Origin of the sequence: Sphingomonas sp. Leaf67 (assembly GCF_001421965.1) — a bacterium.
Classification (GTDB): domain Bacteria; phylum Pseudomonadota; class Alphaproteobacteria; order Sphingomonadales; family Sphingomonadaceae; genus Sphingomonas.
On the sequence record NZ_LMLP01000022.1, the window covers coordinates 115,344 to 228,499 of the forward strand.

Below are 113,156 nucleotides of genomic sequence, written 5' to 3' on the forward strand. Positions count from 1 at the left end.
GCGATCGACCCGACCGGCGGCACGCTGCACGCGCCGTGCGACGGCGAAGTGCTGACGCTCCATGCCGGCGGCCATGCCATCACCCTGCGCGGTGAGGGCGGGGTCGAGCTGTTGATGCATATCGGGATCGACACGGTGCAGCTGGGCGGCCGCGATTTCACCGCGCGGGTGGGGGTCGGCGACCGGGTGGAGCGTGGTCAGCCGCTGATCGATTTCGACCTCGACGCGCTGGTGCGCGGGGCGCCGTCGCTGATGACGCCGCTGATCGTCACCAATGCCGATGCCTTTCGCATCGTCCGGCGAGAGACCGACCGGGTGGTCGGGATCGGCCAGCTGCTGATGACCGTCGAGCCGATCGCGGCGACGGCACCCGCCACGCCGTCGGCCGAGGGCGAGCGGATCGTCCGGCAGGTGCGCGTGGCGATGGCGCACGGCCTGCACGCGCGGCCGGCGGCAAAGATCGGCGATGTCGCGCGTGGCTTCGTCGCGACCAGCTGGCTCGGCAAGGACGGGGCCGAAGCCCGCACCACCGGTGCGGTCGGCCTGCTCGGGCTGGGCGTGCAGTTCGGCGACACGATCGACGTGATCGCGAGCGGCCCCGACGCGCCGGAAGCCGTCGCCGCGCTGGTGACGCTGATCGAGAGCGGCATGGGGGAGCGTGCCGAACATGCGCCGGTGCGGATCGTCGCGCCGCCGCCGCCCGCGCCGGTTGCGCTGCCCGAGGGACAACTGGCGGGCACGCTGGCGGCACCGGGCTATACGATCGGTACCGCCCGCTGGCTGCGCGTCGCCGACATCGCGGTGCCGGTCGACGGACAGGGCGCGGCGATCGAGGCGGCACGCCTCGATTCGGCACTGTCGGCAGTGCGCGAGACGCTGGCCACGACGACGGGCGAGGGGGCGGCGATCCGCGCCGCGCATATCGCGTTCCTCGACGATGCCGATCTGCGCGAGGCGGCCAATACCGCCATCGGAGAGGGCCGCGATGCCGGTCATGCGTGGCGCGCGGCGACGCGGGCGCAGGCGGCGACGCTGCGCAATCTCGGCGACGCGCGGCTGGCCGAGCGTGCCGACGATCTGCTTGACCTCGAACGGCAGGTGCTGGGCGAACTGACCGGCACACAGGCGGAGGCGATGACCTTCCCCGCAGGCACCATCCTGCTCGCCGACGATCTGCTGCCGTCGCAGGTGATGGCGATCGATCCGGCCAACGTCATCGGCCTTGCGGTCGAACGTGGTGGGCCGACCTCGCATGTCGCGATCCTTGCGGCGACGATGGGCCTGCCCGCGCTGGTCGCGATCGGCGCGCCGCTGGGTACGGTCGCCGATGGCGCGACGCTGATCCTCGACGCCGATGACGGCGTGCTGCACGTCGATCCCGATGCGGCGACGCTGGCCGAGGCACGCGCCCATGCCGATCGCCGCACCGCCGACCGCGACGCCGCGCTCGCCCGTGCGACCGAAGCCTGTGTGACGCTCGACGGCGTCCGGATCGAGGCGTTCGCCAATCTCGGTTCTGTCGACGATGCGAAGGCGGCGATGGCCAATGGCGCGGAGGGGTCGGGGCTGCTGCGCACCGAATTCCTGTTCCTCGACCGCGACAGCGCGCCTGATGCCGCCGAACAGGCCGCGCTCTATGGTGCGATCGCCGCCGAACTCGACGGGCGGCCGCTGATCGTGCGGCTGCTCGATATCGGCGGCGACAAACCCGCCCCCTATCTGCCGATCGCGCCGGAGGAAAATCCGGCGCTGGGCCTGCGCGGCATCCGCGTCGCGCTGGCCATGCCGGACATTCTCGAAACCCAGTTGCGCGGCATATTGTCGGTGCAGCCGGTCGGGCAATGCCGGATCATGATCCCGATGGTCGCGAGCGTCGCCGAAATCGCCGCGGTGCGCGCGGTGGTCGACCGGTTGCGCGTCGAACTGGGCATCACCGACCGGGTCGAGGTCGGCATCATGGTCGAAACCCCCGCCGCGGCGGTCACCGCCGCGACGCTGGCGGTGCATGCTGATTTCCTATCGATCGGCACTAACGACCTGACCCAATATGCGCTGGCGATGGATCGCGGCAATCCGGCGGTCGCCTCGGGCATCGACGGGTTGCACCCGGCGGTGCTGCAACTGATCGCGCACACGACCGACGGGGCCGCGCGGCATCGTCGCTGGGTCGGGGTGTGCGGTGGCCTTGCGTCGGATCGGCTGGCGATTCCGCTGCTGGTCGGGCTCGGCATCACCGAATTGTCGGCGTCCCCGCGCTTCGTGCCCGAATTGAAGGCGCTGGTCCGGCGGCTCGATACCCATCGCTGCCGGTTGCTGGCGGTCCGCGCGCTGGCGGCGGCATCGCCGGCCGAGGTGCGGACCATGGTTCGCGAATTTCTTCAGGAGCAGGGCGTATGAAGTCGATCGTCGAAACGCTGCAGCCGATCGGCCGTGCGCTCATGCTGCCGATCGCGGTCCTGCCGGTGGCGGGGCTGTTGCTGCGGCTGGGCCAGCCCGACCTGCTCGACATCGCCCTGCTGGCGGCGGCGGGCGATGCGTTGTTCAACAATCTCGGCCTGCTGTTCGCGATCGGCGTGGCCTGCGGCATCGCCCGCGACGGCAACGGCGCGGCGTGCCTTGCCGGCGTAGTCTGCTATCTGGTCGTCAAGAATGGCGGGCCGGTGTTCCTGACCGTACCGGCCGACGTGACGCAGGGCTTCGATGCGGGGGTGGCGGCGACGCTGTCGGCGGCGTGGAAGGCAAAGGCCTTTGCCAAGCTCGACGTGCCGATCGGCATCGTCGCCGGCCTGATCGGCGGCCATGCGTATAATCGCTATGCGACGATCAAGGTACCGGAATATCTGGCGTTCTTCGGCGGGCGGCGGTTCGTGCCGATCGTCAGCGGCGTGGTGGGCATCGGCATCGCCATCATGGTGGGGTTGAGCTTCGGCGGCATCACCACCGCGCTCGATCTGCTCAGCCGTGGACTGGTGGCGTCGGGCAGCTTCGGCCTGTTCGGGTTCGGCCTGCTCAACCGGCTGCTGCTGGTCACCGGGCTGCATCATATCCTGAACAACGTCGCGTGGTTCGTGCTCGGCGATTTCGGGGGGACGACCGGCGATCTGCGTCGCTTCTTCGCCGGCGATCCGACGGCGGGGGCATTCATGGCCGGCTATTTCCCGGTGATGATGTTCGGCCTGCCCGCCGCATGCCTTGCCATGTACCGATCGGCGCTGCCCGACCGGCGCAAGGCGGTGGGCGGCATGTTGCTCAGCCTCGCGCTCACCAGCTTCCTGACCGGCGTCACCGAACCGATCGAATTCTCGTTCATGTTCCTCGCGCCCGTGCTGTACGCGATCCATGCGGTGCTGACCGGGCTGTCGATGGCGCTGATGGACTGGCTGGGGGTCAAGCTCGGCTTCGGCTTCTCGGCCGGCCTGTTCGACTATGTGCTGAACTATGGAAAGGCGACCCGGCCGCTGATGCTGCTGCCGGTCGGTGCCGTCTATTTCGCGCTGTATTACGGGGTGTTCCGCTTCTTCATCGTGCGGTTCGACCTGAAGACGCCGGGCCGCGATGCCAGTGCGCCGACCATGACCGGCGCCCCGGCCACCGGCGATGGCGCGCGCGGGCGGGCGTTCCTCGCCGCGCTGGGCGGCAGCGGCAACCTCGTCAGCATCGGGGCATGCACCACCCGGCTGCGGCTGGTCGTCGCCGATCAGGCGCTGGTCGACGAAGCGGCGCTGAAGGCACTGGGCGCGATGGGCGTGCTGCGCCCCTCGGCACGCGCGGTGCAGGTCGTGGTCGGCCCGATCGCCGATCAGGTAGCGGAAGAAATTCGCGAAGCCGGGGCCAACGGTCCGGCCGCCCCCCCGGTCCCAGCCCCGCCAGCCGAAGTGCCTGTCGCGCAGCCGACCCTTCCGGCGGCGCTGGTCGAGGCATTGGGCGGGGCAGGTGCGATCCTGCGCGCCGAATCGCTGGCGGGCCGGATGCGCGTCGAACTGGCCCAAGCGACGACGATCGATCCCGCGACGTTGCCGGGCGTCCGCGCGGTGGCACAGCCGAGCGCGACGGTGGTGCATCTGTTGCTGTCATAGTCCGAAGGTGTGTTGCGGAATTAGCACGGCTGTTAGCAATACGTGTCGCATATATGGCATCTAGTTTCATTCGATATTGACCCGTGTGCGTGCTGGCGGAAAACTGTCGCACAGGTGAACAGGCCGTGCGACGTGACGGGTGACGGTGCGACCCGACTGGGCCGGACCCTTCCTCAAGCAAAAAGCGCGACGCTGCGCCAACAAGGGGGAATCAATGAAATCTATCACGAAGCTGCTTGCCACATCCTGTCTCGCGACGATGCTGGCTGGTACTGCCCACGCGCAGGTCGTGCCCGTAGAGGCACTGCCCGATACGAACACCGCGACGACCGACAAGGACGATGACGCGATCGTCGTTACCGGCACGCGTATACGTCGGCCCAACGCCACGTCGGCCGCGCCGATCCAGTCGGTTACGTCGGAAGAAATCCGCTTGCAGGCGGCCGTCAATGTCGAGGACGTTCTCAACCGCTTGCCGCAGATCGCACCGGATGCGCAGCAGAATTATCAGGATTCGGACGGTCGCCAGCGGATCAAGTTGCGCAGCCTCGGCTTCGAACGCACGCTGACGCTGGTCGACGGATTGCGGCTGGGTACGCAGAACGGCGTCGACGCCGGTATGATCCCAGTGGCGCTGATCGAACGCATCGACGTCCTTTCCGGCGGTGCATCGTCGGTCTACGGCTCGGATGCCGTCGCCGGGGTCGTCAACTTCATCCTGCGCAAGGACCTGGACGGCATCAATCTGAATGCGAACTACAATTTCTACAATCACGAGAATAAGGACACGCTGGTCAGTCCCTATGCCCGCGCGGCGGGGTTCCCGGTGCCGCGTGGCCTGACCAACGACGGCGCGCGCGTCGATTTGACGCTGTCGGCAGGCACGAAACTGTTCGACGACCGGCTGAGCGTCATGGGCTTCGTCAACTATCGCAAGGCTGACCTGGTCCCTTACGATGCCCGCGCCAGCTCGGCATGTCAGCTGGTCGAGGCCGGGATCGATGGCCCGCTCAGCTGCTCGACCTCGACCTACACCCAGTACGGTTACCTTAGCCCGCGCGGCGGCACGCAGGCGAACCGTGTCTATGCCAACAACCCCGATGGTACCCGGACGTTCGTTCCGTTCGGCGTGGGCATCCAGGCGAATCCGTTCGACGGGTATTCGTACCAGCGCGAAAGCAACCGCCTGAATGCCGGCGGGTTCGTATCGCTGAAGCTGTCGGACGCGGTCGAGCTGTATGGTAACGGCTTGTGGTTCAAGGACAAGTCGTACAATCGTTTCCCGGCACGGGTGTTCAGCTTCACCGCCTATGGTTCGACCCCGTTCAGCGTGAACTGCAACAACCCGCTGATGTCGACGGCACAGCAGGCCGCGATCTGCGGTACGGCGGCGGGTACGTCGACGCTGTTGCCGATCGAGGTACGCTATCGCTTTAACGCGCTGCCCTATTCGGCCGATCTGTACGAGAATCAGGGCATTCGCGCTGTCGGTGGCGTGCGCGGGACCATCGCCGAAGCGTGGAGCTATGACGTCGCCGGCGTCTATGTGCGCAGTCAGCAGGACGTGACCAATGGTCCGTTCCCGGAATTCGCGAAGATCAACCGGTCGCTGAACGTCGTCAACGTGGGTGGCACGCCGACGTGCGCCACGGGTACCGCCGACGGCTGCGTCCCGTTCGATGCCTTCACTGCGAACAACAACAATACGGCGCTCTACGATTATCTGTTCAGCGGTCGCGACGGTACGTACGGCAACGTCACTCAGTTGTTCGACGTGGTGGCCAACCTGTCGGGTGACCTGGGCAAGTACGGTATCACTGCGCCATGGGCGGACCAGGGCGTGGCATTCGCCATTGGGGCCGAATATCGCAAGGACCGTTTCCTCGGCACCGCCAACCAGGCGTTCCGTGAGCAGAATGGCGGCGAGAACTTCCAGCTGCGCCAGAGCGTGAAGGAAGCCAACGTCGAAGTGCAGGTGCCGCTGGTCGAGAAACAGCGCTGGACCCATCTGTTGCAGGTCAATGCCGGCTATCGCCTGTCGAAGTACGATACCAATCCGGATACGTTCAGCACGTATAAGATCGAGGCGCTGTGGGCTCCGATTCAGGACGTCACCTTCCGCGGCGCGTTCAACAAGGCGCAGCGCGCACCGACCGTGATCGAGATCCGGCAGGCGACGCAGCGGCAATACGGCACGCAGGGCGGTTCGCAGAACGACTTCTGCGCCAGCACGACCGTTCAGGTACCCGATCCCACTGATCCCACGCGCACCATCACGCAAACCGTAGCACCGCGTGCGTCGATCGATGTCTGTCGCGCCACCGGCCTTGCGGATTCGCTGTATGGCAGCCCTACGCTGAACTGTCCGAACAACCAGTGCACGGTGTTCACCGGCGGCTTTACCGTCGATCCCGAAACCGCTTGGACCAAGACGTTCGGGGTGGTGCTCAAGCCGCGCTTCCTGCCGGGGCTGACCTTTTCGGTCGATCGCTTCCTGATCGATATCGACGACTCGATCGGCTATGCGGATTACAGCTATTGGCAGGAAGGCTGTCTGACGTCAGGCGGCGACTCGTATTTCTGCGACAAGATCGTCCGCGCGCCGACCACCGGTATTTTGTACAGCGCGCCGGCGAGCAATCCGACCTCGGGCTATATCCAGCAGGGTACGACCAACACGTACAAGACCAAGGCGCATGGTTGGGACTTCCAGGGCCAGTATGTTCTGCCGATCGACCGGTTCGGTACGCTCGACTGGATCTTTAACGGATCGTGGACGACGCTGGCTGGCAATCAGGAATCGCCGATCCGCGACGAACGCAACTGCGCAGGGCTTTTCGGCAATGGTTGCGGGCAGCTGATCCCGAAATGGACCCATGGCTTGCGCACCACCTACATCACGCCGGACAAGGTCGCGTCGATCTCGTTCAACTGGCGCTATGTCGGCTCGCTGACCCATGCCAAGAACTCGGGCGACCCCGCCGTCGGCGGTACGCCGGAGGACGCACGCAAGACCTTCTATCGCTTCGATCCGGTCAGCTATTTCGATCTGGCGGCAACGTTCGCGGTCGGGCGGCAGTTCACGCTCCGTTTCTCCGCCAACAACCTTCTCGACAAGGTGCCGCCGATCCTGCCGAACTCCTATGACGTATCGCTGGCGCGCAACAACACGATCCCGGCGCGCTACGACTCGCTGGGTCGTCAGATTTCGATTGGCGCTACCGTTAACTTCTGATCCTGCTTTTCGGGTAACGAACTGGCCCTGTCACCATCGCGGTGACAGGGCCTTTTCGCGTCAGGCGCTGCGCAGGCTCCCCGACTTCGAAACCGTGCTGCGTCCGTCGTCGCCGGTGACGGCATAGGTGAAGCCCGGCAGGATCGCGAAGGCGCCGACCTGTCCACGCGCGTCCATCGCGAGGAAACCGACCTGCACCCCGTCGAGCGCCGACCCGCGCAACCGGGCGATATGCTCGACCGCCTCGCGACAGGCTGCCATGGGCGACATGCCGGCGCGCAGTGACGATACGACGCGGGCGGTGCCGGCGATCCGAGTCACTTCCTCGCCCAGACCGGTGGCGGTTGCGGCACCTACCCCGGCCTCGACGAACAGGCCGCTGCCGACCTGCGGCGAATCGCCCACCCGGCCGTGCAGCTTGAACGCCATGCCCGACGTCGTGCAGGCACCGGCCAGCGATCCGTCGGGCGCACGCGCGATCATGCCGATCGTGTCATGGTCGAGCGGCCCGCCGAGCGGGGCACGGGCGTTCTCGCTATTGGCGGCCGGCGCGTATTTCGACGTCTTCAGCCATTTGCGCCATTCCGCCTCGGCTTCGGGTGTCAACAGCTTCTCGGCGGTGAAGCCGTTGGCCAGCGCGAATTGCCGCGCACCGTCGCCGACCAGGAAGGTGTGCGGGGTGCGCTCCATCACCGCGCGCGCGACCGAAATCGGATGGGCGATATCCTCCATCGCCGCGACCGCGCCGACATGGCCCTTGTCGTCCATGATGACGGCGTCCAGCGTGACGCGACCGTCGCGATCCGGATAGCCGCCCTTGCCCACCGAATGGTTGGTCAGGTCGGCTTCGGGCACCTGCGCCCCCGCTTCCAGTGCGTCGATCAGCGTGCCGCCGCGCTTGAACCGGGCGACGGCGGCATCGTTCGCGGCAGCACCGAAGTCCCACGTCGAAGCGACGCGCAGGACGCTCCGGCCACGCGGCTGGGCGGGCAGGGTCGCCGATGCGGTGGCGGCGGCGAGACCGGCGATCGCGGTGCGTCGGGTGATGGTCGGCATGGTCGGCATGGGCGGCCCCGTTTTTACTGGTGATGCGCAGTTGTGCGCAGTCGCCGGGAGCGGGGCAAGCCTATACCGCGATCTCGCGCAGCACCGCGTCGAGCACCGGGAACCCCGCCGCGGTCAGGGCCAAGCGGTCACCGTCACGCGCCACCAGCCCCTGTCGCGCCAGCAGCGCCACCGCCGGGGCACGCACCACCGCATCGATCGGCCGTTCGCCCAGCGCCGCGACGCGGGCAAGGTCGATCCCCTCGCGCATTCGCAGGCCCATCACCAGCGCCTCGGTCACGCGTTCGTCGGGGGTCAGCGCATCTTCGCGTTCGATGCCGTGGCCGTTGCGCGTCACCGCCGCGATCCAATTCTCGGGCTTCTTGCGCCGGACCGTCGCCAGCCCCACGCGCCGGCCATGCGCGCCCGGACCGATGCCGGCATAGTCGCGATAGCGCCAATAGGTCAGGTTGTGGCGGCTCTCCGCCCCCGGCCGGGCATGGTTCGACACCTCGTACAGCGGCAGGCCAGCGGCCGACGTCATCGCCTGCGTGGTTTCGAACAGGTCGGCGGCAAGGTCGGGATCGGGCAGGGTCAGCGCACCCTTGGCCGCCAGCGTCGCGAAGCGCGTGCCCGGCTCGATGGTCAGCTGGTACAGCGAGAGGTGCTCGGTCCCGAACGACAGCGCCCGGGCGAGTTCGGCTTCCCATTGGTCCAGCGACTGGCCGGGCCGGGCATAGATCAGGTCGAAACTGACCCGCGCGAAATGGCGCTGCGCGACGCCGAGCGCGGCCAGCGCCTCCTCGACGCCATGCGCGCGTTCGAGAAAGGCAAGCGCGTCGTCGTGCAACGCCTGCACGCCCAGCGACACGCGATTGACCCCGGCGGCAGCGATATCGGCGAAGCGGGCGACCTCGACCGAGGACGGATTCGCCTCCAGCGTGATCTCGATATCGTCGGTCGGCGGCCATGCCCGGCAGGCGGCATCGATGATCGCGGCGACGGTCGCCGGCGGCATCAGCGACGGCGTGCCGCCCCCGAAAAAGATCGACGCCAGCCGCCGGTCGGGCAGTGCGGCGACCTCATGGGCCAGATCGGCGAGCAGCGCCTGCAACCACGCCGCCTGATCGACCGTATCGCGGACATGACTGTTGAAGTCGCAATAGGGGCATTTCGACACGCAGAACGGCCAGTGGACGTAGAGCGCCAGCGGCGGCAGCGTGAGCGGAGGTTGGTCGGGCACCATCGCCGTCCCATATGGGCGTCATGCGATCGATACAAATACTCGCGCCGGTTTTGCTGCTGACCGGCTGTTCGTCGGGCGGCGAGGCAGGTCCCGAACGCATCGTCGAGCCGCGCGCGTTCGAAGGGCCGGCACCGCGCGGACCGGCGCTGTTGCGACAGGCGATGGACGCGGGCCACCGGGCGGCGCGGGCGGCGGCGGGACTGGCCCCGCTCGGCTGGGACCCGGCACTGGCGCACGATGCCGCCCGCTATGCCGATACGCTGGCAAAGACCGGCCGGTTCGAACATTCGGCGCAACCGCGCGGCGTTCCCGAACAGGGCGAGAATCTGTGGACCGGCACGCGCGGCGCCTATCGCTACGACGAAATGGTCGGGCATTGGGTGGCCGAACGGCGCGACTATGTGCCGGGCGTGCTGCCCGCCGTGTCCCGCACCGGCAAGTTCGGCGATGTCGGGCACTACACCCAGATCATGTGGCAGACGGCGCAGCGGTTCGGCTGTGCCGAGGCGAGCAACGCGCGCGACGACTATGTCGTGTGCCGCTACGTGCCCGCCGGCAATGTCGCGGGACAGCGCGCCTATTAGGGGCCGGGGATGGTCCTACAGCACCTTCCACGCGACGATCGCCCGCAACCCCAGCACTAGCGCGTCATCGACATCGCGCAAGCCCCCGGGGCGGCGGACATATTGCACATCGGGTTGCAGCGTCAGGAATGGCGCGATCCGGTCGCTGTAGGTCAGCTCGATCATGCCCTCCGATCCGGTCAGCGCCGGTTCGCCCGCCGGATTGGCGCGGCGATAGGGGGTGCTGAGATCGGCGCTGGCCATGCCGATCGACACCTGGCTGTCGGGGCGGGCGGGCACGATGCCGCGTCCGGTCAGGCCGATCTGAAACCCGCCCGCGAACGGTGTCGTCCGCCCGTCGGACAATCCGGCGCGGGCAAAGGCGCGCCAGTGGCCCGGCTTGTCGGCCTCGCCCGCCAGATCCCGTTCGAGCAGTAGATAGACGCCGTGCGACGCGGCGGCACCATCGGCCAGGGTGACGCCCGGCGGCGCGATACGCGGCTGGCGGCGGCTATAGGCCCAGCCGCCGATGCCGATCGCCGTGCGGCCCTGCAACCCGCCCTCGGCGACGAACAGCGTCGATCGTTCGCGGCCGGTATCGGCGGTGCCGCGCGGCGCGCGGATCGCCACCGCCTGCACATAGTGCCGCTCGTCCCCGGCGCGCAGGCGAATGGCAAGGTCGGTGCGCGGAAAGATCGACGGTCCGTTGGGCCCGGTCGCGGCCAGTTCCGATCCGATGCCGAAGGCCGGCGCGATCAGGTGCGCGGCGGCATCGCCGGCATAGAATTCGCTGTTCAGGTCGTATTTGCCGACCAGTATCGACAGCCGGTCGTCGGCAAAACTCTGCTGGAACCATGCCTGGTACAGCAGCAGCCCGGGCGCGCCGACCTCGATATTGTCGACGCCCTGCAAGGTACCGGCCAGGTCGTTGGGCCGCCCGCCCAGATTGTTGAGCAGGCTGACAACGGCGCTGCCGCCGCGCCAGCCGACCGCCCGGTCGAGGTCGAGTGCGGCGACCACGTCGAGATTGTCGAGATAGCGCGCCCCCCGCGTCTCGCCTGCCGCGACCCCGACGACATCGCCCTTATAGGCGAGGTCGAGCGACAAGGCGGATGCCGGCGCGTCGTCCTGCGCCCGGGCGGGGGTAGCAACACCGGTCAAAGCCAGCGTGGCAAGGCCGATGATCGATAGCCGAAACATGTTCGCTCCTCATGGTGCATGGCCGCCGCCCGGTGCGACGGGCGGCGGCACCTGTCGGGGTCAGGCGGCCTGACCGAAGGCGGCGTCTTCGCTATCGGGTCCGCCCTGCGCCATATCGAGCGCGAAGCCACGGGCACGGGCCTGTTGGTCGGCAACCGTATTGGTCTTCGCCCTGGCCTTGGACGCGGGTTTGCCCTGCGGCTTGGGGGCCGGCTTGGCACGGGCCGATCCACCGGCTGCGTCGATCCGGAAGAAGGCAATGCTCGACTGCAGTTCTTCCGCCTGTCCGGCCAGTTCCTCGGAGGTCGAGGTGATCTGTTCGGATGCCGATGCGTTCTGCTGCGTTACCTGATCCAGCTGTTGCAGCGCCTGGTTGATCTGCGACGCACCGATGTCCTGTTCGCGGCAGGCCGCGCTGATTTCGGACACCAGTTCGGCGGTCCGGCGGATATCGGGGACCAGCTTGGTCAGCATCTCGCCGGCCTGTGCCGCTGCCTGCACCGTGTCGCCCGATACCGCGCTGATCTCGGCCGCCGCGGTCTGGCTGCGTTCGGCCAGCTTGCGGACTTCCGAAGCGACGACCGCAAAGCCGCGACCATGTTCACCAGCCCGGGCCGCTTCGACCGCTGCGTTCAGCGCCAGCAGGTCGGTCTGGCGGGCGATTTCCTGCACGATGCCGATCTTCTGCGCGATCGTCCGCATCGCACCCACGGCGCGTTCGACCGCGACACCGCTGGCCTCGGCATCCTTCGACGACTGGCGCGCGATCTTTTCGGTCTGGGCGGCATTGTCGGCATTCTGTTTGATGTTGGCGGCCATCTGCTCCATCGACGCCGATGCTTCCTCGGCCGCCGCCGCCTGTTCGGTCGCGCCCTGGCTCACCTGTTCCGACGAAGCAGAGAGCTGCTGGCTGCCCGCCGCGACATTGTCGGCGGCACCGCTCGCATCGCCGACCACGCCGCGCAGCCGCTCGACCATCGACACCATCGCATGGCCCAGCTGGTCCTTGTCGGACAGCGGCGTGTGATCGACGGTCAGGTCGCCCTTGGCGATCGCATCGGCCAGCGTCGCCGATTTACGCAGACCGGTGACCATCGACACCATCGCATGGCCCAACCGGTCCTTGTCGGACAGCGGCTTGTGATCGACCGACAGGTCACCCAGCGCGATCGTGTCGGCCAGCGCCGCCGATTTGCGCAGGCCATCGACCATCGCGACCATCGCAAAGCCCAGCTTGTCCTGTTCCGACAGCGGCTTGTGATCGACCGACAGGTCGCCCAGCGCGATCGTATCGGCCAGCGCCGCGGACTTGCGCAACGACTCGGTCATGCGGTTCACGGTATCGACCAGATCCTTGATCTCGTCGTTGCTGGTGACGGGCACTTCCTTGTCGAGGTCGCCGATCGCCACCGCGTCCAGCGCGACACCGACCCGACGCAGTCCCTGCGACACGATGTGGCTGATCCACCATGCGCCGGCGACGGCGATGGCGATGGCGACAAGGGCGATGCCGATCAGCCAAAGGCGCGCGCTGGCATAGAGCGCATCGCCCTCGTCATTGGCTTCCTTCATCTCGCCCCGCTGACGCTCGACCGTTTCGTCGACCATCTCGCCCATCTGCGTGGCTGCGGTCCGCGCGGCGCCCAGCGAAATCTGCCCGGCCTCCATATTCTTGTTCTGGAGCGCCAGTTCGATCGCCTTGTCGGCGGTCGCCTTGTACGCGTTCCATTGTTCGCGGATCTTGGCATATTGTTCAATGTCGGTTTCGTCGGCCATCGGCGGCGCCTTGGCGATCAGTTCGTCCGCACGCGCGCGCTGTCGCCGCAATTCCTCCATCTGCGCCGCCTTCAACTGCGCATCGCTGGTCAGGGCGAGGTTCTTTTCCGCCACCACCGCCGATGTCGACGCGTCGTTGAACTGCTGGATGCGGTCGAGCGCAGTGGCGGGGTCGTCGACCAGATTGCTCATCGAATCGCTGATCGACGACAGTTGCGATACGCCGAGGCCGACGATGCCGGTCAGTAACAGCAAAACGACCGCAAAAGTCGCTCCCAATTTCATCTTGATCGTTGCGCGCATGTTGCCTTCCTGATGGTACGACTATGCGGTCACCCAAGCGCGAAGCGGTTTAACATTTGGTTCGGACCATCTTAGGATTGCAGATATCAAGATTAACGTGGCGCAGCATGATCGGAGGTGTTTGGAAAAATTCCTGCCCGATGCAGGAATGTTCATCGCGGAAAGGTAATTTCGGCAATGATGTAGCCGTTTTCCGCGTATCCCCCGATCGCCCTGCCGGAACGGAAGATGGTTAACGCAGTCATCCCGATCTTTTTGCGCTGCACAAACTTTGGAAGAGGACGGCAGCATGCGTCCTTCGTCCAGCCGACGGACGTTGTCGTTACGTCACGCGGCGCGACCGAATGCCGCATCGTCGCCGATCCCGCGACGGCCCGCGAATGGACGACGGTGCAACGGGCTGGTGCGTCACCGGGCGGAGATCGCCGGTGCGGGCGGTTTCCCGAAGCCCCGTAACGGCGGAGGAATATATTTGCGGTCACGCTTTCCATGGCGTTGCCGCACGGGTGCCGCTACCGGTCTGGTCTCGGAACAAGGGGATTGTTGATGGCTGGCGGATTGGTGGCACTGCTCGACGACGTCGCGGCGATCGCGAAGCTGGCGGCGGCGTCGCTCGACGATGTGACCGCGGCGGCCAGCCGCGCCGGGGCCAAGGCGGCGGGTGTGGTGATCGACGATGCGGCGGTGACGCCGCGCTATGTCGTCGGCCTGTCGCCCGCGCGCGAACTGCCGATCATCGGCAAGATCGCGCTGGGATCGCTCAAGAACAAGCTGCTGATCCTGTTGCCCGCCGCGCTGCTGCTGAAGGTGTTCGCGCCATGGGCGATCACCCCGATCCTGATGCTGGGTGGCGCGTTCCTGTGTTTCGAGGCGGCGGAAAAGATCCTTGCCCCATGGCTTGGCGGTCACGCGGACGAGGAAGCGGCAACCACCACCGATCCCGCCGAGATGGAACGGACCCAGGTCAGCGGCGCGATCCGCACCGACCTGATCCTGTCGGCGGAGATCATGATTATCGCGCTGAACGAGCTGCCCGACATGCCGGTGTGGATGCAGGCGGTGGTGCTGGCAGCGGTCGGCATCGCGATCACGGTCGGGGTGTACGGCGTTGTCGCGCTGATCGTGAAGATGGACGATATCGGCCTTGCGCTCGCCCGTCGTTCCAGTGCTGTCGCGCAGACGATCGGGCGCGGGCTGGTCAAGGCGATGCCGGTACTGCTGAAGGCGCTGGCGCTGATCGGTACCGCCGCGATGCTGTGGGTCGGCGGGCAGATCATCGTGCATGGTATGGAGGAGTTCGGCTTGGTCGCCCTGCCGCACCTGATCCACGATATCGCGCATCACGCCGCAGAGGCGCTGCCCGCGATCGGCGGTGTCGCGAACTGGATCGTCAACGCCGCGCTGTCGGCGGTGGTCGGTATCGTCATCGGCGCGATCATCGCCGGCGTGCTGCACATGATCCCGCGCAAGCATTGACCGGGAGGGGTATTCACTCCTTTCCAATGAAATCCCGTTCGCTTCGAGCTTGTCGAGAAGCGTCCGTCGAGGACTCCGTCCCCCGCGCTACAGCCCCGCCGCCGCCGCGTTCAATGCCGCATCCATCGCCGCCGTCGCCGACGCGCCTTCGGGAATGTCGTTGGCATAGAGCGCGAAGGTCAGCGTCTGCCCGCTCGCTCCGGTCATCGTCCCCGCCAGCGCGGAGGTACCCGACAGCGATCCGGTCTTGGCGCGCAGCCTGCCCGCCAGCGGCGTGTCGCGGAACCGCCGCGCCAGCGTGCCGTCGACGCCTGCGACCGGCAGCGTCTCCAGCCACGCCGCGCCCCATGGTTGCGCCCGTGCCCAGCCGATCAGCGCGACCATCGCCCGCGGCGTGACCCGGTTATAGGTCGACATGCCCGACCCGTCCGACAGATCCCATGCGGTGCGCGGCACGCCGGCCAGCGTCATGATCGCGCCGACCTTCTTCAGCCCGTCGGCGATCGATCCGGTTCCCCGAACCGCGCCGATCCGGCGCAGCAACAGTTCGGCATGCAGATTCTGGCTGACCTTGTTGGTGAGCGCAATGTCCTCGACCAGCGGTCCGGGCTGCACCTGTGCCAACATCGGCGGGAATGTGCCACGTTCGACGACTGCCCCATCCTCCGCCGGGACATGGGGCCGGTGGCGCACCGCCACCTTGCCGGTGACCCTTACCCCCCTGTCACGTAACACCTTCGCAAACTTCCACGCCGCATAGTGCGCGGGGTCGTCGATCCCGACCCTGATGCGCTCGCCGTCCCCCGTGGCGACCGTCCCCGACACCCGCAGCAGATCGCTGCCCGGCATCCGGTCATAGCCGATGGCGTTGCGCGCCCCGACCCTCAGCCGGTTGTCGATCCGGTAATAATCCGAACCGCGTACCACCGCCCGACCACCCTCGGTACGGACGGTCAGGACCAGTTCGTTATCGTCCAGCGACAGCGCGGAAATGCCGGTGCCCGACCGGGTGGCGATATTGTTCCACCCCATGCCCGGCGACCAGCGCTGGTCGGGAAACCGGCTGTCGTCGCCGATCACGTCCCCCACCATCCGCGTGGTCGCCGCCACCGCATCGGCCAGCGTGGTCAGGCAGTCGCTGCGACAATCCTCCGCCGACGACAGCCGCGCATCGCCCGCACCCATCAGCACCACGTCATGCCCCTCGGTCCGCACGCCCGTCCGGGCATCGTCCGGTCCCGTCACCGCCAGATAGGCAAAGGCGGCGATGGTCGTGAAAATCTTGGTATTCGAAGCGGGTACGAAGCGATGGTCGGGATCGATCGCGACGCGCTCGACGCCCGCCGCATCGCGGATGACCAGGCCGAACCGCGTTCCCACCGGGGCCTGGGCCAGCGCGGCGCGCACCGCCGCCTCGACGCCGGGATCGGGTGCCGCCGCCGTCAGCCACAGCGCCGCGCCCGCCAACCCCGCCCGCCCGTATCGCATATGCCTACCCCCCTGAAACGGCCTTGCGGCGCATCGCCAGCGCGAACGCCAGCACGACCGCAAACGACAGGCACGGTATTAGCATCGTCGTCTGGATCGACAGGATATCGTGGCTCAGCAATCCCATAGCCGGCGGGAATAGCGCGCCGCCGATGATCGCCATTACGATCAGCGGCGCGCCCAGCGTCGCCTGCGGTCCCAGATCGCGCACCCCCAGCGAGAAGATCGTCGGAAACATGATCGACATGAAGAAGCCGGTCAGCAGCAGCGCCCCGATCGCGACCATGCCCCCGGCCAGCGCGGCGACCAGCGTCAACACGATGTTGGCCAACGCAAATCCTGCCAGCAGCCGCGTCGCCGCGACCTTCTGCATCAACAGCGTCCCGACGAGCCGCCCGGCAAGAAACAGCGCCAGGCTGATCGACAGCAGATAGGCAGCGTCGCGCTCGGGCGTCGCGGGGCTCAACGACTTCACGAAATCGACGAAGAAGCTCCACACCCCGACCTGCGCCCCGACATAGAAGAATTGTGCGACGACCGCCCAGCGCAGCGTCCGGACACCGATCACCGACTTCAGCCCCGCCAGCGTGCCGCCGCGCGTATCATGGGCGATATCGGGCAGGCGAACCACCGCCACCGCGACCGCGATGAGTATGACGACCCCGGCCAGCACCAAATAAGGCAGCTGCACCATCTGCGCCTCGCTTGCCCGATAGGCTTCGAGCGCAGTGGGAGCCATCGCGTCGAGCGTCGCACGATCATGCTCGACGCCAGAAAAAATGAACAATGCACCGATGCTGGGGGCGATCGCACCGCCCAGACCATTGAATGCCTGCGCCAGATTGAGCCGTTGTTCGGCCCGCGCCGGATCGCCGAATGCGACGATATAGGGGTTGGCGGCCGTTTCGAGGAACGCCGCCCCCGCCGCCAGCACGAACAGCGCAGCGAGGAACCCGGCAAATTCGCGGAGTTCCGCCGCCGGATAGAAGAGCAGCGCGCCGACCGCGTACAGGCCGAGGCCCGCCAGGATGCCGGCGCGATACCCGAAGCGGCGCATGATGATTCCGGCGGGCAGCGCCATCAGGAAATAGCCGAGATAGAAGACGAACTGGATGAAGCCCGCCTCCGCCCGGTTCAGCGCCAGCGCCTTTTGAAACTGGCGGATCAGGATGTCGTTGAAGTTGTTCGCGATCGCCCAGAGGAAGAACAGGCTGACCACCACTGCAAAACCTACGCCGAACCCCGGCGTGATGAAGCGGCGCGCGCCGGGATCGTCACGGGCATCGGACGGCGGCGATGGGGCGGTGATGATCGGGATAGGCATGGCTTCCTCTCCGCCCGGTGAAGTCCGGGTTCATTCTTGTCGTCAGCGCCGATGGTCGGGCAAGACGCACGGCGACCCGTCGTCGATAGCAGCAGAGCCAGACGGTGACAGGCCCGACCGCTGGGTCATGCGTGGTCGGTCAGGCGGAAGATGCGCGTCATCGGTGTCCAGCGGCTGCCATCGGGGGCGTGCGGCAATGCCCGCTGGAACTGGCCCATCTTCGCTTCCCATGCGACGACGTCGGGATCGGCGAGGTCGGCAGCGGCCTTGGCCGCCGGATCGAACGCATCGGTGACGACCATCGTCATCACCAGCCGGTTGCCGGTGCGGTAGATGTCCATCTGCGTGATCCCGGCCTCGCGGATCGACGCCAGCACGGGCGCGGGCACGTTGCCCGGCCGGTGCCAGTATTCGTACTCGGCGATGGCGGCTTCGTCGTCGGCGAGGTCGAGGGTCAGGACATGGATCATGCGTTCGACCAGCCGCCATCGATCACATGCACCGCGCCGGTGGTGTAGGACGATGCATCGGAGGCAAGGTACAGCGCCAGTTCGGCGATTTCCTCCGCCCGGCCCAGCCGCCCCATCGGCTGGCGGGCGGTGAACGACGCGCGCGCGGCGTCGGCGTCGCCGGTCGCGGCCATGCGTTCCTCGAGCGACGGCGACTGGACGGTGCCGGGGCAGATCGCGTTGCAGCGGATACCCTGTCCGACGAAATCGAGCGCCACCGACTTGGTCAGGCCGATCACCGCCGCCTTCGACGCGGTATAGACGAAACGGTTGGGCACCGCGATCACATGGCTGGCGACCGACGACATGTTGACGATCGACCCGCCGCCCGCGTCGATCATCGCCGGCAGCAGGGCGCGGATCAGGCGGTATTGCGCGCGGACGTTCAGGTCGAAGCTGAAGTCCCAATCGGCTTCTTCGGTGGTCAGGATCGTGCCGGCATGGACGAAGCCCGCACAGTTGAACAGGATATCGACCGCGCCGACCCGGCCGGCGAAATCCCGGATCGCCTGGGCGTCGAGCAGGTCGACGACGTGCGCCTCGCAGCCATCGAGCGTCGCGAGCGCGTCGGCATTGATATCGACCGCCAGCACCCGCGCGCCTTCGCGGGCGAACAGTTCGGCGGCGGCGCGGCCGATCCCTTGCGCGGCGGCGGTAACGATGGCGGTTTTGCCGGACAGACGGGTCATGCGGTCTCCGAGGAAGGAACGGGGGCGTCGGCGCGGACCAGACCGGCGTCGACCAGATCGTGCCACAGCGCGGGGGGCAGCGACAGGGTGGCGAGCGTCACCGCCTGCGCGACTTCCTGCGCGTCGGCCATGCCCGGAATGACGGTGTCGACGGCGGGATGCGCCATCGCGAATTGCAGCGCCGCGGCCGCCATCGGCACGGCGTGGCGTGCGCAGATCGCGGCGATCGCATCGACCCGGCGGACGATATCAGCGGGTGGCGCTTCGTAGTTATAGCGCGCGTCGCCGCCGGTGCCGGTGGCGAGAATGCCCGAATTATACGGCCCGCCGAGGATCAGGCGGACGCCCATCGCCTCGCAGCGCGGCAGCAGCGTGTCGAGCGCGCCCTGTTCGAGCAGCGTGTAGCGGCCGGCGAGCAGGATCGCGTCCAGTTCGACCCGGTCGAGCAGTTCCTCGCACACCGCGATCTCGTTGACGCCGATGCCGATCCCGCCGATCGCGCCCGCGTCGCGCAAGCTCCGCATCGCCGGATAACCGCCGTCGAGAAAGGTCGCCATCCGTGCGGCGGCATCGGCACCATGGGTCATCGCGCCCAGATCATGCGCGAGCAACAAGTCGATGCGATCGCGCCGCAACCGGGCGCGGCTGGCATCGAACGACCGCAGTACGCCGTCGCGCGAATAGTCGAACGCGCTCTCGACCGGCTCGGGCGACACGAAGCCCTGTCGTTCGGTGGCGAGATCGCGGTCGGGCACCGGTTGCAGGACGCGTCCGACCTTGGTCGACACGAAGGCGGTGCCGCCCGGATCGCGCTCCGCCAGCGCATCGCCCAGCCGCCGTTCGGACAGGCCGAAGCCGTAATGCGGCGCGGTGTCGAATGCGCGGATGCCGTGATCCCATGCGGCGTCGATCGTTGCCCGGGCGGCATCCGTGCCGACCGGACGATATAGATTACCGATCGCCGCCCCGCCGAAGCCGAGCTTGGCGGGACGCTGCCCTGCGGTCATCGCGTGTCCTCTCTCCGCTTATATTCGCGAAGAAATTTCACCTGTCAAAACCAAATCAATATACGACGACCGAGCGGATGCTTTCCCCGGCATGCATCAGGTCGAAGCCCCTGTTGATCTCGTCCAGCGACAGGACATGGGTGATCATCGGGTCGATCTCGATCTTGCCGTTCATATACCAGTCGACGATCTTCGGCACGTCGGTCCGGCCCTTCGCCCCGCCGAACGCGGTACCGCGCCAGTTGCGGCCGGTGACCAGCTGGAACGGACGGGTGGCGATTTCCTTGCCCGCTTCGGCCACACCGATGATGATGCTGGTGCCCCAGCCGCGATGGCATGCCTCCAGCGCCTGTCGCATCACCTGCGTATTGCCGGTGCAGTCGAACGTATAGTCCGCCCCGCCATCGGTCAGCGCGACCAGATGCTGGACGATGTCGCCGTCCACGTCCCTGGGATTGACGAAATGGGTCATGCCGAAGCGGCGGCCCCATTCCTCGCGCGCGGGGTTGATGTCGACGCCGACGATCATGTTCGCACCGGCCATGCGCGCGCCCTGCAACACGTTTAGGCCGATGCCGCCCAGACCGAAGACGATGATATTGTCGCCAGGTGCGACCTTGGCGGTGTTGACCACCGCCCCGACGCCGGTGGTGACGCCGCAGCCGACATAGCAGCTGGTCTGGAACGGCGCGTCCTCGCGGATCTTGGCGACCGCGATCTCGGGCAGGACGGTGAAGTTCGAGAAGGTCGAGCAGCCCATATAATGATAGATGGGCTGGCCCTTGTAGCTGAAGCGGGTGGTACCGTCGGGCATCAGCCCTTTCCCTTGCGTCGCGCGGATCGCGGTGCACAGGTTGGTCTTGCCCGACAGGCACGACTTACACTGGCGGCATTCGGGGGTGTAGAGCGGGATGACGTGGTCGCCGACCGCGACACTGGTCACGCCCGCGCCGACCTCGCGCACGATCCCCGCGCCCTCATGGCCGAGCACCGAGGGGAACAGCCCCTCGCTGTCGAGCCCGTCGAGCGTATAGGCATCGGTATGGCAGATGCCGGTCGCCATGATCTCGATCAGCACCTCGCCGGCCTTGGGGCCTTCGAGGTCGAGTTCGACGATTTCGAGCGGGCGCTTGGCTTCGAACGCGACGGCGGCACGGGTCTTCATGGGGCGTCTCCTTGGGGTGCCGTGGGACTAGCGGGCGCGGACGGGGGTCGGCAAGGGGGCGGTGGTGCGCTAGGAGGCAACGCCATGCTTGCACGTTCGCTCCTGCCCTGTGCCGCCCTGTTGCTCTCGGCCTGTGCCGGTGGCGGGTACCGGCCGGTCAGCGATGCGGTGGTCAAGGTCGGTCGGCCCTATCAGGTGCGCGGCGTCACTTATGCGCCCGCCGTCGATCCGGCATATGACATGCTGGGGCTGGCGAGCTGGTATGGCAGCGAGTCGGGCGGGCGCACCGCCAATGGCGAGCGGTTCCGGCCCGGCTGGGTCACCGCCGCGCACACCACGCTGCCGCTGCCGAGCTATGTCGAGGTGACCGCGCTCGACAGCGGGCGGCGGGTGCTGGTGCGGGTCAATGATCGCGGGCCGTTCACCGGGCGCGGGCGCATCCTCGACCTGTCGCGCGGTGCGGCCGAGGCGCTGGGCGTGCGGGGGGCCGGCGTGGTGCCGGTGCGGGTGCGGGTGGTGTCGCCCGACGAGCGCGACCGGGCGCGGCTGCGCAAGGGCAAGAGCGCGCGCGAACTGCCGCCGGTGGACGAGCGGATGCGGGCCAATTTGCGGGCGCAGTTGCGCGCGAGCGGGCTGTAGCGCGCAAGCCAAAGGTCACAAAGGTCACACTCGCACGCAATTGGCGGCGCGGTCGTTTCTCAAACGTAGCGGCGATGGGAAAGAACGGTGGGCGAGCGAACCCTGCGCGATCGTGGCGTTTCGTGGCGCTGTAGGAAAGTGACTATTCTGGTCCTGTTCGTCGGCCCCGGCGGACGTCACTCACCGTTCCGATCGGGGGTGGCGCCGGCCACCGCCGGCCTTGCGCGGATTACAGCTGGGGCCAGCCCGTTCCATACCGGTGCCCGACCCTGATCGGCCTCTCCGTCTGTCCCGATATCCCATATTCGATGCACCATTTCGGGAAGAAGCATCCGGGAACGGATTATGGGAAACCCACCGTTCCGAGGGGGCGCGTATCCATGCGGTCGGCAGCGTTAATTTGCCGCCAGGAGGTTCCCGATCGGGAAGGCGGCGGCAACGAATCGTTCAGCGAAACCCCAGGATGTCACCGTCGAGGGGCATTTCGTTCGTGTGCGATGCCGGCCGCGTTGCCAGCGGGCGCGCTATCGTCGGGTCGAAGCTGTCCTCGACGCTTTCCCGTCCATACAGGGTGAAGCCATCGATGACGAAGGGGAGCCCTTCCGATCCCTCGAACGTCGACCGGTCGCTGATGTGGAAATGGAGATGGGGCGCGCCAGCGGCACCGGTCTGGCCGAGGCGGCCGATCACGTCGCCCTTCCTGACGTGCATTCCGGGGCGCATGGTCACGCTGCCCTGCCGGAGATGGGCGTAATGCGCATAGACGCCGGGTGCGATCGCAAGGATCACGAAATTGCCGTACAACGTGCGGGCGGTAAGGTCGTCGGGCGTTTCCAGCGGGCGCAGCGGTTCGCCGTTGGCAATGCCGTCACGGGCATCGACGACGACGCCATCGGCCACGGCGAGAACGTCCTTGCCGTAGCCGACCCAATCCGCGTCGACGGTGTCGGTAAGCGCTGCATGTCTGCCGCGCAGGGAATGGTTGCCGTCGTCGAGCCCGAACCAGTCGATCGCGAACCGCTGCGGAATGGACAACTTGCCGTTGATCGCGACGGGACTGCCCCAGTGATGCGACAGGGGATTGCCCGGCCCGTCGACCGCCAGCCAGCGTCCCCCGCGCAGGGGCGGACCGATCCGGACGGCCGGGGTTTCGACGACAGCCGCGCGTACGTCGTCGGCGCGCTGGATCTCACCCTTGGCCGTCACGAAGGTCAGCTGGTGCCGCAGGCTCGCGGTCCTCGTCCCGGCGGGCAGGGTCAGCCACAGGAACAGCGACAGCGTGCGGCCCGATGCGATCGGCAGGCTGTCGATGGGGTCGCCCTCTGCAGCGGGCTTGTTGCGCAGTCGCTGGAGGCCGGCGCCCTCGACGACGCTCGACGCGACCGTGTCGGCGCCGGTGAATGTGGCCAGTCGTATCAGTCTGAGCGGGTTGTCATCGGACTGGAAGCTGGTGATCCGCAACTCGTACGCGAGATGCGTCTGTCCGTCGCTGCCGGTCACGATGTGCGGTGCGAAGGGAATGCGTGCCTCGACCTGGGCCTGATGGATCACCGGTCCCGCGGTGGCGGCCACCGACGGAACAGCCGTCGACTGCGCGGTCGCCGCATTCGGGAGGGCGAGCACCAGCAGCGTTACGATCGAGCCTTCAAATCGTTTCACACGGCACCCCGTTCTGGCGAGAGGCGAATGCGGTACCATGGTTTCCGGCAGCATGTCATGGTGACTGCTTCGGGTCGCATTCCACACCACCGGCGCGCGACGTTGCAGGTCGACCGATCGCCGGTCGTCGGCCGACGATATCAGCCCACCGGCATGGGCGACAAACCCTTGAAGCCCGGTTCCCGCATGACAGAACAAGGCGACAGAGTTCGTCGTGCAGGTCTGGCATATGTCGGGATCGGTTGGATCGGCCCGCTCCGTCCGCCGGACATCCCCTGCTGGTCGGCATCGACGATCATCTGGTCGGTATCGGGTCGGCGGGCTCGTCCTGATAGACGGAAGGGCCGGGCGGCGCGACGGCGGCGGGCGAGATCAATGCCCCTGTGTCGATGTCGTACCGGAAGGTTTCGGTTACATCGCCAGTTGCCACGGTGATGACGCCGCGCGATCGATCGTCCTCCACCCTGATACGTACTTCCGGGTGCCCGGCGCACCGGATCGTCGCACCCGACCCGAACCCGGTTCCGCCGTCAGGCCGGATCAGACACGGCGCATCTCCGGCCCGGCCGAGTTCCAGCCAGCCTTCGGTCGTGATGCGGTGGGTATAGACCCCGTGGCCGTTCGGGCCCACCGTCGTGAAAGGCTCGCCCCGTTCGAACCGGCGCTCCCTGCCGGGAATGTCCTTCACGCCCACCTGATTATGGGTCAGCAGGCCATCGGCACCGATATAATAATGCCCGATCTGCGTTCCCGTATTGCCCGGCCAGCGCAGATGCATGTGCATGTGCGGCGGGGCGTCGGTGTGACCATGGGGGGCGTTGGTGTCGAACCCCATGATCTGGATACGCCCCAGATGCTCCCGTTCGACCTGTTCGCCCAACCCCAGTTCGCGAACGACTTCGCGTTGCGCGAATTCGAGGACGTTGGCGGCGCGGCGTTGCACGTCGGGGAACGGCCCCGTCGCATAGAATCCGGCCCGTCGCGCCGGATCGGCATGCTCGAAACGCAGGACCATGCCCGGCTCGACGATGTGCGTCGCGACCTCCCCCGCCGTCACCGCGTCCACGGCAACCGGCGGCACCGGCACGATGATGCGCCCCCCGTCCGCCTCGAACGGCAGGTCGCCACCCTCCAGAATGACCCGGCGCACGGCGTCGCCCGCCCCCCGGAAGGCGAGTTCCAGCGACCGTCGACGCGGAACGTTCAGCGCGATGACCGTCTCGCGCGCATTCTCCGCATTGAACAGGGGCGTGGCGACCGCCGTGCAGGACGGGCAGGACGCCGGATCGAACCGCGCGACGGGTCCGGTTGCGGGACGGCGCTTCACGAACTTCAGGACGATCCGCACGGTGTCCGCCGGCTGCCCGTCAGCGGGCAGGGCCGGTGAGGGGGACGCGCAAAGTCCCGCCAGCACGAGAAGGAGCGATGCCCGCTTCACCAGTTCGGCTTCCACGACAGGCCGAGCCAGAACGTGCGCCCGACCGGGAAATAGTAGTTCAGATAGTCGCGGCCCGTGCCTTGCCGGACGACGAACGGCGCCTTGGTCAGGTTCTGGACCTGCCCGACCAGTTCCACACCTTCGCGCACGGCCAGCCGTGCCTGCACGTCGACCTGCTGGCGTGGCTCCTGATACAGGTCGCGCGTCGGCGTGTCGCCATCCGCCGATTGCAGCGCGCGGCCGATACGGTTGTACGAGGCGCGCAGTTCGACCGGCCCGGTGGCGTAGAAGACGGTGAGATTGGCGATGTAGTCCGGCTGCTGGATCAGCCCGCTCGTCTCGCGGGTTGCGGGCAGACCGGCCGCGACGCCTGCGGCACTGACCGGTTGGCGGTACGATCCGTCGAGCAGCGTGACGTTCGCGTTGAAGCCAAGGCCCGGCAGCGCGGCGATACGATCCAGCGTATAGCCGATTTCCAGCCCCTTGATCTTCGCCCCGGCGGCATTGCGCGGCGTGCTGACGAAGACGCTTTGATACGTCACGCCCTGAAAGGTGGTGACCGGACCTTGCTGGCTGCTCGTGAAGATCTCGTTCCGGATGTCCTTGACGAACCCGGCGACCGACAGCATGCCCGCGCCCATATACCATTCATAGGACAGGTCGTAATTCCACGCCTCGCGCGGTTTCAGGTCGGGGTTGCCCGTGTTGATCGTCAGCGTGCCGTCGGTGCCGATCCCGAACGAGGTGCGGGCGGCATATTGGCTGTAATCGGGGCGGCCGATCGTCTTCGATACGCCCGCGCGTACCCGCATCCCGTCGCCAAGCTGGTAGGTCGCCAGCGCCGAGGGCAGCCAATAGGCATAGTCGGTCGTGCGCCGTGTCGATCGATAGTCGGATGCGCCCGCCCGGACCGGGGCGTTGGTATCGATGACGAGGTTCGTCGCATCGTAGCGGACGCCCGCCTGCACATCGAACCGATCGGCGCGGAACAGTGCCTGCGCATAGACCGCTTTCGTCGTTTCCAGGTCGCGGAAGTCGTCGGCGGCGTTGTTGGCGCGTTGATCGGTGGTGGTGAACGCGCCGCGATTGGCGTCGAAACGCTGCCATGCCGCCGGCCGGTCGATCAGGAGATAGCGAACCGCCGGTGTCAGATAGGCCGTCGGATTCGTGTCGTAGAGGATGCCGCGCAGCGTCCCGGCGGTTGTCTGCCCTGCGACAGTGGCGGGGACATATTCGGTGTAGCGCTGGTCGTAGGACAGGTCGGTGCGCGTGACCGCCGCGCCCATATTGGCCCCGAAACCCCGATCGTCGGCGGTCGCGTTGATGCCGAGATTGACCTTGCCGAAATCGACGGTGGAATCGAGATCGCGGTTGATGCTGCGATAATAGAGTGCGCGGTAGCTGTCCGGATCGTTCGCGGCCGTGATATTGTTGATCGTCAGCCGCGGACGACCGTTGGTAATGGTATAGCCATAACCGAACGCCGGCAGGAATCCCGCCGACGACGTGCCGGCGCGCGGATTGGTGTCGTATTTGATCATCTCGCGCAGCTCGCGATACTGCGCCGTCGAACGCGCCAGTGTCGTGTCGAGCACGATGCCGTCGCCGAAATCATGCCGCCCCTTCGCATCGATCAGCCAGGTATCGCGCTGGACCGGCTGATAGGTCAGCCCCTGCTGAAGATCGCCCTGTGCGAACGCGCCGCTCGTCGCGGTGACGGCGGTGGGCGCACCGGTCGGCAACGTCAGGATTTCATACCGTGTCTCGGTATCCTTGTCGCGGTAATAGCCACCGAACAGCGACACGTCGGTCGCAGCGTCGGGCTTCCATTCCAGCTTCAGATTGCCGCTGAGCCGGGTTCGCATGTTCTCGAAGAAATAATCCTGATTGCGCACCGGCACCAGCAAACCGTTCGACCGGTTCGGGAACGGCGTCCGTGCGCCCGCCGCGGTGAAATACGACCAACCCGCGCCGTTGCTGTCGCCGGGCAGTTCGGCGCGCGCGCTGGACGGCAACCGCTGATATTCCACCGACGCGACGACCCCGAACGTCCGGTCGGCACCGAAGCGCAGCGCGCCGGTCGCGTCCGCCCGGATCGACGCCCCGCCATCGCGAATGAGCTTGCCGGTGGTGTCGTTGTAGCCGCCATTGGCGTTCATCACGAAGAACCGGTCGCCGCGACCGTCGAAGGCGCTCTTGGACACGATGTTGATCTGCCCGCCCAGCGCGTGCGGATCATATTGCGCGGTGACGCTCTTGATCGCCTCGATCCGCGACACGAGCGACGACGGCAGCATGTCCAGACGCGCACCACGGAACACCCAGTCGGGCGAGGCCAGCGGAATGCCGTCGATCGTCACCAGATTGTATTTGGGATCGAGCCCGCGGATCGTCGCGCGCTGGTAGATGTCGCGGTTCTTGGTCGGATCGGCGCCGCCGACCACCGAAACGCCGGTGATCCGCCGGCTCGCCTCGACGATGTTGAGGTCGGGCAGCCGCCCCACATCGTCCTGCGACACGGCGTCGAGGATTACGGCAGAGTCGCGCTTGGCTCTGGTCGCCGAACGCTGCGAAGCGCGAAAGCCGGTGACGACGATCTCCTGACCGTCTCCGGCGTCGGCGACTGCCGACTGGTCGGGACCCACGGCAGGCGCATACGACTGCGCCAGTGCGGCAGTGCTGGTCAGCATGGTGCCTGCAAGCAGGCCGTGAACCCAGCGGCTTTGGTAACGCATTTCGAATCAGTCCCCCATTTCCTGCCACGGTATATATATCACGTTGTATGATATTAATTTGACAGTGCGGCGAAACTGGCGGATTTTCGTTGCGGTCGTTAGCGACGGCACATGATGAAGAGGCGTTTCATGAAAGCGGCAGGCGTTTCCGCGCGCGCGCGCACCGTGCTCGCCGCGATCAGACGGCATGGCAGCGTCTCGCGTGCGGTCCTGATCCGCGAGACGGGTCTTTCCGGCACGGCGATTTTCCGCGCGACGGAGGAACTGGAGATTGCCGGACTGGCCCGTGCCGGCGAAACCGTCGCGGCAGGGCGGGGACAACCCAGCAATATCATCCATATCGTACCGGACGCCGCCTTTGCCCTCGGCCTGTCGGTGATGACCGATCGCGCCGATGTCGTCCTGCTCGACCTGGCGGGATGCGTTCGGGCACGCGCCGAGATCACGATGCCGGGAATGCCCCGCGCGGCCCTGCTGGACGCCGCAGCGGCGTTCGGGACCGAAGCGCTGTCTTCGCTGGGCATCGAACCATCCCGGCTGAACGGCCTCGGCATCGCCGTCGCGGGTTTTTTCGTCGGACCCGACATGGTCAATCCGTCCGGGGAACTGGAGGATTGGGCACTGGTCGATCTGCGCGCGGACGCATCGCGCAGGCTCGCCTTGCCCGTCGTGGTGGAGAATATCGCCAGCGCCGCGGCATTGGGTGAACGGATGCTCGGCGTCGGCTCCCGCTATGGCAGTTCCTGCTACATCAACGTCGCGTCGGGCTTCGGCGCCGGGATCATCGTCGACGGCGTGCTGATGCGCGGGCGACACGGCAATGCGGGAGAAATCGCGGGCCTCTTTCCGATGGCGGGGCGGGTTACGCCCAATCTTGCCACGTTGCGTGCCTGTCTGGCCGACCACGCCGTGCCGACCGCGGGGATCGCCGACATGGTCGCACGGTTCGATCCGGCATGGCCCGGCGTCGAAGCCTGGCTGGCCGAGCATCAGCCGAGCTTTTCCTATCTGTTCGGGGTGCTTCGCCGCACGCTGGATTGCGAGGCCATGATCCTGGGCGGCCGTCTGCCGCGCGTGCTCGCGCGTCGGATCGTCGATGCCGTGGAATGGCCGGAAACGACGCTGACCGACCGGCGCGCGACACGCGCGCCGATGACGCTGCTCGATGTCGCTAGCTTGGAACCCGATCTGGCCGGACCGTTGGGTGCGGCGTCGCTCGTCTTTCATCGCACGCTGTTCGATTGAATGCATATGCCAGCGCGAGCGCCGTCGCTCCGATCGCTCCGATCGCGCCGACCATCAGCAGCGACGGCACGGACCACGGATCGGCCAGCGTATCGCGATAGGGGGAGGCCGCCAGCACCTGGCTGAGCAGCAACAGGGCCGCAGCCTGTGCGCATTTCGATACGCCGGTAAAAACGCCAACATAGACGGTGGCTCGTCCCGTTGCCGCGTGGTTCATCATCGCCGACCACAGCACCAGCCATAAGCCGCCGGTTCCCATGCCGAACCCCATGCCTGCCGTGACCGCGCCGGGCGATGTCGCCTGCAGAAGGCCGGCGGCTGCCAGCCCCAGAAGCGACGCGGCAATCATCAGAATGCTGGTAACGCCGATCCTGTGCCGCCCGGCGAACCAAAGCATCTGGCTGACCAGTCCGCCGACCGCTGCCCAGAGCAGCAGCCCCACGCCATTGCCGGCAAAGGCCGCATGATAGGGCTCCAGCGTGCGAAAGATCGCGGTGCCCGTCATCATCACGGTGAGCGCCGCGAGGATCGCGACGAATGGCAACCTCTGCATGGAATGCGCTTCCGATGCCGCCGAAGCGCCGGCACCGGTCATTCCCGTACGCCGCAACAGCCATGCGGTGCCGCAGGCGAGTATCGAGAGGCATCCTGCCCAGACGATCCAGACAGAAGCGCCGCGACCCTCGATCAGCAGCGGTGCTGCAAGCCCTCCCACGGCAAGAGCTGCAAGTCCCGACGCGATGTTGCGCCTGGCGAGCAATGCGCATGGCGCATCATCGGTGAGAGCGGCAAGCGCGACCACGGCGTTCTGGGGTACGTCGATGCTGGGATAGCTGGCTCGAAAAGCCACCAGCATCGCGAGAGCCCAGGCCAGTCGGAAACCGGGCGCGATCAGCGGCGTCGCGCAGAACAGCAGGAAGAACAGGCAGGTCACCGGCGCACCCCACGCCTGAAGACGCAATGCTTCGACGGTACTGACCACCCTCGTACGCCACCGCAGGCCGAGCGCGGCATCGATTGCGCCGTTGAGGGCGAGCGACCCGGCCATGATCGAGCCCATCGATCTGGCACCAAGTCCGCAAGCCTCGGTCAGGAAGAAGGCGAACAACAACGTGCTGGCGTGCCATAGCTGGCTCTTGGCGAAGTGAGCGAGCAGGTAAGGCATCGTCGACGCTGCCAGCCATCGTCGCGGTCGACCCTTCGGGCTGTGGGCTACCATCCTCTCTTGCGCAGTCCCATCGACGGAGCGAGGGCAACAGCACCCCCGTCACCGGACACTAGCGCATATCTGTGCCCCTTTTGTGTAACGCCCGCCATTCCAGCAGGCGAACTCCAAGCCGTCCGGACGCCAGCGCAGGTCGGAGCGGATCGCCGCCATGATGCGGTAGACCCGCTTGTCGTTGTCGAGGTCGGTACGAGCGTGCAGCCGGCAAGCGTCCCGAGAGCGCACCGTGTCAGGCGGGGCGGCAGTTCCAGGTCGGCAAGTCAGCGACCCGGCGAGCCGGATAGTCGGCGATCGTGCTGATGGTGTCGGCCCGCCGGACCTCGGCGTCGTTGAGCGTGGCGGTTTCCACGTGGCTGTCGATGCTGGCGGCAAGATGACCGGCATCGCCGGAGCCGGCGAACGGCGCGCTATGCATGATCCATGCGTTAGCGCGCCTGCCTACCTATTTTGCCAAAGCCGTCGTGACGGCTTGATCGAGGAATGCTGCCGCGTTCGCGATTGCCTCCCGCCCTTCGGCCAGTTCGGCGTGGAACATGTGCCAGACGTGGAACATGCCCGGCCATATTTCCAGCGAGACGCGGACGCGGTTCTCGCCCAGATGCGCGGCAAGGCGGATGGCGTCGCTCAGCATCAGTTCGCCCTCCCCGATCTGTACGATGATGGGCGGCAGGCCACGGACATCGGCGAAGACCGGCGACGCTTCGGGGCTGTTGGGCAGTGCGTCGCCCAGAAACGTCCGGGCCATCAGATCGAGGCCCGCCTTCGTGTTGAGCTTGTCCAGTCCCTCGCGGTTGAACATCGAAGCGCCGGTATGCTCGAGATTCGCCCATGGCGAGAGCGCCGCTCCGCCGGCTGGCAGCGGTACGCCGGCATTGCGCGCCATGACCATCACCGATACGACCATCGCTCCACCTGCGGAGTCCCCGGCGAACGTTACCGATTTCGGGTTCTGCCCCTGATCGATGAGCCAGCGGTAGGCCGCGAACGTATCCTCGATCGGAACGGGGAAGGCGTGCTCCGGCGCCAGTCGGTAGTCCGGCAGGTAGACGCGCACCTTCATCGCCTTTGCGAACGCGGCAGCCAGCCCGTGATACCCGCCCGGCCCGCCGACGATGTACGCACCACCGTGGATATAGAAGAGCACGCCGTCGCGCTCGACGTTTTCCGGTGTGATGAGCGTTGCGGGTACGCCACCCATATCGATCTGCTCGATCCGTACGTCGGCCGGGGTCGGGTGCTCGGCCATCTTGCGGACATAGGACTGGCGAATTTCGTCGATCGTCACGTCGGTGTTTTCGCCGAGGATGACGGGACCAAGGTCCTGCAGGCTTTCGGCCCATTGCTGGAGGCGGTGCGTCACAATGTCGTTGAACGCCATTTCACTTGCTCCTGATGTCGTAGATTTGTTCAGATCATCGATATAGTCCATTCATTGGCGAGCGCGCGTCGACACTGCGGAGGAACAGGGGCGTCTGATGGCACCGGGCAATATCAACGATATCGTCGCCTTCGTGGCAGCAGCCGAAGCCGGAAGCTTTGTAGGAGCAGCACGCGCGCGCTCGATGACGCGATCGGGCATTGCCAAGAGCGTCGCCCGCCTCGAGGATCGATTGGGCGTGCGGCTGTTCCACCGGACGACACGCAGCCTCGGCCTGACCGACGACGGTCGCCTTTTCCTCGATCGTTGCACGCAGATCCTTGCCGACCTCGAAGAAGCGGAATTGTCGATGTCGGATGGCGGCGGCGAGCCGCAGGGTCTGTTCCGGATGACCGCGCCGATGACGTTCGGACGTCTCATGGTCCTGCCGCTGCTCAACGATTTTATCGCGTCGTGGCCGAGGCTCAAGGCGGACGTGAGCTTTACGGACCGGGTGAGCGACATCATCGAAGACGGAATCGATCTTGCGATCCGAATTGGCGAAACCCGCGAGAACAGCAGCCTCATCATCCGGACGCTGACCCATCAGCATGACGTGGTCGTCGCGAGCCCCACCTATCTGTCGATCCATCCGGCACCGCAGCATCCCGACGATCTGTCCGGCCACACCTGCCTGAATTACGTGAGTGCCGGCCAAAAGCGCGCCTGGCGTTTCGTTGTCGAAGGCGGGATCGTTCAGGTGAAACCGCACGCACGCCTCTCGCTCGACAGCGGGGAAGCGCTACGCGACGCGGCAGTGTCGGGTGCGGGATTGGCGTTCCTGCCGAGCTACCTCGTCGACCGCGATCTGGCCGATGGCCGTCTGGTCACGCTGTTGGCGGACTATGCCGCCGCCCCGGTGCCGATCAGCATCATCTACCCGAGTCGTCGCTACCTCGCCCCGAAAGTTCGCCGCTTCATCGATCTGCTGACGCGAACCATCTGATCCCCGGCGTCGTCCGCGTTCGGACTGGCAATCTGTCAGCGCGGAGCGTTCCGCTATCGAGTGGCCTTCGGCATTCTCGGATCTCCGTCCTCTTCGACAACGGCCATCGGGTTCCTCGGTCATCGGCGGACCGCAGGTACGAAAAGGGCGGCTCCTTGCGGGGCCGCCCTTTCGTTTCTGTCAGCGCCGCGGGCCAAGCCCGCGTCGTCGGTCGCTGCTGTAGCAGCGCCGGCCGCTCGCGCTGGGTGAGAGCTTGCCGGCAGCTTCGCTGCCGTCTTGCATCAGCGCGAGTAGAACTCGACCACGAGGTTCGGTTCCATCTTCACCGGATAGGGCACTTCGTCCAGCGTCGGAACGCGGGTGAAGGTGACCTTGGTGCCTTCGGCGCCGATGTATTCGGGGATGTCACGCTCGGCGAGGGTCTGCGCTTCGAGGACCAGCGCCATTTCCTGCGCCTTGGTGCCCAGCGAGATTTCGTCGCCGACATAGCAACGACGCGACGCGATGTTGCACTTCACGCCGTTGACGCGGACGTGGCCGTGGCTGACCAGCTGACGCGCGGACCAGACGGTCGGCGCGAACTTGGCGCGGTACACGATCATGTCGAGGCGCTGTTCGAGCAGGCCGATCAGGTTCTGACCGGTGTCGCCCTTCATGCGCGACGCTTCTTCATAGGTGCGCTTGAACTGCTTTTCGGTGACGTCGCCGTAATAGCCCTTCAGCTTCTGCTTGGCGCGCAGCTGGGTGCCGAAGTCCGACATCTTGCCCTTGCGGCGCTGACCGTGCTGGCCGGGGCCGTATTCACGCTTGTTGACCGGGCTCTTGGGACGACCCCAGATATTCTCGCCAAGACGGCGATCGAGCTTGTACTTGGCGCTGGAGCGCTTCGACATCGTAAATCCAATGCAATTGCAGTAACGTTTGACCATCCACGCGGACGATCGCGGCTCCCGGTATTCGCCGCCGGTCTTGCGACCGGGGCCACCGCTTCACCGGGAATGCGGGGCCGAATTGCGAAGGGGCGCGCCTAGCCGGATGCCCCGACAGAGTCAAGCTGGACAAGCCGCAGCGCAGCCGCCACAGCGCGGGGCATGACGATCCTGCCCGGCCCCGACTGCACCACCATGACCGACGTCCGTGCCGGCGTCGATCAGGTCGACCGCGAACTGGTCGCGCTGCTGGCGCGGCGCTTTGCCTATATGGACGCCGCCGCCCGCATCAAGCCGGGCCGCGAAGCGGTGCGTGACGAGGCGCGCAAGGCACAGGTGATCGCGAACGCGCGGGCGGCGGCGGCGGAGGCCGGCGTGCCCGATGCGGTGGTCGCCGATCTGTGGGAGCGGCTGGTCGAGGCGTCGATCAGGTATGAGCTGGCGCGGTTCGACGCTACGCGGGGGTAGGGTGACAAAGGGTTGGTAGCTCGATCCCGCTCGCCCACGTCACCCAAAATTGCCCGAAACCTCCGGGAAAGTCCCGAACGGAGCCTAAACCGGAGCAGTACCCCGGCGAAGGCCGGGGTCCAGTTGGGAAGGCTTTTCCGTACGTTACCGACGTACCCCCGACTGGCCCTAGCCTTCGTCGGGGTACGAATCAGCGGCTTTCGCGGAGGGCTGGCCTTGCGCCGGGATCCCGCTGCCTTTTGCATCCGCAGCGAGTAGCGGGACCCCGGGTCAAGCCCGGGGTAATGGTCTGGCGTAGAGAGAAAGGGCGGTCAGAAACCGCCCGCCCCCATCAGTGGTTGTCGCGCGGCAGGCCGCGGGTCTGGGCGATCTGCTGATACGCCTCCGCCCCTTCGAGGATCGCGCCGGTCGACATCTGGCCGACGACCGAGCGCTGGATTTCCTGCCACGGGGTCTGCGACGCCGGATATTGATAGCCACCGGCCGCTTCGAGCTCGCGGCGGCGCTGTGCCAGTTCCTCGTCCGCCAGCAGCACGTCGGCGCGGCCCTTGCCCAGATCGATGCGGACGCGGTCGCCGGTGCGCAGCAGCGCCAAGCCGCCGCCCGCCGCCGCTTCGGGGGAGGCGTTGAGGATCGAGGGCGATCCCGACGTGCCCGACTGACGTCCGTCGCCGATGCACGGCAGCGCGCTGATGCCCTCGGTGATGAGGTAGGCGGGCGGGCGCATGTTGACGACCTCGGCGGCACCCGGATAACCGATCGGCCCCGCGCCGCGCATGAACATCAGCGTTTCGGGGGTGATGCCGAGCGACGGATCGTCGATACGGTGGTGATAATCCTCGGGGCCATCGAACACGACCGCCGGCCCTTCGAACGCTTCGGGATCGTTCGGGTTGGACAGATAGCGTTCGCGGAATTCGGGACCGATCACGCTGGTCTTCATGACCGCCGCGTCAAACAGATTGCCCTTCAGCACGATGAAGCCGGCTTCTTCCTTGAGCGGCTGGCCGAACGGCCGGATGACCTTTTCGTCCTCGATCGTCGCGTCGCGGCAATTGTCGCCGATCGATTTGCCGTTCACGGTCAGCGCGTCCTCGGCGATCAGGCCCGCACCCATCAGTTCGCGCACGACCGCCGGCACGCCGCCCGCGCGGTAATAATCCTCGCCCAGATATTCGCCGGCGGGTTGCAGGTTGACCAGCAACGGGACCTTGTGGCCCTGTTCCTGCCAATCCTCGATCGGCAGGTCGACACCGATATGGCGGGCGATCGCCGCCAGATGGATCGGGGCGTTGGTCGAACCGCCGATCGCCGAATTGACCTTGATCGCGTTGTGGAACGCGTCCTTGGTCAGGATCTGCGAGGGTTTCAGGTCCTCGCGAACCATGTCGACGATGCGCAGGCCGGTGCGGTACGCGATTTCCTGCCGGTCGCGATACGGCGCGGGGATCGCGGCGGAACCGGGGAGCTGCATGCCGAGCGCCTCGGCCAGCGAGTTCATCGTCGTCGCCGTGCCCATCGTGTTGCAATAGCCGGTCGAGGGCGCGGACGACGAGACGAGGCGGATGAATTCCTTGTTGTCGATCTCACCGGCGGCCAGCAACTGGCGCGCCTTCCACACGATCGTCCCCGATCCGGTGCGCTCGCCCTTGTGCCAGCCGTTGAGCATCGGGCCGACCGACAGCGCGATGGCGGGGATGTTGACGGTCGCGGCGGCCATCAGGCACGCCGGCGTCGTCTTGTCGCAACCGATCGTGAGCACCACGCCGTCGAGCGGATAGCCGTACAGCACCTCGACCAGACCCAGATAGGCGAGGTTGCGGTCGAGTCCGGCGGTCGGGCGCTTGCCGGTTTCCTGGATCGGATGGACCGGGAATTCGAGGACGATGCCGCCCGCCTCGCGAATACCTTCGCGCAGCCGCTCGGCCAGCACGAGGTGGTGGCGGTTGCAGGGGCTGAGGTCGCTGCCGGTCTGGGCGATGCCGATGATCGGCCGGCCGGACTGCAATTCTTCCTGGCTCAGGCCGAAGTTCAGATAGCGCTCGATATAGAGCGCCGTCATGTCGATGTTGTCGGGATTGTCGAACCAGGCGCGGCTACGCAGGGGGGGCATGTCGTTCATGGAAATTCCGGTGCAGCAAGTGGACGGACGAACAAGGGCAATCGGGGGGCAGGCAACGCGGACGACCGAGCCGGGTGCGTGCAGGTGAGTCGGACGCTGCCCGTCTTCACCCTGCTTCCTCCCCGTATCAAGCGCCGTTGACGCCATGCGTTGGCGCATATAGTCAGACAAAATCGAATTGGGCAAGCGATGCGACGGACCAAACCGTCCCGCCAGCCGTAAAATGGGAGAAGACGAGGATGCCGGCCCCAATATCCGCGCGCCAGGGCGCGGTGCCACAAGGCGCGTCGGGCGCCAGTTACGCGCCCGCACTGACGCTGCTGGCCAGCCTGTTCTTCATGTGGGGGTTCATCACCGTCATCAACAACACGCTGCTGCCGCATCTGCGCAGCGTGTTCGACCTGAACTATACCCAGACGACGCTGATCGAAAGCGTGTGGTTCATCGCCTATTTCTTCGCCTCGATCCCCTCGGCCAAGCTGATCGAGCGAATCGGGTATCAGAAGTCGCTGGTTATCGGGTTGCTGGTGATGGCGGCCGGGGCGCTGGGCATGGTGCTCGCCGCCAGCCTGCCCTCCTATGGCGTGACGCTTATCATGCTGTTCGTGATCGCCAGCGGCATCACGCTGCTGCAGGTCGCGGCCAACCCCTATGTCGCGGTGATCGGTCCCTCGGCCACCGCGTCGTCACGGCTCAACCTGGTGCAGGCGATGAACTCGGCGGGCACGATGCTCGCGCCGCTGTTCGGTGCGTATCTGATCCTCGGCCGGTCGAAGGGCGGCACGTCGGAGGCGGGCACGGTGCTGACCCAGGCCGAACGGCTGGCCGACGCGCAGTCGGTGATCCTGCCCTATGTGCTGGTCGCGATCGTGCTGGTCGTGCTGGCGGTCATCATCGCCCGCTTCCCGCTGCCGGCGATGGGATCGTCGACCAGTCGCGTGGCGAAGGAGGAACGCAAGAAGCATTCGCTGTGGAACCACCGCAATCTGGTGTTCGGCGTGCCCGCGATCTTCATCTACCTGATCGCCGAGATCGGCGTCGCCAACCTGTTCGTGAACTTCGTCAGCCAGCCCGACATCGCCAACGTCACCAACGAACTGGCCGGGCGCTACCTGACCTTCCTGTGGGGCGGCATGATGGTCGGCCGGTTCGTCGGCAGCTTCGTGATGCAGAAGGTCGATGCGGGCAAGGTGCTGGCATTCTTCTCGATCGGCGCGTTCGTGGTGATGCTCGGCGCGACGTTCCTGTCGGGACCGGCCGCGATGTGGTCGCTGATCCTCGTCGGGCTGTTCCATTCGATCATGTTCCCGACGATCTTCACGCTGGGCATCAAGGGTCTGGGGCCGCTGACCGAGGAAGGGTCGGGGCTGCTCATCATGGCGATCGCCGGCGGTGCGCTGGTGGTGGTGCAGGGCTGGCTGGCCGACCGGTACGGCCTGCAATGGTCGTTCCTGCTGACCGCCGCCTGCGAACTGTACATCCTGTTCTATGCGGTTTGGGGATCGAAGGTGACCAACCCGATCGACGACGTCCCCGCCGACACCGACGTCTTTGCATAAGGAAACTTCGATGACTCTCCGTCTGTTGCAGCGCGTCGCCCCGTCGCGCGCCGTGATCGCCGCGACCGAAACGGCTGCGCACATCGTCCCCGGCGTCGACAGCGTCCGCGCGCTGGCGCTGCGCGCGATCGATGCCGGCCACAGCATCGCCGACGAGGTCGCGGCGCTGGGGCAGGGCGAGGCGGTCGATATCGCCGCGCTGCTCGATGCCGGTGCGATCGGATCGCCGATCGACCATGAGGACCCGGCGCACGTCATCATGACCGGTACCGGCCTCACCCATCTCGGATCGGCCGAGGGCCGCGACAAGATGCACCGCGCCGCCGCCGAAGCCGCGACCCAGACCGATTCGATGCGGATGTTCCTCGAAGGGGTCGAGGGCGGCAAGCCGGCCGAGGGTCAGGTCGGGCAGCAGCCCGAATGGTTCTACAAGGGCGATGGCGGGCAGATGGTCGCGCCGGGCGGCGACTTCACCATGCCGCATTTCGCGCAGGACGGCGGCGAGGAGCCGGAGCTGGCGGGCATCTATGTGATTGGTTCGGACGGCACGCCGCACCGCATCGGCCTCGCGCTCGCCAACGAATTTTCGGACCATGTGACCGAACGGCACAATTATCTGTGGCTGGCGCACAGCAAGCTGCGGCAGGCATCGGTCGGCCCCGAACTGCTGGTCGGCACGCCGCCCGAGCATATCGAGGGGGCCAGCCGCATCGTCCGGAATGGCGAGACGATCTGGGAAAAACCGTTCCTGTCGGGCGAGGCGAATATGTCGCACAGCCTGTCGAACCTTGAACATCATCATTTCAAATACGTGCTGTTCCGCCGCCCCGGCGACATCCACGTCCATTTCTTCGGCACGGCGACGCTGTCCTTCTCGGACGGGGTGCGGACCGAGGAAGGTGACGTGTTCGAGATCGAAGCCGCGCCGTTCACGTTGCCGCTGCGCAACCGGCTGACGCGCTCGACGGAAGAGCGCGTGGCGGTGAAGCTGCTCTGATAGTCTCGCCGTTCCGGTGATCTCATCGTCGTCCCGGCGCAGGCCGGGATCCATTGTGTCGGGCGCTATCGAAAGATGCGCGACCTGACGGCATCCATGGATCCCGGCCTGCGCCGGGATGACGGTTGGGCATCGGTGTGATGCTACGTCGCCCCTTCGTCATTCCCGCGAAGGCGGGAATCCATATCCGCCAACGATCTTGCTTGAGCCGCAACCTTCGCATGTATGGCCTCCCGCCTGCGCGGGAGTGACGAAGGCGCGGGCGCGAACCTGCGTTCGAACCGAACCGCCTACTCCAGCAACGGTTCGATCCGGTCGAGCAGCGGCAGCTGGCTCTTCAGCATCAGCGTGCGGGCCTCGGCGACCGGCATCCATCGCGCCGCGTCGACTTCGGGAAAGCTGCGGCGACGGCCGCTGCGGGGGGGCCATTCGATTTCGAACAGGATGCTGGTGATCGCTCCCGTGTCGACATCCTGTTCGGCGGCAAAGGCCGACACCGACTTGCCGCCCGCCTGTCGCACCATGCCGAGCGGTTCGAGCGGGCCGGTGACGGTGACGCCCAGTTCCTCGGCCACTTCGCGGCGCGCGGCGTCCTCGACCGCTTCGTCGGGTTCGATCTGGCCCTTGGGAATCTGCCACGCGCCGACATGCCGCCGCGCCCAGAACGGGCCACCGGGATGGACGAGCAGCACCGCCGGCCGGGGCGTTCGACGATAGAGCAGGATGCCGGCGCTATGCTGTGGCATGAAAGGGTCCCCGATTTTTCGGGCGATCGTGACCGTCGCCCTTGGTTGATGGACAGACGCCGCCGACCCATGTTGCGTTCCATCGATGCCGCAACTCGACCTCTTCGCTGCCGAACCGGTGCTGTCCGGGCTGACCCATCGGGCCGGACTGGTGGCGGACGACGCACTGCCAGTGCTGGCGGCGGCGATCGATGCCGCGCCGCTCGTCCCCTTCCGGTTCCAGCAATGGACCGGGCTGCGGCGGACGGCATCCTATGGCTGGCATTATGATTTCGAGCAGGGCCGGGTGGGACGGGCCGAACCGATGCCCGACTGGCTGCTGGCAGTGCGTGCGCGGGCGGCGGCGTTCGCCGGGCTACGTCCCGACGCGCTGGTGCAGGCGCTGCTGATCCGGTACGATCCGGGTGCCGGCATCGGCTGGCACCGCGACCGGCCGGTGTTCGAGCATGTCGTCGGCCTGTCGATCGGTGCGCCCGCGACGCTGCGCTTCCGACGGCGGCGCGAGGGTGGGTTCGACCGGTTCGCGCTGCCGCTGGTGGCGGGCGGCGCCTATCACCTGACCGAAGAGGCGCGCTGGGACTGGGAACATGGTATCGCCCCGATGGCCGAACCGCGCTGGTCGATCACCTTTCGCAGCCTGACCGAACGGTTCGCACGGAGTTTGCGCGATGCGTGAGTTGAGCCTGCACGTCGTCGGGGCCGACCATCCCAATCGCGGCGGCGGCAATCGCCGGTTCGAGATACTGCTGTGCGCGCCGGGGGAGGCGGTGACGCTGGTCCCCGAACCGCGCAATCCGGTCGACCCGCATGCGGTAATGGTGCTGAGTGCGCGCGGGGTCCAGATCGGCTATCTGACCGCCGACCGCGCGGCATGGATCGTCGGCATGTTGCGCAGCGGACGGGACGTCGCGGCGATCTTTCAACAGGCGACCGCGATGGGCGCGGCAATCCGGATCGCGTTCGATGGCGCGGTGCCGACGCTGCCCCGGCCGGTAGTGGTACAGGCCGATCCCGAACCGGATTTTTGGCCGGACGACCTTCCCCCCGACGATTGCGGGCGATGCGGGCCTGCGTCGCTACCGCGCGATCCAGTGCCTGCGCGCGAACCATGCGACGATCACGCCGCTCATGACGACGCACAGCCCGACCACGCCGGCAAAGGCCCATGGTTCGTCGGCAAAGGGGATGCCCTTTACATTCATGCCGAGCAGGCCGGTCAGGAAGGTCAGCGGCAGGAAGACCATTGCGGCGATGGCAATCTGCAACGATCGCTGGTCGAGCTGTTCGGCGCGCAGGTCAGTCAGCGTCTCATGGATCAGCGCGGCGCGTTCGCGGATCGAATCGACTTCCTCGGCCATGCGGGCGGCGCGGTCGGCGGCGGCGGCGAGGTGCAGGCGGTCGTCCTGTTGCAGCCAGTCGCCCTGCAACTGGCCGAGCTTTTCGAGCGCCGCGCGCTGCGGCACGAGGAACCGGCGATAGCCGATCGCGCGGACGCGGGTATGGGTCACCGCGCGGCGCTGTTCGAAGATGCGGGTCGGGTCGAGCGCCTCTTCGCATTCGTCGAGCGTGTCGCCCAGATCGGCGATCAGCGGGTCGAGCTGTTCGGTGATCGCGCTGGCAAAGGCGACGATCAGGTCGCCGGGATCGGCGACGCCGCCACCTTCGACCCGGTCGACCACCGTATGGAAGGCGGTCAGCCGGCGGCGCGTGACCGAATGGACCCGCCCGGCGCTGGCATAGAGCCGGACCGAGGCGAGCGGATCGGCGCTGCTCAACACGTCGTCGGACAGGCCGCGCAGGTTGACGAACGCCCCCTTGCCGATCGCGTCGCAGCGCGGTCGCGTCTCGACGGCGGTCAACGGCTCGATGACATATTCGGGCAGATGGGCATGGTCGCGCAGCCACAGCGCGACCTGATCGCCTTCGCCGTGCAGGTGAATCCACGTGAAGCCGCCCGTCGTATCAATTGCCGTCATCGGGTCGACCGGCGTCGCCTTGCCCCCCTCGATATGCCATGCCGAGCACGTCATGCGAGATCGATCGTCAGGCCGGGCAGCGGCTCGGCGGGCACGGGTTCCATGATCCGCACGGCATCGGCGCGCGCACGGTCGAGGATCGCCGCCGGCACGTGCGGCGCGTGATGGATGCGGTCGGCCTGTCCCAGCCAGCGGGCCTCGCGCAGCGTCAGGTCGTCGGGATCGGCGGACCGCAGCCGGATCACCGCGACCCGGCCGGTGACCGCTGCGGCTCCGTCCAGCCACCGCGCGACCGCATCGTCGGCATGCGGCACCATCGGGTCGAGCGGTCCGCCCGCCGCGATCGCCGCACCGATTGCGCGGCGGCGGTCGCCGCCATCGGGAAAGCGGATACGCAACGCCGCGCGCGCCGCGCCCAGCCCCTCGGCCAGTCGCCCGACCCCGGCGGGCAGGATCGCCTCCAGCCGCTGGCGGATCGCCGCTGCCAGCCCCGCCGACACGCCGCCGGTCGAGATCGCGATCAGGATCGGCGACCGGTCGACGATCGCGGGCAGGGTGAAGTCGCAATCGGCGGGCCGGTCGACGGCGTTGACCAAGATGCCGCGCGCCTTCAGCCCATCGATCGCCAGGCGCGCCTCGGCATCGTCCTCGACCGCGACCACCGCGATGCGGGCGTGCGCGTCGTCGGCGACGACGGTCAGCCCGCTGCGTTCGAGCAGGCGGCGCTTGGCATCGGCCGGCTCGCCCTCCCCGACAAGGATGACACGCCGCCCGGCGGTGCGCAGCAGGATCGGCAGCCCGTTCACAGCCAGGGCGGCAGGCGATCGGCCTCGGCCAGTGCCGCGATCGGCGGGCGTTCGCGCACGACCGCGAACCGGTCGCCCGCCACCAGCACCTCGGGCACCAGCGCGCGCGAATTGTAGGTCGAGGCCATGGTCGCGCCATACGCGCCGGCGGTCATGAACGCGACCAGATCGTCGGCGGCGACCACGTCCATCGCGCGACCCAGCGCAAAGGTGTCGCCGGTCTCGCACACCGGGCCGACGATGTTGGCCACGGCGCGCTCCCCGGTCGGGCGGACGGCGCGGATGTCGTGATAGGCATCGTACAGGCTGGGGCGCAGCAGATCGTTCATCGCCGCGTCGACGACGACGAACGGCGCGGTCGCGCCCTGCTTCACGCGGATGACGCGCGACACCAGCACCCCGGCATTGGCGACGATCAACCGGCCGGGTTCGAACATCAGCCGCGCGTCCCAGCCGGCGGTCGCGCGGGCGACCATCGCGCCGTATTCGGCGGGGGAGGGCGGCAACGGCCGGGCCGGGTCATAGGGCACGCCCAGACCACCGCCCAGATCGGCATGGGTGATGGTGTGACCGGCGGCGCGCAGCGTGGCGATCAGCGCACCGACCCGGCCGAATGCGGCTTCGAGCGGCACGAGGTCGGTCAGCTGGCTGCCGATATGCACCGCGACGCCGCGCACCTGAATACCGGGCAGCGATGCGGCATGGGCATAGGCGGCGGGCGCGGCATGGTAATCGATGCCGAACTTGTTCTCCTTGCCGCCCGTCGAAATCTTCGCATGGGTGCCGGCGACGACGTCGGGGTTCACCCGGATCGCGATCCGCGCGACCGTGCCGAGGCGGGTGGCGACCGCCGACAGCATATCGAGTTCGGGTTCCGATTCGACGTTGAACTGGCCGATGCCGGCATTCAGCCCCTGCGCCATTTCGTCGGCGGTCTTGCCGACGCCCGAGAACACGATCTTGTCCGGGTCCATGCCGGCGTCGAGCGCGCGGTATAGCTCACCCCCCGACACCACATCGGCCCCCATGCCGGCGCGGGCGAGAGTCGCCAATACCGCCTTGTTCGGATTGGCCTTTACCGCGAACGCGACCAGCGGTTCGCCGGTGCCGAGCCCGGCCACCGCCTCGCGAAACACGCGGACATGCCGTTCGAGCGTCGCGGTCGAATAGACATAGACAGGGGTCCCGACCGCATCGGCGATGGCGGGCAGGCTGACATCCTCGGCATGGAGCGTGCCGTTGCGAAGCGTGAAACAGTCCATGCGCCAGCCTTTAGAACGGCGCGGGCGCAATGAGAATGGCCGAACGTGTCGTTGGTCCGCCTTACCGCGCGGCGAACCCGATCATCTGTTCGACCATCAGCCGCAACTGGCCGTCCGCCTTGTCGATCGCGCCATCCTCGACGGTGTTGATCGCTACCCCGATCGGCGTCGGCCAGCCGCGCAGCGCATGGGCGACGGTGCGCAGCGTGCCGAGCGTCGCCACCGCCGCCTGCCACCCGGCGGCGGTCGCCACCAGCCCGACCGGCAATCCGTCGAAATAGACGCGGTCGTCGCGGCGCAGCATCTCGACATGGTCGAGCGCGTTCTTCACCAGCCCCGACAGCGTACCGTGATAGCCGGGCGACCCGATGATGATCCCGTCGGCATCGCGCAGCGCGCGCAGGAACGACTGGATGCGCGCATTGCTGCCCGCCGTTTCGGGTTCGTAGTTCGGAAAGTCGATCGCCGGCCCGGTCAGGAGCGTGGTGCGCGCACCCAGCGTCGCGGCATGGGTCAGCGCCCGCTCCAGCGCGGCGGCGGTTCCCGAGGTCGGGCGCAGCGTGCCCCCCAGCGCGACGATATGCGGTTGCTTCATGGCCGCAGCGCTAACCGATCATCGCCGCGCTTGCCAGCCTCAACGCGGCCGTACCGCTTCCCATGCCTCGGCGATATCGGTCAGCGACGCGGCGGCGTTCAGGAAGGGGCGTGCATCCTGCCCGATGCTGGCATTGACGATCTGTTCGCGCAAGGACGTGTAGAGCCGCGACAGGGTCTGCGACAGGTCGCCGCCCTTGTCGAAATCGAGACCCGCTTCCAGCGCGAACAGGATCGCGGTCGCACGGGTCACCCGGTCGCTCTTCATCGCATATTGGCGGTTGTCGGTCGCCCACGCCGCCGAGCGCAGCGCTCGGACCGCTTCCTCGTACAACAGCGACACCAGCGCGTGCGGGTCCGCGCCGCCGGTGCGCGCGGCAAGGTCGACCGATCGATAGGTCTGGGCGGGATCGCCGGAAAGGGCGGTGGCATAGCGGGTCATTATTCGCTCCGCGTCCACATCTTGATTTGGTTTTCCATGAAGGTCTGCTGTGCCTTGTACGCGGCGACGCGTGCTTCGGACGCCGCGAACTGCTGCGTCATCCGGGTGGAGGTCGTTTCGGTCTGATCGGCGACCTTGGCCTGTTCCTTGGCCAGATTGGTCTGCGCCTCGGCATAGCGCTTGTCGCTCGCGCCCAGCCCCAGCGTCGTGCTCTTCGCCGCAATCGCGATACGGTTGAGCGCGGCGGGCAGGCTCTGGCCGCCCGTCTTGTCGTTGCCGGTACCGGGCACGAACATCGCCTCGACCGCGTCGGGATTGTCGATCAGTGCCGCCGACAGCAAAGCGTCATCGACGCGCAGCGACCCGTCATTGTTGGTCGCGACGCCGATCCGCGCCAACGTCGTCGGGCTGCCGTCGGTCTTACCGGTCAGGTCGGCGATGCTCAGCTTCTGCAGCGACCGCTTCAGCGACTGCGCGGCCGGGTCGGCGCGCAGGTCGCCGGTGATCGGGTCGGTCGCCTTGTTCACCGACGCCAGCATGTTGTTATACGCCTCGACGACGTTCTTCACCGCCTCCTTCAGCGCGTCGGTCGGTCGCGACGAACTGAGCGTCACCGGGCCGTCGGTCGTCACCGCCTTCAGCTCCAGCTTCACGCCGTCCGCACCGGTGATCGTGTTCGACGCGCTGACCATCGGCACGCCGTCGACGCTGAACACCGCATTGCCCGCGCGGGTCACGACCTCGGCACCGTCGGTGGTGCTGCTGTCGAAATCGACGTTCAGCCGCTCCAGCCCGGGCACCGCGCTGCCGCTGGCGGGGGTGGCGGTCATGGTGAAGGCCTGGTTCGCGCCATCGGTGCTGCGCAGCACCAGTCGCTGGCCATTGGCGTCGTTCACGACGCTGGCGGTAACGCCCGCCTTGGCCGCGGTGATCTTGTCGGCGACCTTCTGCAACGAGGTCGCATCGCCGGCATCGATGGTGATCGCCGGGATGGTCGTGCCGTTCGCGGTGAAGGTGCCGTCCGCGCCGACGCTGCCGAGCTTCAGCTGGAGCGTGCCGGTGCCGACCGACCCGGTGGTGCTGAACGAATCCTTGGTCACCGCCACCTGCGACGTGGCGAGGCGGGCGACGGTCACGCTGGCGTTCAGGCTGGTGACGGTCTTGCCGCTCGCCACCGACACCCTGACCGCCGGACCGCTGCTGCTCAGCTGGGTCTTGAGGCCGCTCGATTCGGCCAGCGTCGTCAGGGCGGTCGCGAATTCGTTGATGCCCGACTTCAATTCGGCGACCGATGAAATCTGCGCGGTCAGCACATCGGATTTCTTGGTCAGCTGCGCGTTCTTGTTGGCGAACTGCGCCTCGACCAGGCTCTTGACCAGCGCGGCGGTGTCGACGCCCGAACCGGCACCCAGCGCGTTGGCAAGGTTCGGTGTCGTGGCCTTGGTCGTCGTCGTCTTGGGAATCGTCGTGGTCGACGCGGTCGCTGTGCTGGTCGTGGTCGCCATCGTCTTCTCCCGCGCACTCTCCCCCTATCAAGCGGCAGAAGCGCGGAAATCTTTAGGGACGTTTAAGCGGAAATCTTTCCGTTTTCATCGAAGCGCGCCTCGGGCGGCACGGTGACCGGCGGCTGGATTCCGCCCGCCTGCCGGTTGACGCCGAAGACGAACGCCAGAACCGTCGCGATGGCGAGATACAGGTCGTCGCGAACCTCCTGCCCCTGCTTGCTGGTGTAATAGACGGCGCGGGCGAGCTGCGGATATTCCAGCATCGGGATCTTCGCTTCCGCCGCCAGTTCGCGGATCGCGAGCGCGGTGGCGCCACGCCCCTTGGCGACCACCACCGGCACCTGATCGCGACCGTGTTCGTAGCGCAGCGCGACCGCGAAATGGGTCGGGTTGGTCAGCACGACATGCGCCTCGCCCACCGCCGCCTTGAAACCGCCCTTCAGGATGTCGTGCCGCCGCTGGCGGATCTGCGCCTTCACATGCGGATCGCCGTCGCTTTCCTTGTGTTCGTCGCGCACTTCCTGCTTGGTCATCTGCAGACGGCTCATCCGCTGGAAGATCGCCAGCGGTACGTCAAGGCCGGCGATCAGCACCAGCCCGCCCGCCATCACGAACAACAGCGTCAGGAACGTGCCGCCCAGGTCCGAAATCGCCTGTTCGACGTTCGACGACACCAGCCCCATCGAGCTGACCGCCGCCGATTTCAGCATCACATAGCCGATCGCGCCGAGCAGGATGACCTTCAGCAGCGACTTGCCGAGTTCGATCCAGCCCTGCGTCCCGAACACGCGCTTCATGCCCGATGCCGGGTTGATCCGCGACCCCTTGGGGGCCAGCGCGCCGCCGTTGAAGCGGATGCCGGTCAGTCCCGCCTGCGTCACGATGCTGGCGACGACGGCAAAGACCAGCACGCTGCCGACCGGCACCGCCAGCTTCCATCCGGCCTCGACCAGCGGCCGCCAAGGCTGGAAATCCTCGACATCGGCGCGGCCGAACCGGAAGCTGGCGGTCATCACCGCCTTGCACGCGGCGACCAGCGTCGGCCCGAACATCGCCAGCCAGCCGCACCCCGCGAGGATGACCAGCGCGGTACCCAGTTCCTTGGACTTGAGGACGTCGCCGTCTTCGCGCGCCTTGTCGAGGCGCTTCTGGGTTGGGCTTTCGGTTTTGTCCTCGCTCACCGCACGCCTCCCAACACCAGCGTTTGCGCGGCTTCGAGTGCCTCCTGCACGACGACCAGCATGTAATCGGTCATCGCCGGCAGTGCGACGAACAACGCGATGACTCCGACGAACAGGCTGGCGGGCAGGCCGACTGCGAACAGGTTGAGCGCGGGGGCGGAGCGCGACAACATGCCCATGACGAGGTTCAGGCACAGTAGCAGGAACCCGACCGGCAGCGCCAGCAACAGCCCCGACAGGAACGCATAGCCGCCGAAGATCGCGATGTTCTGCAGCTTCGCGGGCGTCAGCCACGCCGCGCCGGGCGGCAGCAGTTCATAGGACCGGACCAGCAGGTCGATCAGGATCAGATGCCCGTCGAGCGACAGGAACAGCAACGTCAACAGCACCGACAAGAAGGTCCCTAATGCAGGGCTTTGCGCCCCATTCTGCGGATCAACCATCGCCGCGAAGCCGATGCCCATCGAGATGCCGATAACCTCCGCGGCGATCACCGGTGCTGCGAACGCGATCTGGAGAACGAGTCCGATGGCGAGGCCGACCAGCCCCTCGGCCGCGATGGCGAGGAAGGTGGTCAGCGAAAAGATGTCGGTCGGAATGGCAAAGGCCTGCGCGTGCAGCACCAGCACCGCGATCGCCCCCGACAGCAGCACGCGCACCTGCACCGGCATCGCCACCGCCCCGAACACCGGCGCGATAATGAACGCCGCGCCGACCCGGACCATGGTGAACAGGAGCGCCCAGAGTTGCGGTTCGACCGCAAGGCCGAACCCTAGCATGGCCGGTTCGCCGCCAACCGTACCCCCGCCTGCGCGGGGGTAAAGCTCGGAATAGGCAAACCGCCAGCTACGCCCACACTGTCCTTACGGCGAAGGCGGGCATCCGTTGTGTCGGATGCTGTCGAAAGCGCGCGACCGTCGCCCCATCCATGGATGCCGGCCTCCGCCGGAAGGACGGAGGGCGCGCAAGTAGCGGCCGCGAAGATCACCGCACCAGATCCGGAATCCGCTCGAAGATGCTCGTCGTGAAATCGCTGAGCAGCCCGAGGATCAGGCTGCCGAACACCGCGAGGCTGATGCCGACCACCGCCAGCTTCGGCACGAACGACAGCGTCTGTTCGTTGATCGACGTCGCCGCCTGGATCATGCCGAGGATCAGGCCGGCGACCAGCGCCGGGATCAGGATCGGTGCCGCGACCAGCGCCAGCACCCACATCGCCTCGCGCGCGACGGTCATGAAATAGCCCGCGTCCATGCGCGCTAACTCACGAACGACGCGGCAAGGCTACCCATGGTCAGCGCCCAGCCATCGACCAGCACGAACAGCAGCAATTTGAACGGCAGCGAGATGATCGTCGGCGACAGCATCATCATGCCCAGCGACATCAGGACCGTCGCCACCACCAGATCGACGACGATGAACGGCAGGAAGATCAGGAACGCGATCTGGAACGCGGTCTTCAGCTCGCTGGTGACGAAGGCGGGCAGCAGGATCGAAAACGGCGTATCGGCGGGCGAGGCGATCGGGCCGCTTTTCGCCATCTGCGCGAACATCGTCACGTCCTTGGTCCGGGTCTGCTTCAGCATGAAGGCGTGGAGCGGCAGGCTGGCGTTTTCGATCATCTGGGTCGAATTAATCTGCCCGGCGGCATAGGGCTTGATCGCGGTGTCGTTGATCCGGCCGATCACGGGCGACATCACGAACAGCGACAGGAACAGCGACAGTCCGATCAGCACCTGATTGGGCGGCGACTGTTGCAGCCCCAGCGCCTGGCGCAGCACCGCCAGCACGATGATGATCCGCGTGAAGCTGGTCATCATCAGCAGGATGCTGGGCAGGACCGACAACAGCCCCATGATGATGAGGATCTGCAGCGACAGCGCCATCGGCGCGTCGTTGCCGCCGCCCAGCTGGCCCAGCGCGCGGTCGAGCGCGTCGGCGGCACCGGGGGCAGGGGCGGGCGCGGCCGGAAGCGCCTGTGCCATCGCTGGCACCGCAAGGAACAGCATCAGCGCGATGCCGATGGCTGCGAGTACGAGTTCGAACCGCCAGTTGGCCCGCGTGCGCGACGGGCGCGCAACCTTCACGACGCGTGCGGGGGCGGGCGTCGCCATCATCACACGCCGCCGCGCAACTGCCGCCGGACGATGGCGCATCCGGGCCAGCAGCGGGTCGAACGTCGTGCTCAACCTGTTCATTTGTCGCCCCGGTCGAGCAGGGTCACGCCGTTACGGCTGACCGAGACCAGCAGCTGCCGGCCCTGAAATTCCAGCACCGCGATCTTGGTGCCGGTCGACACCATCATCGTCTCGCGCACCTTGACCAGCCGCTCCCCCTGATTGCCCGGCATCCGCGCTTCGAGCCGGCGCCACAGATACAGGCAGCCGATCATCAGCCCGCACACCAGCGGCAGCAGGATGACGAGCTTCAGGATGTACGACCACATCATCAGCGGCTGACCCGCTTGTCGGGGCTGACCAGTTCGGTCATTCGCACGCCGAACCGGTCGCCGACGGTCACCACCTCGCCGCGCCCGATCAGCGTGCCGTTGACGAACACGTCGAGCAGTTCGTTGGCACCGCGGTCCAGTTCGATCACGCTCGTTTCACTCAGCGCCAGCAATTCGCGCAGCGTCAGCTGCGTCGACCCGATCTCGACGGTCAGGCGGACGTCGACATCCTGCAACAGCTTGAAATTGGTGGCGAGCGACGCCTCGGCGGGGAAGCCACCGGTCATCTCGTTCATTGGAATTCCTCTTCGAAGCCCGGGTCGATGGAGTTCAGCTTGATCGCGGCCTGCCCGTTGGCGGTGCCGACCGTGCCGGTTCCCAGCCGCCGGTTCGACACCCATACCGGTACCTGCGGCCCGAAATTGATCGGGATGATGTCGCCTTCCTTCAGCTCGAGCAAGGTGGCGAGCGACACGACCGGTTCGGCCAGCACCGACCGGACGGGCAGCTTCACCGTCATCACCGCCCGCGTCAGCCCCGACAGCCATTTGGGATCGGGCGCGCTGCGGCCATGGACCTTGGTCGACAGCTGCGGCGCATGGGGCTTGAGCGCGGCGACCGGATACAGGATGTCGATATAGGTCGGCAGCATCGCATCGCCCGGCTGGATGCCGAACCGCGTCGCGATCACCGCATCCTCGCCGTCGATCGCACCCATCATCGCCGGATTGGCCTCGGGCGTGCCGGGTTCGAAGGCGATGCCGGCCAACGGCCCCCATGCCTCGCCCAGCGGCGCGGCGATCGCGCTCGCCAGCCGGCGCAGCATCGCTTCGGCGGCGGGGGAGAATTCGATCGGCATCGGATTGGGCGCTTCGCCGAACCCGCCGAAGAAGGTGTCGAGCGTTTCGAGCAGGAAGGTGCCGTCGATGACGATGATCGCCGGGCTTCCCCCGGTCGACAGCGTCAGCGGCACCCACCCGGTCAGGCCATAGGGACGCCGCGCCGCGCAATAGCCCGCGAACCGGTCGACCTCGACCGGTTCCGACCAGCTCTTGACCCCCTTGCGCAACAGCGGTTCGAACACCTGCCGCAACGACCGCGCCATGCGCGCCGACAGGTGTTCGAGCGCGCGCAGATCGCCGAACGGGTTGAGGTTCGCCGCACCCAGGCTCGGCGCATGCGACGCGGCCGCCGTACGGCGACTCCGTTCGCTGCCTTCGGGCACGGTGGATGGGCTGTTAACCATGGACGTTTACTGAACCACAAACGTGGTAAAATAAACGTTACCGATGCCGCCAAAGCCTTCCTTTTGCTCCAATGTGTCGTTGATCGCCTTCTTCAGGCGCAGCGACAGCTGTTTCTTGCCCTCGGGGGTGAACACCTGATCCTCGGTCGTTTCGCCCAGCGCGAGCAGGATGGCGGAGCGAATCGCGATCTCATGGGTCTTCAGATTCTCGATCACCTTGTTGTCGTACGAGGTGGAGATCGCGACGCCTACCTGAATGAAGTGCGTGCTGTCGGACAGGTTGGAGGTGAATTCCTTCTCCATCGCGTAATAGGTCGATGCCCAGCGATCGCCGCCCTCCATCTCGGGCGTCGGCCGGCTATTCTCGTCGCCATGGGCGGCCTCGCCACCCTCGCCGCCGCCTTCGCCGCCGCCATGACCGCCGCCCTCGCCGCCTTCACCACCGGCACCGGCCTTCACCTCTTCCGATTTCGGGACCAGCTTGGGCAGGTCCTTCTTCTCTTCGGGCGGTTCCTCCTTGCCGTGCTCGCCGCCGCCGCCGATCAGTCCCGACGAACTGGCATACAGCCCGGCACCGACGCCCCCGCCCAGCAGGACGAGGACGCCGACGACCATGACCAGGATCTTGACCAGCTTGCCCTTCTTCTTGGCCGGCTTTTCTTCCGGCGTTTCCTTGTCGCTCATGTCGTGGTTCCTCAGGCGATGCGTTTATCGGTTCGGGTGGAGGACGCCGGCGTGTCGGCAAAGGTGGAGCGGGGCGCGCGCGGTTGCTGCGACCCCTGATCCTGCGCCTGACGCTGCGATGGCTGTTGCTGCGTGCCGACATCGACCTGCATGCCGCCCAGCTTCAGCCCGCGGGCCTCGGCCATTTGCAGCAGGCGCGGCTGCGCATCGGCGAGCAGGCGGCCGGCATCGGCGTTCTCGCTGCTGAAATGCACATGGACGCGGCCGTCCTCGGTCGTGCGGATCGCGACCTCGACATCGCCCAACGCGTCGGGCGACAGGCGGATGCGGGTTTCGCCCTGCGTCGGCGAGGCGTCGCGCAGCGTCTCGATCCGGTCGATCATTCCCTCCACCCATTGCGGCTGGCGGGTGTCGAGATGCGGCTGCGCGGCGGTGACCGGTGCCGACACGGGGCGCAGCGTCGCGGCGTCGATCGCCGGGGCGGCCGGGGTCGGCAGCGGCGGCGCGTCGTCGTCGCGGCGCGGACGCACGGGCGCAGCGTCGGCCAGCGCGACCTCGGCCACGGCTTCGGGGGTGGGTGCGGCCGCGACGCGGGTGACCGGCGGGGCCTTGGTCGGCTGCACGGTCGATGCCGCGACCGACACGACCGGCGCGCCTGCTTCGCCCGCGATCGTCTGTCGATTGGGGGTCAGCGGTTCGGTGGTCGGTTGCGCCACGGCCCCGCGCCCGGTCGGCAGCGCGAACGGTACCGCCGGCTGATCGATCAGCACCGTTGCCGGATCGACCGGACGCGTGGCGGCGTCCGCGACCGGTATGCGTTGCGCGGTGTCGACGACCGGTGCGCGCCCGATCGGCTCGGCGACGGGTGCCAACGTAACCGGATCGACCATCGGGGCGGCAGGCTTGTCCGCGATCGGGGCCGATGGGGCGGTATCGCGTGCAGCGGCGATCGGACCCGTCCGGCGCGGCGCAGCAATCGGCGCGACGTCGGCCGACGGAACGCCCGGCGTCCGGGCGAGCGGCGACGGAACCGCGACCGGCGTCACCGGATCGGCGGGCGGTGCGGCCGCATCGACGGCGGGCGAGGGGATGTCGATCGCGATCGGCCCGACACCCGGCTGCGGTTGCACGGCGGCATCTTCCGGAGCGATCGGCGCGAACCCGTTGGCGACGGGTGCCTCGGTCTGCCAGTCGGGTCGCACCGGATCGACGGTCGGCGTACCGGGCAACGTGCCAAGTGCCACCGGTGCGAACCGCCGGGTGGGCGCGGAGGGAGCCTCGACGGGTGCCGCACGCTGATGGTCGGGAACGCGGCGATTGCCGGTTGCCAGCGGAGCGTGTGCGGCCGGGGCAGGGCTGCCGTCTGCGACAATCGGTTGCCCCACGGTGGTGGCGTCCTGCGGAACGGTGAGCGTGGCAGCGGTGGCGGTTGGCGTTGCGCGGGTACGAACCGGCTTCAGGCCGTCCACGCCCGGACGCGGGTCGACGATCGGTGTATCCACCGGTGCGCCCGGAACCCGACGGGGCGGCGGCATGGCCGAACGATCGGACGCGGGCGGGCGATCGACATCGGGCATCGACAGACCGGCGCGCGTCGTTTCTGATGCGGCCGGCGCGGTGCCGGCGGTAGTGGTCATTGCCGGCTCCGTATCCGGCAGCTTCGGGCCGATCCGCTTCATCGCCGGCTCGGCGTCGTCGGGCACCGGCGCGAGGGCGTCGGCGGGCGTCGCGATCATCGGCGGCAGGTCGAGCGGCGCTTGGTCGATCGGCGGCGCATCGGCCGACGCCATGACGACCGGCACGTCGCCGTCCTCGCTCGCATCGGCATCGTCACCATCGGGCGTCGGAACGGCCGGTTCCTCCGCCGCGCGGCGGGCACGTACCGGCAGCGGTGGTGCGAAGCGCGCCGGCATCGGCTGGATCAGTTGTTCGGGCCTCGGTTCGGGCGCGCGGACCGCGACCGGTTCTTCCTCGGGCAGCAGCTTGAGCGCACCCAGCACCCCGGCGGCGGCGATCACCGGCACCGCGTCGCGCACGGTCGGGACCGGCGGTGCGGGATCGGCCGGCACCATCGCGATCGCCTCGCTGGCCGAACCCGGCAGCACCGGCGCGACCACCGGGACGGCCGATACCGGCACGACTGCCGGCGCAGCGACGGTCGTCGTGGTGGCAACCGGCATGGGTACGACTGGCATTGTCGGGACGCCCGTCACCGGCAATGGCTTGCCGCCATCGGCAGCGGCCTGCCGTCCGTCGTCGCCACCCGCCGGCACGATGGCGGCAAACAGCGCGGCAAACGCGTCGGCGGCGGCACCGGCCAGCGGTGCGGCCTGCATCGCCAGCGGGGAAGCGGTACTGGATAGGGCGGTGAGAAGCTGCATAGGTCGATCCGTCAAGCGTTCGACCGGTCGATCAGCAAGGATCGTGCCGATTGGGTCGGCGTACCGGCGGCGCATTTTCCAGCGCGCGGAGTTCGCGCAGCGCGCGGGCGGCATGGGCGCGTTCGAGCAGCTTTTCGACCGCGCTCTGGTCGCGCCTGGCGGTCATCGTCGCCGATCGGGCGCGCTCCAGCCCTTCGTCGGCTTGCACCACCCGCCGGTCGACGACCTGCGCGGTGGCGTGCAGCCGTTCGCGATAATGCGCGGCGGCGCCCAGCCCGGCGGCGGTCGCGCTGGGGGTCGGCACCGGCGACACCGCCTCGGCCAGCTTGTGGATGCGTTCGCGCAGCGCGATCTCGTCGGCGACGCGCGCGGCGGCGCGTGCTTCCTCGGCCTGGGTCAGGTTCAGCTGCATGGTCCGTACGCGCAGCACGCGCGACAGGCGCTTGGCCTTATCCGTCACCGAAAATACCCACCAGCTCGGCGACCGCATCGTCGAGCGAGACGATCTCGTCCGAATCCTGCTTCACATATTCCATCACCGCCGGATGCGCCGCCAGCGCGCCGTCGATCGCGGCGTCGGTGCCGGGGCGATAGGCACCCATCAGCACCAGATCGCGATTTTCTTCGTACGTCGCCAGATGGCGGCGCAGCACCCGCGCGGCGGCCAGATGCGGCCGGTCGGCGATATCGGTCATCACGCGGCTGACCGACGGACCCAGATCGATCGCCGGATACACGCCGCGCTCGGCCAGTTGCCGGCTGAGCACGATATGCCCGTCGAGGATCGACCGCGCCGAATCGACCACCGGATCGCTATTGTCGTCGCCATCGGCCAGCACGGTATAGATGGCGGTGATCGATCCGCCGGTGCGGACGCAGGTGCCCGCCCGCTCGATCAGCCCCGGCAGCATCGCGATGGCGCTGGGCGGATAGCCACGTGCCGACGCCGGTTCGCCCAGCGCCAACCCGATCTCGCGCCCGGCATGGGCGACGCGGGTCAGCGAATCGATGATGAGCAGGACCTTCTTGCCCTGTTCGCGAAACGCCTCGGCAATCGCGGTGGCGCGCAGCGCGCCCCGGATGCGCAGCACCGGCGAATGGTTGGCCGGCACCGCAACTACGACCGATCGCGCGCGGGCATCGCCCTTCAGCTTGGTTTCGAGGAAGTCGGACACTTCGCGGCTGCGCTCGCCGATCAGGCCGACGACGATCACATCGGCCTTGGCGGCGCGGACCATCATGCCCAGCAGCACCGACTTGCCGACGCCGGAGCCGGCCATGATGCCGACGCGCTGGCCCTGACCGATCGTCAGCAGGCCGTTGATCGCGCGGACGCCGACGTCCATCGGTTCGAGGACGCGGCCACGGTCGAGCGGCGACTGGATGCGCCCGGCCAGCGGCCAGCGGCCCGCACCCCGGATCGGACCCTTGCCGTCGATCGGCTTGCCCGCGCCATCGACCACCCGGCCCAGCATCGCCTCGCCGACCTCGGCCTCGCCGGGCTTGTCGCCCGGCCGAACCAAGGCACCCGGCAGCAGCGGGGCGGGGCCGCCCAGATTCATCATCAACGTCCGGCCGTTGCGAAACCCGATAGCCTCCGCCTCGACATGGCCGCCGTCGCCGGTGCCGACCTGACACACGGTGCCGACCGGCAGCGACAGCCCGACCGCTTCCATCAACAGCCCGTCATAGGAGGCGAGCCGTCCGGCGACGCGCGGTCGCGGACGGAAATCGGTCGGGGCGAGCGCGCCCAGATAGTCGCCGGCAAAACGGTTCAGCATGATACGGGCACCGGTACGGTTTCGATGGCCGCGCCCAGCTGCTCCAGCCACAGCGACGGGCCGTCCTCGACCACGGTCGACGCGGTTTCGAGGACGAAGCCGCCCCGTTCGACCGCCGGATCGGCGACCGGGAACACCGCCTTGGCCAGCTTGCCCTCGACAAGCGGAATGTCGGCTTCGTGCATCCGCAGGATCGCCGATTCGGCGCTGTCGGCCAGCAGTTCGGCGGCGGCGTCGATGCGCGCGGCCAGCCGGTTGGCCGATACGCCGACCTCGCCGACGATCTGACGGACCAGCGTCAGCACCGTCTGGCGCAGCCGGTCGGCCATCGCCTCGCGGTCGATATGCGTGGCGGTGCCCAGCGCCTCGGTCAGTCGCGCCAGCAAGGCGTGGTCGCGGGCGTGTTCGGACTGGCTGGCGGCGGCGGCGGCGGCCAGACCCTCGGCATAGCCGGCGGCATGCGCCTCGACGGCCGGGTCCAGCGTGGTGGCCGCGACATCGCCGGCATTGGCGCCGAACGGGTCCCAGCCCTCGGTCGGATTGCTGTCGGGATCGGCCGGGCGGAAATGCCGGGGGCCGCTCGTTGCCTGTACAGGGGCCTGTCCCGATGCCGCCGCGCCCGCCGCCGCTGCGCCGAAATCGGCAGGGCGGACCGGCACGACACCGGTTTCGGCGAACGGATCGGGCGCACCGAAGGCGCGGGCGAGGATGTCGGCGGCGGCGACGTGGCGGCTGGCGAAGCCCGCGACGAAGCCACCGGTGGCGCGGGGGGCGGCGCTCTCAAACATAATCGTCGTCGCCGCCGCCCATCATGATCGTGCCGTCCTTGGCCAGCTGGCGGGCGACGGTGATGACGCCCTTCTGCGCGTCGAGCACCTCGGCCAGCTTCATCGGTCCGCGGGCCTCGATCTCGTCGCGGATGCCGTCGGCGGCGCGGGCCGACATGCACCCCAGGAAGCGGTTGCGCCCGGCCTCGTCGACACCCTTGAGCGCGCGTACCAGCAGGTCGCTGTCGACGTTGCGGATCAGCACGCCCAGATTCTTGTCGTCCATCTCCAGCAGGTTGTCGAAGACGAACAACTGGTCCTCGATCGCGCGGGCGATGTCGCGGTCGATCTTGGCCAGTTTCGGCATGACCCGGTTCTCGGTCGCCTTGCGCCCCGACGACAGGATGCGCGCGGCATCCTTGGCACCGCCCAGCTGCACGCCGCTCCCGCTCGACCGGCCGGTCGAACGGCGCGACAGCATCGACTTCAGCGTGTCGATCGCCTCGGGCGTGATCGGACCCAGCTTGGCGATGCGGTGCAGGATCTGCGGCTGCGCGGCCTCGGGCAGCCCCTCCAGTACCTGTGCGGCGATGGCGGGGTCGAGATTGGCGAGCAGCACGGCGGCGATCTGCGGATGTTCGTCCTTGATCAGGCTGACGATCTCGCTGGCATCCATCCAGTCGAGCAGCTCGATCTGGCACGCGGTCTCGACCGGGGTGATCTTGGCCAGCACGCTCTCGGCCTTGTCGGCCCCCAGCGCGCGGTTCATCACCGTTTCGATGTGCGGACGCGGATCGAAGCCCACGGTCGTGCGCTCGCGCGCCTTCTCAACGAAATCGTCGAGCACGACGGTCACTTCGTCCTCGCTGACATCGGCGACGGTGAACATCGCCTTGCCCAGCTGCTGCACCTCTTCGGGGTCCAGCTTCTGGAGGATCGCGGCGGCTTCCTCCTCGCCGACCAGCATCATCAGGACGGCGGCACGTTCGACGCCGCTATGGATACGGGTGGGGGCGTTCACTGCTTGGCATCCGACTGGATCATGTCACGCACCGCCAGCGCCGCGCGCGCCGGATTGTCGCGGGTGAAGCCGCGGACCAGACCGACCCGGTCGTCATAGCTGCGCGCCCCTTCCAGCATTTCCATGCTCACCGGCTCGGGCTCGACCTCGGCAGGGGGCGGGGCGAGCGCGGCCTGTGCGGCGGCTTCCTGTGCGGCGACCCGCGCGGTTTCGGCGGCGGCCTCGGCCTTGCGCTTCTCGTTGATCGCCTTGACCATCGGGCGGACGCCCATGAACAGCACCAGCAGCGCGATGACCAGCGCGGTGCCGTTGCGCGCCGCCATCGGCACCCAGTCGGCATCGTACCACGGCCGCGCCACGTCGCCGGCGACCGCATCGGGCGAGAATTTGCGGCTGATGACCGTCACCGTGTCCTGCCGCTGCTGGTTGAAGCCGACCGCCGCCTTCACCAGGTCGTTGATCTGCTGGATCTCGGCCGGGGTGCGCGGCTTGCCGCCTTCCGCCTCGCGCAGCAGCACCGCCACCGACAGCCGCTTGATCGCGCCCGGCGCAGCGCGCGTCACCGACACTTCCTTGCCCAGATCATAGGCGCGGTTGAAATTCTCGCTGGTCTTGACCGGCGGGGGTGCCCCCGGCGCGGTGCCCGGCTGGACGGTGGCGCCGGACGGACCCGGCGTCGCGGTCGCCAGCGTCGATGCGGCGGGCGCGGTATTGCTCAGCGCACCGGGGATGCCGCCCGGCGTGGTCTCGCCCGGCGTATTGCCGGCCCATGTGCCCTGTTCGGCACGGACCACGCCCTGCTTGTCATAGCTTTCGCGCGTCGCCTGACTCTCGTCCAGATCGACATCGGCCTGAATCTCGGCCGAGAAATTGCCTGCACCCAAGAGCGGGGTCAGCAGCGTGTTGAGCTGCGCGCGATACTTGTCCTCGATCCGGCGCTGATAATCGATCCGCTCGTCCGAAAGCGTGCTGCTGTCGCTACCATCGCTCGGCTTGCTCAGCAGCGCGCCCATCTGGTCGATGATCGTCACCTGATCGGGCTTCATCCCCGGCACCGAAGAGGCGACGAGGTTGACGATCGAACGGACCTGCGCCTGCGTCAGGCTCCGGCCGGGTTCGAGGCGGACGATGACCGATGCCGACGGCTGGGCATTGTCGCGCACGAACACCGACGATTCGGGCATGGCCAGGTGGACGCGCGCATCGGCGACCGATTCAATCTCGCCGATCGACTTGGCCAGCTCGGTCTCGCGTGCCTGGCGCAGCCGCTCGCCCTCGACGGCGCGCGACACGCCCATCGGCAACTGGTCGAGGATCGCATAGCCGCCCGGTGCGGCCTTGGGCAGGTCCTGCCCCGCCAGCAGGATGCGGGCGCGGTGATAATCATCCTCGCCCACGGTGATCCCGCCCGAATCGTCGACACTGCTCTCGATCTTCGCGGCGGACAGCGCATCGACGACCGCCTGCTTGTCGCTGTCGGGCAGCTGCGGGAACAGCACGCGCTGTGGCGGGGTGGCCAGCGCCATCCACGCGATCGCCGCCGACAGCACGAGGCCGATGATGAAGATCATCGGCATGCTGCGCTTGACGGCGGGGTTCTTCATCAATCCGCCGACTTGGGTCAGCGGGTTGGCGAAGCGCGCGGCTGCGGGGGCGGGAACACCGCCTGCACCGGTGGTGGCGAGAGCGTTTTCCATATCAGACCGGCATGCTCATGATGTCCTTGTAGGCGGACAAAAGTTTATTTCTCACCTGCATCGTCGCCTCGAAGCCGACCGATGCCTGCTGACGCGCCATCATCACCTTCGCGATGTCCACGGTCTCGCCGCGTTCGTACATCGCCGACAACTCGCTCGCCTTGTTCTGCTGCGCGTTCACGCCCTTCAGCGCGTCGCCCATCGCATCGGCGAAGCTCGCCGGTTTCGCAGACTCGGCCGCCGGGGCCGGGGCCGCCGCGACCTGCGCATTCGCCTTCGACAGCGCCTGATTGCGCTCCAGGATCTGCGCGCGAAGCTGCATCACCCGGTCGACGCCCATCGCGCCGCCGACACCCCCGACGCTCATGCCGAAGCCGCCACGGCATGTGCCGGTGCCAGCGTCTCGCCCGCCTCACGCGCCTTGGCGAGGCGATAGCGCAGCGTGCGCTCCGAAATGCCCAGCCGCCGCGCGGTCTCGACCCGGTTGCCGCCGCATTCCTCCAGCGTCCGGCGGATCGCGGCGAATTCGTGGATCTGCACGATGTTGGTCAGCGTCGCCGCGACCGGTTCGGCGATCCGCGGCTGCGCGGCGGGACCGGCGCGATCGAACACGATGTCGTGCGCCTCGATCCGGTCGCCCATGCCCAGCAGCAGCGCGCGCTGGATCACATTCTCCAGCTCGCGGGCATTGCCTGGCCAGTCGTGACGGAGCAGCAGCGCCAGCGCCGCGTCCGAAATCCATGGCAGCGTCGCGCGATCGGCGGCATGGCGCACGACCATTGCCGCCGCCAGCGCCGCGATATCGCCCGGCCGCTCGGCCAGCGCGCGGGTGGTCAGCGGGAACACGCTCAGCCGGTAATAGAGATCGGCGCGGAAGCGGCCGGCGGCGACTTCCTCTTGCAGATCGCGATTGGCGCAGGCGACGACGCGGACATCGACCGCCTCGGCATGGGTCGCGCCGATCGGCACGACTTCGCGTTCCTGCAACACGCGCAGCAGCTTGGCCTGCAACGGCAACGGCATCTCGGCGATCTCGTCGAGCAGCAGCGTGCCGCCATGCGCCGCGCGGAAGAACCCTTCGCCTGCCGCGCCCGCGCCGGTGAACGCGCCCTTCACATGGCCGAACAGCATCGCCTCGAGCATGGTTTCGGGGAGCGCGGCGCAGTTGATCGCGATGAACGGGCCGGCGGCGCGGCTGCTGCCGGCATGGATGGTCCGCGCCAGCACTTCCTTGCCGGTGCCGGTCGGGCCGCCCACCAGCACGGTGATGTCGGCGGCGGCGACGCGGCGGGCCAGCGCCTGCAACGCCAGGCTCTCGGGATCGGCGGCGACCGCCTCGTGCCGGCCGCACAACAGCGCCGCGGCAAAGGCATGGGCGAGTTCGGTGTCGGCATGGGTGTAGCACAGGCGTGCCGGGCGGCCGTCGGCGAACGGCGTCGCGGCGACCGGCCCTTCGGCCAGCACCAGCGTGCGCGACGCGATCGGCGGCACCTCGCCCTCCATGATCAGGAACGCATCGGCCGGGCCCGGCTTCTGCCCGGCATTGGCCAGCACGAACCCTTGCGCGCGCAGCGAGGATACGAGCGTGAACTTCGAGGCGAGGACGGCAGCGGATGGATAGATCGAGCGCATCGGTGGTGATTCCCCTGGACGGCACCTCTTTGCCGCCGCGCTGGTTAACACCCGGTAAAATCCTGCCTGATTCGGCTCTGTATGCCGCGTGCGCTCCCCCGCGCGCGCGAGGGGCCGATTTTTTCGCTTAAACCCCGCCGACGGCTGCCGTTTCTCCGGGCAGCAGCTTCGTTCCCGCACGCTTCATCAGGGGGGACCACGGGGCGCTGGACGTCAGACCGGAGGAAATACCATGACCGTTATCGGATCCAACATCGGATCGCTTCGCGCCGCCAACGCCTCGTCCGCCGCCAACGACGCGCTGAAGATGTCGATGGAACGCCTGTCGACCGGCAAGCGCATCAATTCGGCCAAGGACGACGCCGCCGGCCTCGCCATCGCCACCCGCATGACCAGCCAGATCAAGACGATGGCCGTCGCCGCCCGCAACGCCAACGACGGCATCTCGATGGCGCAGACCGCCGAAGGCGCGCTGGGCGAAGTCACCAACATGCTGCAGCGCATGAAGGAACTCGCCGGACAGGCCGCCAACGGCTCGCTCGGTACGTCGGAACGCAAGGCGCTCCAGTCGGAAGTCGGCCAGCTGACCGCACAGATCAACGACATCTCGACCAAGACCAATTTCAACGGCATCAACCTGCTCGACGGCTCGGTAAAGGGCGTGACGCTCCAGACGGGTGCACAGGCAGGGCAGACGACCGCGCTGTCGCTCGCCAACACCTCGGCCAGCGCGCTCGGCCTGAACGGCTATCGCGTCGAGGGTCAGGCGACCACCGGCCGCATCAGCGCCGCGACGATCGGTGCCGCCGATATCCAGATCAACGGCAAGAACGCCTTTGCCGCTGCCCTGACCACGGGCACCGCTGAAACCACCGCCGCCGCGATCAATACCAACACCGGCCAGACCGGCGTGTCGGCATCGGCGTACAACACCCTGTCGGGCGGCCCGATCGCTTCGGGCGGCGTCACCAGCACGACCGGCTTCTCGATCGCGGTCGGCGGCGGCACCGCCGTCAATGTGACCGGCGCCACCGGTCAGGAACTGGTCGAAAAGATCAACCGCGACGTGGGTGGCGTCAGCGCGCAGCTCGACAACGAAGGCAAGATCGTCCTGTCGAACGACACCGGCAAGACCATCGTCATCGCCGGTGCCGATGCGGGCAAGGCGGGCTTCACCGCCGGCACCTATGGCGGCTTCGTCGCGCTCAACAGCTCGAACGGTCAGCCGATCGACATCAAGCGCGGGACCTCGGGCGACGCGACCGATCTGGCCGCCATCGGCTTGAACGAAACGAGCTCGCCTACCTCGGTCAAGGGTTCGACGGCAGGCACCTCGGTACTCGACGGGACGGACAACCTCAAAATCAACGGCGTTGCTATCGGTAGCTCGAATGACGCTTCGGCGGCATCGAAGGCAGCGGCGATCAACGCCGTCACCAAGGATAGCGGTGTAACCGCGACCGCAACTACCAAGGCGACCGTCGTCATCGACGCGGCAATGCTTGTCGCGGCAAACGACCTCTATATCAATGGCGCAACTGTTGCGCTGGACGATACGGTCGCGAAGGGCGGTAACGGGGACGGTGCCATCTCGATGTCGGACCTCGTCGGCAACATCAACAAGGCTGGCATCAGCGGCTTGGTGGCGTCGAGCGATACCGACGGTAACTTGGTCCTCACGTCGTCGACTGGCAACGATATCATCCTTCAGGACGGTCCGACCGCCGCAGGTGCGGGTCTTGTGAAGAGCGTCAAGGGCGATGACGGTACGGCAGCTACCGGCACCAACATCGCCGGCGGTCTGACGCTGCGTGGCCGTATTGAACTGAAGTCGGATACCGGTGCGGAAGTTCGCGTCGAAGGCTCGACCGCGTCGCTCGGCAAGGTCGGTCTCGCTGCGCAGGGCGGTGCCAAGGATATGGTCGGCGGCGCGCTGAACGTCACCACGCAGGCGAATGCTTCGACCGCGATGACCGCGATCGACAAGGCGCTCGACAAGGTTTCGTCGATCCGTGGCGATCTGGGTGCCGTGCAGAACCGTCTGCAGGTCACCGTCAACAACCTGACCACCACCTCGTCGAACCTGCAGGAAGCGCGCAGCCGCATCGAAGACACCGACTTCTCGTCGGAATCGACCGCGCTCGCCAAGGCGCAGATCCTTGGCCAGGCATCGACCGCGATGCTGGCACAGGCCAACCAGTCGCAGCAGGGCGTGCTGAAACTGCTCGGCTAAGCCCGGCTCCGCTGCCGCCGTTCCCCCTTGCATGAAGGCGGCGGCAGCGGTCCTCCCGTTAACGGGACCGGCCCCCGGCGACGGAAACGTCGCCGGGGGTTTTCGGCGTCCGCCGCACGCGCCCGGACTCTATATATAGCGCACACCCCAACTGCTCCCCGCTTGGTGGGGAAGGGGACCATCCGCAGCATGGTGGAGGGGGGTGGCCACAGGCGCGCCGCTGCATCGGGCCACCCAATTCCTCCCCGCCCGCGGGGAGGGGGACCGCCGCGAAGCGGTGGTGGAGGGGGATGGCCGCAGGCGGACCGGTCGAGGCATCTGCTCCCGCCCGACCGTCGGCGAGACCCGGCCTCCACGAGCCCGCTGCCGAAATTCCCTATTGCGATCGGAAGTCTGCCGTACCCCGGCGAAGGCGGCGGTCCAGCGCAAGGCAAACCAACGGCTGGTACTTGGCTTGTTGGCCCCCGCCATCGTGGGGGTACGTCAGACGGGTGGCAACCGACGCGCTCGCAGCGGCCTCGAACGGGACCGGACGCCAGAACCGCGATCGTTGCCGCCGAACCGAACCGACCGCTTTCCTACAACCGGAAGCCTGCTATATCCTCGCAACCCGGCGCTTGCCCATCGCCCGTCCATCAGCGCCACACATCCGGCAGCAAGGCGCACGCGATAAACGCGGCGAGTGTGACCTTTGTGACCTTTGAACGCAAAAGCGGGGCCAGACTTGCGCCGGCCCCGCCAAAAATCCAGTAATAGGAGGCGGTTACCCCGCCGCCCGCGCCAACGCCTTTTTCAGCTTCTCATGCGCCGATTTCTTGATCTGGCAGATGCGCGCCGCGCCGACGCCCAGCACCTGCCCGATTTCCTCGAGGTTGAGTTCCTCGACATAATAGAGCTGGATCACCTGCGCCTCGCGTTCGGGCAGCGCGGTGATCGCGGCGATCAGGGCCTCGCGCAACTCGCCTTCGGCCAGCGCCTCGAACGCGTCGGGGCCGTCGTCCATGAACCACGGTGCTTCGTCGGTATACACGTCGTCGATCGAATCGAACTGCACCGACTGGACATCGGCATAGTCGGTCCGGAGCTTGCCCAGCGGCACGTCCAGCCGCCCGGCGATCTCGGCGGGCACCGGCGCGCGGCCCAGTTCCTGCGTCAGCGCCGACACCGCCTTTGCATAGTCGCGCCGCCGCTTCATCGCGCCGCGGCTGATCGTCGCCTGTCGCCGCAGTTCGTCGATCATCGCCCCGCGCAGCCGCGTGGCGAGATATTGTTCGAACGTCACCGCGCCGCGATCCTCGAACATCGGCACCGCCTCGACCAGCGCGACCAGACCGATCTGCACCAGATCCTCGACATCGACCATCGTGCTCATATGGCCATGGACGTGCCACGCGATCCGCCGGACCAGCGGCAGGTGCCGCCGGACCAGCGCATCGGCGTCGTTGGGCCGGGTCCGCCGCGTATAGGTCGCGGCGTTCAGCTCGGGCTGCGGGAAGAAGGGGGCGTTCATGCGGGAATGGCCTCCGGTGCGCCGATGACGGCGACGACTTCGACTGCCTTGTCTTCGGGAACTTCGAAGAAGCTCATGACCGGGGTGTCGGGCAGGCACGACTTGACCAGCTTGCGGACGGCGACGCGGATCGACGGTTGCACGACCAGCGCGAACGGCTTGGCCTCCGCCATCAGCGGCTGGGCGGCATGGGTCAGCGCGTCGATGATGCGCCGGCCCAGATCGGGCTCGATCGCGTTGCGCCGCGACGGATCGCCGCGCATCGCCTGTCCCAGCAGCGCCTCCAGTTGCCCTTCGAGCGTCATGACGCGCAGCGGCTCGCGCACGCCGCACAGCTTCTGGATGATGAGCGCGCCCAGTTCCGGCCGGATCAGCTCGACGATTTCCTCGGCATCCTGCGTCCGCTGCGCGACGACGGCGATGGCGGCGGCGATGCGGCGGAATTCCTTCAGCGGGATATTCTCGGCCAGCAGCGCGCGCAGCACCTGCGTCAGCGTGGTCAGCGTCAGCGGCTGCGGGCACAGTGCCGCCACCAGGCTCGCGGCACGGTCCTTCAGCCCATCGAGCAGCGACTGCACCTCGTCCGGGCCCAGCAGCTCGGTCGCGTTGACCGTCAGCACATGGTTCAGATGGGTGGCGACGACGGTGCCGGCATCGACCACCAGATAGCCGGCACCGGTCGCGGCATCGGCATCGCCCGGCTGGATCCAGATCGCGTCGAGGCCGAAGGTCGGGTCCTTGGCGGTCTTGCCCTCAAGGAATCCGCCGACCGCCTGTCCGGTGTCGAGCGCCAGCATCTCGGTCGCCGACGCCATATCCTCGCCGACGACCACGCCGCCGATCGAGATGCGATAGGTATAGGGTGCGAGGTTGATGTCGTCGCGCACCTTCACTTGCGGCACGACGAAGCCCAGATCCTTGGACAGCTGGCGACGCACCCCGGTGATCCGGCTCATCAGCGGCGCGCCCTTGCGCTCGTCGACCAAGGGTACGAGCCCGTAGCCGATGTCGAGCATGATGTGGCAATTGTCGTTGACCTCGTCCCAGCCGATCTTCGACAGGTCGGCCGGTTCGGGCAGCGCCTCGACCGGCGGGGCGGGGGGCGGCGCGTTCTTCTGCTTGGCCAGCTTCCACGATGCGAAGCCGGCGATGCCGGCGGCCGGGGCGAGCACGAGGAACGGCATCCCCGGCAGCATCGCCAGCAGGCCGAGAATGCCCGCGACCGGCGCCCAGGTGCGGTGCGACGCGAACTGCGATCCGATCTGCCCGGCCAGATCCTGCGACGAGGTCGAGGTGACGCGGGTGACGATGGCGGCGGCGGCGATCGACAGCAGCAGCGACGGCACCTGCGCGACCAGCGCGTCGCCGATCGCCAGCAGGATGTAGGTCTGCGCGGCCTGTCCGACCGCCATCTGATGACTGACGACGCCGAGGATCAGGCCGCCGACGATATTGATGGCAAGGATCAGCAGGCCGGCGACCGCGTCGCCCTTCACGAACTTCGACGAACCGTCCATCGCGCCGTAGAAATCGGCTTCGGCCCCGGTTTCGACGCGCTTGGTCCGCGCTTCGTCGGGGGTGATCAGGCCGGCGTTCAGGTCGGCGTCGATCGCCATCTGCTTGCCGGGCAGGGCGTCGAGGGTGAAGCGCGCCGACACTTCGGACACGCGCCCGGCGCCCTTGGTGACGACGATCATGTTGATGATGATGAGGATCGAAAAGACGAAGAGACCGACGACATAGTCGCCGCCGATCAGGAAGCTGCCGAACGCCTCGATGACATGGCCCGCCGCCGCTTCGCCCTCATGGCCGTGGACCAGCACGACGCGCGTCGATGCGACGTTGAGGCCGAGGCGGAACAGCGTGGCGAACAGCAGCACCGTGGGGAAGGCGGAGAAGTCGAGCGGCTTCTGCGCATTGAGCGCGACCATGAGCACCGCGATCGAGATCATGATGTTCATGACGAAGAAGATGTCGAGCATGAACGCCGGGATCGGCACGACCATCAGCAGGACGAGCAGCAGGATCGCGCCGGGTAGCGCCGATTGGCGCAGCGCGGGCAGGATGCTTTTCGGATCGCTCAGGATCGCCTGCATCATGCCGCTCCCAGATTGGCGAGGATCGAATAGGCCAGCCGCGCCGATTCAGGCGTCGGGCGATAGAGCGAAGCCATCTGCGCCGGGTTCGTCGCGCCATTGCCGTCGCCGACGCCGCCACGGCCGCGCACCACGTTCAGATTGGCGATGGTCGTCGCCAGCCATGCCTCGTCGCCGCCCTGCGCCTCGTTGCCCATGATGACGTCGCCGCTAAAGCCGTTCAGCATCACGGCGGGCTGCTGCATCCGATTGACCGGAAAGCCGCCATCTTCGACGCCGCTGCCGCCGCCGGTCTTCGCCCCGCGATCGAGCTTTGCACCCATCCGTTCGTAGATGTCGCCGAGCGAGCGCGGCTGGCCGCCGGGCGCAAAGAAGATCGACCGGTTCGCGCGGGCGGCGGCGGGGAACATCGCCGCCGCCGACCGGTCGGGATTGGCCTGCATCGACGTCAGGAACTGGCGCGCACCGCCCAGGCCCAGGAAATGTGCCATATACAGGTCGGTGCCGGTCGCGTTGCGGCCCAGCGCGCCTTCCAGTGCGGATTTGTTGTCGGCGGCATGTTCGGCGGCCATCAGCGACGATGCCTGCGGGTCCTTGCGCAATTGCAGGATCGCCTGCCGCGTGGCGGGGTCGGCGACATAGTAACGGCCGTTGCTGCCCTGGCGGATGCTGTCCGACGCCCACCCCATGCCGTGTTCGGCACCATGCGCCTTGACCACGCCCAGCCAGCTCTGTTCGACGAACTGATAGAGCCCGGTCGCTGACGAGGTCGCGGCGCGCGCGTTGGTGTGCAGGCCGCTTTCGACCTGCGCCTGACCCAGCAGGAAATTGAAATCGATGCCCGTCCGCGCGCTCGCCGTCGCGATCGCTGCATGGACGTTTGATCTGGCTTCTACCGGAACGACATTCATCGGGCTGTGCTTCGCTTCCCCTGTTCGGGAGAACACTCAGCAAGCAGCGTGCCAGTTTTTGGCTTCGCTCAAAACGCAAGCTCGCCGATTGTCCTGAGTAGCCATTGAGCCTGTCGAAATGGCGTATCGAAGGACGCCAGCGGTGCTTCGATACGGGTCTTCGACTTCGCTCAGCCCCTACTCAGCACGAACGGTTCTGGTTGGATTGAAAGCGGCAGCCGCGGATCACCGATACGCCGCTGCCGCCATGCGCAGCGGCGTGCCGGCAATGCCTGGCCGGTAGGCCGGCAATCCGCCGCCGGTCAGCTGGTCGATGCGCCGCCGGACGTTGGCGGTCATCAGATTGACGTAGATGCGCGCGGTCTCGTTCAGCCGCTGCGCCTCGCGCGCCAACGTTTCCAGCTCGGCGTCGAGCGGCACGTCGTCGTTGGCGGCAACCGCCTCGATCCCTTGCAGCTTCATCGCCGTCGCGGTTTCCAGCGCGGTGACATCGTTCGCCTGCAACGCGGCGATTTCCGCATGCAGGCTGTCGATGATCTGGATCAGCGCATCACGCCGGTTCATTGCTGTTCCAATCGAGTTTCAGGGCGATGAGCCGGTCGGCGATGGTGGCGGGCGACAAGGGGAAACGGCCCTCGGCGATCGCCTTGCGGATCGTCGCGACCCGGTCGGTATCGACCGGCGCCGATGCCGACATGGCGGCCGCCGTCGTGCCCCCCGACAGGATCGCCACGCCGGTCTTCGCCACCGTGCTGTCCGGCGCCGGCGTCGCTGCGGCGCGTGTCTGCCCTTCGGGGCGTGCGATGGCACGCTGCCCGATCGACGATACCGGCCTTGAACCGACTGAATCTACCATGTCCCCGTCCTTCACGAACTGCTGACATGAGGAGAAACGACGCCATCGCGAACTTCTTTAGCAAAAATTACTGCGGATCAATTTTTGTCGATTTTGCCGTGTCAGCGATCGAAACCGGGCAGGGCGGCACGGCCCGATTCCATCGCAATCGCCTGGATCGGCGGCTTCGCGGGATCGACCTTCACCATCAACCGGCCCCCGACCGGCGCATCGCCCATCGCCACGCCGTCGCGGGTGATCGAGAAACCCTCGGCCCCGGCTTCGACCATGATCGGGTCGCCGCGACGGATCACCGGTTCGGGCTTGGCGGGGGCGGCGACGGCGACGGCCGGTACTAGGCGTTCGGGAAGGGCGCGGGCCAGCCGGCGGACCGGGACATAGACTTTCCAGGCCGGTGCCATGCAGTTGACGACCACCGCATCCTGCCGTTCCGACAGCCAGCTGAATTGCGGCATCGCGCATTTCGCCAGCTTCAGCCGGGAATCGACGCGCATCTGCGCGCCGCCATCCATGCCGATGCTGGCACCGGTGAACTGCACGATCGCTTCGTCGAGCTGCGCGGTCGACTGGAAACTCTGCGCTGCGACGGCGGGGGCGGCAGTCAGCAATGCGATGGTCAGGATCGGGCGGATCATCGGTCGGCTCCATGTGGACGGGCGGCAACCGGCGCCTGCCGGTCGGCAACGGCTTGCCGGTCGCCGGCAAAGCCCAAATCGATCTGGACGCCGCGCGTGCCGGTGGCCGGCGGGGCAAAGGCAAGCTGGTCGGGCTGTACCGCGCCATCGGCGACCAGCGCGGTCGCGACGGTCCGGGCGCGGTCGCTGGCAAGGATCGCGGCGCTGCCGGTCAGCGGGTCGACATCGCCGGCGGTGCCGCCGGTCAGCGTCACCATGACCCGCGGGTCGGCGGCGGCGGTCCGGACGAACTCAACCGTCCGGGCATAGCTGGCCGGCATGGCGGCCGATCCCGTGGCAAAGCCGTCGACGATCCCGCGATCGAGCGTCATCGGCGCGGCATCGGCATCGAACCCGGCGCGGATACCGGCGGTCAGCGCCTTCCGGTCGACCATCTGCGCCGCCTGCAGGAACACGAAGAACCCGACCAGCAACAGCGACAGGTCGGCCAGCGTGGTCAGCCAGAGCGGCCGGCCGGGGGCGACATCGAACTGCGACATCTTCATTCTGCGGCCTCCCGGAAATGCGGACGTTCGCGGCGGGCCAGCGCGACCAGCGGCCCTTCGAACCGGCTGCGTTCGAACGCCTCGATCCGCCCCATCCGCCGCAGCCGTCCGGCGATCGGCATCCCGATCAGCGCGGCGACGATCGCGCCGTACAGCGTCGACAGCAGCGCGACCGCCATCGCCTTGCCGATCGCGGTCGGATCGGTCATCGCCATGAACATCTGCACCAGCCCGACCAGCGTGCCGATCATGCCCAGCGCCGGTGCCAGTTCGGCGACCGCCGCCCACATGTCGGCGGCGGCGAGGTGGCGCTCGGCACGCGCGGCGTTGCGATGGCTCAGCGTCTCGCCGACCGCATCCGGCCCCGCGCCATCGACGATCGCGGCGATCGCTTCGGCGATATCGGGATCGGCGATCTGCGAACGGTCGAGCGTCAGCACGCCGTGCCGCCGCGCGATCCGTGCCAGTGCGGCGATCTGTTCGATGCCGGCATCGGCGGTGAACGGGCGGCGCGGCAGGGTGGCGAGCGCGCGCAAAGCACGGCCGACGTCGGCGAACGGCGTGCGGATCGCAATCGTCAGGATGGTTCCGCCGATCACGAACAGGGCGGCCATCGGATCGGCATAGGGGGCGAGCAGCGTCAGGTTCATGCCCGCTGTACTGCAAGGGCAATGCCAGTTTGTGCCCGGCAATGGTTTGCCGGGGCGCGGCGGGCGGTTGCCGCGATCATGGTTAAGGTCGCGCCGATACCGGTCGCGGCACGGGGATGCGTGAAACTGGCACGCGCTTTGCTGTGATCGGTGGGGACGCGCATCCGGCGCGCCGCTTGGGGACTTTGGGCCGATGGCCGACAACGCTCTGTTCGGGATACATGGTGCCGCGCTGGAAGTGCGGGCGCAGCGCATGGGGATGCTGGCGTCGAACATCGCCAACGCATCCACGCCCGGATTCAAGGCGAAGGACGTCGATTTCCGCGCGGCGCTGGCCGGGGCGGAACGCGGCGGCAATGTCGACGGCGCGATCGACCGCAACACGCTGTACCGCCTGCCGCTCCAGCCCTCGATGGACGGCAACACCGTCGAACTGGCGACCGAACAGACCGCGTTCGCGGAAAACGCCGTGGCGTATCAGACGACGCTCGCGTTCCTGAACGGCCGCATCTCCACCATCACCCGTGCGCTGAAGGGGGAATAAGCGATGGCTGCTCCGATGAGTATCTTCGAGGTATCGGGCCGCGCGATGTCCGCGCAGCTCGTGCGGATGAATACCACCGCGTCGAACCTCGCCAACGCCGGCGCGGTCGCGACGACCGAGGCGACCGCCTATCGCACGATGAAGCCGGTGTTCCGCACCAGCTTCGACGCGGCCAGCGGCCTCGCCACCGTCGATGCCCGCGAGATCGTGCAGGCGGGCGAGACCCCGGCCAAGCGCTACGACCCGAGCAACCCGCTGGCCGATCCCGAAGGCAATGTCTGGGAAGCGGCCGTCGACGAACCGCGCGAGCTGGTCGACATGCTCGACGCCGCCCGCACCTATCAGAACAACGTCGAAGTGATGTCGACCGCCAAGTCGCTCATCACCGAAACCCTCCGTCTGGGACGCTGATCATGGCCACCACCTCGGTCCAGAATATTCCGCAACTCGATGCCGCGAAACAGGCGGCGGCAAAGTCCAAACTGGGCCAGCGTTCGCTGGGCCAGGATGACTTCCTCCGCCTGATGACCGCGCAGCTTCAATATCAGGATCCCTTCAACCCCACCGACAACGGCCAGATGGTCGCACAGATGGCGCAATTCTCGTCGTTGTCGGGGATTACCGAGATGAGCTCGACGCTCAAGACGCTGGCCAACAAGATCGGTGGCAACGGCACCAGCGATGCGGTGTCGTGGATCGGCAAGGCGGTGCTGACCGACAGCCCGACCGCGACCGCCGACAATAACGGCAACGTCAACGGCGCGGTCGAACTCGACGCCGATGCCGCCAAGGTCCAGCTGGAGATCCGCGACGCCAGCGGCGTGGTCGCGCGCACCGTGTCGATGGGCCCGCAGCCCAAGGGCATGGTCGATTACCAGTGGGACGGCACGACCGACAGCGGCACCCCCGCCGGTGCCGGCCCCTACACCATCGCGGTCGCCGCATCGGATACGAGCGGCGTCGTGGTCAAGGCCCGCAACCTCGCCTGGACGGGCGTGTCCTCGGTCATGCCGAACGGCGGCAAGCCGACGCTGACGCTGTCGAACGGGTCGCAGGTCGCGGCCGACACCGTCCGCAAGATCGCCTGATCCCTAACTTTACGAATTCACGCAGGAGCCTAGCATGTCCTTCTATACCTCGCTGTCCGGCCTGAAGGCCTCTCAGGTCGACATGGCGTCGATCGCGCACAACCTTGCCAACGTCGGCACCACCGGCTTCAAGAAGAGCCGCGCCGAATTCGCCGACGTGATCGCGTCGAACCTCGCCGTCGCGCCGACGCAGATGGTCGGTTCGGGTACGGTGGTGAAGGGCAATCGCCAGCAGTTCGGCGAAGGCAACCTCGTCCAGTCTTCCTCGTCGCTCGACATCGCGATCGCCGGCGACGGTTTCTTCACGCTGAAGCCCGATCCCAACAAGCAGGGTCTGGCCTTCACCCGCAACGGTTCGCTGCGCGTCGATTCGAACCAGTTCGTCACCGATGCGCAGGGCGCGCGGTTGCAGGTCTATCCGGTCGATGGAAACGGCAACGTTATCGCGACGACGCGTGAATCGCTGACCGATCTCGTACTCGCCGGAACCTCCGGCAAGCCGAAGGGCACCGACAATGTGACGCTTGGTCTCAATATGAACGCACGTTCGGTCGTTCCGGCGACTAGCGACTTCAGCCGGTTCGATTCCAGCAGCTACAACGAAGCGATCTCGACGACCGTGTATGACGGCGCCGGCAATCCGATGACGATGACGACCTATCTGAAGCGGACGACGCCACCGGTCGTTACCGTACCCCCCGCTGCCGAGGATCTGTCGAGCACCTGGGAGGCACACAGCTTCGTCGGCGACAAGCCGATGACCGTTGGCACCGGTGCCGCCGAGACCCCGGTGGTTACGGTCCAGTTCAATGCCGCCGGTCAACTTGCCGCGCCGGTCGTCAGCACCTTCAACTCGTTCATGCCGCCGAGCGGCGTGGCCCAGCAGCAGATCAAGCTGACCGTACCGGTCACGACCGAATCGACCACCAAGCCGTTCAAGGTCGCGCAGCAGCTGCAGGACGGTGTCGAGGTCGGCCGTCTGCAGGGCGTCACCATCAACGAAAAGGGCGTCGTCACCGCCAGCTATTCGAACGGCGATACCAAGCCGCTCGGCCAGGTCGCGATCGTCAACTTCTCGAACGCGTCGGGCCTGCGCCAGATGGGCAACAGCAACTGGCAGGCGACCGGCCTGTCGGGCGATCCGACCTTTGCCAGCTCGGGCGAAAACGGCGCGGGCTCGCTGATGTCAGGCATGATCGAAGGGTCGAACGTCGACATCACCGAGGAACTGGTCGGCCTGATCGCCGCGCAGCGCAACTTCCAGGCGAACTCGAAGGCGCTGGATACGTCGAACCAGATCACGCGCTCGATCCTCGATCTGCGCGCTTGATGGGACTGGCATGGCCCTTGCTGTGAAGCAGGGGTCATAACACGGAGGCTTCGATGGACCGGCTGGTCTACACCGCGATGTCGGGATTGCGCGGACACATGGCGTCGCAGGCCACGATCGCGAACAACATCGCGAACGGGTCGACGATCGGCTATCGTGCCGACAAGGTCGATTTCGAACAGTTGTTGCTCAAGGGCAAGAACGGCGAACTCGAATCGCGCTCGCCTTCGTCGGAGGAGGTGCGCGACATGGACCGGCGGGCGGGGGCGATCCTCGCCACCGGTCGTTCGCTCGACGTCGCGGTCGAGGGCGATGCGTGGATGGCGGTGCAGGGGCCGGACGGCACCGAAGCCTATACCCGCCGCGGCGACCTGCAGGTTACTGCCGCCGGCACGCTGGAGACCGGCGATCGCTTGCCGGTCATGGGGGTGGGCGGTCCGATCACCGTGCCGCCCAGCCAGTCGATCAACATCACCGCCGATGGTCGCGTGATGATCGTGCCGCAGGGCGCGCCGCCCGGTACGCCCGATCAGGAAGTCGGCCAGATCAAGCTGGTCAGCACCGCCGGCAGCGACACGGTCAAGGGCATCGACAATCTGCTGCACGTCCGTGGCGGCGGCACCCTGCCCGGCGACATGACCGCCAAGGTCCGCGGCGGCGCGCTCGAACAATCGAACGTCAACATGACGCAGGCGCTGGTCGACATGATCGAGAACCAGCGGTCCTACGAAGTGCAGGCCGGCATGCTGAAGCAGGCGAAGGAAATGGATGAAGCCTCCGCCAACCTGATGCGCGTCCAGAGTTAAGGGGAATACGACATGGCCAATGCAGCACTGCATATCGCGCGCACCGGGCTGGATGCCCAGGATACGCGGATGCGCGTCATCTCGAACAACCTGGCGAACGTCAACACGACCGGGTTCAAGCGCGACCGCGCGTCGTTCGAGGCGATGAGCTACCAGATCATCACCGCGCAGGGCGCCGCCTCGACGCAGGAATCGCGCTACGCCACCGGCCTGAACCTCGGCACCGGTGTCCGCGTGCAGGGGACCGCGAGCATCCAGACGCAGGGCTCGCTCGCCACGACCGGCAACGCGCTGGACGTCGCACTGGAAGGCGACGGCTTCTTTCAGGTGCAGCTGCCCGGCGGCCAGATCGGCTATACCCGCGCCGGCAATTTCACGCGCTCCGCCGAAGGGTTGCTGGTCACCACCGACGGACATCAGGTGATGCCCGGCATCACCCTACCCGAGGGCGCGACGTCGATCACGATCGGCGGTGACGGCACCGTCAGCGCGACCATCCCCAACCAGACCGAAGCGACCCCCGTCGGGCAGATTCAGGTCGCGACCTTCGCCAATCCCGCCGGGTTGCAACCGGCCGGGGACAATTTCCTGACCGAAACGGGAGCGTCGGGCGCGGCGCAGCTAGGGGTCGCCGGCCTCGAGGGTCGCGGACGCATCCGGCAGGGGATGCTCGAAAGTTCGAACGTCAACGTCGTCGAGGAACTCGTCGACATGATCGAGACGCAGCGCGCCTATGAGGTCAATTCGAAGATGATCTCGGCCACCGACGAGATGCTGAAATATGTCAATCAGAACATCTGACGCCGCGCGCGCCGTCGCGCTCGCCATGGTGGTGCTGGCGGCAATGCCGGCAGATGCCCGCCCCCTGTTCGGCAGGAAATTGCCGCGCGAATCCTACGCCGCCACCCCGCCCGCCGCGCCGCTCGTTCCGGTCGTCGCGACCGGCGCCATCTTTCAGGTCGAGCAGGGCTATGCCGCGCTGTACGAGGGATGGCGCGCGCGCAAGGTCGGCGATCCGCTGACCATCAGTCTCGTCGAGCGCACCAGCGCGTCGAAATCGGCCGGATCGAAGCTCGACAGCAATGGCGGTTTCTCGATCACGCCACCCTCGGTCGGGCCGCTGTCGTTCGACCCCAATATCGCCAAGGCATCGGGCGGCCGCAATTTCGGCGGTACCGGATCGTCGGATCAGACCAACGCGCTGTCGGGCGAATTGTCGGTCACCGTCGCCGAAGTCTATCCCAACGGTACGATGCTGGTGCAGGGGCAGAAGCGGGTGACGCTGAGCCGCGGGGATGAGGTCGTCGCGATCAAGGGGATCGTCCGCATCGCCGATGTCGATGCGAACAACCGCGTGCCGTCGACCCGCGTGGCCGATGCCCGCATTTCCTACACCGGCAAGGGCGATGTCGCCCGCGCCAGCCGGCAGGGGTGGCTCAGCCGCTTCTTCCAGGTCGTCAGCCCGTTCTAGGACTGTCCATGCGCTTCCTGCTCGCCATTTTCGCCGCCCTCCTGATGATCGCGCCCGCCTCGGCGGAGCGGGTCAAGGACCTTGGCCGTTTTCAGGGCATCCGGTCGAACCAGCTTACCGGCTACGGTATCGTCGTTGGCCTGCCCGGCACCGGCGACGACAATCTCGAATATACCGTGCAGTCGGTGAAGGCGATCGCCTCGCGCATGGGACTGCAACTGCCGCCCGGCGCCAATCCGGGGATGAAGAACGCGGCCGTCGTGCTGATCACCGCCGAACTGCCGCCCTTCGCCAAGCCTGGCCAGCGGCTCGACGTGACGGTTGCCTCGATGGGCAAGGCGAAGTCGTTGCGCGGCGGTGCGCTGATCATGACCCCGCTGCTGGGTGCCGATGGTCAAATTTACGCCATGGCGCAGGGCAATCTCGCGGTCGGCGGTCTGGGTGCCGAGGGTGCCGACGGATCGAAGATCGTCGTCAACATCCCGTCGACCGGCCGTATTCCCGAAGGGGCGACGGTCGAGCGCATGGTCGACACCGGCTTTGCGACCGCCCCCACGCTGACCTTCAATCTGGCGCAGGCCGATTTCACCACTGCGCAGAATGTCGCGGGTGCGATCAACCGGCGCTTCGGCGCGGGCACCGCGACCGCGATCGATGCGGTGTCGGTCGCGCTGCGGGCCGCACCCGGTGCCGACACCCGCGCGATGCTGATGAGCGAGGTCGAGAATATCCCGGTCGAATCGGCCGAGACCGCCGCGCGCGTCATCGTCAACGCCCGCACCGGTACGGTCGTCATCAACTCGGCGGTGCGGGTCGCGCCCTCGGCGGTGACGCACGGCAAGCTGACCGTGAAGATCGACGAAAACCAGCGCGTCAGCCAACCCGCCCCGTTGAGCCAAGGCCAGACCGCCGTCGAACAGAAGAGCGGCGTCACGGTCGAGCAGGAGGTCAAGCCGATGTTCGTGCTCGCGCCCGGTCCCAAGCTGGCCGATGTCGTGAAGGCGATCAACGCGATCGGCGCATCGCCCGCCGATCTGGTCGCGATCCTCGAGGCACTGAAGGAAGCGGGTGCGCTGAAGGCGGAGCTGGTGGTCCTGTGAGCGTGATCGGCGCGACGACCGGCGTCGGGGTCGACACCACCCGCATCGGCAACAAGGACAATCTGAAGGCGGCCGGACAGCGGTTCGAATCGGTCTTCACCGGCATGATGCTGAAATCGATGCGGCAGGCGAAGCTGGCCGACACGCTGTTCGACAACAAGGCCGCCGGCCAGTTCCGCGACATGTGGGACCAGAAGGTCGCCGAAAACATGTCGGTCACGACCCCGCTGGGAATCGGCAAGGCGATGACCGAGTTTCTGGCCCGGTCACAGATGGTTAACGTGGCCGATGCCAATAATCCCGCTCAAGCCCGGACCGATTCGGTCGTTACTTCGGGTGAAGGGAAGAGCGGATGAGCGACCTGCTGTCGATCGGGGCAAGCGGGGTCAGGGCGTATCAATCGTCGCTGACCACGACGTCGGACAATATCGCGAACGCCGGCACCACCGGGTATGTTCGGCGGACGACGTCGCTTGCCGAAATCGGCGTGGGTTCGTCGCGGCAGATTTCTGGCAGCGGGGTGACCGTTACCGGCGTCGCGCGGGCCGCCGACGTCTTCCGGTCGCAGGAAGTGCGCCAGTCGACCTCCGACGTGTCACGCAGCGATGGCGGCATCGTGTGGATGGCCCGGATCGAGGATGCGCTGACCAGCCGCGCGCTGACCGATCGCATGACTGCCTTCTTCAACAGCGCCACCGCGCTGTCCGCCGACCCGTCGGCCGATGCGTCGCGGCGGTCGATGCTGGAATCGGCGGAAAGCGTCGCGCAGGCGTTTTCGGGCACGATCGGCGCGCTCGACGAAACGGCCAGCTATCTCGACCTCAATGCCGATAACGCGGTCAGCAAGCTCAGCAACAATGCGGCAGTGCTGGCCCGGATCAACGACGGTCTGTCGCGGGTTTCGAAGGGATCGACGGGCGAGGCGCAGCTGCTCGATCAGCGCGACCTGATGCTCGACGAGATGAGCGAGATGACCGACATCGACGTCAAGTTCGATACGACCGGTCGGGTAACGGTGCGGGCGGGCGGCGCGGATGGCCCGCTGATGGTCCACGGGATCGAGGCGTCGACGGTCCGGTTCGAACGCGACGAAGACGGCGCGCCGGTGTTCACGACCATGCGTGGCGGCACCGAAAGCATTTTGATCCCGCGCGGCGGCGCGCTGGCCGGCATGGTCGACGGCGCCAAGCGGATCAGCGACATGCGCAAGGAGGTGGTCGATGTCGCCACCGATTTTGTCATGGACGTCAACGGCGCGCTCGCCAGCGGCGAGGATTTGAACGGCGCTGCCGGTGCGCCGATGTTCGCGATGGAACCGACCGGGCGCGTGACCCGCAGCATGGGCGACCCGGCCAAGATCGCGGCGGCAACGGCGGGGCAGGGACCGCGCGACAGCGGCAACCTGTCGAAGCTGTTCGACGCCCGCCGCAACGGCCTGTTCGAACAGCGGGTGGTCGCACTGCAATCGAGCAACGGGTCGGCACTGAACGCGCGCAAGACCATTGCCGAGGCACAGGGTGCGATCCGCGATTCGGCGGTCGACGCGCGCGATTCGGCGGCGGGCGTGAACCTTGACCAGGAAGCGGTGAACCTGATGCGTTTCCAGCAGGCCTATCAGGCGTCGAGCCGCGTAATCCAGGTCGCGCGCGAAACGTTCGATACGCTGTTCGCGATCCGATAGGACGACCGATGCAAATCTCCACCGCCAATTTCTACAATCGCGCCACGAACCAGATGACGCGGCTGAACGGCGACCTCAACCGGCTCAACACCGAATTGTCAACGCAGAAGCATCTGAAAGTCGCGTCGCAGGATTCGGCGGCGTGGATGATGCTGGGCGGGATCAAGAAGGACGAGGCGGACTCGAACGCTTTCCGTTCCAACATCACCTTGTCGCGCGGATTGTTGGCGCAGGCCGACACGGCGCTGGGCAACGCCGACGAACGGCTGGTGCGCGTTCGCGAACTGACCGTTCGCGCGGGCAGCGATACGCTGAATGCCAAGGACAAGGTGGCGATCGCCGCCGAACTCGACCAGATTCGCGACGGCCTGCTGGCGATCGCCAACGGCCGCGACGTGCGCAATCATCCGGTGTTCGGCGGGACCGGCGACGTGGCCTTTGCCAAGGACGCGACGACCGGCGCGATCACCTATACCGGCAACGCATCGGTCGCGAACGTCCGCATCGGCGAGGCGAGCGAGATGCAGGTCGGCATCGATGGCAGCCGGGTGTTCAGCGGGGCCAATGGCGGTGTCGACATCTTTGCGTTGATCGACGATCTGAAGACGGCGATGGAGATGCCGACCGACAAGCCGGTGCTCGATCCGGCGGTGCCGGTCGACCCGGACGCCCCGGTATTCGACGTCGACGCCGCCCGCAAAGCCTATTCGGCGAAGATCAGCACCGCGCTGGGCAAGCTGGATACGGCCGAGGCACAGGTGACGGCGGCACGTGCCGCCAACGGCGCGCGGGCGGCGCGACTGGAGATCGAATCGAGCCAACTGGAGAATATCGGCATCGACCGTGAGGAAGCGCGCAGCGCGCTTGAGGATACCGACATTTCGACGACGATGGTCGAGTTTCAGAAGACGTTGACGATTCTCAGCGCAACGCAGGCCAGCATTTCCAAGTTGGCGGGCATGTCGCTGTTCAACTATCTAAAGTGACGGCAATGAACCTCGCCCGACGGTAAATTGTCGGGTGGTAACGATTTCTCGACGTCTATCGGCCACAAGGGACGGGTGATGCGACGCAGACAGCGGCGCAACGGATCGTAACCCAGGGGCAAGCGCCATATGTTTCCGGCCATCGGCTTCGTCGTCCTTCTCGTCATGGTGTTCGGCGGGTTCGCCTTCACCGGTGGCGATCTTGGACCCGTGCTGCACGCCCTGCCGCACGAAATGCTCATCATCGGCGGCGCGGCGGTGGGCGCGCTGATCATCGGCAATTCGGGTCGCGAGCTGAAGGGCATGGGCGGCGGCTTCATGAAGGTCATGAAAGGCCCGAAGTACAAGAAGCAGGATTATCTCGACGCGATCTTCCTGGTGTCGAAGCTGATGAAGATGCTGCGCGCCGAAGGACCGATCGCGCTCGAACCTCATGTCGAGGACCCGAAATCGTCGTCGGTGTTCGGTGAATATCCCCGGCTGGTGAAGGACCATACGCTGGTCAACCTGATCGCCGATACGCTGCGCCTCGTCGTCGTGTCGTCGGGTACGCTCGACGTGCATGCGGTCGAGGAGGTCATGGATAACGCCATCAAGACCCATCACCACGAGGAACAGGGGCCGCAGGCGACGCTGCAGGGTCTTGCCGACGCTCTCCCGGCATTGGGCATCGTCGCGGCGGTGCTCGGCGTGGTCAAGACGATGGGATCGATCGACAAGCCGCCGTCGGTCCTGGGCGGCATGATCGGGTCGGCGCTGGTCGGTACCTTCCTCGGCATTCTGCTCGCCTACGGTCTGGTCGGACCGCTTGCGGGCCGGTTGCAGCAGGTGATCGACGCCGATGCCGCCATCTATCACACCGTCAAGCAGATCATCATCGCCTCGCTCCACGGCCATCCACAGCCGCTGGTGATCGAAGCGGCGCGTTCGGGCATCCCGCACCACAACCAGCCCGGTTTCGCCGAAGTCTTCGACGGCCTGCGCGGACGCTGATCCCATGGCGAAGGCACCCCACGGCAACAATCAGCCGCCCCCCGTCATCATCGTCAAGAAGATCATCGCCGAGGGCCATAGCGGCCATCACGGCGGTGCGTGGAAGGTCGCCTATGCCGACTTCGTGACGGCGATGATGGCGTTCTTCCTGCTGATGTGGCTGCTCGGTGCCACGACCGAGAAGCAGCGCAAGGGACTGGCCGATTACTTCACCCCCTCGCTGGTCACGGTGAAGGCCGGTGCGGCGGGATCGAACGGGCTGTTCGGCGGCGAATCGATCGTCGACAAGGACAGCTATCCGCACCGCGCCGCGCAGACGGGCACGCGGTCGCTGACCATCCCGGTCGATGCCAATGGCGGCGAAAAGGCCGGTTCGGGCGAAAAAGGCCGGCTGAAGAACAAGGCCGAAATGGCCGAGGCCGATCGCAAGGCGTTCGACAAGGTGAAGCGCGAACTGAAACAGAAGCTGCAAGCCAGCCTCGAACTGCGCAAGCTCGCCAACAATGTCCGGGTCGTGCCGACGCGTGACGGCGTACGGATCGATCTGGTCGACAATGCCGATTATTCGATGTTCTCGCTGGGCACCACCGCGCTCGCCCCCGAAGCGTCGAAGCTGATGGCGTTGATCGCCGAGACGGTAAAGGATTTGCCCAACACCATCATGATCCGGGGGCATACCGATTCGATCGCCTATGGCCGGCGCGAGACGATGAACAACTGGATGCTGTCATCGGGCCGGGCCGAAGCGACGCGTCGCCGCCTTGCCATGTCCGGGGTCGGCGAACGCCGCTTCGAACGGATCGAGGGCGTGGCCGATCGCGAGCCGATGGTCGCCAAGGACCCCTATGACCCGCGCAACCGCCGCGTCGCGATCACGCTGCTCTATCAGGAGACGGCCGGATTCGGGGGGCGTCGCATGGCCAGCACCGACAGCGACGCCCCCGCGCGGGCCGATGTCCCACGCCCCGGCGTCGAACACGCCGAAGGGGAGCGTTCGGAGGCGCATTGATCGGGCGGATCAGAAGAACAGCTTGCGGAAGGTCAGCCGCACGACGCGCCCGGTCGCATCGAGATAGCCGGGCTGATAGTTGATCGGCACCACGCCGTTGGCGTCGGTCACCCGCTGGCGCGCATTGAACAGATTGTCGACGCCGATGCTGATCCGCGCACCGCGCAGCCAGCGATTGTCGCGGACCAGTCCGGGTTGCTGGCCCAGTTCGATCCATGACCGCAGCCCGACCCGCGCGAGACCGCCGAAATCGAGCGTCTGGCCGGTGCCGCTGGCGCCGCCATTGACCTCGGTCCCCGACTGCCAGTTGACGGTCACCCGCGCGCCCAGCCCGTCGCGGACATAGCCGCCGTTGAAATCGATCTGGTGGCGCGGGGTGCCGCCATTGTCGTCGACCGCCGACCCGTTCAGCAGATCGAGTTCGGGCAAGCCGGACCGGATCACGATCGTGTCGGTCAGGTTCACGCTATGATAGACGCCGAACCACAGCCGGCCACCGCCGCCGCCACCGAAACCACCGCGCCCGCCACCGCCGCCGCCGCCGAACCCGCCGGGGCCGCCAAAGCCACGTCCGGCGCCACCCGGACCACCGCCGCCCGGCCCGCGTCCTTCGCCGGCACCGGGCGGTGGCGGTGGCGCACCGGCGGCCTCCGCCGCCTCGCGCTCGGCCCGACGCCGTTCCATGAAGGCGCGCCGCTCGGCCTCGGCCGCGCGCGATCGGGCGGTGGTGATCCGCTTGGCGAAGTTGACGCCGTAGCGCAGCACGCTGCTGTCGGCGCGCGCGAAATTGACCGGGCGTCCATCGACGCGGGTCAGGACGCCGCTTGCCGGATCCCGGGTGAAGCGATCGGGAAAAGCGTCCTGAATCTCGGCGGTGATCGTCGGGAAGGTGCGGATCGGGTTGTCGGTGTGATTGTTGGTATAATCGAACTGGAATGAGATATCGCGCCCGCTCCACGGCTTCAGGTTCACCCCCAGTTTCAGGACGCGGCTGTCGCTTTGCACCAGATTGGGGTTGCCGCCGCTGATCGCGGTGACGTCGACTGTCTGGCCCAGCACGTAGTCGAAGCGGCGGACGAAGGGCGTGGTGATGAACGGGTTGCCAAGCTGCTGCTGCGACGGCGCATTCTGTTCGTGGCTGACCGATGCCAGCACGCGCAGCGCGGTGATCGGTTGCCAGTTGAGGCCGTAGCCGTACGAGGTCAGCGTCCCGAAGTCCGACAGCTGCTCGACCTCGGCATTGGCGTTCAGCGACAGGCGGCCGAGCGCGGACAGGACGTCGCGCGAGGCATTGGCGATCGGCAGGTCGATATTGGCACGCACCGACCCGCTGTCGCGGCCGAGATCGGCGGCACTCGCCACCCCGGCGCGCACCGAATCGCTGCTGAAATCGCTGGTCGTGCCGGCGATGCGGATGCTGGTGCTGGCATCACCGGCGGGCAGCGAGAAGGGCGATCCGGCGACGAGGCCATTGATGCCGGCGATGCTGGAGACCGATTTCGCGCGATCGGCGGTGCGGATCAGGTTGCCGAGATCGCCGAACGGGCTGAATGTGCCCGCGCTCACCGCCGCCTGGATATCGGTCACGTCGACGCCGCGATCGGTACGGGTGCTGGTTTCGATCCGGTCGTAATTGCCGTTCACCGTCCAGCGCCACCGGCCGAGATCGCCGTTCAACGCGAAACCGGCGTTGGCGGTCGTCGTCTCGCCATTCTGGACCAGCGGCTTGGCCTCGGCATAACGCCGAACGATCACGGTGCTGGCAAAGGGCGAGAGCGGCGTGTTGCCGGGCAAGGTGAGCGAGATGGCGGGCAGGCCGAGCAGCGATTCGGTGCGGTTGTGCTCGACCCGTCCGGTCACCGTCGCCGCGACATTTCCGAAGATGCTGCGTGCATAGACGCCGTTGGCGGAGAAGCGGTCGACTGCGCCCGACAGCGTCCGGAACGGGGTGGTGTCGGTGACGCGCGGTGTGTTGGCTCCGGCGGCAAATCCCGCCAGCGTCGGCGCGCCGTCCGGCACTGCCGCGACGGTGACGGGGGTGCCGGCCAGTGCGCTCAGCCCCGCATCGATCGCCGCGCCATTGGTCGTGCCGGTCACGTTGCCGATCAGATCGTACGGCGTGCCCGACGTGTTCGGGATGATGCCGCGTTCGCTTTCCAGCAGGTTGCTGGTCGTCTCCGCCTGCAGGTTCAGGTTGAAGCGTTTGTCGCGGTCGATGCGGACGAGACCCGCCTCGGCCTCGACATTGCTCGATCCGCCTTCGGTCGGTACGCTGCCCTGCAATTCGCCGGTATAGCTGCGGAAACGCGGGCGCAGGACGAAGTTGATGACCTTCTGGTCCGACCGATAGCCGAATTTCAGCGCGACTTCTTCCGGAAGGATGTCGACGCGCAGGATCGCTTCGGTCGGCAGGTCGCGGACTTCCTGAAAACCCGCCGAACGCCGTCCGTTGACGAGGAAGACCGGCTCCCCGCCGCGCACCGATTGCAGCTGCGGCGCGAGTTCGGCGACCAGTTCCGCGACCGAACTGACGCCGTAGGAGCGGATGTCGGCTGGCGACAGTTGCAGTTCGGGCTTGATGTCGCCCGGCACCGATCCGGGGGGCGGGCGGCCGGTGACGACGATCTCTTCGGCTTCGCTTTCGGTCTCGGTGCCGCCGGCTCCGGCAGGATCGGTCGGTTCACCCGGTTGCAGCGCGGTCGGGGTCTGGGCGACAGGGGCCTGCGTGGTTCCCGCGACCGGGGCGTTCTGCGCCGCCAGCGCAGCGGGTGCCGACCCCAATGCCAAAACCGCCAATGTCCACCGCGCCATGCAAAACCCTTTTGAAACCGTGCCCGCATCGTTGCGGTGCACAGCTGCTACGTCCCGAATGTCGCACAACTATCGCAGGTCTTGAAAATATCCGGGGCGGCTTCAGCGCCGTAGCAGATAGTTCAGCCGCGCCGCCGCGATCGGCCGGTCGCGATCGTCCTGCCACGCGGTCGCGGCGACATTGGCGATGCGCGCACCCAGCCGGGTGACGCTGCCCGCCGCCCATGTCGTCCGTTCGCGTCCGCCGCGCATATAGTCGATGGTGACGTTGATCGGCTTGATCGTCGCCTCGTCCGCGCCCAGCGCGTGGCGCAGCGCCACCCATGCCGCCATTTCCAGCATGCCGCCGATGGCACCGCCATGGACGAAGCCGGGTCGACCGAGCAGGTCGTCGGCGAACGCCATCGCGACGATCGGCTGCCCGGCATCGTCGGTGTCGAGCGTCAGCCCGAGCAGGTCGGCATAGGGTGGCAGCATCAGCCCGCGTCCAGCAGCATGAACGTGCCGGCGACATGCGCGACCGGGTCGCCCGGATCGCCGTCATGGGCGATGCCGCGCACGAACGCGACCTGCCGCGCGACGCGGTAACATTCGCCGCGCCCGACCACCGTCCGCTCCGGTGTGGCCGGGCGCAGATAGTCGAGCCGCAGGTCGAGCGTCGCATGCGGCAGGAACGCCCCGCGTTTCAGCCACACGCCGACGCTGGTCGCCATGTCCATCAGCGTCAGGATCGGCCCCGACGCCAGCACGCCGCGCGCCGGATCGCCGATCAGGTCGGGGCGGAACGGCAGCAGCAACTCGCACCAATCCGCGCCATGCGCCTGATAGCCGATGCCCAGCCGCGACCCATGCCCACCGACCCGCGCCGAAAAGAAGCGGGCCGGGTCGAAGCCGAGCGGGGGCGGGAAACCAGTCATCACCGGCCCGTGTAGAGGGTTTCGGCGGTCGGTTGAAGCGGCGGCGGGGGTCAGTGCAGCGCGATCTCCGTGACATAGAAGGGCGCGACCACCTTGTCGGTCGCATTCTGTACCCATAGTCCGTCGATCTGCTTCTTGTCGGCACCGATCCTCGACAGCGGCAGTTCGATCTTCTTCCAGCCGCTTGCGGGCAACGTCACCGCATAGGCCTGCGCATCCAGCGGCTTGCCATCGACCACCGCGACGATCCGCAACTGCTGCGCGCCGCCGTCCATGCCCTGGATCAGCATCGTCACCGATTTATACGCCGTGGTGTCGAACGGCGCGTGGTGCAGGTACAGCGCCTGATACGGCCCAGCCTCGACCCGGATCGGCTTGCGCTGCGATCCCAGTACCTCGCTCGACAATTCGACCTTCGCCCAGCTCCAGTTTTCCCAGCCATTGCCGAGCGCGGTGCCATACACGTCGCCGACGCCCGCGTCCTGCGCGACGGCCGGTGCCGCCAGCAGCGCCACGGCCAACCACCAATGGCCGCATCTTTCCTCTCCTCTCCCCCGCCGGTATCGTCCGGCTGCCCCCATGCTACGCGCGCCGCGTCGATTGAAAAGGGGGAAGTTGGGGAGCGGGACCGATGCGGGTGACGACGATGATCGCAGACGGCATTGCCGACGTCCGGCTGACCCGCGGCGACAAGATGAATGCGATCGATCCGGCGATGTTCGATGCGCTGATCGACGCGATCGAAACGTTGCGCGCGTCCCCGGCGCGCTGCGTCATCCTGTCGGGCGAGGGGCGCGCCTTTTGCGCCGGGCTGGATATGGCGAGCATGGCGACGGGCGCGGCGGGCCTCGACCTGACGACGCGGACGCATGGCATCGCCAACCGGGTGCAGCAGGTCGCATGGGGCTGGCGGACGTTGTCGATGCCGGTGATCGCCGCGGTGCATGGGCTGGCACTAGGTGGCGGATTGCAGATCATGGCCGGCGCCGATGTCCGGATCGCCGCCCCCGATACGCGCTTTGCGATCCTGGAGGCGAAATGGGGACTGGTCGCCGACATGGCCGGCTTCGCGCTGTGGCGCGATGTGCGGGGCGACGTGCTGCGCGAACTGGCGTTCACCGCGCGGGAGTTCGACGCGGTCGAGGCGCAGGCGGCGGGGTTCGTGACGCGGCTGTCCGACGATCCGCTTGCAGCGGCGCAGGCACTGGCCCGATCGATCGCCGAGCGCAGCCCGGACGCGGTGCGTGCCGCCAGGCGCCTCGCCAACCTCGCCGACGACGCGGATGCCGCAACGATCCTTACCGCCGAAAGCGCCGAACAGATCGCGCTGCTCGGTAGTGCCAATCAGGTCGAAGCCGTGCGTGCCGGCATGGAGCGGCGTGCGCCGAACTTTGCCGACTGACCCATCGTCCTTCCCGCCTGCGCGGGAATGACGATGGTCGCTACTTCAAATATCCTGCACCAATCGCCCGTACAGTTCCGGCCGCCGGTCGCGGAAGAAACCGAAGGCGGCGCGGTGGCGCTTGACGCGGTCGAGGTCGAGCGTCGCAGTGATGACCCCCTCTTCCTCGCGATCAAGTTCGGCAAGGATGTCGCCGCGCTCGTCGGTAATGAACGACGTGCCGTAGAACGTCTGGTCATGTTCGACCCCGACCCGGTTGGCCGCGACTACCGGTACCACGTTCGACACCGCATGGCCGACCATCGCCCGCCGCCACAGCCGCGCGGTGTCGAGGCTGGTGTCGTGCGGTTCGCTGCCGATCGCGGTCGGATAGAACAGCACTTCCGCGCCCATCAGCATCAGCGCCCGGGCGGTTTCGGGATACCATTGGTCCCAGCAGACGCCGACGCCCAGCTTGACCGGCCCGTCCCATACCTTGAACCCGGTATTGCCGGGGCGGAAATAGAATTTCTCCTCATATCCCGGACCGTCGGGGATATGGCTCTTGCGATACACGCCCTGCACGCGACCATCGGGGTCGATCATCGCGAGGCTGTTGTAATGATGCGGGCCGTCGGCTTCGAAGAAGCTGGTCGGGATATGCACCTTCAACTCGCCGGCCAGCGCCTGCATCGCCAGCACCGCCTTATGCTCGGTGACCGGCTTGGCGTTGGCGAACAGCCCTTCATCCTCGACCCGGCAGAAATATTCGCCTTCGAACAATTCGGGCGGCAGGATGACCTGAGCACCCCGTGCCGCAGCCTCGCGGACCAGCCGCGATACATTGGCGATGTTGCGGTCGATATCGGTCGAGAAGCCGAGCTGGAGCGCGGCGACGGTGATCTCGGTCATGACGGGGCGGTCCTTCGGGTTACGCCGGAATCTGCTGGCTGATGCAGTGGAAGCTGCCGCCGCCGGTCAGGATGTGATCGGCGCGTAGCCCCACGACCTCGCGATCCGGGAAAATCCCGGCAAAGGCGGCGATGGCGGCGGCATCGGTGCCGGTGCCGTAGAGCGGCACGACCACCACGGCGTTGCCGATATAGAAGTTCATGTGGCTGCCCGGAATGATCTCCTCCTCGGGCGACAGCACGCGGCCGGGGGAGGGGACCGGCACTACCTCGACGCCGAACGCCTGTGCCCGTGCTGTCGCATCCTGATAGATGCGCCAGTTGGGATCGTTCTCGGCCGCCTGCGGGATTGCCAGCCGGTTCGGCCCGACGAAGCGCGCCAGATTGTCGACATGGCCGTCGGTATGATCGTTCAGCAGCCCGTCGCCCAGCCACAATACCCGGTCGTAGCCGAGATCGTCGTGCAGCCGCGCTTCCGCCGCCGTCTTGAAGAAACCGGTGTTGCGATTGGGGTTGAGCAGGCATTGCTCGGTCGTCACGACCAGCCCGGTACCGTCGCCGTCGATCGCGCCGCCCTCGATGATCCAGTCGTGATTGGCCACGGTCAGCCCGCGCCCGCGGGCAAGGCGCAGGCCGATGTCGCTGTCGCCGGGCAGGTCGTACTTCCCGCCCCAGCCATTGAAGCCGAACCGGTGCGCGGTGCCGTCGCCGCCGATGATCGGGCCGGTATCGCGCAGCCAGATGTCGCCGAACGCCTCGATCGTGACTTCGGCAAAGGGCGCGCGGGCGCGGGCGTCGTCGGCCGCTTCCACGGTCGCAGCGACCAGGATCACCGTCTCACCGCGTCCTTCGGCATGGACGGCCTTCGCAAAGGCGACGACTTCGTCCCGGGCGGGGTCGAGGTCCTCCAGCCACAGTTCGGCGTGGCTGGGATAGCCGATCCATACGGCGGCGTGGGGGGCCCATTCGGGTTGCGGCGCGGTCATGCGCGCGCAGATACTGGATCGGCGCGCGCAGGAAAAGGGTCGACGTCCGCCTGCCCTTGCTCCGGCCGCGCCGATGGGCGATGGGGCGGCATCTTTCCAAGACCCGCGCAGGAACCGAGTCCCATGAAATTCTTCGTCGACACCGCCGATACCAGCGACATTCGCGAACTGGCCGAAACCGGCCTGCTCGACGGTGTGACCACCAACCCGTCGCTGATCCACAAATCGGGCCGCGATTTTCTCGAGGTCGTGCGCGAAATCTGTTCGATCACGCCGGGGCCGGTATCGGCGGAGGTCGTAGCGCTCGACCACGCCGGCATGATGCGCGAGGCCGAAATCCTGCGCAAACTGGCCGATAACGTCGCGGTGAAGGTGCCGCTCACCATCGACGGCCTCAAGACCTGCAAGGCGCTGACCGACGACGGTACGATGGTCAACGTCACGCTGTGCTTCTCCGCCAATCAGGCGCTGCTGGCGGCAAAGGCCGGCGCGACCTTCGTCTCGCCGTTCGTCGGGCGGCATGACGATATCGGTTTCGACGGCATGGGGCTCATCAGCGATATCCGCCTGATCTACGACAATTACGATTTCGGGACCGAGATCCTCGTCGCCAGCGTCCGCCATCCGATCCACGTCCTCGAATCGGCCAAGATGGGTGCGGACGTGATGACCGCCCCGCCGTCGGTCATCCGCGCGCTGGTCAAGCATCCGCTGACCGACAAGGGGATCGAAGGCTTCATGGCCGACTGGGCCAAGTCGGGCCAGACGATCGTCTGATCGACGCGGGGGCTGGCGTGGACGACCTGACGCAGCCCCTGCCGCTGGCCTTCGCGACGCACTTGGCGCGGGATCGTCGACGATCCGGGCATACCGTCCGTGCCTATGCCGCGACCGCCGAGCGGCTGATCGCGTTCCTGCAAGGCCATTGGGGCGGGGCGGTCGATGGCGGGCGACTGGGCCGCATCACCGCCGCCGACCTGCGTGCCTTCCTCGCCCGTCGCCGCGAAGACGGGCTGGGTAATGCGTCCGCCGCACGCGAATTGTCGGCGGTGCGGGCCTTTCTCGATTTCGCCGGTGTTGAAGCACCGCGCCTGCGCGGGCCGCGCACCGGCAAGACCGTGCCCCGTCCGATCTCGCCCGACGACGCGGTGGCGCTGGCCGGGGACGTCGCCGACTTTGCCGCCGAACCGTGGATCGGTGCGCGCGACTGGGCGGTGTTGCTGCTGCTTTATGGTGCTGGACTGCGCATCGGCGAGGCATTGGCGCTGACCGGGGCGGTCCTGCCGCTGGGCGCGACGCTCGTCGTGACCGGCAAGCGCGACAAGACGCGGGTCGTGCCGCTGCTGCCGCCGGTCCGCGCCGCGATCGAGGCCTATGTCGCGCAGCAACCCTGGGGCACCGCGCGCGACGCGCCGCTGTTCCGGGGGGCAAAGGGCGGGCCGCTGGCTGCCGGGGTCGTCCGGCGGGCGGTGCAGGCCGCGCGCGGGCGGCTCGGCCTCGGCGACCGCACGACGCCCCACGCGCTGCGCCACAGCTTTGCCACGCATCTGCTGGGTCGTGGCGCGGACCTCCGATCGCTACAGGCGCTGCTGGGCCATGCCAGCCTGTCCTCGACGCAAATCTATACGGCGGTCGATGCCGCCCATCTGTTGGACGTATACCGGAACGCGCATCCGCATGGATAGCTACTGCCGATGGGACAGAGATAGCTGCCCAATACGCATTTCCTTCACCGTGCAGTAGAAGCGCGGTCCCGGATCGAGTCCGGGGTGACCCTCGATTGGTGAACGCTCCAAACGCGAAACGCCGCGCCGGACCTCGGTCCGACGCGGCGTTTCGTTCAACGCATTGTGAGCGCGATCAGCCGGCCTGTTCGGCGAGGATCGTCAGACCCTTGGAATTCACCTCGGCAAAGCCGCCGCGGATCGCGATGCGCTCTGCCTCGCCCTTTTCGGTGCGCTGGATCAGGACGTCGCCATCGCGGATCGTCGACATGAACGGCGCGTGGCCTTCCAGCACACCGAAGTCGCCTTCGGTTCCCGGAACCGTGACCATGTAGACCGATTCCGACCGCACCAGCTTTTCGGGGGTCACGAGTTCGAAGTGCAGCATTTTCAAAACCTCACTCCCTCTCCCCTTCAGGGGAGAGGGCAGGGGGAGAGGGGGGTTCGGCCGAGAGGTTCCGACTGCCCCTCTCCCCGACCCTCTCCCCGCACGCGAGGAGAGGGAGATGGAATTACGCGTCCTGCGCCATCTTCTGGGCCTTGGCGACGACTTCGTCGATGCCGCCGACCATGTAGAAGGCGCTTTCCGGCAGGTGGTCATATTCCCCTTCGACGACTGCCTTGAACGACTTCACCGTGTCTTCCAGCGCGACGAACTTGCCGCTGATGCCGGTGAACACTTCGGCAACGTGGAACGGCTGGCTGAGGAACTTCTGGATCTTGCGGGCGCGGGCGACCGTGACCTTATCCTCTTCGCTCAGCTCGTCCATGCCGAGGATGGCGATGATATCCTGCAGCGACTTGTAGCGCTGGAGCAGCGACTGCACGGCGCGCGCCGTGTCGTAATGCTCCTGACCGACGGTACGCGGCTCCAGAACGCGGCTGGTCGAATCGAGCGGATCGACCGCCGGATAGATGCCGAGTTCCGAGATCGCGCGGTTGAGCACGGTCGTCGCGTCCAAGTGGGCGAACGAGGTTGCTGGGGCCGGATCGGTCAGATCGTCGGCGGGGACGTAGATCGCCTGCACCGAGGTGATCGAGCCCTTGTTGGTCGAGGTGATGCGTTCCTGCAGCGCGCCCATGTCGGTCGACAGCGTCGGCTGATAGCCCACCGCCGACGGGATGCGGCCGAGCAGTGCCGACACTTCCGAACCCGCTTGGGTGAAGCGGAAGATGTTGTCGACGAAGAACAGCACGTCCTGCCCTTCGACGTCGCGGAAATATTCGGCGATCGTCAGGCCCGACAGCGCGACGCGGGCACGCGCGCCCGGCGGCTCGTTCATCTGGCCATAGACCAGCGCGACCTTCGAACCCTCGCTGGTCGGATTGCCGTCGGCATCCTTGGCGATGACGCCCGCGTCGAGGAATTCGTGGTAGAGATCGTTGCCCTCGCGGGTCCGCTCACCGACGCCCGCGAACACCGACGTGCCGCCATGGCCCTTGGCGATGTTGTTGATCAGTTCCTGGATCAGCACGGTCTTGCCGACGCCTGCGCCCCCGAACAGGCCGATCTTGCCGCCCTTCGCATAGGGTGCCAACAGGTCGATGACCTTGATGCCGGTAACGAGGATCGCGCTCTCGGTCGATTGGTCGACGAACAGCGGGGCCGCTGCGTGGATCGGCGCGGTGGTTTCGGCACCGACCGGCCCGCGCTCGTCGATCGGCTCGCCGACGACGTTCAGGATGCGGCCGAGCGTCTTGGGGCCGACCGGCACGCGGATCTGCGATCCGGTGTCGCGCACCGCCTGACCACGGGTCAGACCTTCGGTCGCGTCCATCGCGATCGTGCGGACGGTGCTCTCGCCCAGATGCTGCGCGACTTCGAGGACCAGCCGGTTGCCGTTATTGTCGGTTTCGAGCGCCGACAGGATGGACGGCAGTTCGCCGTCGAACGTCACGTCGACGACCGCGCCGATGACCTGGCTGATCCGGCCGGTATGGTTGGTGCTGCCCTGGGGGGCGTAGGTGTCTGCGGCGGTTGCCATCACTGCTTCCTCGGTTCGCTGCTGCTGCCCGCCTGTGGCGCGGGGCGGGTAAAGTCTACGATCAGACGGCGGCCGCCGTCGATCTTTTCACGGGTAATCTGGTAATCGGCACCGGACAGGCTGCCCTTGACCGGGCTTTCGGTCCTGATGCCACGCTTCACCTCGTCACGGCCGGGAAGGCCGAGGCTGGCAAGCGGACGGTCGATCCAGCGGACGAACTGGTCCTTCGAAAAGGGGCTGGAATCGAGGTTCACGATGTCGAGGGTGAACTGCAGCCGATCGATCCGCCAGGCGTCACCACGGACGTAAAGGTTCGCGGTATTGACGGGCTTGATCGACGGATCGGCCATCGGCGTCGGCATCGCGTTGGCGATGAAGGCACCGCCGGCCTGCTCGTACGGCGACAGGCGGAAGCCCATGCCGTTCAGCAGGTCGATCGTTTTCGGCGCATCGCCGAACACCGTCGCCCAGCCGCCGGTGACGAAGGGCGTCGGCGTCACGCGCGGCTTGTCCGCCGCCTTGTCGGCAGCAGGCTGACCGCAGCCGGCCAGCATGGCGACGAGCGCCAGCAGGACGGCGGGACGGATCACAGCGCTTCGGTGCCGATGATCGGGCTGATCCGGCCGGCATGGTTGGTGCTGCCCAGAGGGGCGTAGGTGTATGCAGCGGTTGCCATCATCTAGTCCTCCAAGCCGTCAGTCTTTAATCTGAAAAGTCACGCGCCGCTTAAACACCCAACGAACAGGCTTACCGTTCTCGTCCAATTTGGGGTTGAAGTTAGCCTTCGCAAGCAGATTTCGGCAGACCGCTGCATCAATTTCCGGAGACGCCGTGCTGGATTCAACGTTACACTTATCTGCCTTGCCGTTCGTGTCTACATCAAGCGCGACGTTCAGGACTGCCGTCTTTGATGATGTATCCGACGGTACCGTCGACATCGTCGGTCCTTGCGCGGCAGTCCATGCCGTCGAAGGTACCACGAGCGCCAAGGCAATCGAGAAAATCACAGCGCTTCGGCACCCGAGATGATTTCGACCAGTTCGGTCGTGATCGCGGCCTGGCGGGTGCGGTTATATTCGATGGTCAAGCGGTTGATGAGATCGCCCGCGTTGCGCGTAGCGTTGTCCATCGCCGTCATCTTCGAACCCTGTTCCGACGCCGCGTTTTCCTTCATCGCACGATAGATCTGCACCGCGATATTCGTGGGCAACAGATTGTCGAGGATCGCTTCCTCGCTCGGCTCGTACTCGACCACCGCGTCGGCGGAAGGTTGCGAAGTTGCCACGGCGGGGGTTGGGATCTTGACCGGAATCAGTTGCTGTTCCGTGGGTTCCTGCGTCAGTACCGTTTTGAAGGTTGCATAGAACAGGTGCGCGACGTCGAATTCGCCCGCATGGAAGCGGCGGATCAGGTCGTCGGCATAGCCCTTCGCATCGGCGAAGGTCAGCTTGCCGAGATCGCCCGGTTCGACCGAATGGACGAAGCCGTCGCGGAACTGGCGCGCCAGCACGGCGCGACCCTTGCGGCCGATCGTCAGGAACTTCACGGTCTTGCCCTGTTCCTGAAGCTCCAGCGCGCGGCGGCGCGCCATGCGGGCGATGTTCGAGTTGAACGCACCGGCCAGCCCCTTGTCCGAGGTCGCGACGACGAACAGATGCACCTGATCGCTGCCGGTGCCGGCGAGCAGCGGCGAGCTGCCTTCGGTGACCTGTACCGTCGAGGCGAGGCTGGCGACGACCTGTTCGACGCGGCTCGCATAGGGACGACCGGCCTCGGCCGCTTCCTGCGCACGGCGCAGCTTGGCGGCGGCGACCATCTTCATCGCCTTGGTGATCTTCTGCGTCGACTTCACCGAGCCGATGCGGAGCTTTAGGGCCTTGAGGCTTGCCATCTGTTTTCCCTACTCCCTCTCCCCTTCAGGGGAGGGGGTCGGGGAGAGGGGAGTGCCAACTTCGGGCGTCCCGCTCTTCCCCTCTCCCAACCCTCTCCCCTGAAGGGGAGAGGGCTTTGATAGTTACGCGAAGTTCTTGGCGAACTGGTCGAGCGCGGCCTTCAGCCCCGACTTCGCCTCGTCGCCCAGATCCTTGGTGTCGCGGATCTTGGTGAGGACGCCCGCATGGTTGGCACGGAGATCGGCGAGCATCGCCTGCTCGTAGCGGGTTACGTCGTTCACCGGAACGGTGTCGAGATAGCCCTGCGTCCCGGCGAAGATCGACGCGACCTGTTCCTCGAACGGCATCGGCGAGAACTGTGCCTGCTTGAGCAACTCGGTCAGGCGCGCACCGCGGTTCAGCAGCTTCTGCGTCGACGCGTCGAGGTCCGACCCGAACTGCGCGAAGGCCGCCATTTCGCGATACTGCGCCAGTTCCAGCTTGATGCTGCCCGCGACCTTCTTCATCGCCTTGGTCTGCGCGGCGGAACCGACGCGGCTGACCGAGAGGCCGACGTTGATCGCGGGGCGGATGCCGGCGAAGAACAGGTCGGTTTCGAGGAAGATCTGACCATCGGTGATCGAGATCACGTTGGTCGGGATATAGGCCGACACGTCACCCGCCTGGGTTTCGATGATCGGCAGCGCGGTCAGCGAGCCGCCGCCATTGGCGTCCGACATCTTGGCGGCGCGTTCGAGCAGACGGCTGTGCAGATAGAACACGTCGCCCGGATAGGCTTCGCGGCCCGGCGGACGGCGCAGCAGCAGCGACATCTGGCGATAGGCGACGGCCTGCTTCGACAGATCGTCGAACACGATCAGCGCGTGCATCGCGTTGTCGCGGAAATATTCGCCCATCGCGGTGCCGGTGTACGGTGCCAGATACTGCAGCGGGGCGGGGTCCGACGCGGTCGCAGCGACCACGATCGAATATTCCATCGCGCCGTTTTCTTCGAGCGTGCGCACCAGCTGGGCGACGGTCGAACGCTTCTGGCCGACGGCGACATAGACGCAATAGAGCTTCTTGCTCTCGTCATCGCCCGCATTCGCGGTCTTCTGGTTGATGAAGGTGTCGATCGCGACCGCCGACTTGCCGGTCTGACGATCGCCGATGATCAGCTCGCGCTGGCCACGGCCGACGGGGACGAGGGCGTCGATCGCCTTCAGGCCCGACTGCATCGGCTCGCTGACCGACTGGCGCGGGATGATGCCCGGTGCCTTCACATCGACGCGGGCGCGACGGTCGGACACGATCGGGCCCTTGCCGTCGATCGGGTTGCCGAGACCGTCGACGACGCGACCGAGCAGACCCTTGCCGACGGGAACGTCGACGATGGTGCCGGTGCGCTTGACGGTGTCGCCTTCCTTGATCGACGAGTCCGACCCGAAGATCACGACGCCGACATTGTCGGCTTCGAGGTTCAGCGCCATGCCCTGGATGCCGCCGCCGAACTCGACCATTTCGCCCGCCTGGACGTTGTCGAGCCCGTGGATGCGGGCGATGCCGTCACCCACCGACAGCACCTGGCCGACTTCCGAAACCTGCGCTTCGGTGCCGAAATTGGCGATCTGGTCGCGGATGACCTTCGAAATTTCTGCGGCGCGGATATCCATGTTCAGCCTTTCATCGCGTGCGCGAGCGTGTTCAGTCGGGTCTTGATCGAGCTGTCGATCATCTGGCTGCCGATCTTGACGATCAGACCGCCCAAAAGCGTTGAGTCGACCTTCAGGTCGATCGCGACGTCGCGACCGATCCGGTGGCGCAGCTGCTGACGCAGTGCATCGACCTGCGAATCGTCCAGCGGATGTGCCGAAACGACCTCTGCATTGGTTTCACCGCGGCTGCGTGCCGCCAGTTCGCGAAACGCACGAATGATCGCAGGCAGGTCGCCCAGACGACGATTCTGCGCGAGCACGCCGAGGAAATTGGCGGTCAGCGGGTCGAGGCCGAGCACCGGTGCCAGCGCGGCGATGGCGCGCGCCGCGTCGGCGCGACCGATCAGCGGGCTTTTCACCAGCGCGGCGAGATCGTTCGATTCGGCGATGCCCGTCGACAGCGTCTTCAGGCTCGATTCGACCGCGTCGAGCTGGCCCTGCTGCTGAGCGAGGCCAAACAGCGCGGTTGCATAGCGGCCACCCAGGCTCGCCTGGATCGTTCCGCCGCCAGTAGTTCCGCCGGATGTCTCCACGCGTGCGTCCTTGTCAGGGGTCAATTCAACATCCCATGCCGGTGAGGGGGCCGCACTCCCAACCGCCGTCGCGAACCAATGTCGCGCCGCTGACCGGCCCCACGCGCCCCCGATGGGTCGTGGGGGCCGCTAGCATCGGTGTCATTATTTCGCAAGCTTTGCGGGACGCGCCGTGGTGGGTTGCGATTCGGACGCAAGCTGAACGGGGGATTATCGGGCTGCAACAAGAAGAAAGTTGGGTTCACGCGAAGGCGCGAAGACGCGGAGGGGTCGCGTTCGTTTCGACGGCATTCCGCGCCAGCGGCTTGATTGCCCGTTGCGACCGAGGGCGATGTCTTCCGATCGCGAGCGACGTCGCCCGGAACGCAACCCCTTCGCGTCTTCGCGCCTTCGCGTGAAAACTCCTTCTCTTATTTCGCTGCCGTACAGCGATAGACCAGCCGTTCGTTGACCTGCGCGGGCAACGAGGTGCGAATCGCCGATTGCTGCGTGGCCAGCGCCGCGCGCGCGCCGGTGTCGGCGGCGCACGCCTTTTGCTGCACCTGTCCGCGCAGCGTGCGGGCGCGCTGCATCGATTCGGCGGACAGCAGATAGCGGCTGTTGGTGTAGCTGCCGCTGACGGGATCGAAGCGCAGTACCGACACGGTGGCGTCCTCATTCGGAACGAGAATCCGTTCCCAGCCGCCGCCCGGCGCTTCGGCATATTGGGTGCGGCCGTTCATGCAGCCATCGGCGCGCCAGCCGAAGCGGACGGTTTCCACCGGCGACAGGATGATGCGGCTGCGTTCGGGCACCAGCGTGCATTCGAGCGGCCCTGACAGCGGCGCGATCCGGGTCGCGGCGGTATTGCCCGATTCGTCGGCGGCGGCGATCGAGGCCGGATCGAAATCGGGCCGCAGCAGGAAGGTGGCGATCGCACCGACGAACAGCACGCCGCCGCCGATCGCCGCGAACTTCGCGGCGCGCGGCTGCCCACGGGTCAGCAACAGCCCGGCCCCGCCCGCCGCCAGCACCGACAGCGCCAGCAGCAGCGCGGCGGCGGCGATCATGTTCTCGCGGCGTTCGGCATTGGCGGCGCGCGCCTGTTCGAGCGCGGTCGCGCGTTCCTCGCGCGCGCGTTCGGTGGCGGCGCGGGCGCGCTCGCGGTCCTCGACGCCCTGGCGTTCGGCATCGGCGCGGTCGCGGGCATCGGCATCGGCGAGCGTCAGGCAGGGGGTGGCGATGGTCGCGACCTGCTGTGCCGCCTCGCGCAGGAACGCGATCAGCTCGCCATCGGCAATGGCGAAGGCGAAGCTGGCGTCGCCCTCCTCACCCCGGGTCAGCGCCGAATTGACGCCGAGCACCCGGCCGCACCGGTCGAGCAGCGGCCCGCCCGAATTGCCGCGCGCGATGCTGGCGGTATGGACCAGCACCGCCGTGCCCTCCAGCGTGCGGTTGCCCGACAACACGCCCTGCGAGCGGACCGGGGAGGTCGGCGTGACGAAATCGTCGACCGATCGCGCCGTCGCCAGGTCGACATTGCCGGGATAGCCGAGCGCGATGGCCGGATCGCCTTCGCCAAGGCCACCGGTATAGACGGTCAGCGGGGGCAGGCGCACGCCGCTGACCTCGATCAGCGCCAGATCGCGCGCCTTGTCGATGCGGACCACGCGCCCCTCGAACGACCGGTCGCCTTCGGACGGAACCACGCCGACGACGGTGTCGCCGGGATAGCGTTCCATCAGTTCGACGACATGGGCATTGGTGACGATGCGATTGGGCGCCACAGCGAAGCCGGTGCCGTGTTCGACATCGACCATCTCGCCATCGACGGTCGCGATCACGACGACGCGGACGACGCCGCGCGCCGCCGCCGTCACGTCGTCGGCACGGGCGGGGGCGGACAGGGCCAGCAGCGCGGCGAGCACCGTCAGCCAGATCGTCAGCAGGCGCAGGATCGGTGTCGCGTTCTTTACCATGGTCGCCGCCGTTTCGGCCAAAGCGCCGCGTGGGGCAAGGGGTGGCCAGGGACCGGCTACACGAAACTATAGGGATCGACGTCGACCGCGACGCGGACCTTCGCGCTCCAGTCGACCCCGTCGAGCCAGTCGCGGATCACGTCCTGTATGTCGAGCGCGCGGGTGGCGTGGACCAGCAGCCGGAAGCGGTGCCGCCCGCGCAGCATCGCCAGCGGGGCGGGGGCGGGGCCATAGACGTGGCAGCCATCGACGTGCGGTGCGGCGCGGCCGATCGCGCGCGCGGTCGTCTCCGCCGCGCCCTTGTCCTCCGACGACACGATGATCGCGGCATAGCGGCCGAAAGGCGGCACGCCGGCGTCCTCGCGTGCTTCGGTCTCGGCGGCGTAGAAGCTGTCGGCATCGCCCGAGATCAGCGCCTGCATCACGGGCGCGTTCGGCTGCGTCGTCTGGATATAGACATGGCCGGGCTTGGTCCCGCGCCCGGCACGTCCGGCCACCTGCGCGATCTGCTGGAAGGTCCGCTCCGACGCGCGCAGGTCGCCGCCCTGCAACCCCAGATCGGCATCGATCACCCCGACACAGGTGAGGTTGGGAAAATGATAGCCCTTGGTCACCAGTTGCGTGCCGACGACGATATCGATGTCGCCCGCCTCCATCCGCCCGACGAACTCCGCCGCCTTGGCCGGGGACCAGATGGTGTCGGAGGTGACGATCGCGATCTTGGCGGTCGGCCACAAAGCGGCGGCTTCGTCGGCGATCCGCTCGACGCCCGGACCGCAGGCGACCAGCGCGTCCTCGGCATGGCATTCGGGGCAGGCGCGCGGGGTCGGGATGACATGGCCGCAATGATGGCACGACAGCCGGTGGATCAGGCGGTGTTCGACCATCCATGCGGTGCAATTGGGGCATTGGAAGCGATGCCCGCACGACCGGCACAGCGTCAGCGGCGCATAGCCGCGCCGGTTGAGGAACAGCAGCGCCTGTTCGCCGCGCGACAGCGTCTCGTCGATCGCCTTGACCAACGGCGCCGCGATCCAGCGGCCGCGTTCGGGCGGTTGTTCGATCAGGTCGATCGCCTCGATCGTCGGCAACTGCGCCTTGCCGTAGCGGCCGGGCAGCTTCACCTCGGTATAGCGGCCCTGCGCGACCTGTTGCCGCGTCTCGATCGCGGGGGTCGCGCTGGCGAGGATCACCGGGCATTTCTCGAACAGCCCGCGCATCACCGCGACGTCGCGGGCGTGGTAATGCACGCCCTCTTCCTGCTTGAAGCTGGTTTCGTGCGCTTCGTCGACGACGATCAGCCCGAGATCGGCATAGGGCAGGAACAACGCCGATCGCGCGCCGACCACGACCTTCGCCTGTCCGCTGGCGATGGCGCGCCACGCCCGGCGGCGCTGCGTCGATCGCAGGTCGCTGTGCCATGGCACCGGCTCGCAGCCGAAGCGCGCGGTGAAGCGCTTCAGGAACGGTTCGGTCAGCGCGATTTCGGGGAGCAGCACCAGCACCTGCCGCCCCGCCGCGATCGCCGCCGCCACTGCCTCGAAATACACTTCGGTCTTGCCCGACCCGGTGACGCCGTCGAGCAGGAAGGGGTGGAAGGCGTCGGCCGCCACCGCCGCGGTCAGCCGGTCCGCCGCCGCATGCTGGTCGGCCGACAGTTCGGGGCGATGATGGTCGGGATCGGGGATGGCATAGGGCTGGTCGATATCGACCGACACCGCCTCGATCGCGCCGAGCTTGACGAGGCCGCGGATGACCGCGTCGGACACGTCGGCGAGTGTCGCCAGTTCGCGGACCAGCCCGCGCCGCTCGCCGATCCGCTCCAGCGCCTGTGCCCGCTGCGGGGTCAGCCGGTCGGGGACTTCGCCGGTCGCGCGATATTCGATGGCGAGCTTCGCCCCCTCCAGCGCCGAATTGGACGCAAGGCACATGCGCAGCACCGATGCGGGGGCGGCGAGATAATAGCCCGCCGTCCATTCGACCAGCCGGCGCAAGGGCGCCGCGATCGGCGGCACGTCGGCCACGCCCAGCAACGGCCGCAGCCGGTTGTCGCCAACCTCCTCGGTCGCCAGCCGCTCGGCATCCCACACCACGCCCAGCAACTGGCGGGGGCCGAGCGGGGCGGTGACGATCGAGCCCGGCTCGACGGTCATGCCATGCGGCACCCGGTAGTCGAGCGGCCCGAGTGCGGCATTAAGCAGGAGAACGCGGGCACGGGACATGGCGGTTAGATAGGGTGGTCGGTTCCTTCCGTCATCCCGGCGCAGGCCGGGATCCACGGTCCGCAAGCGCCGATGGCTTCGGTTCCTGTGGCCCGGTGGATCCCGGCCTGCGCCGGGATGGCGAAGGAGGGGGACGATAACCCCCTTCGTCATTCCCGCGAAGGCGGGAATCCATATACGCTAACGGTGCGCCTCGTTCGGCGGCGTATCCGCCCGGGAACGCCGGCAACCGCGGCTACAGCGCCAGCCGCGCCGTCACGCGGATATCGCGCCCGGCGAGCGGGGCATAGTCCTTCAGGAAGCTCGCATGGCGGCGCGCCTCGACGTCGAACAGGTTGTTCGCCGACACCATCAGCGTCGTCTTGCTGTCGCGGCCGAAGGGGCGCAGCGAGACCGAGGCGTTGACCATCGTATAGGCCGGGGTCGTCGTTTCCAGATCGGCGACGCGGTCCTGGCGGGTCACATGCTCGACCTCGCCGCGCACCTGCACCAGCCGGCCCTGCGCCTCGATCCCGCCCAGCACGCGCAGCGGCGGTATGCGCGGGGCGGGGCCGCGATCGACGATCGTGGCGCGGGTATAGTCGGCCAGACCGTCGAGGTTGATCGCCGTCTCGCCGATCTTCGCCAGCCGTGCCGACGTTTCCGCCTCGAACCCCCAGAGCCGGGCATCGGCCTGTTGGTACTGAAACACCGGCAGGTCGTCCTGCTCGGCACCGGTCGGGTTCTCGTAGATGAAGTTGCGGAACCAGTTGTGATAGGCCGACAGGCCGAAGCTGTAGCCGTCGCCCGACCCCTTCAGCGTCGCTTCCAGCCCGTCGCTGATTTCCTTGGCGAAGCCGGGGTTGCCGACCTCGAACGCCTGCGTGCCGGCATGCGGCCCGTTGGCGAACAGTTCCTCGGCCGACGGCGCGCGTTCGGTGTGGCTGGCGTTGATGCCGATGCGGACATGGTCGGCCAGCGCGACGCTGCCGCCCAGCGATCCGGAAAAGCTGTCGAAGCTGCGACGGATATTGTCGTTGCCGAGCAGCGCGTCGGCAGCGGCGCGCGCGGTGGTATATTCATACCGCCCGCCCACTTCGGCACGGAACGCGCCCAGATCGAACGACTGAAGCGTGAACAGGCCGAATTGCTGCGTCTCGCTCTTGGGCAGGAATTTCTCGTCGCCGACGATGTTCAGGTCGCGGATGAACATCTGTCCGCCCACCGCGCCGCGCCATCCGCCGCGCGCCGCCTGCACCAGTTCTACCCGTGCCTCGATCCCCTGATTGAAGAAGCTGGTGCCGATCTCGCCGGTATCCTCGATCTCGTCATGGCGGTAATCGGCGAAGCCCGCGCGCAGGCGAATCTTTTCGACCGGGCCGTCGCCGGTATCGACCTCGGCGCGCATGTCGGCGCGGGTCTGCTGGACATGCAGCGTCACCTCCTCCGCCTCGCCGCCGTTCAGCGAGTAACGGATCGGCACGCCGTACCGGTTGTCCAGATGGCTGACCGAGAAGCCGAGATTGCCGGTGTCAGTGACGATCGCCGCACCGCCGGCGACTTCCCACATCTTCGACTGCGAATTGGGCAGCTTGCCGCGCAGATCGGCAAGGTCGCGGACGTCGGGATCGGCGCTCGCCGCAGCCTGCGTGCGCAAGGGACGCGACATGATATAGCCGCCGGTGTCCAGATCGTCGGTCTGCCCGAAGGTGCCGTCGAGGTGGACCACGACCTTGTCGGTGACCGGCACGTCGACCGCCGCCGATCCGCTCCGTTCGTTCGCGGCCGAGCCATAGGTGGCGAGCGCGTCGACATGGATCGGTTCGGTCGGCACGCGGCGCGGAATGCGGCTGTCAATGACGTTGACCACGCCGCCGATCGCCGACGACCCGAACAGCAGCGCGGAGGGGCCGCGCAGCACTTCGATCCGGTCGGCGGTCAGCGGGTTGATCGCGACGGCATGGTCGACCGAGGTGTTCGATACGTCGAAGCTGCCGATCCCGTCGGTCAGCACGCGCACCCGCTCCCCCTGAAGCCCGCGCAGCACCGGCCGCGAGGCGTTGGGGCCGAAGCTGGTCGCCGACACGCCGGGCTGGCGCGCCAGCGTCTCGCCGATGGTCGGGCGCAGTTCGCGGGTCAGTTCCTCGCCGCTCAGGACACTGGTGCCCGACAGGATGTCGGCCTGGGTGCGGGCATAGGGGGCGGTGACGATGATCTCGGGCGGCGCGTCGCGGTGATAATCGTCGCCGGTCGCCGGTGCGGCAGCAGTCTGGGCGAAGGCGGCGGCGGGAAGGAACAGGGCGGCGCTCGACAGCCACAGGGCGGCACGGACCATTTGATACGACTCCGAAGTACGATGATGCCTGTCGCTACCGTAAGATGATACAACGTATCAAGCATTTTGTGCGATGCAGCGACGATGGTACGGCGCATCGGGTTGCACGGGCAGCATTTTTTGGCGAGGGTTGCGCCCATGACCACCGTTGTCCCCGACCCCGCCGCCGAACCCGATGCCGACGCCGGGGACGATCGCCGCTATCGTGCGCCCGCGCTCGAAAAGGGCCTCGACATCCTCGAACTGCTTGCCGGTTGTGCGACGCCGCTGACGCTGACGCAGATCGTGCAGCGGCTGGGGCGGTCGCATGGCGAATTGTTCCGGATGGTACAGGTGCTCGAATATCGCGGCTATCTGACGACCGAGACGGGGGGCGAGGGCTACAGCCTGAGCGACCGGCTATTCTCGCTCGGCATGAACCAGCCGCGCACCCGGTACCTGATCGAGGTCGCGTTGCCCGAAATGCGGCGGCTGGCGCAGGACACTGGCCAGTCGTGCCACGTCGCGGTCCATACCATGGGCGACATGGCGGTGGTCGCGCGGATGGAGTCGGCCGAACAGCTCGGTTTCTCGGTCCGCGTCGGCTATCGCCGGCCGCTGTTGCAGGCGGCGTCGGGGGTGGTGCTGTATGCGTTCCAGCCCGACGACGTTCGCGCCCGCTGGGAAAAGCTGCTCGACCCGCAACCCGATGCCGAGGCGCTGGCGGCGTTCCGCGCCCATGCCGACGAAGTCCGCCAGCGGGCGGTCGAACGCACCCCCAGCCGCTTCGTCAGTGGTGTGACCGACCTGTCGGCCCCGATCCTGCGCGGCGGCGCGGCGGCGGCGGCGTTGACCATGCCCTATCTGGCGAAGCTCGGCGAACCCGACGCGATCGATGCGGCGGCGGCAGCGGTGCAGGCCGCGGCGGCACGGATTTCCGCGCAACTGGTGGACGACGACCACCATCCTTGACGACGGATGTCAGGTTCGGCCGTAGCGGGACCCGTGGTATGGATTCGCGGGCTGCACGTCCGGCGAGTTCTCCCCGCCTCCCTCTTTCTTCCTGCAAAGGCGGGGATGGGGACGCCCGTTCGAAGTGCACCATGTGAGATTGCAGGAATGCCTCGGCCGGCGTCCCATCGCGCCGCCGCCTTGTCGGTGGTGCACTTCTTTCGTGAACTCGGGGAATCCATACACTCTGTCGTCCCCTGCCTGCCAAGCCGTCGGCGGCAATGGATTCCCGCCTTCGTGGGAATGAGGAAAGCGGTGGTAGGATAAGAGGATAGCATGGCGGGAGTGACCGAGGGTCGGACGGGTAAGTCGCTGTACCTTACCCCTTGCGCTGGCCCTCGACGATCGCGATCGCGCGTTGCACCGATGCCTCGATCGACAGGAAGCTGGTGTCGAGCGGGGCGGCATCGGCGGCCATTACCAGCGGTGCAGTGGAGCGCGACGAATCGCGTTCGTCGCGGGCGCGGATATCGGCGAGGACGCGGTCGTAGGTGACGGTCGATCCGGCCTTGGCGAGTTCGGCGTGACGGCGGCGGGCGCGGATCGCGGGGGTGGCTTTCACGAACAGCTTGGCATCGGCATCGGGGGCGATGACCGTGCCGATATCGCGGCCGTCGAGCACCGCGCCGCCGGGTTGTTGCGCGAATTTACGCTGGCGGCGGAGCAGCGAGGAGCGGACCAGCGGGTGGGCGGAGACGATCGAGGCGGTCTGGCCCGCCTCGTCGGTGCGCAGCCACGGATCGGCAAGCAACGTGTCGGGAAAGTCGCAGGCGGCGACGCAATCGGCTTCGCGCGTCGGGTCCTGCCCCTCGCGCAGCACCAGCGTCGCGACCGCGCGGTACAGCAGCCCGGTGTCGAGATGCGGCAGGCCGAAATGCTTCGCCAGCGCCCGCGCGATGGTGCCCTTGCCCGATGCCGCCGGGCCGTCGACGGCGACGATCACAGCGACGCGCCGAGGCCACGCAGCAGCGTGGTGAAGGTGGGGAAGCTGGTGGCGACCGGGGCCATGTCGTCGATCGTAACCGGGGCCGTGCTGACCAGGCCGGCCACGACGAAACTCATCGCGATGCGGTGATCGAGCTTCGCGGCGATGGTGCCGCCGCCGGGCAGCGGATCGCCGCCGGTGCCGTCGATGATCAGGCCGTCTTCGGTCTCCTCAACCCGCGCGCCGATCGCGCGCAGCCCTTCGGCCATGGTGGTGATGCGGTCGCTTTCCTTGACGCGCAGTTCTTCGAGACCGCGTGCCGTCGTGCGGCCCCTGGCCAGCGCGGCGGCGACGAACAGGATCGGGAATTCGTCGATCATCGACGGGGCGACCGCCGGATCGACCTCGATTCCGGTCAGCGTCGAGGCACGGACGACCAGATCGGCGACCGGCTCGCCGCCGACATCGCGGGGGTTTTCGAAGGTGATGTCGCCGCCCATCGCGCGCAGCACGTCGAACAGCGCGGCGCGGGTCGGGTTGAGGCCGACATTGGTGATCGTGACATGGCTGCCCGGCACCAGCAGCGCGGCGACGACCGGGAAGGCGGCGGAGGACGGATCGCCGGGAACGGTGATCGTCTGCGGCTTCAGTTCCGCCTCGCCGTGCAATTCGATGACGCGGCCGGCGGGGGTTGCCTCGACGGTCAGCTTCGCGCCGAAGCCGGTCAGCATCCGTTCGCTATGGTCGCGGGTGGGCACGGGTTCGACGATGCGGGTGATGCCCGGCGTGTTGAGGCCGGCGAGCAGGATCGCCGACTTCACCTGTGCCGAGGCGACCGGCAACGTATAGTCGATCGGCACTGCGGGCACGATCCCGCGCAGCATGAGTGGCAGGCGACCGCCGGGGCTGGCGGTGATCTCCGCGCCCATTTGGCTTAGCGGTTCGATGACGCGGCCCATCGGCCGCTTGCTGAGCGAGGCGTCGCCGGTGAAGGTCGCGGTGATCGCATGGCTCGACACCAGCCCCATCAGCAGCCGGGTCGAGGTGCCCGAATTGCCCATGTCGAGCGCGGTGGCGGGTTGCAGCAGCCCGCCCACCCCGACACCGTCGATCGTCCAGATCCCGTCGTCGCCCCGCATGATCGTCGCGCCCATCGCGCGCATCGCGGCGGCGGTGGACAGGACGTCCTCCCCCTCCAGCAGGCCGGTTACGCGGCTGGTGCCGACCGCGAGCGCGGACAGCATCAGCGAACGGTGGCTGATCGACTTGTCGCCGGGAACCGGGGCGGTGCCGGTCAGCGGACCGCTGGCGGCGACGGACAGGGGCGTGGGGGCGGCGTGGTGCATGACCGGCGGCTTTGACAGCGCGTGCCCGCTATGGCAAGGCGCGCCCCATCCCGGGGGTCTGCCCCGTTTTTCCACGACACCGAAAGGTTTGGCTACACATGGTGAAGCCGGAATGGGGTACGAAGCGTACCTGTCCGAAATGCGCGACGCGCTTCTACGATCTCGGCAATGACGAGCCGGTCACGTGCATCAATTGCGGCGTGCACTGGAATCCCGAACCGATCCTGAAATCGAAGCAGCCGCTGCCGTTCGAACAGGTGAAGGTCGAGAAGGAAGGCGCGAAGGACGCCGATCTGGGCGACGATCTGGACATCGAGGGCGACGACGAGCCGTCGGCCGACGACGATGTCGATCTGGGTGGTGACGACGACCTGGGCGTCGACACGACCGACGAGGACAGCGACGCCGAGCGTTGATGTTTTTGGCAGGCGGGCGATAAAAGCCGCTTGCCAAACCCGCGCCCTCCGCATAGAGGGCGCTCCTCCCCGCAAGGGGACGAAGCCGCCGACCAGCAGCGGCTTTGGAAAAATGGACGGGGCCGTAGCTCAGCTGGGAGAGCGCTGCAATGGCATTGCAGAGGTCAGGGGTTCGATCCCCCTCGGCTCCACCATTTCCAAAAGACCCCGCGGCGACGCGGGGTTTTTTGTTGCCTGCGCCCGGTGATCCGAACACGATATGCGGTGTACCGCCAACGCAGCTGCACATAGGTGGCAAAACGGTCGAGAAGCCCGCGCGATTAAACCAGTATAGCGAACGGAACAGCAACAGCCGCTAGCGCAAATCCCCTATGATTGGGGTCCAAGCGCTGCCATATCGTTCGCGACTGTTCGCATTTTCCGGGTTACGCGCCGCCGACCGCGTGCTGATCGACGCATTGCTCGATCAGCGTCAGCGCAGCATCGCACCGCACCGCACCGCACCGCACCGCACCGCACCGCACCGCACCGCGCCGCGACATCGTGTCGGAAGGCGCGGTGTCGCGATTCGTGCATCTCGACCGGACGGTGGCGGTGGCGGAGTAGCCCGTGTCGTGCGTCCCGCTTCCGGACGGGCGGGGCACGATCGGCGTTGGGCGAAATCGTGATTAATTCGTTAAGGCGGTCATGATGAAACCGCAGCCGATCACTCCGCGCCGCCACCCGTTCCGTGCCAGCCTGCCCAAGCTGGCGAGCGTGCCGCTGTCGAACGAGGACAGCGACCTGAAGCTGTTCGCGGTCAGCTTCACCGCGTTCTTCATCTGCTTCTATACGTTCCTGCTGTAGGACACGGCGCCGGCCTTCGTCGCGTTCAGGCCGGACAGCCGTCTTTGCACGCCTTGTTCAGCCGTGCGGCGAGCCATGCCGAGATCAGACACATGCCAGCGACGATCAGCAGCATGTCGGTCGGACCCAGCCCGGCCTTGGTCAGCAGGATCACGCTGATCGCGCCGACGGTCATCGACGCGCAGTTGACGACATTGTTCGCCGCCACCGTCCGCGCGGTCTGATCCTTGGTCACGGTGGTGGTCAGGAACGCATAGAGCGGTACCACGAACATCCCGCCGAAGATCGCGATGAGCGCCAGCGTGCCGAGCAGCAACAGCGACTGCGGATGGGTCACGAAGTCGACGACACCGTAGAGGGTGTCGCCCGGCGCCGGCACCCAGTTGCGCGCCTCGAAAGCGAAGGCCAGCACGAACACCGCCATCGCGACCACCGATGCGGGCGAATAGCGCGCGGAAATGCGGCCCTTCAGCAGCGCGTTGATGATGACCGATCCGATCGCGACCCCGACTGAGAAAATGGCGATGGTCAGCGACGCGACCTGCTGGTCGGCGGTCAGGACGTTCTTCACCAGCACCGGGAAGATCACGATCAGCACCGACCCGATCGTCCAGAAAAAGCTGATCGACAGGATGGCGAGGAACAGGCGACGGATATGCATCGTCGCGGCGATCAGATGCCACGACGAGGTCAGCGGATTGAAATTGATCGTGAGTTCGGGGCCGCTGCGCGGGGCCGGCGGCACGAAGCGCGCGGTGAACCAGCCGATCAGCGACACGACCACCACCAGCCCGGCGGCCCATTCGACGCTGATCCAGCCGGCGACGATCGTCCCGGTCAGCACCGACAGATAGGTCGCCGCCTCGATCAGGCCGGTGCCGCCCAGCACCTGATCGTCGTCGAGATGCTGGGGCAGGATCGCGTATTTGATCGGCCCGAAGAACGTCGAATGGACGCCGAGCATCACGACCGCGCTGAGCATCATCACCACGCCGGTCGTCACATAGCCGGTCCGCGCGATCAGCATTCCCGCCGCGCCATACAGCATGATGCCGATTTCGGCCGTCTTGACGATGCGGATGATCCGCGCCTTGTCATGCGTATCGGCGAGCTGGCCCGACAGGGCGGAGAGCAGAACGAACGGCAGGATGGCGAGGCCGGTGGCCAGCGCGTTGAAATTCTGTTCGCTCGCCGGGTCGCGGAACAGTTGGTAGGTCGCGAACAACACCATCGCATGTTTGAACAGGTTGTCGTTGAACGCCCCCAGGAACTGGGTGACGAACAGCGGCAGGAAACGGCGCTGCTTCAGCAACCCCAGCGCATTCATCATTCGAAAAACGACCTAGTCAGTGTCCCCGCAGGGTGTGGCGGCGGTGTAGCCGAGCCGAGCCGCCCGCTTCAATCGCCGATTGCCGCTTTCGCGCGAGGGTGCCGGGATGCTAGACGACCCGTCGTGTTGACGCTTCCCAATATCCTGACGCTGTCGCGTATCCTGGCGGTGCCGCTGCTGGTCGCGTTCCTGTGGTGGCCGGTGTGGGAGGCGGGATATGCCATCGCCTTCGCCCTTTATTCGCTGATGGGAATTACCGATTATTTCGACGGTTACCTTGCGCGGGCGCAGGGCACCGTGTCGAAGCTGGGTGTGTTCCTCGACCCCATCGCCGACAAGATCATGGTCGCGGCGGTCATCCTGATGCTGGTCGGCACGCGGCATGACGTGGCGATCATCACCGGCATCCACCTGATCGCCGCGCTCGTCATCCTGCTGCGCGAGATCGCGGTGTCAGGCCTGCGCGAGTTCCTTGCCGGCATTCAGGTATCGTTGCCGGTGTCGAAGCTGGCCAAGTGGAAGACGACGTTGCAACTGGTCGCGTTCGGCGCGCTGATCCTCGCCGGGGCGGTGCCTGCCTATGCGTTCGTCCATGTCACCGGGCTGGTATGTCTGTGGGGCGCGGCGGTGCTGACCGCCATCACCGGCTGGGACTATCTGCGCGTCGGTCTGAAGCACATGGACAGCTGATGCCGATCGACATCCTCTATTTCGCATGGGTGCGCGAGGCGATCGGGCAGGGCGGCGAACGGGTCGACCCGCCCGCCGACGTGACCACCGTCGCCGGACTGATCGACTGGCTGGCGGCGCGCGGCGGCGGCTATGCGGTCGCGTTCGAGAATCGCGACCGGCTGCGCGCGGCGGTCGATCAGGCGTTCGTGCCGCTCGACACCCCGATCGCGGGCGCGCGCGAAGTGGCGATCTTTCCCCCGGTAACCGGCGGATGATCCGCGTCGTCGTACAGGACGCGCCGATCGATCTGGCGGCGGAATTCGTCGCTGCCGAGGCGGAAGATGCCGGGGCGGTGGCGACCTTCACCGGGCTAGTGCGCGGCGATGACGGTGTGACCGAACTGGCGCTCGAACATTATCCGGGGGCCACCGAGCGCGCGCTGGAGGCGCTGTGCGAACAGGCCGTGGCGCGCTGGGATCTGGCAAGGGCGGTGGTGGTTCACCGCGTCGGGCCGATGGTACCCGGCGACCGGGTGGTGTTCGTCGCCACGACCGCGCGGCATCGCGGCGCGGCACTGGAGGCGTGTGCGTTCCTGATCGACCGGTTGAAGACCGGTGCGCCGTTCTGGAAGCGTGAGCGCCGTGGTGGTGATGCACGCTGGGTCGAGGCGCGGTCGAGTGACGATGCTGCAGCGGCGCGGTGGGGGCCCGAAGCGTAGTATCGGAGCCTGTCCTTCGATCCGCTATTTCGATTTCGCTCGACGGCTGCGCAGAACGAATGGCCGAGAACTCAATCTGAAGCCGGCCTTACCCGCTGGGTTCGAGTAGCGATCGAGCGAAGTCGAGAGCGCGTATCGAGAACGGGGTTCCGCCAGGGTAACCTGTGAAGGGTTCGCCTGGAGCGGGGCGTTCTCGACGGACGCTTCTCGACAGGCTCGAAACTGCTAGAACCGAACGGAATTTTTTAGGGCGTAGGGCCATGCCAACGAAAAGCCGGGCGGGATCGCTCCCGCCCGGCTTCGTCGTTCGATCTGAACCCGGATCAGCCGAGCTTCGGGGCCAGCACGCCGTTCACGACATGGACGATGCCGTTCGACTGCTGCACGTCATATTGCGTGACATAGCTCTTGCCGCCGCCGACATCGGTCAGCACCAGCGCGCCGTTTTCCAGCGTCGCCTTGATCGGCTGCCCTTCGACGGTGGTCAGTGTGGCCGTGCCGCCGCCGGCCTCGATCTGTGACTTGAGCGCGGCTGCGTCGAGCTTGCCCGCCACGACGTGATAGGTCAGCACCTTGGTGAGCGATGCCTTTTGCTCAGGCTTCAGCAGCGTATCGAGCGTGCCGGGGGCGAGGCGCCCGAATGCTTCGTTGGTGGGGGCGAAGACGGTGAACGGACCCGGACCCGACAGCGTAGCGGTCAGGTCGGCGGCCTGCACTCCCTTGACCAGCGTCGACAGATTGCTCGCCTTCGATGCGTTGGCGACGATCGTCGCGGTTGGCAGCATCGGTGCGCCGCCTACCATCACCGGTGCGGTGGCGTTGGTGTTGACCTGTACGCCGGTCTGGACGGTGCCGACGGGGGTGGTCACGGTCGCGGTCGTACCGGTCTGTGCACCGGTCGTCGTCGTCGGGGCAGGCTGTGCCGGGGCGGTCTGGGCATGGGCTGCGCCGGCCAGCGACAGGGTGAGGGCGGCGGCGGAAATCGTAGCGCGAAACATCGGTTTTCTCCGGTGGTTGCGGTAAATTGATGCGCGGTGCGTCGCGCACCAACCCCGGAAATACGGTTCAACCGCAAAAACGGTTCCCGCCGGACGGAGCTGGATCAGCCCCGCTCGGCGGTCAGCACGTCGGCCAGCAGGCGGAAATCGCGTTCGCGCGGCGAGGCGCGCCGCCAGACCAGCGCAATGCGACGCTGGGCGTTTTTCGACTCGATCGGTCGAGCGGTGACCCCGGTATGTTCGAGGATGCCGGCGTCGATCGCCATCTGCGGCAACATGGTCGTGCCGAGGCCATTGTCGATCATCTGGACGATCGTGTGCAGCGACGTGCCCATCATCATCGCCTGCCCACGCACTTCGGGTTGTTCGCAGGCGCGCAGGGCATGGTCCTTCAGGCAATGCCCGTCCTCGAGCAGCAGCAGTCGTTCGGGATCGATGTCGTCGGCGACCAGCGGCGCGGTGTCGCCGCTGTCGTTGCCGGGCACGGCAAGCAGCAGCCGATCCTCGAACAGCGGCGCGACCTCGACCTCGCCACAACCATAAGGGAGTGCCAGCAGCACGCAGTCGGTGCGGCCGTGGTGCAGCCCCTCGCACGCCGCCGCGCTCGGTTCCTCGCGCAGGAACAGCTTCAGGTCGGGATAGTCGCGGCGCAGGCGGGGGAGCAGGCGCGGCAACAGGAACGGGGCGATGGTCGGGATGACGCTCATCCGCATTTCCCCCGACAGCGGGCGGCCGGCGGCGCGCGCCATGTCGGTCAGTTCCTCCGCTTCGCGCAGCACCTTGCGCGCCTTCAGGACGATGCTCTCGCCCAGCGGGGTAAACCGAACGACCCGGCGAGTGCGCTCGACCAGCACCACGCCGATCAGCGTTTCGAGTTCGCGGATGCCGGCGGACAACGTCGACTGGGTCACGAACGATGCCTCGGCGGCGCGGCCGAAATGGCCGGCGTCGTGCAGCGCGACCAGATACTGAAGTTGCTTGAGCGTGGGCAAGTACACCGACATGCGGCCCACTTATCGACTGCGCCGATCAATCCCAAGGGGAATTCCGATTGGAACGGTCCGTGCCGTACCCTATATCGCGATGCAGCAATTCACGGTGCGGCGACGCACCAAAAGAAAGGGCAATTCATGCTGACCGTTGGCGACACGCTTCCCGAATTCACCGTTCCCGTCCAGCAGGGCACCGCAGCGCTGCCTGCCGGCGAAACGCTGAGCCACGACGCATTCCCCGGCAAGTGGAAGGTGCTGTTCTACTGGCCGAAGGACTTCACCTTCGTCTGCCCGACCGAGATCGTCGGCTATAGCGAGCTGAAGGAAGATTTTGCCGATCGCGACGCCGTGCTGATCGGCGCGTCGACCGACACCGCGCATGTCCATCTGGCATGGCGCAAGTCGGACCCCGATCTGGCCGCCGCCGACTTCCCGTGGATCGCCGATAATGGCGCGGTGTTGGCCAGCAAGCTCGGCATCCTCGACAAGAACGAGCATGTCGCGTTCCGTGCGACCTTCATCATCGATCCCGACAACGTCATTCAGGCGGTGCAAGTCAACGGCCTGAACGTCGGTCGCAACCCGCAGGAAACGCTGCGCGTGCTCGACGCGCTGCAGACCGACGAACTGTGCCCGTGCAACTGGAACAAGGGCGACGACGTCCTCCAGGTCGCGGCCTGATCCTTTCGGGAGCTGGCGTTCGGTCCGCTCCCACCTTTTTTCGGCACCCCAGCGCAGACCCGGCGACGCGCCCGGTCGGCTGGGGTGTCGTGTATCTGCTGTATGGAGACGCCCATGTCGCTGAAGGAATTTGCGGGCCAGCTGCCCGATTTCGCCAAGGATATCCGCCTGAACGTCGGTTCGCTGCTGAACGAGACGGTGCTCGACCCGCAGAAGAAGTTCGGGACGATGCTCGCCTGCGCGCACGCCACCGGCCACAAGCCGCTGGTCGAGGCGGCCGAGGCGGAAGTCGCCGACAAGCTGTCGCCCGAAGCGGCGAATGCGGCGCGTGCGGCGGCGGCGGTGATGGCGATGAACAACGTCTATTACCGCTTCGTCCACCTCGCCAAGAACAAGGAATATGGCAATCTGCCCGCCAAGCTGCGGATGAACGTCATCGCCGCGCCGGGGATCGACAAGGTCGATTTCGAACTGTTCAGCCTCGCCGTGTCGGCGATGAACGGCTGCGGCATGTGCATCGACGCGCATGAGGACGTGCTGAAGAAGCACGGCGTGAAGGCCGAGGTGATCCAGGGCGCGGTGCGGATCGGCGCGGTGCTGGCGGCGGTCGCTACCGTACACGCTGCGGTGGCTTGAAGAAGATTGGGTTCACGCGAAGGCGCGAAGACGCGGAGTGATTGCGGCTTACGATCGTCCCGCGATAGCGGGACTGTCACTTCTGCCGCAGCGCACTAAACGGCTGATCGCTACGCGATCGGCTTCCTCTGGCGAGCCTCCTCCGCGTCTTCGCGCCTTCGCGTGAACCAATTCTTCCTCCTGA

107 protein-coding genes, 1 tRNA gene and 3 pseudogenes (1 of these 111 only partly in view) are annotated in these 113,156 nt (G+C 67.1%); 40 read left to right on the forward strand and 71 right to left on the reverse strand.

All coding sequences use genetic code 11. The features are described from left to right. The 3 genes from ptsP to ASE90_RS15270 form a co-directional block, all read left to right on the forward strand. Positions 1-2,397: the 3' portion of a phosphoenolpyruvate--protein phosphotransferase gene (ptsP, locus tag ASE90_RS15260; RefSeq protein WP_056003039.1), read on the forward strand. Its footprint begins 102 nt before the window's first position; only the last 2,397 of its 2,499 coding nucleotides appear in the window; its start codon lies beyond the left edge, outside the window; it ends in the stop codon at positions 2,395-2,397. Further along, positions 2,394-4,076, forward strand: a complete 1,683-nt coding sequence (gene nagE, locus ASE90_RS15265; protein WP_056002640.1) for an N-acetylglucosamine-specific PTS transporter subunit IIBC — start codon at positions 2,394-2,396, stop codon at positions 4,074-4,076. The genes ptsP and nagE overlap by 4 nt, the downstream gene beginning before the upstream one ends. Positions 4,077-4,290: 214 nt before the next feature. After that, positions 4,291-7,311 (forward strand): TonB-dependent receptor domain-containing protein, encoded by a 3,021-nt coding sequence (locus tag ASE90_RS15270; RefSeq protein ID WP_082449861.1) that lies wholly within the window; start codon positions 4,291-4,293, stop codon positions 7,309-7,311. Positions 7,312-7,371: 60 nt separating this feature from the next. On the opposite strand, the gene ASE90_RS15275 is transcribed toward ASE90_RS15270, so the two are convergent. Together ASE90_RS15275 and hemW are read right to left on the reverse strand one after the other, a co-directional pair. Beyond that, positions 7,372-8,376: a N(4)-(beta-N-acetylglucosaminyl)-L-asparaginase gene (locus ASE90_RS15275; protein WP_321163793.1), complete on the reverse strand. Its 1,005-nt coding sequence runs from the start codon at positions 8,374-8,376 to the stop codon at positions 7,372-7,374. 61 nt (positions 8,377-8,437) lie between these two features. Then, positions 8,438-9,601: a radical SAM family heme chaperone HemW gene (gene hemW / locus ASE90_RS15280; protein ID WP_056002643.1), complete on the reverse strand. Its 1,164-nt coding sequence runs from the start codon at positions 9,599-9,601 to the stop codon at positions 8,438-8,440. A gap of 20 nt (positions 9,602-9,621) precedes the next feature. On the opposite strand from hemW, the gene ASE90_RS15285 reads away from it, so the two are divergent. Next, complete coding sequence (locus tag ASE90_RS15285) at positions 9,622-10,185, forward strand: CAP domain-containing protein (RefSeq protein ID WP_235531863.1); 564 nt, start codon at positions 9,622-9,624, stop codon at positions 10,183-10,185. Between the two features lie 15 nt (positions 10,186-10,200). Here ASE90_RS15285 and ASE90_RS15290 read toward each other — a convergent pair whose 3' ends face one another. The 3 genes from ASE90_RS15290 to ASE90_RS20055 form a co-directional block, all read right to left on the reverse strand. Beyond that, a complete protein-coding gene (locus ASE90_RS15290; protein ID WP_056002650.1) occupies positions 10,201-11,364 on the reverse strand; it encodes a carbohydrate porin in 1,164 nt (387 codons plus the stop codon). A gap of 60 nt (positions 11,365-11,424) precedes the next feature. Continuing rightward, complete coding sequence (locus ASE90_RS15295) at positions 11,425-13,443, reverse strand: methyl-accepting chemotaxis protein (RefSeq protein ID WP_056002652.1); 2,019 nt, start codon at positions 13,441-13,443, stop codon at positions 11,425-11,427. 152 nt (positions 13,444-13,595) lie between these two features. After that, the gene (locus ASE90_RS20055; RefSeq protein ID WP_156361613.1) at positions 13,596-13,796 is read right to left on the reverse strand and encodes a hypothetical protein; all 201 of its coding nucleotides are present in this window, start codon (positions 13,794-13,796) and stop codon (positions 13,596-13,598) included. 193 nt (positions 13,797-13,989) lie between these two features. Between ASE90_RS20055 and ASE90_RS15300 the strand changes: the two genes are divergently transcribed. After that, complete coding sequence (locus ASE90_RS15300) at positions 13,990-14,919, forward strand: DUF808 domain-containing protein (protein WP_056002654.1); 930 nt, start codon at positions 13,990-13,992, stop codon at positions 14,917-14,919. Positions 14,920-15,006: 87 nt separating this feature from the next. Here ASE90_RS15300 and dacB read toward each other — a convergent pair whose 3' ends face one another. The 6 genes from dacB to ASE90_RS15330 form a co-directional block, all read right to left on the reverse strand. Further along, complete coding sequence (gene dacB, locus ASE90_RS15305; protein ID WP_056002657.1) at positions 15,007-16,407, reverse strand: D-alanyl-D-alanine carboxypeptidase/D-alanyl-D-alanine-endopeptidase; 1,401 nt, start codon at positions 16,405-16,407, stop codon at positions 15,007-15,009. 4 nt (positions 16,408-16,411) lie between these two features. After that, positions 16,412-17,731 carry an L-fucose:H+ symporter permease gene (gene fucP / locus ASE90_RS15310; RefSeq protein WP_082449862.1) on the reverse strand — a complete coding sequence of 440 codons (1,320 nt, stop codon included), beginning with the start codon at positions 17,729-17,731 and terminating at the stop codon, positions 16,412-16,414. 125 nt (positions 17,732-17,856) lie between these two features. Next, positions 17,857-18,201: an L-rhamnose mutarotase gene (locus ASE90_RS15315; protein WP_056002660.1), complete on the reverse strand. Its 345-nt coding sequence runs from the start codon at positions 18,199-18,201 to the stop codon at positions 17,857-17,859. After that, positions 18,198-18,929 (reverse strand): SDR family oxidoreductase, encoded by a 732-nt coding sequence (locus ASE90_RS15320; protein ID WP_056002662.1) that lies wholly within the window; start codon positions 18,927-18,929, stop codon positions 18,198-18,200. The genes ASE90_RS15315 and ASE90_RS15320 overlap by 4 nt, the downstream gene beginning before the upstream one ends. Further along, complete coding sequence (locus ASE90_RS15325) at positions 18,926-19,936, reverse strand: aldo/keto reductase (RefSeq protein ID WP_056002663.1); 1,011 nt, start codon at positions 19,934-19,936, stop codon at positions 18,926-18,928. Before ASE90_RS15325 ends, ASE90_RS15320 begins: the two co-directional genes overlap by 4 nt. 55 nt (positions 19,937-19,991) lie before the next feature. Beyond that, positions 19,992-21,101, reverse strand: coding sequence for an S-(hydroxymethyl)glutathione dehydrogenase/class III alcohol dehydrogenase (locus tag ASE90_RS15330; protein ID WP_056002666.1), 1,110 nt, complete (start codon positions 21,099-21,101; stop codon positions 19,992-19,994). Between the two features lie 84 nt (positions 21,102-21,185). Between ASE90_RS15330 and ASE90_RS15335 the strand changes: the two genes are divergently transcribed. Continuing rightward, positions 21,186-21,740 (forward strand): septal ring lytic transglycosylase RlpA family protein, encoded by a 555-nt coding sequence (locus tag ASE90_RS15335; protein ID WP_056002669.1) that lies wholly within the window; start codon positions 21,186-21,188, stop codon positions 21,738-21,740. A 447-nt stretch (positions 21,741-22,187) separates the two neighbouring features. Here the strand turns inward: ASE90_RS15335 and ASE90_RS15340 are convergent, their stop codons facing one another. From ASE90_RS15340 to ASE90_RS15350, 3 genes are all read right to left on the reverse strand, one after another. Then, complete coding sequence (locus tag ASE90_RS15340) at positions 22,188-23,399, reverse strand: M23 family metallopeptidase (protein ID WP_056002672.1); 1,212 nt, start codon at positions 23,397-23,399, stop codon at positions 22,188-22,190. Positions 23,400-23,694: 295 nt separating this feature from the next. Next, a complete protein-coding gene (locus tag ASE90_RS15345; protein ID WP_162235107.1) occupies positions 23,695-24,837 on the reverse strand; it encodes a hypothetical protein in 1,143 nt (380 codons plus the stop codon). Then, the gene (locus ASE90_RS15350) at positions 24,834-27,572 is read right to left on the reverse strand and encodes a TonB-dependent receptor (protein WP_082449864.1); all 2,739 of its coding nucleotides are present in this window, start codon (positions 27,570-27,572) and stop codon (positions 24,834-24,836) included. The genes ASE90_RS15345 and ASE90_RS15350 overlap by 4 nt, the downstream gene beginning before the upstream one ends. A 129-nt stretch (positions 27,573-27,701) precedes the next feature. On the opposite strand from ASE90_RS15350, the gene ASE90_RS15355 reads away from it, so the two are divergent. Continuing rightward, a complete protein-coding gene (locus ASE90_RS15355; RefSeq protein WP_235531864.1) occupies positions 27,702-28,817 on the forward strand; it encodes an ROK family transcriptional regulator in 1,116 nt (371 codons plus the stop codon). On the opposite strand, the gene ASE90_RS15360 is transcribed toward ASE90_RS15355, so the two are convergent. The 3 genes from ASE90_RS15360 to ASE90_RS15370 all read right to left on the reverse strand — a co-directional run bounded on the left by ASE90_RS15360 (position 28,744) and on the right by ASE90_RS15370 (position 31,420). Then, the gene (locus tag ASE90_RS15360) at positions 28,744-29,982 is read right to left on the reverse strand and encodes an MFS transporter (RefSeq protein ID WP_156361616.1); all 1,239 of its coding nucleotides are present in this window, start codon (positions 29,980-29,982) and stop codon (positions 28,744-28,746) included. The genes ASE90_RS15355 and ASE90_RS15360 overlap by 74 nt on opposite strands. Positions 29,983-30,271: 289 nt before the next feature. Beyond that, positions 30,272-30,457 carry a hypothetical protein gene (locus ASE90_RS15365; RefSeq protein WP_056002684.1) on the reverse strand — a complete coding sequence of 62 codons (186 nt, stop codon included), beginning with the start codon at positions 30,455-30,457 and terminating at the stop codon, positions 30,272-30,274. Between the two features lie 27 nt (positions 30,458-30,484). Continuing rightward, positions 30,485-31,420, reverse strand: coding sequence for an alpha/beta hydrolase (locus tag ASE90_RS15370; RefSeq protein ID WP_056002687.1), 936 nt, complete (start codon positions 31,418-31,420; stop codon positions 30,485-30,487). A 97-nt stretch (positions 31,421-31,517) separates the two neighbouring features. On the opposite strand from ASE90_RS15370, the gene ASE90_RS15375 reads away from it, so the two are divergent. Next, positions 31,518-32,405 carry a LysR family transcriptional regulator gene (locus ASE90_RS15375; protein WP_056002690.1) on the forward strand — a complete coding sequence of 296 codons (888 nt, stop codon included), beginning with the start codon at positions 31,518-31,520 and terminating at the stop codon, positions 32,403-32,405. A 281-nt stretch (positions 32,406-32,686) separates the two neighbouring features. Here ASE90_RS15375 and rpsD read toward each other — a convergent pair whose 3' ends face one another. Then, positions 32,687-33,298: a 30S ribosomal protein S4 gene (gene rpsD / locus ASE90_RS15380; RefSeq protein ID WP_056002693.1), complete on the reverse strand. Its 612-nt coding sequence runs from the start codon at positions 33,296-33,298 to the stop codon at positions 32,687-32,689. Between the two features lie 198 nt (positions 33,299-33,496). On the opposite strand from rpsD, the gene ASE90_RS15385 reads away from it, so the two are divergent. Beyond that, the gene (locus ASE90_RS15385; protein WP_056002696.1) at positions 33,497-33,802 is read left to right on the forward strand and encodes a chorismate mutase; all 306 of its coding nucleotides are present in this window, start codon (positions 33,497-33,499) and stop codon (positions 33,800-33,802) included. 331 nt (positions 33,803-34,133) lie between these two features. Here ASE90_RS15385 and ASE90_RS15390 read toward each other — a convergent pair whose 3' ends face one another. Then, positions 34,134-35,924 carry an IlvD/Edd family dehydratase gene (locus ASE90_RS15390; RefSeq protein WP_156361617.1) on the reverse strand — a complete coding sequence of 597 codons (1,791 nt, stop codon included), beginning with the start codon at positions 35,922-35,924 and terminating at the stop codon, positions 34,134-34,136. Positions 35,925-36,163: 239 nt separating this feature from the next. Between ASE90_RS15390 and ASE90_RS15395 the strand changes: the two genes are divergently transcribed. Then, on the forward strand, positions 36,164-37,483 hold the full coding sequence (locus tag ASE90_RS15395) for a sugar MFS transporter (protein ID WP_056002699.1): 1,320 nt from the start codon (positions 36,164-36,166) through the stop codon (positions 37,481-37,483). Positions 37,484-37,493: 10 nt separating this feature from the next. Then, the gene (gene araD1 / locus ASE90_RS15400; protein WP_056002702.1) at positions 37,494-38,480 is read left to right on the forward strand and encodes an AraD1 family protein; all 987 of its coding nucleotides are present in this window, start codon (positions 37,494-37,496) and stop codon (positions 38,478-38,480) included. Between the two features lie 290 nt (positions 38,481-38,770). On the opposite strand, the gene ASE90_RS15405 is transcribed toward araD1, so the two are convergent. Then, positions 38,771-39,226 (reverse strand): NUDIX domain-containing protein, encoded by a 456-nt coding sequence (locus ASE90_RS15405; RefSeq protein WP_056002705.1) that lies wholly within the window; start codon positions 39,224-39,226, stop codon positions 38,771-38,773. Between the two features lie 85 nt (positions 39,227-39,311). Between ASE90_RS15405 and ASE90_RS15410 the strand changes: the two genes are divergently transcribed. Continuing rightward, a complete protein-coding gene (locus ASE90_RS15410) occupies positions 39,312-39,902 on the forward strand; it encodes an alpha-ketoglutarate-dependent dioxygenase AlkB (RefSeq protein WP_056002708.1) in 591 nt (196 codons plus the stop codon). Continuing rightward, positions 39,895-40,116, forward strand: a pseudogene (locus ASE90_RS20740) (HIRAN domain-containing protein); the annotation flags it as partial. The gene ASE90_RS15410 and the pseudogene ASE90_RS20740, both read left to right, overlap by 8 nt. A 186-nt stretch (positions 40,117-40,302) precedes the next feature. On the opposite strand, the gene ASE90_RS15415 reads toward ASE90_RS20740, so the two are convergent. The 22 genes from ASE90_RS15415 to ASE90_RS15520 form a co-directional block, all read right to left on the reverse strand. Continuing rightward, complete coding sequence (locus tag ASE90_RS15415; RefSeq protein WP_056002711.1) at positions 40,303-41,256, reverse strand: zinc transporter ZntB; 954 nt, start codon at positions 41,254-41,256, stop codon at positions 40,303-40,305. Then, on the reverse strand, positions 41,253-42,014 hold the full coding sequence (locus ASE90_RS15420) for a bifunctional precorrin-2 dehydrogenase/sirohydrochlorin ferrochelatase (RefSeq protein ID WP_082449876.1): 762 nt from the start codon (positions 42,012-42,014) through the stop codon (positions 41,253-41,255). Before ASE90_RS15420 ends, ASE90_RS15415 begins: the two co-directional genes overlap by 4 nt. Then, the gene (gene lysA, locus ASE90_RS15425; RefSeq protein WP_056002716.1) at positions 42,005-43,270 is read right to left on the reverse strand and encodes a diaminopimelate decarboxylase; all 1,266 of its coding nucleotides are present in this window, start codon (positions 43,268-43,270) and stop codon (positions 42,005-42,007) included. The genes ASE90_RS15420 and lysA overlap by 10 nt, the downstream gene beginning before the upstream one ends. A gap of 61 nt (positions 43,271-43,331) precedes the next feature. Further along, complete coding sequence (locus ASE90_RS15430) at positions 43,332-43,865, reverse strand: NADPH-dependent FMN reductase (protein WP_056002718.1); 534 nt, start codon at positions 43,863-43,865, stop codon at positions 43,332-43,334. Positions 43,866-43,904: 39 nt separating this feature from the next. Continuing rightward, a complete protein-coding gene (gene fliS, locus ASE90_RS15435; protein WP_056002721.1) occupies positions 43,905-44,306 on the reverse strand; it encodes a flagellar export chaperone FliS in 402 nt (133 codons plus the stop codon). After that, positions 44,306-45,811, reverse strand: coding sequence for a flagellar filament capping protein FliD (fliD, locus tag ASE90_RS15440; protein ID WP_056002724.1), 1,506 nt, complete (start codon positions 45,809-45,811; stop codon positions 44,306-44,308). The genes fliS and fliD overlap by 1 nt, the downstream gene beginning before the upstream one ends. Before the next feature lie 62 nt (positions 45,812-45,873). Beyond that, the gene (locus ASE90_RS15445; RefSeq protein WP_056002727.1) at positions 45,874-46,992 is read right to left on the reverse strand and encodes a flagellar biosynthesis protein FlhB; all 1,119 of its coding nucleotides are present in this window, start codon (positions 46,990-46,992) and stop codon (positions 45,874-45,876) included. Further along, a complete protein-coding gene (gene fliR, locus ASE90_RS15450) occupies positions 46,989-47,771 on the reverse strand; it encodes a flagellar biosynthetic protein FliR (protein WP_056002730.1) in 783 nt (260 codons plus the stop codon). The genes ASE90_RS15445 and fliR overlap by 4 nt, the downstream gene beginning before the upstream one ends. Before the next feature lie 205 nt (positions 47,772-47,976). Further along, positions 47,977-48,246 (reverse strand): flagellar biosynthesis protein FliQ, encoded by a 270-nt coding sequence (gene fliQ, locus ASE90_RS15455; protein ID WP_056002733.1) that lies wholly within the window; start codon positions 48,244-48,246, stop codon positions 47,977-47,979. A gap of 5 nt (positions 48,247-48,251) precedes the next feature. Continuing rightward, positions 48,252-49,109, reverse strand: coding sequence for a flagellar type III secretion system pore protein FliP (fliP, locus tag ASE90_RS15460; protein ID WP_082449877.1), 858 nt, complete (start codon positions 49,107-49,109; stop codon positions 48,252-48,254). A 77-nt stretch (positions 49,110-49,186) separates the two neighbouring features. After that, a complete protein-coding gene (locus tag ASE90_RS15465; protein ID WP_056002736.1) occupies positions 49,187-49,441 on the reverse strand; it encodes a FliO/MopB family protein in 255 nt (84 codons plus the stop codon). Next, the gene (gene fliN, locus ASE90_RS15470; protein WP_056002739.1) at positions 49,441-49,737 is read right to left on the reverse strand and encodes a flagellar motor switch protein FliN; all 297 of its coding nucleotides are present in this window, start codon (positions 49,735-49,737) and stop codon (positions 49,441-49,443) included. The genes ASE90_RS15465 and fliN overlap by 1 nt, the downstream gene beginning before the upstream one ends. Continuing rightward, positions 49,734-50,666 (reverse strand): flagellar motor switch protein FliM, encoded by a 933-nt coding sequence (locus ASE90_RS15475; protein ID WP_235531866.1) that lies wholly within the window; start codon positions 50,664-50,666, stop codon positions 49,734-49,736. Before ASE90_RS15475 ends, fliN begins: the two co-directional genes overlap by 4 nt. Positions 50,667-50,693: 27 nt before the next feature. Then, complete coding sequence (fliL, locus tag ASE90_RS15480) at positions 50,694-51,371, reverse strand: flagellar basal body-associated protein FliL (RefSeq protein WP_056002744.1); 678 nt, start codon at positions 51,369-51,371, stop codon at positions 50,694-50,696. Between the two features lie 11 nt (positions 51,372-51,382). Further along, positions 51,383-53,752, reverse strand: coding sequence for a flagellar hook-length control protein FliK (locus tag ASE90_RS15485; protein ID WP_082449865.1), 2,370 nt, complete (start codon positions 53,750-53,752; stop codon positions 51,383-51,385). Positions 53,753-53,783: 31 nt separating this feature from the next. Next, on the reverse strand, positions 53,784-54,212 hold the full coding sequence (locus tag ASE90_RS15490) for a hypothetical protein (protein WP_235530509.1): 429 nt from the start codon (positions 54,210-54,212) through the stop codon (positions 53,784-53,786). Beyond that, complete coding sequence (locus tag ASE90_RS15495) at positions 54,202-55,533, reverse strand: FliI/YscN family ATPase (RefSeq protein WP_056002753.1); 1,332 nt, start codon at positions 55,531-55,533, stop codon at positions 54,202-54,204. Before ASE90_RS15495 ends, ASE90_RS15490 begins: the two co-directional genes overlap by 11 nt. Beyond that, entirely contained in the window at positions 55,527-56,321 is a 795-nt protein-coding gene (locus ASE90_RS15500; RefSeq protein ID WP_056002756.1) for a FliH/SctL family protein, read from the reverse strand. The genes ASE90_RS15495 and ASE90_RS15500 overlap by 7 nt, the downstream gene beginning before the upstream one ends. Continuing rightward, entirely contained in the window at positions 56,314-57,321 is a 1,008-nt protein-coding gene (gene fliG, locus ASE90_RS15505; RefSeq protein ID WP_056002759.1) for a flagellar motor switch protein FliG, read from the reverse strand. Before fliG ends, ASE90_RS15500 begins: the two co-directional genes overlap by 8 nt. Next, on the reverse strand, positions 57,318-59,018 hold the full coding sequence (gene fliF, locus ASE90_RS15510; protein ID WP_056002762.1) for a flagellar basal-body MS-ring/collar protein FliF: 1,701 nt from the start codon (positions 59,016-59,018) through the stop codon (positions 57,318-57,320). The genes fliG and fliF overlap by 4 nt, the downstream gene beginning before the upstream one ends. A gap of 1 nt (position 59,019) precedes the next feature. Beyond that, positions 59,020-59,385, reverse strand: coding sequence for a flagellar hook-basal body complex protein FliE (fliE, locus tag ASE90_RS15515; RefSeq protein ID WP_056002765.1), 366 nt, complete (start codon positions 59,383-59,385; stop codon positions 59,020-59,022). Then, a complete protein-coding gene (locus ASE90_RS15520) occupies positions 59,382-60,650 on the reverse strand; it encodes a sigma 54-interacting transcriptional regulator (protein WP_056002768.1) in 1,269 nt (422 codons plus the stop codon). The genes fliE and ASE90_RS15520 overlap by 4 nt, the downstream gene beginning before the upstream one ends. Before the next feature lie 232 nt (positions 60,651-60,882). Between ASE90_RS15520 and ASE90_RS20940 the strand changes: the two are divergent. Next, positions 60,883-61,764 (forward strand): annotated as a pseudogene (locus ASE90_RS20940) (flagellin hook IN motif-containing protein); the annotation flags it as partial. A gap of 792 nt (positions 61,765-62,556) precedes the next feature. Then, positions 62,557-62,883: pseudogene (locus tag ASE90_RS20755) on the forward strand (flagellin); the annotation flags it as partial. Positions 62,884-63,646: 763 nt separating this feature from the next. Here ASE90_RS20755 and fliA read toward each other — a convergent pair. The 8 genes from fliA to ASE90_RS15565 form a co-directional block, all read right to left on the reverse strand. Beyond that, positions 63,647-64,393: an RNA polymerase sigma factor FliA gene (gene fliA, locus ASE90_RS15530; RefSeq protein ID WP_056002773.1), complete on the reverse strand. Its 747-nt coding sequence runs from the start codon at positions 64,391-64,393 to the stop codon at positions 63,647-63,649. Then, positions 64,390-66,489 (reverse strand): flagellar biosynthesis protein FlhA, encoded by a 2,100-nt coding sequence (gene flhA / locus ASE90_RS15535; RefSeq protein ID WP_200910924.1) that lies wholly within the window; start codon positions 66,487-66,489, stop codon positions 64,390-64,392. The genes fliA and flhA overlap by 4 nt, the downstream gene beginning before the upstream one ends. Further along, positions 66,489-67,400, reverse strand: coding sequence for a hypothetical protein (locus ASE90_RS15540; RefSeq protein WP_056002776.1), 912 nt, complete (start codon positions 67,398-67,400; stop codon positions 66,489-66,491). Before ASE90_RS15540 ends, flhA begins: the two co-directional genes overlap by 1 nt. Positions 67,401-67,625: 225 nt before the next feature. Further along, positions 67,626-67,964 carry a hypothetical protein gene (locus ASE90_RS15545; RefSeq protein ID WP_056002780.1) on the reverse strand — a complete coding sequence of 113 codons (339 nt, stop codon included), beginning with the start codon at positions 67,962-67,964 and terminating at the stop codon, positions 67,626-67,628. Then, positions 67,951-68,256, reverse strand: a complete 306-nt coding sequence (gene flgM / locus ASE90_RS15550) for a flagellar biosynthesis anti-sigma factor FlgM (protein WP_056002783.1) — start codon at positions 68,254-68,256, stop codon at positions 67,951-67,953. The genes ASE90_RS15545 and flgM overlap by 14 nt, the downstream gene beginning before the upstream one ends. A 101-nt stretch (positions 68,257-68,357) precedes the next feature. Beyond that, positions 68,358-68,891, reverse strand: a complete 534-nt coding sequence (locus ASE90_RS15555) for a flagella basal body P-ring formation protein FlgA (protein WP_056002786.1) — start codon at positions 68,889-68,891, stop codon at positions 68,358-68,360. Next, positions 68,888-69,436 (reverse strand): hypothetical protein, encoded by a 549-nt coding sequence (locus ASE90_RS15560; protein WP_056002791.1) that lies wholly within the window; start codon positions 69,434-69,436, stop codon positions 68,888-68,890. Before ASE90_RS15560 ends, ASE90_RS15555 begins: the two co-directional genes overlap by 4 nt. Then, the gene (locus tag ASE90_RS15565) at positions 69,433-70,086 is read right to left on the reverse strand and encodes a motility protein A (protein WP_056002794.1); all 654 of its coding nucleotides are present in this window, start codon (positions 70,084-70,086) and stop codon (positions 69,433-69,435) included. The genes ASE90_RS15560 and ASE90_RS15565 overlap by 4 nt, the downstream gene beginning before the upstream one ends. Positions 70,087-70,279: 193 nt before the next feature. Between ASE90_RS15565 and flgB the strand changes: the two genes are divergently transcribed. The 13 genes from flgB to ASE90_RS15630 all read left to right on the forward strand — a co-directional run bounded on the left by flgB (position 70,280) and on the right by ASE90_RS15630 (position 81,094). Next, positions 70,280-70,630 (forward strand): flagellar basal body rod protein FlgB, encoded by a 351-nt coding sequence (gene flgB, locus ASE90_RS15570; RefSeq protein WP_056002797.1) that lies wholly within the window; start codon positions 70,280-70,282, stop codon positions 70,628-70,630. A 3-nt stretch (positions 70,631-70,633) separates the two neighbouring features. Continuing rightward, on the forward strand, positions 70,634-71,041 hold the full coding sequence (gene flgC / locus ASE90_RS15575) for a flagellar basal body rod protein FlgC (protein WP_056002800.1): 408 nt from the start codon (positions 70,634-70,636) through the stop codon (positions 71,039-71,041). Between the two features lie 2 nt (positions 71,042-71,043). Next, positions 71,044-71,718 (forward strand): flagellar hook assembly protein FlgD, encoded by a 675-nt coding sequence (locus tag ASE90_RS15580; RefSeq protein ID WP_056002803.1) that lies wholly within the window; start codon positions 71,044-71,046, stop codon positions 71,716-71,718. 34 nt (positions 71,719-71,752) lie between these two features. Further along, positions 71,753-73,048 (forward strand): flagellar hook protein FlgE, encoded by a 1,296-nt coding sequence (locus ASE90_RS15585; protein ID WP_056002805.1) that lies wholly within the window; start codon positions 71,753-71,755, stop codon positions 73,046-73,048. 53 nt (positions 73,049-73,101) lie between these two features. Next, positions 73,102-73,854, forward strand: a complete 753-nt coding sequence (locus ASE90_RS15590) for a flagellar basal body rod protein FlgF (RefSeq protein ID WP_056002808.1) — start codon at positions 73,102-73,104, stop codon at positions 73,852-73,854. Positions 73,855-73,866: 12 nt separating this feature from the next. Next, a complete protein-coding gene (gene flgG, locus ASE90_RS15595) occupies positions 73,867-74,655 on the forward strand; it encodes a flagellar basal-body rod protein FlgG (protein WP_056002810.1) in 789 nt (262 codons plus the stop codon). Then, complete coding sequence (locus ASE90_RS15600) at positions 74,636-75,325, forward strand: flagellar basal body L-ring protein FlgH (RefSeq protein ID WP_056002812.1); 690 nt, start codon at positions 74,636-74,638, stop codon at positions 75,323-75,325. Before flgG ends, ASE90_RS15600 begins: the two co-directional genes overlap by 20 nt. Before the next feature lie 8 nt (positions 75,326-75,333). Beyond that, on the forward strand, positions 75,334-76,425 hold the full coding sequence (locus ASE90_RS15605) for a flagellar basal body P-ring protein FlgI (protein ID WP_056002816.1): 1,092 nt from the start codon (positions 75,334-75,336) through the stop codon (positions 76,423-76,425). Continuing rightward, positions 76,422-76,781: a rod-binding protein gene (locus ASE90_RS15610; RefSeq protein ID WP_056002819.1), complete on the forward strand. Its 360-nt coding sequence runs from the start codon at positions 76,422-76,424 to the stop codon at positions 76,779-76,781. Before ASE90_RS15605 ends, ASE90_RS15610 begins: the two co-directional genes overlap by 4 nt. Further along, complete coding sequence (gene flgK / locus ASE90_RS15615) at positions 76,778-78,106, forward strand: flagellar hook-associated protein FlgK (protein ID WP_056002822.1); 1,329 nt, start codon at positions 76,778-76,780, stop codon at positions 78,104-78,106. Before ASE90_RS15610 ends, flgK begins: the two co-directional genes overlap by 4 nt. 8 nt (positions 78,107-78,114) lie before the next feature. Further along, positions 78,115-79,092, forward strand: coding sequence for a flagellin (locus ASE90_RS15620; protein WP_056002825.1), 978 nt, complete (start codon positions 78,115-78,117; stop codon positions 79,090-79,092). A 129-nt stretch (positions 79,093-79,221) separates the two neighbouring features. Next, positions 79,222-80,085 carry a flagellar motor stator protein MotA gene (gene motA / locus ASE90_RS15625; protein WP_056002828.1) on the forward strand — a complete coding sequence of 288 codons (864 nt, stop codon included), beginning with the start codon at positions 79,222-79,224 and terminating at the stop codon, positions 80,083-80,085. Between the two features lie 4 nt (positions 80,086-80,089). Beyond that, positions 80,090-81,094 (forward strand): flagellar motor protein MotB, encoded by a 1,005-nt coding sequence (locus ASE90_RS15630; RefSeq protein ID WP_082449866.1) that lies wholly within the window; start codon positions 80,090-80,092, stop codon positions 81,092-81,094. A gap of 9 nt (positions 81,095-81,103) precedes the next feature. Here the strand turns inward: ASE90_RS15630 and ASE90_RS15635 are convergent, their stop codons facing one another. From ASE90_RS15635 to ASE90_RS15650, 4 genes are all read right to left on the reverse strand, one after another. Then, positions 81,104-83,905 carry a TonB-dependent receptor gene (locus ASE90_RS15635; RefSeq protein WP_156361618.1) on the reverse strand — a complete coding sequence of 934 codons (2,802 nt, stop codon included), beginning with the start codon at positions 83,903-83,905 and terminating at the stop codon, positions 81,104-81,106. A 102-nt stretch (positions 83,906-84,007) separates the two neighbouring features. Continuing rightward, a complete protein-coding gene (locus ASE90_RS15640; RefSeq protein ID WP_056002834.1) occupies positions 84,008-84,382 on the reverse strand; it encodes a PaaI family thioesterase in 375 nt (124 codons plus the stop codon). Beyond that, the gene (locus tag ASE90_RS15645; RefSeq protein ID WP_056002836.1) at positions 84,382-84,822 is read right to left on the reverse strand and encodes a PaaI family thioesterase; all 441 of its coding nucleotides are present in this window, start codon (positions 84,820-84,822) and stop codon (positions 84,382-84,384) included. The genes ASE90_RS15640 and ASE90_RS15645 overlap by 1 nt, the downstream gene beginning before the upstream one ends. A 50-nt stretch (positions 84,823-84,872) precedes the next feature. After that, entirely contained in the window at positions 84,873-85,337 is a 465-nt protein-coding gene (locus tag ASE90_RS15650) for a hypothetical protein (RefSeq protein WP_156361619.1), read from the reverse strand. A 116-nt stretch (positions 85,338-85,453) separates the two neighbouring features. Here ASE90_RS15650 and ASE90_RS15655 point away from each other — a divergent pair, with 116 nt between their 5' ends. Then, a complete protein-coding gene (locus tag ASE90_RS15655; RefSeq protein ID WP_056002843.1) occupies positions 85,454-86,224 on the forward strand; it encodes a crotonase/enoyl-CoA hydratase family protein in 771 nt (256 codons plus the stop codon). Positions 86,225-86,269: 45 nt separating this feature from the next. On the opposite strand, the gene aguB is transcribed toward ASE90_RS15655, so the two are convergent. Next, positions 86,270-87,115, reverse strand: coding sequence for an N-carbamoylputrescine amidase (aguB, locus tag ASE90_RS15660; protein WP_056002846.1), 846 nt, complete (start codon positions 87,113-87,115; stop codon positions 86,270-86,272). Positions 87,116-87,134: 19 nt separating this feature from the next. Beyond that, the gene (locus ASE90_RS15665) at positions 87,135-88,100 is read right to left on the reverse strand and encodes an agmatine deiminase family protein (protein ID WP_056002849.1); all 966 of its coding nucleotides are present in this window, start codon (positions 88,098-88,100) and stop codon (positions 87,135-87,137) included. Between the two features lie 123 nt (positions 88,101-88,223). Between ASE90_RS15665 and fsa the strand changes: the two genes are divergently transcribed. Together fsa and ASE90_RS15675 are read left to right on the forward strand one after the other, a co-directional pair. Then, positions 88,224-88,877: a fructose-6-phosphate aldolase gene (gene fsa / locus ASE90_RS15670; protein ID WP_056002852.1), complete on the forward strand. Its 654-nt coding sequence runs from the start codon at positions 88,224-88,226 to the stop codon at positions 88,875-88,877. 26 nt (positions 88,878-88,903) lie between these two features. Then, positions 88,904-89,785, forward strand: a complete 882-nt coding sequence (locus ASE90_RS15675; RefSeq protein ID WP_056003064.1) for a tyrosine recombinase XerC — start codon at positions 88,904-88,906, stop codon at positions 89,783-89,785. 175 nt (positions 89,786-89,960) lie between these two features. On the opposite strand, the gene ASE90_RS15680 is transcribed toward ASE90_RS15675, so the two are convergent. The 10 genes from ASE90_RS15680 to ASE90_RS15720 form a co-directional block, all read right to left on the reverse strand. Next, positions 89,961-90,212: an ATP synthase F1 subunit epsilon gene (locus tag ASE90_RS15680; RefSeq protein WP_056002855.1), complete on the reverse strand. Its 252-nt coding sequence runs from the start codon at positions 90,210-90,212 to the stop codon at positions 89,961-89,963. A gap of 124 nt (positions 90,213-90,336) precedes the next feature. Then, positions 90,337-91,809: a F0F1 ATP synthase subunit beta gene (gene atpD, locus ASE90_RS15685; protein ID WP_056002859.1), complete on the reverse strand. Its 1,473-nt coding sequence runs from the start codon at positions 91,807-91,809 to the stop codon at positions 90,337-90,339. Next, positions 91,809-92,399 (reverse strand): hypothetical protein, encoded by a 591-nt coding sequence (locus tag ASE90_RS15690; RefSeq protein ID WP_056002863.1) that lies wholly within the window; start codon positions 92,397-92,399, stop codon positions 91,809-91,811. Before ASE90_RS15690 ends, atpD begins: the two co-directional genes overlap by 1 nt. Positions 92,400-92,504: 105 nt before the next feature. After that, positions 92,505-92,747: an energy transducer TonB gene (locus ASE90_RS19370; protein ID WP_156361620.1), complete on the reverse strand. Its 243-nt coding sequence runs from the start codon at positions 92,745-92,747 to the stop codon at positions 92,505-92,507. A gap of 65 nt (positions 92,748-92,812) precedes the next feature. Further along, positions 92,813-93,700, reverse strand: coding sequence for a F0F1 ATP synthase subunit gamma (locus ASE90_RS15695; protein ID WP_056002867.1), 888 nt, complete (start codon positions 93,698-93,700; stop codon positions 92,813-92,815). 123 nt (positions 93,701-93,823) lie between these two features. Continuing rightward, a complete protein-coding gene (atpA, locus tag ASE90_RS15700; protein ID WP_056002870.1) occupies positions 93,824-95,353 on the reverse strand; it encodes a F0F1 ATP synthase subunit alpha in 1,530 nt (509 codons plus the stop codon). A gap of 2 nt (positions 95,354-95,355) precedes the next feature. Continuing rightward, on the reverse strand, positions 95,356-95,928 hold the full coding sequence (locus tag ASE90_RS15705; protein ID WP_056002873.1) for a F0F1 ATP synthase subunit delta: 573 nt from the start codon (positions 95,926-95,928) through the stop codon (positions 95,356-95,358). Between the two features lie 410 nt (positions 95,929-96,338). Continuing rightward, positions 96,339-97,886, reverse strand: a complete 1,548-nt coding sequence (locus ASE90_RS15710; RefSeq protein ID WP_056003066.1) for a S1C family serine protease — start codon at positions 97,884-97,886, stop codon at positions 96,339-96,341. A gap of 56 nt (positions 97,887-97,942) precedes the next feature. Next, complete coding sequence (locus ASE90_RS15715; RefSeq protein ID WP_056002875.1) at positions 97,943-100,108, reverse strand: primosomal protein N'; 2,166 nt, start codon at positions 100,106-100,108, stop codon at positions 97,943-97,945. 235 nt (positions 100,109-100,343) lie between these two features. Continuing rightward, positions 100,344-102,422: a TonB-dependent receptor gene (locus ASE90_RS15720; protein ID WP_056002878.1), complete on the reverse strand. Its 2,079-nt coding sequence runs from the start codon at positions 102,420-102,422 to the stop codon at positions 100,344-100,346. Between the two features lie 138 nt (positions 102,423-102,560). On the opposite strand from ASE90_RS15720, the gene ASE90_RS15725 reads away from it, so the two are divergent. Next, entirely contained in the window at positions 102,561-103,373 is an 813-nt protein-coding gene (locus ASE90_RS15725) for an IclR family transcriptional regulator (RefSeq protein WP_056002882.1), read from the forward strand. Positions 103,374-103,731: 358 nt separating this feature from the next. Here the strand turns inward: ASE90_RS15725 and ASE90_RS15730 are convergent, their stop codons facing one another. Beyond that, on the reverse strand, positions 103,732-104,355 hold the full coding sequence (locus ASE90_RS15730; protein ID WP_056002885.1) for a (d)CMP kinase: 624 nt from the start codon (positions 104,353-104,355) through the stop codon (positions 103,732-103,734). Further along, positions 104,352-105,683: a 3-phosphoshikimate 1-carboxyvinyltransferase gene (gene aroA, locus ASE90_RS15735; protein ID WP_056002888.1), complete on the reverse strand. Its 1,332-nt coding sequence runs from the start codon at positions 105,681-105,683 to the stop codon at positions 104,352-104,354. Before aroA ends, ASE90_RS15730 begins: the two co-directional genes overlap by 4 nt. A 98-nt stretch (positions 105,684-105,781) precedes the next feature. On the opposite strand from aroA, the gene ASE90_RS15740 reads away from it, so the two are divergent. From ASE90_RS15740 to ASE90_RS20230, 3 genes are all read left to right on the forward strand, one after another. Next, entirely contained in the window at positions 105,782-106,099 is a 318-nt protein-coding gene (locus ASE90_RS15740) for an FYDLN acid domain-containing protein (RefSeq protein ID WP_056002892.1), read from the forward strand. A 118-nt stretch (positions 106,100-106,217) separates the two neighbouring features. Further along, positions 106,218-106,293: transfer RNA gene (locus tag ASE90_RS15745), tRNA-Ala, on the forward strand. Between the two features lie 496 nt (positions 106,294-106,789). Continuing rightward, a complete protein-coding gene (locus ASE90_RS20230) occupies positions 106,790-106,945 on the forward strand; it encodes a hypothetical protein (RefSeq protein WP_162233628.1) in 156 nt (51 codons plus the stop codon). 25 nt (positions 106,946-106,970) lie between these two features. On the opposite strand, the gene ASE90_RS15750 is transcribed toward ASE90_RS20230, so the two are convergent. Then, entirely contained in the window at positions 106,971-108,275 is a 1,305-nt protein-coding gene (locus tag ASE90_RS15750; RefSeq protein ID WP_056002895.1) for an MFS transporter, read from the reverse strand. Positions 108,276-108,398: 123 nt separating this feature from the next. Between ASE90_RS15750 and pgsA the strand changes: the two genes are divergently transcribed. The 3 genes from pgsA to ASE90_RS15765 are packed head-to-tail and all read left to right on the forward strand — an operon-like array spanning position 108,399 to position 109,665. Beyond that, on the forward strand, positions 108,399-108,965 hold the full coding sequence (gene pgsA, locus ASE90_RS15755; protein ID WP_056002897.1) for a CDP-diacylglycerol--glycerol-3-phosphate 3-phosphatidyltransferase: 567 nt from the start codon (positions 108,399-108,401) through the stop codon (positions 108,963-108,965). Beyond that, positions 108,965-109,222, forward strand: a complete 258-nt coding sequence (moaD, locus tag ASE90_RS15760; RefSeq protein ID WP_056002900.1) for a molybdopterin converting factor subunit 1 — start codon at positions 108,965-108,967, stop codon at positions 109,220-109,222. Before pgsA ends, moaD begins: the two co-directional genes overlap by 1 nt. After that, positions 109,219-109,665, forward strand: a complete 447-nt coding sequence (locus ASE90_RS15765; RefSeq protein WP_056002903.1) for a molybdenum cofactor biosynthesis protein MoaE — start codon at positions 109,219-109,221, stop codon at positions 109,663-109,665. The genes moaD and ASE90_RS15765 overlap by 4 nt, the downstream gene beginning before the upstream one ends. Positions 109,666-109,988: 323 nt before the next feature. Here the strand turns inward: ASE90_RS15765 and ASE90_RS15770 are convergent, their stop codons facing one another. Together ASE90_RS15770 and ASE90_RS15775 are read right to left on the reverse strand one after the other, a co-directional pair. Then, positions 109,989-110,663 (reverse strand): fasciclin domain-containing protein, encoded by a 675-nt coding sequence (locus ASE90_RS15770; RefSeq protein WP_056002906.1) that lies wholly within the window; start codon positions 110,661-110,663, stop codon positions 109,989-109,991. A gap of 104 nt (positions 110,664-110,767) precedes the next feature. Further along, positions 110,768-111,667 carry a hydrogen peroxide-inducible genes activator gene (locus ASE90_RS15775; protein ID WP_056002909.1) on the reverse strand — a complete coding sequence of 300 codons (900 nt, stop codon included), beginning with the start codon at positions 111,665-111,667 and terminating at the stop codon, positions 110,768-110,770. Between the two features lie 126 nt (positions 111,668-111,793). Between ASE90_RS15775 and ASE90_RS15780 the strand changes: the two genes are divergently transcribed. Next, positions 111,794-112,336, forward strand: coding sequence for a peroxiredoxin (locus ASE90_RS15780; protein ID WP_056002912.1), 543 nt, complete (start codon positions 111,794-111,796; stop codon positions 112,334-112,336). Positions 112,337-112,450: 114 nt separating this feature from the next. Beyond that, positions 112,451-112,972 carry a carboxymuconolactone decarboxylase family protein gene (locus ASE90_RS15785; RefSeq protein WP_055822545.1) on the forward strand — a complete coding sequence of 174 codons (522 nt, stop codon included), beginning with the start codon at positions 112,451-112,453 and terminating at the stop codon, positions 112,970-112,972. The last annotated feature ends 184 nt before the right edge of the window (positions 112,973-113,156 follow it).

What these genes read in the sequence shown, in the direction of transcription:
- aguB (WP_056002846.1), bottom strand. Translation starts at nt 87,115, where the DNA reads ATGACCGAGATCACCGTCGCCGCGCTCCAGCTCGGCTTCTCGACCGAT.
- ASE90_RS15585 (WP_056002805.1), top strand. Translation starts at nt 71,753, where the DNA reads ATGTCCTTCTATACCTCGCTGTCCGGCCTGAAGGCCTCTCAGGTCGAC.
- ASE90_RS15500 (WP_056002756.1), bottom strand. Translation starts at nt 56,321, where the DNA reads ATGTTTGAGAGCGCCGCCCCCCGCGCCACCGGTGGCTTCGTCGCGGGC.
- lysA (WP_056002716.1), bottom strand. Translation starts at nt 43,270, where the DNA reads ATGGACTGTTTCACGCTTCGCAACGGCACGCTCCATGCCGAGGATGTC.
- ASE90_RS15390 (WP_156361617.1), bottom strand. Translation starts at nt 35,924, where the DNA reads ATGAACGACATGCCCCCCCTGCGTAGCCGCGCCTGGTTCGACAATCCC.
- ASE90_RS15520 (WP_056002768.1), bottom strand. Translation starts at nt 60,650, where the DNA reads ATGCGCTCGATCTATCCATCCGCTGCCGTCCTCGCCTCGAAGTTCACG.
- ASE90_RS15665 (WP_056002849.1), bottom strand. Translation starts at nt 88,100, where the DNA reads ATGACCGCGCCGCAACCCGAATGGGCCCCCCACGCCGCCGTATGGATC.
- ASE90_RS15540 (WP_056002776.1), bottom strand. Translation starts at nt 67,400, where the DNA reads ATGAATGTCGTTCCGGTAGAAGCCAGATCAAACGTCCATGCAGCGATC.
- ASE90_RS19370 (WP_156361620.1), bottom strand. Translation starts at nt 92,747, where the DNA reads ATGTCGACGGTACCGTCGGATACATCATCAAAGACGGCAGTCCTGAAC.
- ASE90_RS15720 (WP_056002878.1), bottom strand. Translation starts at nt 102,422, where the DNA reads ATGGTCCGTGCCGCCCTGTGGCTGTCGAGCGCCGCCCTGTTCCTTCCC.
- flhA (WP_200910924.1), bottom strand. Translation starts at nt 66,489, where the DNA reads ATGCAGGCGATCCTGAGCGATCCGAAAAGCATCCTGCCCGCGCTGCGC.
- ASE90_RS15715 (WP_056002875.1), bottom strand. Translation starts at nt 100,108, where the DNA reads ATGTCCCGTGCCCGCGTTCTCCTGCTTAATGCCGCACTCGGGCCGCTC.
- flgB (WP_056002797.1), top strand. Translation starts at nt 70,280, where the DNA reads ATGGCCGACAACGCTCTGTTCGGGATACATGGTGCCGCGCTGGAAGTG.
- ASE90_RS15465 (WP_056002736.1), bottom strand. Translation starts at nt 49,441, where the DNA reads ATGATGTGGTCGTACATCCTGAAGCTCGTCATCCTGCTGCCGCTGGTG.
- rpsD (WP_056002693.1), bottom strand. Translation starts at nt 33,298, where the DNA reads ATGTCGAAGCGCTCCAGCGCCAAGTACAAGCTCGATCGCCGTCTTGGC.
- ASE90_RS15365 (WP_056002684.1), bottom strand. Translation starts at nt 30,457, where the DNA reads ATGCATAGCGCGCCGTTCGCCGGCTCCGGCGATGCCGGTCATCTTGCC.
- moaD (WP_056002900.1), top strand. Translation starts at nt 108,965, where the DNA reads ATGCCGATCGACATCCTCTATTTCGCATGGGTGCGCGAGGCGATCGGG.
- ASE90_RS15410 (WP_056002708.1), top strand. Translation starts at nt 39,312, where the DNA reads ATGCCGCAACTCGACCTCTTCGCTGCCGAACCGGTGCTGTCCGGGCTG.
- fliN (WP_056002739.1), bottom strand. Translation starts at nt 49,737, where the DNA reads ATGAACGAGATGACCGGTGGCTTCCCCGCCGAGGCGTCGCTCGCCACC.
- ASE90_RS15590 (WP_056002808.1), top strand. Translation starts at nt 73,102, where the DNA reads ATGGACCGGCTGGTCTACACCGCGATGTCGGGATTGCGCGGACACATG.
- ASE90_RS15750 (WP_056002895.1), bottom strand. Translation starts at nt 108,275, where the DNA reads ATGATGAATGCGCTGGGGTTGCTGAAGCAGCGCCGTTTCCTGCCGCTG.
- ASE90_RS15765 (WP_056002903.1), top strand. Translation starts at nt 109,219, where the DNA reads ATGATCCGCGTCGTCGTACAGGACGCGCCGATCGATCTGGCGGCGGAA.
- ASE90_RS15300 (WP_056002654.1), top strand. Translation starts at nt 13,990, where the DNA reads ATGGCTGGCGGATTGGTGGCACTGCTCGACGACGTCGCGGCGATCGCG.
- ASE90_RS15775 (WP_056002909.1), bottom strand. Translation starts at nt 111,667, where the DNA reads ATGTCGGTGTACTTGCCCACGCTCAAGCAACTTCAGTATCTGGTCGCG.
- dacB (WP_056002657.1), bottom strand. Translation starts at nt 16,407, where the DNA reads ATGCGATACGGGCGGGCGGGGTTGGCGGGCGCGGCGCTGTGGCTGACG.
- hemW (WP_056002643.1), bottom strand. Translation starts at nt 9,601, where the DNA reads ATGGTGCCCGACCAACCTCCGCTCACGCTGCCGCCGCTGGCGCTCTAC.
- aroA (WP_056002888.1), bottom strand. Translation starts at nt 105,683, where the DNA reads ATGCACCACGCCGCCCCCACGCCCCTGTCCGTCGCCGCCAGCGGTCCG.
- ASE90_RS15325 (WP_056002663.1), bottom strand. Translation starts at nt 19,936, where the DNA reads ATGACCGCAGGGCAGCGTCCCGCCAAGCTCGGCTTCGGCGGGGCGGCG.
- ASE90_RS15335 (WP_056002669.1), top strand. Translation starts at nt 21,186, where the DNA reads ATGCTTGCACGTTCGCTCCTGCCCTGTGCCGCCCTGTTGCTCTCGGCC.
- ASE90_RS15330 (WP_056002666.1), bottom strand. Translation starts at nt 21,101, where the DNA reads ATGAAGACCCGTGCCGCCGTCGCGTTCGAAGCCAAGCGCCCGCTCGAA.
- flgM (WP_056002783.1), bottom strand. Translation starts at nt 68,256, where the DNA reads ATGGTAGATTCAGTCGGTTCAAGGCCGGTATCGTCGATCGGGCAGCGT.
- fliP (WP_082449877.1), bottom strand. Translation starts at nt 49,109, where the DNA reads ATGATGGCGACGCCCGCCCCCGCACGCGTCGTGAAGGTTGCGCGCCCG.
- ASE90_RS15680 (WP_056002855.1), bottom strand. Translation starts at nt 90,212, where the DNA reads ATGCTGCACTTCGAACTCGTGACCCCCGAAAAGCTGGTGCGGTCGGAA.
- ASE90_RS15710 (WP_056003066.1), bottom strand. Translation starts at nt 97,886, where the DNA reads ATGGTAAAGAACGCGACACCGATCCTGCGCCTGCTGACGATCTGGCTG.
- ASE90_RS15565 (WP_056002794.1), bottom strand. Translation starts at nt 70,086, where the DNA reads ATGAACCTGACGCTGCTCGCCCCCTATGCCGATCCGATGGCCGCCCTG.
- fliL (WP_056002744.1), bottom strand. Translation starts at nt 51,371, where the DNA reads ATGAGCGACAAGGAAACGCCGGAAGAAAAGCCGGCCAAGAAGAAGGGC.
- ASE90_RS15275 (WP_321163793.1), bottom strand. Translation starts at nt 8,376, where the DNA reads ATGCCGACCATGCCGACCATCACCCGACGCACCGCGATCGCCGGTCTC.
- ASE90_RS15555 (WP_056002786.1), bottom strand. Translation starts at nt 68,891, where the DNA reads ATGATCCGCCCGATCCTGACCATCGCATTGCTGACTGCCGCCCCCGCC.
- ASE90_RS15495 (WP_056002753.1), bottom strand. Translation starts at nt 55,533, where the DNA reads ATGCTGAACCGTTTTGCCGGCGACTATCTGGGCGCGCTCGCCCCGACC.
- ASE90_RS15545 (WP_056002780.1), bottom strand. Translation starts at nt 67,964, where the DNA reads ATGAACCGGCGTGATGCGCTGATCCAGATCATCGACAGCCTGCATGCG.
- ASE90_RS15285 (WP_235531863.1), top strand. Translation starts at nt 9,622, where the DNA reads ATGCGATCGATACAAATACTCGCGCCGGTTTTGCTGCTGACCGGCTGT.
- fucP (WP_082449862.1), bottom strand. Translation starts at nt 17,731, where the DNA reads ATGCCTATCCCGATCATCACCGCCCCATCGCCGCCGTCCGATGCCCGT.
- ASE90_RS15725 (WP_056002882.1), top strand. Translation starts at nt 102,561, where the DNA reads ATGACCACCGTTGTCCCCGACCCCGCCGCCGAACCCGATGCCGACGCC.
- ASE90_RS15630 (WP_082449866.1), top strand. Translation starts at nt 80,090, where the DNA reads ATGGCGAAGGCACCCCACGGCAACAATCAGCCGCCCCCCGTCATCATC.
- atpD (WP_056002859.1), bottom strand. Translation starts at nt 91,809, where the DNA reads ATGGCAACCGCCGCAGACACCTACGCCCCCCAGGGCAGCACCAACCAT.
- ASE90_RS15355 (WP_235531864.1), top strand. Translation starts at nt 27,702, where the DNA reads ATGAAAGCGGCAGGCGTTTCCGCGCGCGCGCGCACCGTGCTCGCCGCG.
- ASE90_RS15485 (WP_082449865.1), bottom strand. Translation starts at nt 53,752, where the DNA reads ATGCAGCTTCTCACCGCCCTATCCAGTACCGCTTCCCCGCTGGCGATG.
- ASE90_RS15375 (WP_056002690.1), top strand. Translation starts at nt 31,518, where the DNA reads ATGGCACCGGGCAATATCAACGATATCGTCGCCTTCGTGGCAGCAGCC.
- ASE90_RS20055 (WP_156361613.1), bottom strand. Translation starts at nt 13,796, where the DNA reads ATGCGGCATTCGGTCGCGCCGCGTGACGTAACGACAACGTCCGTCGGC.
- ASE90_RS15290 (WP_056002650.1), bottom strand. Translation starts at nt 11,364, where the DNA reads ATGTTTCGGCTATCGATCATCGGCCTTGCCACGCTGGCTTTGACCGGT.
- ASE90_RS15770 (WP_056002906.1), bottom strand. Translation starts at nt 110,663, where the DNA reads ATGTTTCGCGCTACGATTTCCGCCGCCGCCCTCACCCTGTCGCTGGCC.
- nagE (WP_056002640.1), top strand. Translation starts at nt 2,394, where the DNA reads ATGAAGTCGATCGTCGAAACGCTGCAGCCGATCGGCCGTGCGCTCATG.
- ASE90_RS15395 (WP_056002699.1), top strand. Translation starts at nt 36,164, where the DNA reads ATGCCGGCCCCAATATCCGCGCGCCAGGGCGCGGTGCCACAAGGCGCG.
- ASE90_RS15430 (WP_056002718.1), bottom strand. Translation starts at nt 43,865, where the DNA reads ATGAAGCAACCGCATATCGTCGCGCTGGGGGGCACGCTGCGCCCGACC.
- flgC (WP_056002800.1), top strand. Translation starts at nt 70,634, where the DNA reads ATGGCTGCTCCGATGAGTATCTTCGAGGTATCGGGCCGCGCGATGTCC.
- fsa (WP_056002852.1), top strand. Translation starts at nt 88,224, where the DNA reads ATGAAATTCTTCGTCGACACCGCCGATACCAGCGACATTCGCGAACTG.
- fliF (WP_056002762.1), bottom strand. Translation starts at nt 59,018, where the DNA reads ATGGAAAACGCTCTCGCCACCACCGGTGCAGGCGGTGTTCCCGCCCCC.
- ASE90_RS15315 (WP_056002660.1), bottom strand. Translation starts at nt 18,201, where the DNA reads ATGATCCATGTCCTGACCCTCGACCTCGCCGACGACGAAGCCGCCATC.
- ASE90_RS15370 (WP_056002687.1), bottom strand. Translation starts at nt 31,420, where the DNA reads ATGGCGTTCAACGACATTGTGACGCACCGCCTCCAGCAATGGGCCGAA.
- ASE90_RS15270 (WP_082449861.1), top strand. Translation starts at nt 4,291, where the DNA reads ATGAAATCTATCACGAAGCTGCTTGCCACATCCTGTCTCGCGACGATG.
- ASE90_RS15740 (WP_056002892.1), top strand. Translation starts at nt 105,782, where the DNA reads ATGGTGAAGCCGGAATGGGGTACGAAGCGTACCTGTCCGAAATGCGCG.
- ASE90_RS15695 (WP_056002867.1), bottom strand. Translation starts at nt 93,700, where the DNA reads ATGGCAAGCCTCAAGGCCCTAAAGCTCCGCATCGGCTCGGTGAAGTCG.
- ASE90_RS15785 (WP_055822545.1), top strand. Translation starts at nt 112,451, where the DNA reads ATGTCGCTGAAGGAATTTGCGGGCCAGCTGCCCGATTTCGCCAAGGAT.
- fliR (WP_056002730.1), bottom strand. Translation starts at nt 47,771, where the DNA reads ATGCTAGGGTTCGGCCTTGCGGTCGAACCGCAACTCTGGGCGCTCCTG.
- flgG (WP_056002810.1), top strand. Translation starts at nt 73,867, where the DNA reads ATGGCCAATGCAGCACTGCATATCGCGCGCACCGGGCTGGATGCCCAG.
- ASE90_RS15780 (WP_056002912.1), top strand. Translation starts at nt 111,794, where the DNA reads ATGCTGACCGTTGGCGACACGCTTCCCGAATTCACCGTTCCCGTCCAG.
- ASE90_RS15580 (WP_056002803.1), top strand. Translation starts at nt 71,044, where the DNA reads ATGGCCACCACCTCGGTCCAGAATATTCCGCAACTCGATGCCGCGAAA.
- ASE90_RS15360 (WP_156361616.1), bottom strand. Translation starts at nt 29,982, where the DNA reads ATGCCTTACCTGCTCGCTCACTTCGCCAAGAGCCAGCTATGGCACGCC.
- ASE90_RS15640 (WP_056002834.1), bottom strand. Translation starts at nt 84,382, where the DNA reads ATGCTGCCACCCTATGCCGACCTGCTCGGGCTGACGCTCGACACCGAC.
- ASE90_RS15645 (WP_056002836.1), bottom strand. Translation starts at nt 84,822, where the DNA reads ATGACTGGTTTCCCGCCCCCGCTCGGCTTCGACCCGGCCCGCTTCTTT.
- ASE90_RS15385 (WP_056002696.1), top strand. Translation starts at nt 33,497, where the DNA reads ATGACGATCCTGCCCGGCCCCGACTGCACCACCATGACCGACGTCCGT.
- araD1 (WP_056002702.1), top strand. Translation starts at nt 37,494, where the DNA reads ATGACTCTCCGTCTGTTGCAGCGCGTCGCCCCGTCGCGCGCCGTGATC.
- fliE (WP_056002765.1), bottom strand. Translation starts at nt 59,385, where the DNA reads ATGAGCGTCGGGGGTGTCGGCGGCGCGATGGGCGTCGACCGGGTGATG.
- ASE90_RS15560 (WP_056002791.1), bottom strand. Translation starts at nt 69,436, where the DNA reads ATGAAGATGTCGCAGTTCGATGTCGCCCCCGGCCGGCCGCTCTGGCTG.
- flgK (WP_056002822.1), top strand. Translation starts at nt 76,778, where the DNA reads ATGAGCGACCTGCTGTCGATCGGGGCAAGCGGGGTCAGGGCGTATCAA.
- ASE90_RS15320 (WP_056002662.1), bottom strand. Translation starts at nt 18,929, where the DNA reads ATGACCCGTCTGTCCGGCAAAACCGCCATCGTTACCGCCGCCGCGCAA.
- ASE90_RS15600 (WP_056002812.1), top strand. Translation starts at nt 74,636, where the DNA reads ATGTCAATCAGAACATCTGACGCCGCGCGCGCCGTCGCGCTCGCCATG.
- ASE90_RS15295 (WP_056002652.1), bottom strand. Translation starts at nt 13,443, where the DNA reads ATGCGCGCAACGATCAAGATGAAATTGGGAGCGACTTTTGCGGTCGTT.
- fliS (WP_056002721.1), bottom strand. Translation starts at nt 44,306, where the DNA reads ATGACCCGCTATGCCACCGCCCTTTCCGGCGATCCCGCCCAGACCTAT.
- fliA (WP_056002773.1), bottom strand. Translation starts at nt 64,393, where the DNA reads ATGAACGCCCCCTTCTTCCCGCAGCCCGAGCTGAACGCCGCGACCTAT.
- ASE90_RS15620 (WP_056002825.1), top strand. Translation starts at nt 78,115, where the DNA reads ATGCAAATCTCCACCGCCAATTTCTACAATCGCGCCACGAACCAGATG.
- atpA (WP_056002870.1), bottom strand. Translation starts at nt 95,353, where the DNA reads ATGGATATCCGCGCCGCAGAAATTTCGAAGGTCATCCGCGACCAGATC.
- ASE90_RS15605 (WP_056002816.1), top strand. Translation starts at nt 75,334, where the DNA reads ATGCGCTTCCTGCTCGCCATTTTCGCCGCCCTCCTGATGATCGCGCCC.
- fliQ (WP_056002733.1), bottom strand. Translation starts at nt 48,246, where the DNA reads ATGGACGCGGGCTATTTCATGACCGTCGCGCGCGAGGCGATGTGGGTG.
- motA (WP_056002828.1), top strand. Translation starts at nt 79,222, where the DNA reads ATGTTTCCGGCCATCGGCTTCGTCGTCCTTCTCGTCATGGTGTTCGGC.
- fliD (WP_056002724.1), bottom strand. Translation starts at nt 45,811, where the DNA reads ATGGCGACCACGACCAGCACAGCGACCGCGTCGACCACGACGATTCCC.
- ASE90_RS15415 (WP_056002711.1), bottom strand. Translation starts at nt 41,256, where the DNA reads ATGACGTGCTCGGCATGGCATATCGAGGGGGGCAAGGCGACGCCGGTC.
- ASE90_RS15655 (WP_056002843.1), top strand. Translation starts at nt 85,454, where the DNA reads ATGCGGGTGACGACGATGATCGCAGACGGCATTGCCGACGTCCGGCTG.
- ASE90_RS20230 (WP_162233628.1), top strand. Translation starts at nt 106,790, where the DNA reads ATGAAACCGCAGCCGATCACTCCGCGCCGCCACCCGTTCCGTGCCAGC.
- ASE90_RS15405 (WP_056002705.1), bottom strand. Translation starts at nt 39,226, where the DNA reads ATGCCACAGCATAGCGCCGGCATCCTGCTCTATCGTCGAACGCCCCGG.
- ASE90_RS15350 (WP_082449864.1), bottom strand. Translation starts at nt 27,572, where the DNA reads ATGCGTTACCAAAGCCGCTGGGTTCACGGCCTGCTTGCAGGCACCATG.
- ASE90_RS15635 (WP_156361618.1), bottom strand. Translation starts at nt 83,905, where the DNA reads ATGGCGCGGTGGACATTGGCGGTTTTGGCATTGGGGTCGGCACCCGCT.